Here is a 115,343-nt window from a genome sequence, read left to right as displayed (position 1 = left end):
TCGGCGGCCTCGATGGCCAGCGCCAGCTGCTCGGCGGCGATCTCGGCGCCGGGGCCGTAGGCGGTGATCGCCATGCCGCAGTCGGGGAAGTCGGCGGCCGGGAAGCCCATGTTGAAGGAGAGGGACGGGCAGCGGGGGTCGGCGACCAGCTCCTCGAGCCTGGCGTAGAGGTCCCTGGCGGGGTTCTCGAAGGTGGTCTGCCAGCTGATCGCGGTCAGGAAATCGATCTGGCGGAAGGCCTTGGCGAATTTTTCCCCGGCGAGCAGGCGGGCCATCATCCGGGCGGAGCGGCGGCCGGTCTCGGCCATGTCGACGTGGGGGTAGGTGCGGTAGCTCTCGAGCACGTCGGCCATCTCGACCATCAGGGGGGTGACGTTGGCGTGCAGGTCGAGGCTGACCGTGATCGGCAGATCGGCGCCGACCTGGGCGCGGATGCGCTTGAGGATCTCGCCCTCGCCGTCGTCGAGATGCTGGGTGACCATCGCGCCGTGCAGGTCGAGGCAGATGCCGTCGATCTCGCCGGCCTGGGCGATCAGCTCCAGCAGGCGGGCGGTGATGCGCTCGAACGCGTCCTGCGTCACGTGGGCGGAGGGGGAGGCCATGCAGTAGATCGTGGGGATGCACTCCCACCCCTGCTGCTCGCCGACCTCCATCGCGCCGCCGATGGCGGCGTTCACGCCGCGCACCTTCTCGCGCAGCTCCTCGCCCTCGGACATGCGGCCGTAGCCGCCGCCGCCCTCGAAGTCCCTGTAGGTGGCGAGCGACGGGCCGAAGGTGTTGGTCTCGTGCAGGAATCCGCCGAAGACGATGCGTTTGGGGGCCATCACGCAGCCTCGATCTTGTTGAGCCCGCACCAGCGGGCGATGAACAGGGCGATGGTCTCGGTCACGCGCTGGATCGAGGCCAGCTCCACCTTCTCGTCGAAGCCGTGCACGTTCAGGGCCTTGGGGCCGAAGCAGACGGCGGGGATGTCGTAGTAGAGCTCGTAGAAGCGGGTGTCGGTGAGGGCGGTGGAGGAGCGCAGCTCCATCATCTCGTCGCCGAAAACGTCGGAGTAGGCCGAGGACAGGACCTCGTGCAGCTCGTCGCCGTTCTCCAGCACCCAGCCTTCGGCCTGGAAGCCGTTCCAGACCACCTCGGGCGGGTTGTTGGCGAGGAACGGGTTCTCGCGCGCCGCGGCGGACACGCAGTCGAGGATCTCCTGCTTGCATTTGTCGAGGTCGAAGCCGGGCAGCACGCCGATGCGGCAGTCGACGTCGCACCAGGCGGGGACCGAGGAGGCCCAGTCGCCGCCCTGGATCTTGCCGGCGTTGAAGTTCAGCGGGTGGGGGACGTCCTTCCAGACCGGATCGTCGCCCTTGCGCGCGTTCCACTCCTCCTGCAGGGCCGAGAGCTTCTTCAACACCTCGAAGCTCGCCATGATCGCGTTCGAGCCTTCGCCCGCGACCGAGACGTGGACCGGCTTGCCGCGGACCTTCAGCTTGAACCACAGCACGCCGACCTGGGCGTTCGAAAAACGGTGGCCGGTGGGCTCGGGCAGCAGGGCCGCGTCGGCGCGGTAGCCGCGCTGCAGGGTCGAGAGGGCGCCGAGGCCGGTCGACTCCTCCTCGATCACCGACTGGAAGAAGACCGGGGCGGCGGGCTCGAACCCGGCCTTGCGGAGCGCGTCGAGGGCGAACAGCGCGCAGACCGTGCCGGCCTTCATGTCGCCCGCGCCGCGGCCGTTCATCCAGCCGTCCTTGATCGCGGGCTCGTAGGGCGGCGTCTCCCACATCTCGAGCGGGCCGGTGGGGACCACGTCGAGGTGGCCCTGAAGGATCAGCGAGCGGCCCTTGACCTGGTCCGGACGGTGCGCGCCGACGACGCTGCGGGCGCGAGAGAAATCGCCCTCGATCGGGCCGAAGCCCTTCAGGTCCTTGAGGTCGTCGAGCTCGATCTTCCAGTCGTCCACTTCGTAGCCGCGGGCGCGCAGGGCGGCGGCGATGAAGTCCTGGGCGGGGCCTTCCTCGAAGCGTTGCGAAGGGATCCTGACGAAATCGGCGAGAAAGGCGGTCTGCGACTCGAAGTTGTCGGCGACCGCTGCAACGATGGCGGCGCGATCTGCATCATCGACAGGCAGGTGAGCGGTCATCGGGCGTCTCCTTGGGCGCCGCGCATCAATTCGCACAGCGATACGGGGTTATTGGTTCGGACATAGATTGACAACGCCGTGACGCACGACGCAACCTTTCTCTCGCACCTGCAAAAGGCGCCGATCGACCCGCAGCCAGACGATCCGTGGCCCGCTGCGAAAAAACAAGATTGCCGGAGCCTGGCGCCCGAGTCCTTCCGGGGGGAAGGGGGCGCCGGCATTCCACGGCCGGCTGATCCGACAGGAGACGCGAATGTTCGACTTTCTCGCCAAGACGGGACGCCGAGCGGCGCCGCGCCGCCGGACCTCGGCCGCGCTGCTTGCCGGCGCCGCGGCCGCCGCGCTGCTCGCCACGCCGCTTTCGGCCCAGACCCTCAAGGTCGTGATGCACTCGTCGCTGCGCGTGCTCGACCCGATCATCACCACCGCCTACATGTCGCGGAACCATGGCTACATGGTCTTCGACACGCTGTTTGCGCTGAACTCGGACTACGAGATCAAGCCGCAGATGGCCGAGGGCTACGAGATCTCCGAGGACCAGCTGACCTGGACCATCACGCTCCGCGACGGGCTGGTGTTCCATGACGGCGCCCCGGTGACCGCCGAGGACGCTGTCGCCTCGCTCAAGCGCTGGGGCGAGCGCGACGGCATGGGCCAGAAGCTGATGGAGGCCGTCTCCGAGATGGTCGCCGTCGACGACAAGACCTTCGAGATCCGGCTGACCGAGCCCTATGGCCTGGTGCTGGATTCGATCGCCAAGCCGTCCTCGAACGTGCCCTTCATCATGCCCAAGCGCCTGGCCGAGGTTCCCTCGACCGAGCCGATCCCCGAGCAGATCGGGTCGGGGCCGTTCGTCTTCGTGCAGGACGAGTTCCAGCCCGGCGTGCAGACGGTCTACGAGAAGTTCGCCGACTACGTGCCCCGCGAGGAAGAGCCCTCCTGGGCCTCGGGCGGCAAGGTCGCCAAGGTCGACCGGGTCGAGTGGATCGTGATGTCCGACGCCCAGACCGCGATGAACGCGATGATGTCGGGCGAGATCGACTATTGGGAGCAGGTGCCGCTGGACCTGCTGCCGGTGCTCGAGCAGGTGCCCGAGGTCAAGGTCGACGTGCTCAACAAGATGGGCCTGGTGACCATCGGCCGGTTCAACTTCCTCAACCCGCCGTTCGACGACCTGAAGGTGCGTCAGGCGGCGATGATGGCGATGAACCAGGACGACGTTCTGGCCGCGCTGATCGGCAACCCCGACTACTACACCGCCTGCGGGGCGATGTTCCTGTGCGACACGCCGCTCGAGTCGGACGCGGGCGCGGGTCCGGTGCTGGAGAAGGACGACCTCGACGCCGCCAAGGCGCTGCTCGAGGAAAGCTCCTACGACGGCTCGCCGATCGTGATCATGCACCCCACCGACGTGGGCACGCTGAACACGCAGCCGGTGGTCGCCGCCCAGGCGTTCCGCGACATCGGCTTCAACGTCGACCTGCAGGCGATGGACTGGCAGACGCTGGTCGGGCGCCGCGCCTCCCAGGCGCCGCTGTCGGACGGCGGCTGGAACATGTTCTTCACCAACTGGGTGGGCGCGGACGTGTTCAACCCGATCGTGAACAACATGGTCAACGGCAAGGGCAAGGACGGCGGCTGGTTCGGCTGGCCCGACATGCCCGAGGCCGAGGAGCTGCGCACCGCCTACGCCAAGGCCGGCTCGGTCGAGGAGCAGGCCGAGATCGCCGAGAAGCTGCAGGCCTTCGCCTACGAGAACGCCATGTACATCCCGCTGGGCCAGTACACGACGCCGACCGCGTGGTCGGGCAAGCTCGACGGCGTCCTGGGCGGGCCGGCCCCGTTCTTCTGGAACATCTCGAAGTCCGAGTGACCTGATCCCCCGGCCCGGCCCCCGCCCGGGGGCCGGGCCTTCGACCCGAGCCGCGCGCCCAGGTTGGCCCAAGGGCCGGCCGATCCACGTCCCCGCGCCGTCCGTCCGCAGAAGGCGCCGCGGCTGCGAGCGAGGTTTCCCTCATGCTGTCCTACATCGTCCGGCGCGTGCTGGCGGCGATCCCCGTCATGATCTTCGTGGCGCTGTTCGTCTTCCTGCTGCTGCGCCTCTCGCCCGGCGATCCCGCCGCGATCATCGCCGGCGACACGGCCACGCCCGAGCAGCTCGAGCAGATCCGCGAGCGGCTGGGCCTGAACGATCCGATCTACATCCAGTTCGCCGACTGGGGCTGGCGCCTGCTGCAGGGCGACTTCGGCGAGTCGATCCTGTCGGGCACCCCGGTCGCCGGGATGATCGCCGACCGGATGGAGCCGACGATCTCGCTGGCGCTGACCACCATCATCCTCTCGATCGTCATCGCCGTGCCGCTGGGCGTGCTGGCGGCGTGGAAACACGGCACGATCATCGACCGGGTCGTGATGGCGATCTCGGTGCTGGGCTTCTCGGTGCCGGTGTTCGTGATCGCCTACGTGATGATCCAGGTGTTTGCGATCAATCTCAAATGGCTGCCGGTGCAGGGCTTCACCTCGATCTTCGACGATCCGGGGCGGTTCGCCGAACGCATCGCCATGCCGACGCTGACGCTGACCATGCTCTACATCGCGCTGATCGCGCGCATCACCCGCACCTCGATGCTCGAGACGCTGGGCGAGGATTTCGTGCGCACCGCGCGGGCCAAGGGCCTGGCCGAGCGGCGGGTGCTGATGAAGCACGCGCTGCGCAACTCGGCCGTGCCGATCGTGACCGTGATCGGCATCGGCTTCGCGCTGATCATCTCGGGCGTGGTGGTGACCGAGTCCGTGTTCAACCTGCCGGGGCTGGGCCGCCTGACCGTCGACGCGGTGCTGGCGCGCGACTACCCGGTCATCCAGGCCGTGATCCTGCTGGCCTCGATGCTCTACGTGGGGATCAACCTGTTGATCGACATCGCCTACGTCATCCTTGATCCGAGGATCCGCTACGCATGACGACCGCACCGGAGCTTTCCCCCGCGCCCGCCCGCGGCGCCGCCATGTGGCAGCGGACCCGGCAGATGTTCTTCGCCGGGCCCGTGACCACCACGGCGACCGTGGTGCTGATCGCGATCATCGTGATGGCGATCGCGGCGCCGCTGCTCGCGCCCCACGACCCGATCCGCCTGAACCCGGCGATGCGGCTGAAGCCGCCGTCCGACGAGTATCTGCTGGGCACCGACGCCTTCGGGCGCGACCTGCTGAGCCGGATCATCTACGGCGCGCGCATCTCGCTGGCCGTGGGCGTGGGGGCCGCGATCCTCTCGGTGGCGCTGGGGCTGGTGATCGGCCTCGTCTCGGGCTTCTTCCGGGGGCTCGACGCGGTGCTGATGCGCATCGTCGACGGGCTGATGGCGATCCCCTCGATCCTGCTGGCCATCGCCATCGTGTCGCTGTCGGGCGCGAGCCTGCAGACCGTGCTGATCGCCATCGTCATCCCCGAGGTGCCCCGCGTGGTGCGGCTGGTCCGCTCGGTGGTGCTCTCGGCGCGCGAGGAGCCCTATGTCGAGGCCGCGATCTCGGTCGGCACGCCGACCTGGAAGATCCTGACCCGCCACCTGCTGCCCAACACCATCCCGCCGCTGATCGTGCAGGGCACCTATATCTGCGCCGCCGCGATCCTGACCGAGGCGATCCTGTCGTTCCTGGGCGCGGGCATCAATCCCGAGACCCCGACCTGGGGGAACATCATGGCCGAGGGCCGCGTCTACTTCATCATCAACCCCGGGATCATCCTGTGGCCGGGCCTGGTGCTGTCGCTGGCGATCCTGTCGGTGAACCTGGTGGGCGACACCGTGCGCGACGCGCTCGATCCGCGCCTGGCCAAGAGGGGGATCGACCGATGAGCGAAGCCCGCACCGTGACCGAGGCGAGGCGCGAGGCGACCTCGCCCGACGGCAACGTGCTCGAGATCCGCAACCTCTCGATCGCGCTGGACGGGGACGACGAGGCCCGGGTGGTCAAGAACCTGTCGCTGTCGATCAAGCCGGGCGAGACGATGTGCCTGGTGGGCGAGAGCGGCTCGGGCAAGTCGCTGACCTCGCTTGCCGCGATGGGGCTGCTGCCCAAGGCGCTGCGGGCCACGACCGGGGAGATCCTGGTCAACGGGGTCGACGTGCTCAAGCAGTCGCCCAACCGGCTGCGCTCGATGCGCGCGACCCAGATGGCGATGATCTTCCAGGAGCCGATGACCGCCCTGAACCCGGTGATGAAGGTCGGAGACCAGATCGCCGAGGTGATGGAGGCGCACGGCCAGTCCAAGGGCGACCGCCGGAAGGCGGTGCTCGAGATCATGGAGCATGTGCATCTGCCCGACGTCGAGCGGATCTTCGGCTCCTACCCCCACCAGCTTTCGGGCGGGCAGCGCCAGCGGATCATGATCGCCATGGCCCTGGTGCTGCGGCCCAAGCTGCTGATCGCCGACGAGCCGACGACCGCGCTCGACGTGACCACGCAGGCGCAGGTGCTGAAACTGATCCGCGAGCTGCGCGAGGAGCTGGGCACCGCGGTGCTGTTCATCACCCACGACATGGGCGTGGTCGCCGAGATCGCCGACGACGTGACCGTGCTGCGGCTGGGCGAGGCGGTGGAGCGGGCGCCGGTGACCGAGCTGCTGCGCGGGCCCCGGACCGAGTATGCGCGCGAGCTGCTCTCGGCCGTGCCCTCGCTGATCCCGCGCGCCGCGCGTCCGGCGCCCAAGAAGGCGACGCCGGCGCTGAGCACCGAGGCGCTGACCAAGATCTACACCTCCAAGACCCTGCTCGGCAAAGCCAAGGAGACGCGGGCCGCCGACGCGGTCAACCTGACGCTCGGGCCGGGCCGGACGCTGGGGATCGTGGGCGAGAGCGGCTCGGGCAAGTCGACGGTGGCGCGCTGCATCGTGCGGCTGGTCGATCCGACCTCGGGCTCGGTGAAGATCTCGGGCGAGGAGATCGCGACGATCCCGCTCAGCCGCCTGAAGCCGCATCGCAAGCGGGTGCAGATCGTGTTCCAGGACCCGTTCCGCAGCCTCAACCCGCGCATCGAGGTCGGCGAGTCGATCATCGAGGGGCCGCTGAACTTCGGCGTCTCGCGCAAGCAGGCGATGAAGGACGCGGGCGAGCTGCTGGAGCTGGTGGGGCTGCCGCGCAGCGCCATCGACCGGTTCCCGCACCAGTTCTCGGGCGGGCAGCGCCAGCGCATCGCCATCGCGCGCGCGCTGGCGATGAAGCCGGACCTGCTGATCGCCGACGAAGCCGTCTCGGCGCTGGACGTCTCGGTGCAGGCGCAGGTGCTGCGGCTGCTCGACGAGATCCAGGAGCGGATGGGCATCGCGATCCTGTTCATCACCCACGACCTGCGCGTCGCCGCCCAGATCTGCGACGAGGTGATGGTGATGCGAAAGGGCCTGGTGGTCGAATCCGGGCCCGCCGCCGAGGTGCTGGCCAATCCGCGCACCGACTACACCCGATCCCTGATCGAGGCGGCGCCGGGACGGCACTGGGACTTCGCCAATTTCAGACCGGTGTCGGAAACCATCGCCGCCGCGCGCTAACCCCCCTTTGCGCCGCCCCCCCGGGGCGGCGTTTTCATGTTCGGGGCCGCCGCGCGCGTCCCGAACGACACTTCGAGACGACCCTGAGGACGACCGACATGGACATCAACGCCCTTCCCTTCGACGCCGACGAGATGCTGAAGGGGCTCAACGGCTGGGTGGCGCAGGAGAGCCCGACCTGGGACGCCGGCGCGGTGAACGGGATGCTGGATCTCGCCGCGCGCGATCTTGCCGACATGGGCTTCACGATCGAGCGGATCCCCGGCGCGATGGGGCTCGGCGACACGCTGCGCGCGACCCAGCCGACCCACCCCCGGGCGGGCGAGAAGGGCGTGCTGATCGCGGGCCACATGGACACGGTGCACCCGGTGGGGACGCTGGCCGATCTGCCGATCCGGCGCGAGGGCGACCGCGCCTACGGGCCGGGCATCTGGGACATGAAGTCGGGCAACTACCTGTGCCTCGAGGCGATCCGCCAGCTCAAGAAGGCCGGGATCGAGACTCCGCTGCCGATCACCGTGCTGTTCACCCCCGACGAGGAGATCGGCACGCCGGCCGCGCGGAGCATCATCGAGGCCGAGGCCTCGCGCGCCCGCGCCGTGCTGGTGCCCGAGCCGGGCAAGTCCGGGGGCGGCGTCACCTCGGGGCGCTACGCGATTGCGCGGTTCAACCTGAAGGCCATCGGCATCCCCTCGCATTCCGGCGCGCGCCTCAAGGAAGGCCGCTCGGCGATCCGCGAGCTGTGCCGGCGGATCGAGCAGATCGAGGGGATGACCACCGACGACTGCACCTTCTCGGTCGGCGTGATCAAGGGCGGGCAATGGGTGAACTGCGTCAGCTCCTCGGCCTTCGGCGAGGCGCTGTCGATGGCCAAGGAGCAGGCGGACCTCGACCGCGGGGTCGAGGCGATGCTGGCGCTCAACGAGCCGGGCGTCTTCGAGGTCACCCGCGGCGTCACCCGCCCGGTCTGGACGCTGGACGACGGCACGCGGGAGCTGCTGGCGATGGCCGAGGGGTTCCACAAGCAGGTGGGGATGAGCTTCTCGCACGCCCCCTCGGGCGGCGGTTCGGACGGCAACTTCACCGGCGCGATGGGCGTGCCGACGATCGACGGGCTGGGAACCGAGGGCGAGGGCGGCCACACGCTGCACGAGCACATCCTGGTCCCCACGCTGGCCAGCCGCGGCAAGGTGGTGGCGGGTCTGCTGGCGACCCTGACGTGAGGTGAGGCTGCGCCCTCCCCGCGCAGGCGGGGAGGGAGGGTCTACAGGCGCCCTGCGGGCGGGCTTGGCTGCCGGGCGCCGGGAGTTGAAGGCGCGCCTCCCCCGGAGGAGGGCGCGGCAGTGGCGACCGGCCCCCGGAGAGGCCGGTCGCGCGGCTTTTGCCAGGGGCTCAGCCGACGCGGCGGCGCAGGGCGCGCGGCAGGATCAGGTCGATCGCGAGGATCACGACCAGCGACAGGCCGACCAGCGGGAAGACCAGGCCCGCGACCACGGCCATGGCCAGGATCGCGCGGGGCGCCCGCCAGTCTGCCGGCGCGCGCGGGGCGCCGAGGCCGCCGGCGGGGCGGCGCTTCCACCACATGACCGCGGCCGAGACCGCCATCAGAACCACCGCCACGCAGGTCAGCAGCATCAGCAGCTGGTTCGCGAGCCCGTAGCGCTGGCCCATGTGCACGCTGACCCCCCACTCGGCCGCGCGTCCCAGCGCGCCGAGATCGGCAAAGCCCAGGTCGAAGAGCACCTCGCCGGTGTAGCGGTCGAGATGGATCACCCGCTCGTCCGAGATGGCGTCGGGGTAGACCGAGGCCGTGAACACCCCCTCGGGCGTCGTCGGCACGTCGAGCGTCCAGCCGGGGACCATGCCCAGCGCCTCGACCCGCGCCACGGCCTGGTCGAGCATCGCGGGCGCGCCTGCGGTCTCGGTCGCTGTCTGGGTCGCGGTCGGGGTTCCGGTCGGGGCGGGCGCGGCCTCAGCCTCGGCCGACGTTGCGCCGGCGGCGCCGTGATCGGCATGGCCGGCATGGTCGTCGGGGACGCCCGAGACCGGCATCGGCTGGCGCTCGAGGATCCAGGGGGTCTTGTCCATCGCCTCGCCCATCGGGACGGTCGAGACGGGGTAGGACGACCAGTAGCCGTCGGGCATCCCGAGGCCGAGCTCGTAGGCGCCCTCATAGAACCATTTGCCCCAGACGCCCGACCACGGCAGGCCGGACAGCGCGAGGAAGGCGATGAACAGCGCGGCCCAGGCGCCGGTGACCGCGTGCAGGTCGCGCCACAGGGCCCGGCCGCGGGTCTTGCGGGGGACCAGCACGCCCGCCTTCCGACCCCGGCGCGGCCACCACAGGTAAAGGCCGGTCGCGGTCAGCAGGATCGCCCAGCCGGCCACCGCCTCGATGATGCGGTTCCCCCACCAGCCGACGTATTCGAGGCTGTGGAGCTTGCGCACCACCCACATCGCGCCCGAGCCCGAGGAGCCCGCGTCCCAGGACGAGCCCAGCACCCGCGCCGTCCAGGGGTCGACCCAGACCACGTCGCGCAGCCCGTCCTGGCGCTGGATCTTCACCTGGGCGCTTCGGTCGGGCGCGGCCGGCGGGGCGTAGCCGCGGAGCGTGCCGGGGACCGCCTCGAGCGCGGCGGCGGCGAGCGCCGAGGGCGGCAGTTGCGGGCTTTCCTGCGGCGCGACGCGAGCGAGGTCGGCGTAGAGGGCGTCGTTGATCTCGTCCTTGAACAGGTAGATGCCGCCGGTGACGGCGAGCAGCGCCATGAAGGGCAGCACCAGCAGCCCGGCATAGAAGTGCCAGCGCCATACGGCGCGGTAGAGGGCCGAGGCGGGGGCCCGCGGGTCGGCGGCCGCGGCGCGCGCGGGGGCGCCCGCCCGGGGGCCGGAGGGAAGGGAGGTGTCGGTCATCTGGGTCTCGCACGCAGGAGAGGGCCGCGCGCCCGGCGGGCGGCGGCGATCGGCAAAGGGCGTCGGCTCTCAGGCGTGGGCGGGGGGACCGCGGGGATGGAAGGCCCGGGGCGCGGCGGGGAGCGGCGCCGTAGGGGCAGGGCTCTCGGGCGCGGCGTGGCGCGGCGAGGGCAGGGGGAGGGGCGGCGGCGGCTCGGGCGGGGCGGCGAGCGCCAGGCCGAAGAAGTCGCAACGCTCGGACTTGGGGGCGGTCTCGGGGACGGCCTGGCCGTCGGCGTCGACGGCGACCCAGGCGATCTGGGTCCCGGTGCAGATCGGCACGAAGCCCGCGACGCCCGGCCCCAGCAGCGCCGCGCCGACCACGCGCAACGACAGCGCCAGCGCCAGCAGCACGCCGAGCGCAGGGCCGAGCCGTCCGGAAATCGTCGCCACGCGGACCATGCGCCACCCTTGCCGCGAAACCGCGCCTCGCCCTATGCGGCATGGCGCGCCCGGCCGGGCCCGAGGCGGGGCCGCAACGCGCCCGAGGGGGCCCGCGAGGCGGTTATGCTTGTCGGCCGGGCGCGCCCGCGGCGGGCGGGGCCCTGCCCGCCCCCTGGCGCTCAGGTCGTCGCCAGTTGGGGAATCCGGCGCAGGCGGCGGGCGGCGAAGTCGACGAAGGCGCGGGTCTTGGGGGCGGTGCGGTGGCCCTCGACATGGACAATGTGGACCGGGAGGGGGGCGGGCGCGTGGGCGTCGAGCACGGCCACCAGGCGCCCCGCCTCGAGGTCCGCGTCGACCTGGTAGGACAACACCCGGCACAGGCCCCAGCCGCTGCGGGCGATCTCGATCGAGGCCGCCACGCTGGTCACGTTCAGACGCGGCGCGGTGCGCACCGCCTCGGCGCGGAACCGCCAGACGGGGGAGGGGGACTCGGCATGGGCCGCGACGATCCGGTGGCCGGCGAGGTCGGCGGGATCGTCCGGGACGCCGTGGCGGGCGAAATAGGCGGGCGCGCCGCAGACCACCTGGCGCACCTCGCCGACGCGCACGGCCACGAGGTCCGAGGCGGGCAGGGGGCCGATGCGGATGGCGACGTCGATCCCCTCCTCGACCAGGTTCGCCACGCGGTCGAGCATCAGCGCCTCGGCGGTCACGCGGGGGTGGAGGTCCAGGAACTCGGTCAGCAGGGGGGCGACGTGGATGCGGCCGAACTCCTGCGGGCAGGTGAGGCGGAGGTGGCCGGCGGGCTGGCCGGCGGCGCCGGCGGCCGCCTCGTCGGCGGCCTGGAGGTGGGCGAGGATCTCGCGCACCTCGCCAAGATAGGCGCGGCCGACCTCGGTCAGGCGCACCCGGCGGGTGGTGCGGGTGAAAAGACGCGCGCCCAGCGCGGACTCGAGCGCGCCGATCCCCCGCGTGGCCGAGGGCGCGCTGAGGCCCACGGCCCGGGCGCCGGCGGCGAAGCTCTCGGCCTCGGCGACGGCGACGAAGATCCGCAGCGACTGCAGGCGGTCCATCGGCTCCTCGATTGTTTTGGGATGTGAAATGGTCTCCTGCCTGGGGCGATTATTCCTTTGCGAAGCGTCCGTGTCCAGATTTCCGACGCGACACAGGCGCAGCCATAGGACGGAGCCAGGGCGATGATCGACGACCGCACGCAGGCCGGGGAGACCGTGATCCTCCATCGCAATCCGAAGTCGGGGCACTGCCACCGGGTGGAGCTGATGCTCCGCTTCCTGGAGATCCCCTACCGGACCCATGACCTCGACATGGCCAACGGGGCCCACAAGGCGCCCGACTACCTCGCGATCAGCCCGCTGGGGCAGGTCCCGGCCATCGAGCAGGGGGAGGTGGCGCTGGCCGATTCAAACGCGATCTGCAGCTACCTCGTCCATCGCCACGGCGACGCCGGGGCCTGGCTGGGGCGCACCCCGCTCGAGGCGGCTCAGGTGCAGCGGTGGCTGTCGATCGCGGCGGGCGAGATCGCCGCGGGCCCCTGCGCGGCGCGGCTGGCGACCGTGTTCGGCGCGACCCTCGACCACGACGCGGCCAAGGCCCGATCGCACGCGCTGTTCAAGATGATCGAGGCGCATCTCGACGGCCGGGAGTGGCTGGCGGCCGAGCGTCCGACGCTCGCCGACGTGGCCGGCTACAGCTACATCGCCCACGCGCCCGAGGGGGGCGTGAGCCTGCGGCCCTATCCCGGCATCCGGGCCTGGCTCTCGCGCATCGAGGGCCTGGCGAACTTCATCCCGATGGAGCGCTCGCCGACGCTGGCCTGAGGCCCTCGCGACGCGCAAGGAGACCGTGCCATGACCCTTCCCTTTCACGGTGGCGAGCTGGAGGCGCAGGCCCGCGCCGGCGTCGGCGAGGCCGCGGCCGCTGGCGGCGCCTTCATCCGCGATCACATGCCCGAGCAGCATCGCGCCTTCTTCGCGGGGCTGCCGTTCCTGGTGGTGGCGGGCGGCGATGCGCAGGGCCGGACCTGGGCCTCGATCCTCGAGGGGCCGGAGGGGTTCGCGACCTCGCCCGACCCGCGCCGGCTGAACCTGGGGCGGGGGCTGGCGCCGGCCGATCCCCTGGCCGAGACCTTCGAGCGCGGCGGCGAGATCGGGCTGCTGGGCATCGAGCTCGCCACCCGCCGGCGCAACCGCCTGAACGGGCGGCTGCGGCGCGAGGGCGAGGGCGAGGGCTTTGCGCTGGAGGTCTGGCAGAGCTTCGGGAACTGCCCGCAGCATATCCTACCGCGTGAGCGGCGGGTGGAGGGGGGGCGGCCCGGGCCGGTCCGCGTCTCCGACCGGCTGAGCGGCGAGCAGGCGGCGCGGATCTCGGCGGCCGACACGTTCTTCATCGCCTCGGGCTTTGCGGCCTCGGGGCGGGAGGACGGCGCGGCGGGGGGCTTTGACGCCTCGCACCGCGGCGGGCCGCAGGGGTTCGTGAGGGTCGAGGGCGGGGGCGCGCTGTCCTTCCCCGACTATGCGGGCAACAACTTCTTCAACACGCTGGGCAACCTGCTGCGCGATCCGCGGGTCGGCCTCGTGTTCGTGGATTTCGAGAGCGGCGGCCTGCTGCACCTGTCCGGGCGCGCCAGCATCGACTGGCGCCCCGGGGCGAGCGCGGATCCCGACGCGCGCCGGCTGGTGCGGGTGGCGATCGAGCGGGTGATCGAGCGTCCCGGCGCCCTGTCGCTGCGCTGGCGGCGCGAGGGCGCGGCGCGGTTGCGGCTGCGGGTGACGCGCAAGGTGCGCGAAAGCGCGGGCATCGTCTCGTTCCATCTCGCCCCGCAGGACGGCTCGCCGCCGCCGGCGTTCCGGCCGGGCCAGCACCTGCCGGTGGCGCTGGAGATCCCCGGCCGGCCCGGGCGCGTGCGGCGCAGCTATTCGCTGTCGGGTCCCGGTCCGGGGCTGCGGATCAGCGTCAAGCGGGAGGGGCGGGGCCTCGCCTCGCGGTTCCTGCACGACGCGGTGGCGGTGGGCGACGTGATCGAGGCCGACCTGCCCGCGGGCGAGTTCGCGCTGCCCGGCGGCGACGCGCCGCTGGTGATGGCCGGCGCAGGCGTGGGGGTGACGCCGCTGCTGGCGATGCTGCACGCCGCGGCGGCGGGCGATCCGGGGCGCCCGGTGCGCTTTGCGCAGGGGGTGCGGTCGGGGCGCGATCACGCGTTCAAGGCCGAGGTGGCGGGGCTGGCGGGGCCGGCGCGGGTCGCCAGGGTCTGGTTCAGCGCCCCGGACGCGCAGGACCGCCGCGCGGGCGGCTTCGACGCCGAGGGGCGGCTGAGTGCGGCGGACCTGCTGGCGCTGGCGCCCTCGCAGGACGCCGAGTTCCTGCTCTGCGGCCCGGCCGCCTTCCTCGCGCAGATCCGCGCGGGGCTCGAGGCCGGCGGCGTGCCCGCCAGCCGGATCCATGTCGAAAGCTTCGGCCCGGAGGGCTGAGGCGTCAGGCGCGGGGCGGCGAGATCCCCGCGCGGGACGGTCGAGCGGGCGGCGCGGGTCGAGGCCGGGCTGCGTCCCGGGCGTCAGGTGACCCGGGCGCGGCGGCGGTGCTCGGGGCGGTCCCAGGCGGCGGTGTCCAGCACCTCGACGAGGATCGCGGCGGCGCGGGCGACTTCGGCGGGCGTGTTGTAGAGGGGGGCGAAGCCGAAGCGGATCAGGTCGGGCGCGCGGAAGTCCCCGACCACGCCGCGCGCGATCAGGGCCTGCATCACCGCGTAGCCCTCGGGGTGGCGGAACGAGACCTGACTGCCCCGAAGCTCGGCCTCGCGCGGGGAGGCGAGGGCGAGGTCCTCCCGCCCCTCGAGCGCCGCGAGGAAGGTCTCCGAGAGGGCCAGCGAACGGGCGCGCAGCGCGGCGAGGTCCACCCCCTCCCAGACCTCGAGCGCCGCGTCGAGCGCCGAGAGGGAGAGGATCGGCGGCGTGCCGACCAGCATCCGGTCGAGGCCCTCGGCGGGCGCATAGTCGGGGGCGAAGTCGAAGGGGGCGGCGTGGCCCATCCAGCCGGCGAGGGCCGGCGCCGCCTCGGCCTGGTGGCGCGGGGCGACATAGAGGAACGCCGGCGCCCCCGGCCCGCCGTTGAGATACTTGTAGCCGCAGCCCACCGCGAAATCGGCCCCCGCGCCCGCGAGGTCCACCGGCAGGGCCCCCGCGGAATGGGCGAGGTCCCAGACCGTCAGCGCCCCCGCCGCCTGCGCCCTGGCGGTCAGCGCGGCCATGTCGTGACGGCGGCCGGTGCGGTAGTCGACCTCGGTCAGCATCATCACGGCGACGTCTTCGTCGAGCGCCTCGGCCACCGCCTCGGGGGTGACGAGGCGCAGGGTGTGGCCCTGGCCCAGGGCCTGGGCCAGGGCTTGCGCGACATAGAGGTCGGTGGGGAAGTTGCCGGCCTCCGACAGGATCACCCGGCGCCCGGGCCGCAGGGCGAGCGCGGCCGAGAGGCACTTGAAGAGGTTGACCGAGGTCGAATCCGCCGCCCGCACCGCGTCCGGCTCGGCGCCGATCAGCCGGCCGATGCGCGCGCCGACGCGAGCGGGCAGGTCGATCCAGCCGGCCTCGTTCCAGCCGCGGATCAGCAGGCGCCCCCATTCGTCCGAGACCACCTGCGCCAGGCGTTCGCGCGCCGCGCGGGGCAGGGGGCCGAGCGAGTTGCCGTCGAGGTAAATGACCCCCTCGGGCAGGTCGAAGAGGGCTCGGGTGCGGGCGAAGGGATCGGGATCGGTCACGGGTCTGGGCCTCCTGCGCGGAGGCTCCGTTGTTTCGCGGCCGCGCGGGCGGCGCAAGGGGCGCAAGGGGGCGGTCAGGCTGTGGGAAGGGCGGGGGGCCGGGTGATCGCGGCGAGCGTCTCGCCGGCCTGGAGACGGCGGATGGTCTCGGGCTCGGCGGCCTGCATGGCGCGGGCGCGGGCCGCATGGTCGGGCGCGGTCGCGGGGTCGAGCGCGAGGACGCCGTTCTCGTCGGCGAGGATCAGGTCGCCGGTCTTCACCGCGACGCCGCCGCAGGCCACCTCGCCGCCGACCTCGCCGCCCTTGCCGCGGATCTTGGTGGTGATCGGCGAGCGGCCCCGGCACCATACCGGGAAGCCCGCCGCGACCAGCGCCGAGAGGTCGGTGACATAGCCGTCGATCACCACGCCGGCGCAGCCGCGCGCCATGGCGGCCGCGGTCAGCACCGCGCCCCAGCAGGCGTGGCGGCGGTCGCCGCAGCGGTCCACCACCAGGAACTGGCCCGGTTCGAGCGCCGAGAGCGCATGGGCGAGCGCGGTTCCGTCATCGCCGGGCAGGCGGACGGTCAGCGCGGGCCCGAAGGCCCGGGCGGCGGGGATCACCCCCTGGATCGCGGGATCCATGAAGCCGTCCTCGAGGAAGTGGCCCAGCGTCGCGGTCTCGATGTCGGAAAGGTCGAGGGTCATTGCGGGCATGCCTTTCATGCGGGTCTGCGCCCCGTCGCTGCGGGGGCGGGAGGTTGGCCGGCGCCGGGGGCCTCGCCGGCGAGATGGGAGCCGCTCACGTCAGCCACGACGCGCGGGTCGAGACGTCGGTCAGGGCCGGCGTCTCGACCCCGGTGGCGAGCACGATCCCGGCGCAGGGGAGCGGGCCGCGGTCGGTCTCGACCGCCTCGATCCGGCGCCCGGCGCGGCGGAAGCCGGTGACCCGGCGGTCGAAGCGGAGCGCGACCCGGTTGGTCCGGCGCAGATGCCCGCAGGTCCGCTCGACGAACAGGCGGCAGTCGCCGACCGCGTCCGCGGGGCTGTAGAGCCCGCCGACCAGCCGCTCCGAGAGCCGGGCCAGCGCCGGTTCGCGCGCCAGCAGGGCGGCGCGGTCGAGGACCTCGGCGTCGGAGTCGTCGCCGCGCAGCGAGGCGGCATGGCGGTCGAACCGGGCGCGGTCCTGGAACAGGTAGAGGCCGCCCTCGCGCCGGGTCTCGGGGGGGAGGGCCATCTCGGCCTCGGCGGCGGGCAGCAGGCTGCGGCCAAGGCGGCTGAGCTTCTGGAGGCGGGCGGTGTTGGCGCGGTGCGCGCGCGGCGTGCATTCGTGCAGGAAGGCGAGGCCCCAGCCCCACAGCGCGGGATCCATCGGCCGGGTCACCCGCAGCGAGGGGTCCCGCCCGGCGAGGGCGCGCAGCAGGGCGCCGACGGCCGAGGGCGCGGCCCAGGCCCTGGCGTGGCCGACCGCCAGGATCCCGGCGTTGGCGTGGCTGCACAGCCCGGCCGGCGCCGGGAGCGCGTCGAGGACGACGACCTCGCGCCCGCGACGGGCGAGCGCCCGGGCGGTCATCACGCCGGCGACGCCCGCGCCGACGACCACGACCGGTCCCGCGGCGGCGGGGTCCGGGTCGCTCACGCGATGCGGTCCGCGGTTTCGAGGATGCCGTGGACGCGCGTGGCGATCCACAGGACCATGGCGTCCTCCTCGCTCGAGGAGGTGAGGGCGTGGCCCATCTTGGAGTCGAAGTAGCAACTGTCGCCGGGGCTGAGCCGCATGGGCGCGTAGTGGTCGCTGTGCAGGATCACGCTGCCGCTGATCACGTAGAAGAACTCCTCGCCCAGATGCCCCTGCATCTCGCCGAACTCCTCGATCGAGCGGGCGCGGATGCGGGTCAGCAGCGGCGTGAACTCCTTGGTCGCGAGGCCGGCGCACAGCATCTGGTAGTCGTAGTGGGGCGAGGACTGCGCGATGCCCTCGCCCGCGCGGGTCACCACCAGACGGCCCGCGGCGCTTTCCTTGGGCGCGCTGCCGAACAGCTCGGTGACCTCGACGTTGAGGCCGACCGCAAGGCGCTGGATCGTCTCGTAGGTCGGCGAGACCTGGCCGTTCTCGATCTTGGACACCGCCGAGAGCGAGATGCCCGAGACCCGCGACAGGTCGTTGAGCGTCATCTTCGCGCGTTTTCGCAGCCGCTGGACGATGGTTCCGATGGCGGGCCGGCTGCGGGTTCCGGCGGGCTGGGCGTCGGCCATGCTCAGATCCTGCCCGCCGCGTGATCCTCGAGCCGGTCGTGCGCGGCGCGGGGGATGACGACGTCCGCCCCGCCGCGGCTGCGGCCCCGGCGGGCGCCGGGATAGGCGGCGAGGCCGGCCTCGGAGAGGCGGCGCACGAACTCCGCGCTGCGGGCCGCAAAGCCCTCGCCGCCCGAGCGGGCCGGGTCGATGCCGATGAAGATCTGCCCGGTGCGCGGGGTCTGGGCGCCGGGGTGGCCCGACCAGTCCACCTCGAACGAGAAGCGGCCCCCGGTCATGCCCGCGACCATCAGCTCGATCATCATCGAGATGGCAGAGCCCTTGTGCCCGCCGAAGGGGACCAGCGAGCCGCCGTCGAGGATCGCGGCGGGGTCGCAGGTGGGCGCGCCGTTGCGGTCGACGCCGGTGCCGGGGGGGACCTGGCGGCCCTCGCGCGCCGCGATCTGCACGTCGCCGTTGGCCATCGAGGTGGTGGCGAAGTCGAAGACCAGCGGCGCGTCGCCCTCGATGGGGGCGGCGAAGGCGAAGGGGTTGGTGCCGAACAGGGGCTTGGTGGCCCCCGCGGGGATCGAGCAGGCGAAGCTGTTGACCAGCGAGATCGCGATCAGCCCCTCCTCGGCGAGCGGCGTGACGTCGGGCCAGAGGGCGCCGAAGTGGTGCGAGTCCCGGATCGCGAGGAAAGCGATCCCGTTCTCGCGGACGCGCTCCACGAACGCCTCGCGCGCGGCGAGGAAGGCGGGCTGGGCGAAGCCGTTGGCGGCCTCGACCGCGAGATAGGCCGGCGCCTCGACCAAGACGCGGGGCTCGGCGGCGCCGTCCACCCAGCCCGAGCGCAGGGTCGAGACATAGCCGTCGATGCGGAAGATGCCGTGGCTGAAGGATCCCGCCGCCTCGGCGCCGGCGCAGTTGGCCGCGAGGATGTCGGCCACGCGGTCGCTGCAGCCGTTGCGGCGGAAGATGCGGGCGAGAAGCCCGGTCAGGGCGTCGATCGAAAGGCGGACGTCGTTGGCGTTGGGGGGCACCGGACCTTCCTTGTCAGCAGATGTCATGGAACGATGTGCGCGGGATGGGCGAGCATCGCCTTGCGCGCGGCGCCGTCGGCCGTCACGTCGGGCACGCCGGCCCCCGGCGCAACCGTCAGCGTCGAATTCAGCAGAAGCCGGGTGTAGGGGTGCTGCGGGTTGGCGAACACCCGCTCGGAGAGGTCCATCTCGACGATGCGGCCCAGATACATGACCGCGACCCGCGTCGTCATGTGCTGGATGACGGCCATGTTGTGACTGACCATCACGTAGGTCAGGCCGAACTCCTCGCGCAGCTCGAGCAGCAGGTTGAGGACCTGCGACTGCACCGAGACGTCGAGCGCGGAGGTCGGCTCGTCGCAGATCAGCAGGTCGGGACGCGAGATCAGCGCGCGCGCGATGGCCACGCGCTGGCGCTGGCCGCCCGACATCTGCCCCGGATAGGCGTCGAAGAAGCGCGCGGAGAGGCCCACCACGTCGAGCAGCTCGCGCGCGCGTTTCTCGCGCTCGGCCGCGGTTCCCTCGCCGCGGAGGTAAAGCGGGTAGGAGACGATCCGCCCTACCGTCTGGCGCGGGTTCAGCGAGGAATAGGGGTCCTGGAAGATGAACTGCACCCGGCGCGCGATCTGGCGGCGGGTGAGGGAGGCGAGCGGCCGGCCGTCGAGCAGCGCCTCGCCCTGCGTGGGGCGCAGCAGGCCGAGCATGATCTTGGCCAGCGTGGTCTTGCCTGAGCCGGACTCGCCCACGATGCCCAGGATGTCGCCCTTGCGCACCGAGAGGCTGGCGTTGTCCACCGCGCGGGTCGTGGGGCTGTGGCCGAACAGCAGGCGACGGCCGCCGAATTCGTGGGTGACGTTGGACAGCGACAGGATCGCGGGATCGCTCATGCCGGCGCCTCCTGCGCGGGGTGGGCCGCGGTCTTGATGCAGCGCGCCGCGTGGCGCGGGGCCACGGGCAGCAGAGGGATCGGCCGGCGGCAGGCGTCCGAGGCCAGCTCGCAGCGGTCGAGGAAGTGGCAGCCCTGCATCGGCTCGGTCAGCGAGGGCACCGTGCCGCGGATCGAGGGCAGGGGCTGCATCCGCGGATGCGAGGGATCGGGCACCGAGCCGAGCAGCGCGCGCGTGTAGGGGTGGGAGGGGGCGGCGAACAGCTCGGCGGCGGGCGCGCTCTCGACCACCTGGCCCGCATACATCACCAGCACCCGGTCGGCGATGCGCGAGACCAGCCCGAGGTCATGGGTGATCATGATCATCGCCATGCCCATCGACCGCTGAAGATCGGCGAGCAGGTGCAGAAGCTCGGCCTGGATGGTGACGTCGAGCGCGGTGGTCGGCTCGTCGGCCACGATCAGCTCGGGCTCGCACATCAGGGCCATGGCGATCACCACGCGCTGACGCAGGCCGCCGGAGAGCTCGTGGGGATACTGGCTCAACCGCGCCCGGGCGTTGGAGATGCCGACCCGCTCGAGCAGGTCGGCGGCGCGGACGCGGGCGGCCTCCTTCGAGGCGCTGCGATGGGCGCGGTAGACGTCGGTCAGCTGCCGGCCGATGGTGTGCAGTGGGTTGAGCGCCGTCATCGGCTCCTGGAAGATCATCGACAGGCGGTCGCCGCGCAGGGCCCGGGTCTCGGCCTTCGACATCGCGAGCATGTCGCGGCCGTCGAAGGTCATCTGCGCCGCGGTCCGCGTCGCCGCCCGGGGCAGCAGCCCCAGCAGCGACAGCGCGGTGACCGACTTGCCGCAGCCGGATTCGCCCACGATGCACAGGGTTTCGCCCTTCTCGACCGCGAAGCTGACCTCCTGCACGGCGCGCAGGGCGCCGCGGGGGGTGGCGATCTCGACCGAGAGCCTGTCGACGTTCAACAGCATGGGGCGGCCCTCAGTTTCGGCCCTGGGGGGCGGTGACGTCGCGCAGCCCGTCGCCCATCAGGTTGGTGCCCAGCACGAGCAGGAACAGCGCGACGCCGGGAATGGTGATCAGCCACGGCTCGAACAGGATCGAGGCCTTGCCCTCGGAGATCATCAGCCCCCAGGAGGGCAGGGGCGCCGGCACCCCGAGGCCGAGGAACGACAGCGCCGCCTCGAGCACGATGGCCAGCGCCATCTCCAGCGTGGCGACCACCAGCAGGTTGTTGATCAGGTTGGGCAGGATCTCGTGGCGGAAGATCTGGAAGACGGTGGCGCCCTGGAGCTGGGCCGCGGTCACGAACTCGGCCGAGCGGAGCTGCTGGGTCGAGCCGCGCATCACCAGCGCGAAGCGGTCCCACAGCAGCAGGCCCAGCGTCAGCATCACCACGCTCAGCGAGGCGCCGAGCAGGGCGACGACGGCGAGCGCGACCAGGATCACCGGCATCGCCAGGCGGGCGGTGACCACGAACATGATCACGCTGTCGACCTTGCCGCCGAAATAGCCCGCGCAGACCCCCAGCGCGGTGCCGATGATCCCCGAGACGATGGCCGTGCCCACCCCGATGGTCAGCGAGATCCGCGCCCCGTAGATCAGCCGCGAGAGGTAGTCCCGCCCCAGGTGGTCGGTGCCCAGCGGATGGGTCCAGTCGCCGGCCGCCTTCCACACCGGCGGCGTCAGGCGGGCCAGCAGGTCCTGGTGATAGGGGTCGTAGGGCGCGATCAGCGGGGCGAACACCGCCATCACGAACACCGCCGCGACGATCGCCCCGCCGATGATCAGCCCCGAATGCGACAGCCAGCGCGGCCGTCCCGTCGGACGCGGAAGCCTGCGCTCGGCGGCGGCGGCGGCGGGAGGGGCGGTGACGGTCATTTCGTCCTCATGCGCGGGTCGAGCATGGCGTTGAGCATGTCCGCGAGCAGGGTCAGCAGCACGTAGAAGAGGGAGAAGCACAGCACCAGCGCCTGCACCGTGGGCAGGTCGCCGCGCCCGATGCTCTCCCACGCGAGGCGCCCGGCGCCGTGGAGGGCGAAGACGCTCTCGACCACCACCGAGCCCGCGAGCAGGAAGCCGAACTGCGCCGAGGCAAGGCTGATGACGGGCAGCGCGGCGTTGCGCAGGGCGTAGTCGAACAGCACCCGCCGCTCCGACAGGCCCATGGCCCGGGCGGTGCGGATGTAGTCGGTCTCGAGCGCGGCGATCATCCCCGAGCGGGTCAGCCGCATGATCGCGGGCATGGCGAAATAGCCCAGCACGATGGTCGGCAGCACGAAGTGGCGCCAGCTGTCGGAGCCCGAGGCCGGCAGGATCGGGAAGGTGATCGAGAAGGTGATGATCAGCAGCAGCGCGAACCAGAAGCTGGGCATCGCCTGGCCGACCACCGCGAGGAACAGCGCGGCGCGGTCGATCAGGCTGTTGGGCCAGCGCCCGGCGGCCACGCCCAGCGGCACCGCCGTCAGGATCGCGAAGGCCAGCCCCAGCGCGCCCACCTGCGCGGTCAGCGCAAAGCGGTCGAGCAGCAGGTCCGAGACCGGCTGGTTGAAGTAGATGCTGCGCCCCAGGTCGCCCTGCACCACCCCGCCCAGCCAGCGCAGGTACTGCACGATCAGCGGATCGTCGAAGCCGTAGAGCACGCGCACCCGCTCGGCGTCCGCCGCGCTCGAGGCGGCGCCGGCGACGGCCGCGGCGGGATCGCCGGCGGCGAACAGCAGCGCATAGGCCACGAAGGACACGAACAGCGTCAGCAGGCAGGCCATGAAGATCCGGCGCAGGGCGTAGGTCAGCATGCCGAAGTTCCCGTCAGGGCCGCGCGCGGCGGCGGCAGGGGCCGCGGCCCGCCCGAGAGCGGGCCGCGGAAGGCGATCAGTTCCAGGTCGCGTCCCAGAAGGGCACGAACTCGTCCGGGTCGACCTTCAGGTTCAGGTCCTCGGACATCGCCGTGTTCACCGAGAAGGTCCACAGCGGCACCCAGTAGGCCTGTTCGGCGATGCGCTGCAGCGCCTCCTTGTAGAGCTGGGCCCGGCGGGGACGGTCGACGATGCTGGTCGCCTCCTTGATCTTCTCGATCACCTCGGGGTCCTGGACGGGGTCGTCGGCGCTGCCGGAGAAGAAGTTGGCCACGCTCAGGCCCACGTCGCCGATGCCGTAGGAGCCCCAGGTCGAGAAGAACATGTCCTTCTCGTTGCTGCGCCACTGGTCGACGGCGGTCGCGTACTGGAGGCTCTCGATGTTGGCGGTGACGCCCACCGCGGCGAGGTTCTGTTTCATCGCCTCGGCCTGGGACACCGACGAGGCGCCGCCGACGACCAGCATGCTCAGCTCGAAGCCTTCGGCGTAGCCGGCCTCCTCAAGCAGCCGTTTGGCCGCCTCGGCGTCGTAGCCGTAGCCCTCGACCTCGGTCGTGCAGCCGAACTGCACCGGGTTGCAGGCCGCGTCGGTGATCCCGAAGTTCGTGCCCACCAGCGCGTCGCGGATGCCCTCGCGGTCGATGGCCAGGTTGACCGCCTGGCGCACCCGCACGTCGGCGAGCGGCGAGTCCGGCCGCGCCGGGTTCAGGCCGATATAGGCGAAGCGCATGATCGGGTAGGATTCGACCTTGATCCCCGGCCGGCTGTCGAGCCGGTCGACGTCGTCCTGCGCCACCCGCCAGATCCAGTCGAGGTCGCCGTTCATCAGCTCGGCGTACTGGGTGTTCACCTCGGGCAGCACCCGGAAGCGCAGCGTGCCGATGGCGGGGTCGGCCTTCTGGCCGCCCTCGTAATAGTCCTCGAAGCGCTTGAACTCGAAGGAGACGCCGGGGGTGATGTCGGTCAGCTGGTAGGGGCCGGTGCCGATCGGCTTGACCGCCATCCCCTCGGGGCCGGCCTCTTCGTAATAGGCCTCGGGGTAGATCGGCAGGTTGCCCGCCAGCATCTCGAGCGCCATCGGGAACGGGTATTTCATGGTCACGCGGACCTTGCCGTTGTCGAGGATCTCGGCCTTCTCGATCCACTCCACCGCCACCGCGTAGCGGGCGCCGTATTCGGGCGAGGAGACGCGGTTGAGCGTGTAGACCACGTCCTGGGGCGTCATCGTCTCGCCGTTGTGGAACTTCACGCCCTCGCGGATCTCGAAGTCGATCTGGGTGTCGGAGGCGAACTCGAACGAGGTGGCGAGCTCGGGCACGAACTCGCCCGTCTCGTGGTCCTTGGAGATCAGGCCGTCATAGAGCAGGCGCGCCAGCACCAGCGCCTCGCGCCCCGAGGCCTGGTAGCTGTCGAGCAGCTCCACGTCCTGGGCGAACGCGGCTTCGAGGGTGTCGTTCGCCTTGTCGGCGAGGGCCGGATGGGTCAGCGCGCTCAGCGCCAACAGGCCGGAAAGCAGCCGGGATTTCATCGAGGTCTCCTTGTCGGGGTCAGGTGCGGCCCTTGGCGGGCCTGTAAGTCCGGGGGCGGCTTGTTGGTCTTGGTCCGGCCCGGCCCGGTCTGGCGGCGGCTGCGGCGGCTGCGGCGGGGCTCAGGCGCCCCAGACCGTTTCATAGACGCGCAGCAGGTTCTCGCCGTAGATCTTGCGGATCTCGGCCTCGGCGAAGCCGCGGGCCAGCAGCGCCTCGGTCAGCGCGGGCATCCCGGCGGGCGTCTCGATCCCGGCGGGGTAGACATGCGGCGGGGGCGGGTAGGCCTTGGGGCTCCAGCTGTTGTCGGCCAGGCGCGCCTCGTACATCCGCCTGGCCGTCGCGTCGTCCACATAGGGACTCTGGCCAAGGTAGTAGTCGATGCCCAGCGTCACGTGGTCGACGCCCAGAAGCGCGACCCAGTGGGCGATGTGGTCGATGAAGGCGTCCATCGTCGGCCGCGCCTCGCCCGAGACGAAGCCGGGGAAGCCCACCACGCCGACCGTGCCGCCGGTCGCGGCGATGGCCCTGGCCAGGTCGTCGGGGATGTTGCGGGGCGAGTCGTGCACCGCCCTGGGGTTGGCGTGCGAGATGATCACCGGGCGCGAGGAATGCTCGATCGCGTCCATCGAGGTGCGATAGCCGGTGTGCGAGCAGTCGACGATCATCCGCGCGGCGTTCATCCGCTCGATCACCTGCAGGCCGAAGCGACTGAGGCCAGCGTCGGTGCGCTCCTCGCAGCCGTCGCCGATGCGGTTCTTGATGTTGTAGGCGAGCTGCATGACGCCCACGCCCAGCGCCTTGAAGGCGTCCACGAACTCGAGGCAGTCCTCGATCGGGCCCGTGCCCTGGAAGTGCAGGATCACGCCGGTCTTGCCCGCCGCCTTGGCCGCGCGCACGTCGGCGGCCGAGCGGACCAGCACCAGGTCGTCGCGCTCCCGGATCAGGCGGTGCCACATGCCGATGTTGCGCAGCGCCACCGGGGCGGGATCCATGATGCCGACGGTGGGGGCCGCCGCGGTCACGCCGCCCTTCTGGTAGTCGGCGATCAGGGCCGGATCGCTCAGCAGCGGACAGACCGCGTCGATCAGGATCGCGTCGTCGTGAAGCTGCCTGGCCCTGGGGTCCATCGGGTCGTCCCTCCCATCGTCGCGGATCGTGCGGTGGGCGACGATCGACGACTCGGAGGCTAGAGCCTGGGTTTTTCCATGGCAACAATATTCCACTAGAAGAAAATCGCGTCCCCGAATGTCACGCGTTGCGGATGGCCTGGCGGAGGCGCAGGGGGCTCGTCCGGGGCGCCGCGGACCTTCCCCCTGGACGGTCCGCGGGTCAGCCGATTCCCGGTCCTGGCAGGGTTCGGGGCGGCCCTCTGCCGGCGGGAGAGGGGCGGCGGCGGGCGCAACCTCCGGGATCGGGGCGGGCGCGGGCTGCGCCTGCGCAACGAATTCCACTACAGGAAAACCTCTCCCGCCGCGAACCTGATTTCGGCGGGCGAGGCCCGGCCCTCGCTTCACGTCGGCGCGAGCGATGTAACGACCGCGCGCGGGGGACGAACAGGGAGCGTGACCTGCCCCTGAACCGGAGTCCCCCGATGATCCGCGCCCGATCTCTCGCCCTCGCAATGCTCGTCGCGCCGCTGGGCGTCGCGCTCGTCCCCCACCACGCCGCGCAGGCCGAGAGCCGCGAGGGCTACGCCTCGACCTTCGAGGCCGCGGCCTTCGACGCCGCCGTTGCGTCCGGCGAGCCGGTGCTGGTCGAGGTCTCCGCCCCCTGGTGCCCCACCTGCCGCGCGCAGAAGGAGGTGCTGGGCGACCTGCTCGGGCGTCCCGACTACGCTGGCTTCACGGTGTTCGCGGTGGATTTCGACAGCCGCAAGGACGTGCTGCGCCAGCTTGACGCCCGCGCGCAGAGCACGCTGATCGTGTGGGCGGAGGGGCGGGAGGTCGGCCGCAGCGTCGGCGACGCCAGCCCCGAGGGGATCGAGCGGCTGCTCGCCTCCGCGCTCTGAGGGGCCGATGCTGTCCTCGATCGTCTTTGGCGGGGCGGCGGGCGCGCTGTCGATCCTGTCGCCCTGCGTGATCCCGCTGCTGCCCATCGTGCTGGGGGCGGCGGCGTCCGAGCATCGGCGCGGGCCGCTGGCGCTCGCGGCCGGGCTGGCGCTGTCGTTCACGCTGATCGGGCTGTTCGTGGCCACCATCGGCTTCGGGATGGGGCTCGACGCCGGCCTGTTCCGGGCGGTCGGCGGGGCGCTGCTGCTGGGGCTTGGCGTGGTGCTGCTGGTTCCCGCGCTGCAGGAACGGGCGGCGGCCGCCGCGGGGCCGGCGGGCGGCTGGGTCGACCAGCGCTTCGGGCGCAATCTGGGCTCGGGACTGCGCGGGCAGTTCGGGGTGGGCGCGCTGCTCGGCGCGGTCTGGGCGCCCTGCGTGGGGCCCACGCTCGGCGCGGCCTCGCTGATGGCCGCGCGGGGCGAGAACCTCGGCCAGGTGGCGCTGACCATGCTCGCCTTCGGGGTGGGCGCGGGGCTGCCGCTGACGGCGCTGGGCCTCGCCTCGCGCGAGACGATGCTGCGCTGGCGGGGGCGGCTCGCCGCCGCGGGCTCGGGCGGTCGGCGCGCGCTGGGGCTGGTGTTCGCGGCGACGGGCCTGCTTATCCTGTCGGGCGCGGACAAGGCGGCCGAGGCCTGGCTGGTGGAGATTTCTCCCCCCTGGCTGACCGCGCTGACCACCAGCCTCTGAGCGAGGCGCCCCCCCCGGATCGGCGGAGGCCTCCGCCGGTCCGATCGCTGCGGCCTGCGGTCGGAAGCCCTTCGCCCGCGCCGCCCACGGAAGGAGACGTTCATGCTTTCGAGCCAGAAACTTGCGCCGGGCGCGGCGATGCCGGAGATCAGCCTGCCCGGGGTCGGGGGCGGCGAGGTCGCGCTCGGCGGCGCGGGATGGAAACTGGTGGTGGTCTATCGCGGCGCGCACTGCCCGCTGTGCCGGACCTACCTCAAGACCCTCGACGGGCTGCTTGAGGATTTCGCGGCCGCTGGCGTCGCGGTGGCGGTCGTCTCGGGCGATCCGCTCGAGCGGGCGGAGGCGGAGGCGGCCGAGGAGGGCTGGCGCTTTCCCGTCGGCGCCGAGCTGAGCCCCGCGCAGATGCGGGAGCTGGGCCTCTATATCTCCGAGCCGCGCTCGCCGCAGGAGACCGACCGGCCGTTCCCGGAGCCCGGCCTGTTCGTGGCCAATCCGGAAGGAAACGTGCAGATCGTGGACGTCTCGAACGCGCCCTTCGTGCGGCCCGACCTGAACGGCGTGCTGCGCGGGCTGAAGTTCATCATCGAGAAGGGCTACCCGATCCGCGGCATGGCCGCCTGACGGCCCCGCCCCCGCAAGCTCGCCGCCCCAGGCTCACGGGGCGGTGAGGCGCGGGGATTTTCCCCCGGGCGGCGGGCGCGGGATGTAACGTGGCCCCATGCCGCGCCGACGGGGACGGCCAGGCTGACGAGGCGTTGCGGATGAGGGGAGGAGCGCCGCGTGGATGATCGCGAAGCCCGGTGGAGCCAGGCCATGCAGGCCGCCTGCGCGGGCGACCGGGCGGCCTACGAGGCGCTGCTCGCCGACATCGCCGGGATGCTGCGCGCCCATGCCCGCGCGCGGCTCGCGCGCAGCGGCTTTGGGCCCGAGGAGGCCGAGGATGTGGTGCAGGAGACGCTGATCGCGCTGCATGCCAAGCGCCACACCTGGGACCCCGAGCGTCCGATCCTGCCCTGGATCCAGGCCATCGCCCGCCACAAGACCGTCGACGCCGCGCGGCGCCTCGGCCGCGCGAGACGCCGCGCGGACGCCCGCCCGGTCGAGGACCTGGCCGATTTGCTGCCGGCCCGAACCGAGAGGCCCGATGCGCGCCGCGACGCCCACGCCCTGCTCGCGCGCCTGCCGAACCGGGAGCGGGGGGTGGTCGAGGCGCTGGCCATCGAGGGGCTGAGCATCGCGGCCACCGCCTCGCGCGTCGCGATCAGCGAGGGCGCCGTGCGGGTGGCCTTCCACCGCGGCCTCGCGCGGCTCCGCCGGCTCGCGGGGGAAGACGGGCCGGGCGAGCGAAAGGCGGCGCGATGACTACCGACGAGTTGATCCGCCGGCTCTCGGCCGAGGCCCCCGCGCCGCGCCCCCGGCTCGAGCTGCGGCTGTTCGCGACGCTGTCGGCGGGGCTGCTGGCGCTGGGGCTCTGGGTCGCGACGCGCTACGGGGTGCGGGCGGACCTGCCCGCGACGCTGGCGACCTCGGCGGGGGCGTTGAAGTTCGTCGGGGGCGCAGCACTGGCGCTGGCCGCGGGGCGGCTCGCCTGCCGCCTGTCGCGCCCGGGGTCTCGGCCGGAGGTCTGTCCGCTGTCGGTCGCCACCCTGGTCCTCGCGGCCCTGGCCCTGGGCTGGACGGCCGCGGGGGCGGCGCTGTCGGCGTCCCTTGCGCCGGCGGGGGCGGCGAGCTGCGCGCGGTCCATCCTCCTGCTCTCGGCGCCGATCCTGGCGGGGGCGTTGCTGACGCTGCGCGTCGGGGCGCCCACGCGGCCGGCGGCGACCGGCGCGCTGGCCGGCGTCGCGGCCGGCGCCATGGCCTGCCTCGCCTACGCCCTGTGGTGTCCCGCAGACGGGGTCGCCTTCGTCGCGCTCTCCTACGGCGGCGCGATCGCGGTCGCGGGCCTGGCCGGGGCGCTCGCGGGGGGGCGCGTGCTGGCCTGGTGAGGCGGGGCGGGGCGCGCGTGCGCGGAGCGGGGGGAGGGCCGCGCCGCGCCGGCCTCAGCCCCGGGCCGCCCTTCGCCGAAGGCGGGGTTGCCGCGCCCGGCGGGCGCCGTCGCGACCTGGTTCCAGTCCTCCGGGTTTCCCGCTAATCCAGAGACATGGATATCGTCCTGATCACGAGCACGATCGCCTCCCTGTTCCTTGTGATCGGGGTGGCGGAGCCGTTGGCCGCGCGGCTGCGGCTGCCCTACAGCGTGATTCTCGCGCTGCTGGGGGTGCTGATCGGCGCGGCCGCGGCGTTCTTCCTGCAGACCGAGCTGACCGACGCGCTCAACCCCGTGTCCGAGGCGATCCTCGGGCTGCCGATCCGCTCGAATGTCTTCCTCTACGTGTTCCTGCCCACGCTGCTGTTCCAGGCGACGCTGGGGATGAACCTGCGGCGGATGCTCGACGACTGGGCGCCGATCATCCTGCTGGCGGTGGTCGCGGTGGTCGCGGCGACGCTGGCGGTCGGCTACGCGCTGTCGTGGACGGGGGTGCTGCCGCTGACCTCGTGCCTGCTGATCGGGGCCATCGTCTCGACCACCGATCCCTCGGCGGTCGTGGGCATCTTCCGCTCGATCTCGGCGCCGCGCCGGCTGGCGCGGATCATCGAGGGCGAGAGCCTGCTGAACGACGCCGCGGCCATCGCGCTGTTCGGCCTGTTCATGGGCTTTGTGATGCTGGGGGTGCCGGACCCGCGGCTGGACGACGCGCTGGCCCGGTTTCCGATGCTGATCGCGGGCGGGGCGGCGACGGGCTGGATCGCGGCGCGGCTGGCGCTGCGGGTGATGTCGGCCTTCTCGCGCTATGAACTCGCGCAGATGTCGATCTCGGTGGCGCTGCCCTACCTCGCCTACATCATCGCCGAGCAGAGCATCGGCGCCTCGGGGGTCATCGCGGTGGTGACCGCGGGGCTGACGCTGAACCTCGCCGCGCCGGGACGCCTGCCGCCGCAGGCCTGGGCCAACCTGCGCGAGGTCTGGGACCTGCTCGCCCACTGGTCGGGGGCGCTGATCTTCATCCTCGCCGCCCTGCTGATCCCGCGGCTGCTGGAGGGGGTCGACCTTGCCGACATCGGGCTGGTCGCGGTGGTGATCGTCGCCGCCGCGGCGGCGCGCGCCACGATCCTGTTCGTGCTGCTGCCGCTGCTGACGCTGCTGCGGGCCTCGCCGGCGGTGGAGCCGCGCTACCGCGTCGCGATCCTGTGGGGCGGGCTGCGCGGGGCCGTGACGCTGGCGCTGGCGCTCGCGGTCACCGAAAGCGCGCTGGTCCCGCCCGAGACCAAGCGCGTGGTGGGCATCCTGGCCACCGGCTTCACCCTGTTCACCCTGATCGTCCAGGGCGCCACGCTGCGTCCGGTGATCGGGTGGCTCGGGCTCGACCGGCTCTCGCCCATCGACGAGGCGCTTTCGCGGCAGGTGGTGGCCGTGGCCCTGCAGACGGTGCGCGAGGACGTGGCCCGGATCACCGGCAACTACGAGCTGAGCCACGACATCGTCCGCTCCGAGGCCAAGCGCTTCGGCGAACGGCTCGACGGGGCGGTGAAGGCGGCCGAGGCGAGCACCTCTATCCTCGACCGCGACCGGGTCACGCTGGGTCTGATCGCGCTCGCGGGCGCGGAGCGCGAGGCGATCCTGGCGCGGATGCTGGCGCGCACGATCTCGGCGCGGATGGCCGACCAGATCCTCTCGGACGCAGACCGGCTGATCGAGGGCGCGCGCTCGGGCGGGCGCAGCGGCTACCAGCGCGCGGCCCGCCGCAGCCTCGCCTACGGGCGCGCCATGCGGGTCGCGGCCGTCCTGCACAACCGGCTGCGGCTGTCGCGCCCGCTCGCGCGGGTCACCGCCGACCGGTTCGAGCTGCTGCTCTCGCAGCGGCTGATCCTGCGCGACCTCGGCGGCTTCATCGACGGGCGCATCCGCCGGATCCACGGCCGCCGCGTGGCCGACCTGCTGCAGGAGATGCTGACCCGCCGGGTCGAGACGGTGGAGACGGCGCTCGAGGGCCTGCGCCTGCAGTATCCGGGCTATGCCGAGGAGCTCGAGCGGCGCTTCATCCGGCGCACCGCCCTCCGCCTTGAGGAGCGCGAATACGCCGCCATGCGCGAGGACGGCCTGATCGGCGCCGAGATCCACACCTCGCTGGTCCAGGAGCTGACCGCGCGCCGGGCCGCGGCCGAGGAGCGGCCGCGCCTCGACATCGCGGTGCAGCGCGCGGAGCTGGTGCGGCGCTTCCCGCTGTTCTCCGATCTCGACGACGCGGTGCTGCGGCGGCTGGGGCGGGCGCTGAAGACCCGCTATGCCGACGCGGGCGACGTGGTCCTGCACAAGGACGCCCCGGCGCGCAGCGTGTACTTCATCGCCACGGGCGCGGTGGAACTGTCGAGCGCGGGCCAGACCTGGCGGCTGGGGCGCGGCGAGATGTTCGGGCAGATGGCGATCCTGACGCGCCGCTCGCGCCGCTCGGAGGTGCGGGCGATCGCGCCCTCGACCCTGCTGGTCCTCGACGAGGCGCGGTTCCGCCGCTTGCTCGCGCGCAGCAAGGCCGTGGCGGCCGCCGTGCGGTCGAGCGCGACCAAGCGCGGCATCTCGCTGGCCACGCTGGAGGAGGAGGCCGGGCCGCCGCCGCCGCCGCCGCACTCGCCCGGATCGTAGGGCGCCGGGGGCCTCGCGCGGGGCGGGGGCCCTTCTGCTCGTCGCGCGCGCGGGTTAGTCTGGGCGCCGATCCCGGCGGGCGGCCCCGCCTGCGCCGCCGCGACCTTCGAGGAGGACTCTCATGACCCAACCGGTTCGCGTGGACATCGTGTCGGACGTCGTGTGCCCCTGGTGCCTGATCGGCTGGCGCCAGCTGGCCCGCGCCTCGCAGGAGACGGGGGTGCCCGTCGAGGTGCACTGGCATCCCTTCGAGCTGAACCCCGACATGCCGCCCGAGGGCGAGAACCTTCGCGATCACGTGGCGCGCAAGTACGGCTCGACGCCCGCGCAGTCCTCCGGCGCGCGGGCGCGGATCGTCGAGATGGGCGCGGCGCTGGGCTTCGACTTCGCCTACGGCCCCGAGACGCGGATGCGCAACACCTTCCTCGCCCACCAGCTGATCGACTGGGCCGAGACGCAGGGCATGGCGCACGAGACCAAGCAGGCCCTGTTCGAGAGCTTTTTCACGCGGGGCGAGGACGTTTCGGACCTCGAGACGCTGGTCGCGGTCGCCGGGCGCGTCGGGCTCGACCCCGCCGCCGCCCGCGGCGCGCTGGAGCGCGGCGAGCGGGCGGCGCTGGTGCGCGAGAAGCAGGCGTTCTGGACCGAGCGCGGGATTTCCGGCGTGCCCGCGATGATCTTCGACCGCCGCCGCATGGTCCCCGGCGCCCAGGGCGAGGAGACCTTCGCCGCGATCCTGCGCCGACAGGCCGCCGCCGCCGCGGTCTGAGGGGCGAAGGCCGGGATCTGCGGGTTCGGTCCGGGCCGGCGGGCGGCGCAACGGGGCTCGACGGCGGCGGGCGCCCCGCCTTTCCTGCGACCGGGGCGGACGCCGCGGTATCCGAGGCCGAACAGAGGGATGAGGCGCAGCGGGGAGGGGGGGCGACCGCCCGCCATGCTTCGGCCCGCGCGCGCCGGGCCTCGCTTGCCGCGGCTGTTGCCTGTCGGCTTCGTCGCAGGGGCCTGCGAACGCCGGGAAAAGCTCACGATGACGTGCGCGCGGCCCGGTCGGCGCGCCTTTCCATCCCCGACATATTCGAACATCATTCATTGCATTCGCGCGGATCGGAGGCAGCGGAACCAACGCCGCCGCGACCGTCGGCGGAAGGTCTCTGCGCGGGCGCGACTCTTCCCTCGCGCGACCCTCCCCTCACGCGCTCATGACGCCCGGGGGCCCACGACAGCAGGGGCCCCATGAAAGCAGGGGGACGGACATGAACGTGCATGCCCAAACCTCATTCGCCCAGTGGCACGCGCACGGCCAGCACGCGTCCTACGTGCGGGCGCGAAAATCCTCGGGCGGGCTCCTCGATCTGCTGGAGGTGGCGCGGCCGGCGGGGAACATGTCCCGCCCCGCGCTTGGGGACCTCGTGCTGGTCGAGGACATGCTCGGCAACGGCCATCTCAGGGGCGACCTTGGCGGCGGCCGCATCGATATGCGGACACGCAAGGGCGCCCTCATCGTCGTGGCGCCGAACTTCTCGACCACGGTGATCAACGGCGCAAGTCACCGGCTCCGAAGCCTCGCGTTTCCCGTGGCGAAGTGGGAAGACATGCTCGACGGGGGCGCCGAGGGCCGGTTCTCGTTCGACACCTCCTTCGTCTACGGCCAGTCCTTCGAGTCGCCCGCGATCCGGGCGGCGCTGCGCGCCCTCTGGGCGCTGTGCGAGGACGAGGGGGCGCCCTCCCGGCTGCTGGCGCAGGCGGCGGGCTGCGAGATCCTCGCCGAACTCTGCCGCCTGGGCGGGGCGCCGCTGGCTCCGGCGAGGGGCGGCCTCGCCCCCTGGGCCAGGCGGAGATGCGTCGAGCTGATGCGGGCGCGGTTCGCCGAAGACATCAGCCTCGAAGACCTGGCGGCCGAGGTCCGGCTCTCGCCCTATCACTTCGCGCGCATGTTCAAGCAGAGCCTGGGCGTGCCGCCGCGGGTCTACCTGACCCGGCTGAGGGTGGCCAAGGCCTGCGAGCTGCTCGAACGGACGGACCTGCCGATCACGCAGATCGCGCTCGAGGTCGGGTATTCGGCCAACCAGGTCCTCGCCCGCGTCTTCGTCAAGCACATGCGGATGAGCCCGTCGGAGTATCGCAAGGCCGTTCGGGATCCGGGGCGCGCCTGAGCGCCGCGGTGAGGCGCGCATCGCGGGCGGATGGCGAGGGCGACCCGCCGTCCGGCGGGCGGGATCTGGCGCGGCCCCGGGGGATGCGCGCCGACGCGGATCGTCGACCGGCCGCAGGGGGCGCGGAGGCGTGCTGATCCCGGCGCGGAAGCCGCCGCCCGGCGCCGCCGCCGGAGCTTTGCGGGGGGCGCGATCGGCTTGACCGCAAGAATGGCGCTCTGGCGGCAGCTTCTGCGCCGCGGGTCTGCGGCCGCCCGGCCAGGGTCCGTCGGCAGACCCCGCCTCTCGCTCCGCTCAGAAGGAGGACGCCATGGCCTTTCGCAACGGGCTCGTCCCGCGTGTTCGTCTCCGGGACCCTGGCGACGAACACGGCGCAGCGGCCGCGGCGCGGATCTGAAGCCGGAGGCGCCGGGCCGGGGCGCGGGGCCCCCGGACCGTGATCGCGCGGGATGCGGCCGGACGCGGATCGGCCGCCCGCGACACGCCCCGCCCCCGTCAATCCCTTGCCTGGGACCAAGCATGGACGTCACCGCCTATCTTGCCTTCGCGATCGTGTGCGCCGTGCAGTCGGCGACGCCGGGACCGTCCACGTTGTTCATCGTGAACAATGCCGTCGCGCACGGGTGGCCGCGCGCCCTGAGCGCCCTGAGCGGCGACCTGGTCGCCATCGCGATCCTGGCCACGCTGTCGGTCCTGGGATTGGGGGCGCTGCTTGAAAGCCGCCCGGCGGCGTTCCTCGGCCTTCGGCTGGCAGGGGCGGCCTATATCCTCTGGCTCGGGTGGACCTTCGTTCGGCCGGGCGGGAAGGACCTCGGGGCGGCGGCGGCTGCGACGCCGCGCGCGCAGAGCGGCGCGGCGCTCTGGCTCCATTCGTTCGGCGTGGGGATCAGCAATCCCAAGGCGGTGCTGTTCTTCGCCGCCCTGTTCCCCCAGTTCCTTCCCGAAGACGGCGGACCGGCGCTGCTCGCGCTTCTGGTCTCGACCTTCGTGGTCGTGAAGTTCGTCGTCCTGGGGGGCTATGCGATCGGCGCGCGGCGCATCGCGGGCGTGCTGCGCAGGCCCGAGCACGCAAGGCGCGGGCAGATCCTGGCCGGCGTCGTCTTCGGGGTCTTCGGGATGCTGATGATCTGGTCCGCACTGGCCGCGGCGTGACGCGACGCCCGCTCGGCCACGCCGCACCCTCGCCTCCCGCGGGTCGGGGACGCCCGCCTTGCGGGCGGATCGTCACCGCTTCGCGTCCGTCCGCCCCGAGGGCGCCGGACGCGAGGCCGCCCCAGAGGGGGTCGAACGGCGCGCGGTCCGGCCTGCAGAGCACGGCCAGGATCTCGCGCCCGGCCGCGCGCGCCCGCAGGCAGGAGGCCTGTCGGCCCGCGAACCGTCAGGTCGAGGAAGAGGCGGGGGCAGGGCGGGAAAGTGTCCGCACTCCGGGCAGACGCCAAGGGGCGGATCTTGGCCGTGCGCGGAGGCTTCGGTCTTTGGTCCTGGCGCGCCTGGAGGCGGGCGCGGGCGTCATGCGGCGGACACCTGCGTCCCCGGGCGGGAGGCGGGCGGCGTCCGCGCGGCAAAGGCGCCGGGCGGCGCGCCGACGTGGCGGGCGAAGGCCACGCTGAAGGCGCTGGCGGAGCCGTAGCCGACCCGGCGCGCGACCTCGGCGATCGGCTCGGCGCGTCCGGCCAGCATCTCCTTGGCCAGCGACATCCGCCACCGCGTCACATATTCCATCGGCGCGACCCCGACCTCGCGGCGGAACCGCTCGTAGAAGGTGGAGCGCGACATGGCGGCGGCGGCGGCCAGATCGGCCACCGACTGGGGCCGCTCGGGATGCGCATGGATGTCGCGCAGGGCGGCGCCCAGCCGCGGATCGGCCAGGCCGCGCAGCAGCCCCGGCATCGCGCCCGTCCCGCCCGAGGAGCGCAGCGCGTCGATCATCAGCACCTCGAGCAGGTGACCGAGCACCCTCTCGCGGGCGGCGCGGTCGGCGCGGGTCTCGTCGTCGATCAGCCTCACGATGGCGGTCAGCCGGTCGGCGCCGTGGACATGGATCACCTCGGGCAGCAGCGAGACCAGAAGCTCGCGGTCGGGCGAGGCGAAGGCGCAATGCCCGACCAGCATGACCACGTCCGCCGGCGCCTCGGGGTCGCCCAGACGGACGACGCCGGGGGACAGTTCCAGCGGCCGGCGGACCGCGCCCGGCCCCGGCGCCTCGAGGCTGGCGCAGGCGAAGGCGTGGGCCTCCGGCACAAGCGCGAAGTCGCCCGCCGCCAGCCGCAGGGGCGCGCGGCCCGCCACCCTCAGGCGGCACCCCCCCTCGACCACCGCGCAATAGAACGGACTGCCCAGATCGCGACGCTCCACGATCCAGCGCCCGGCCCCCGTCACCCGCTTGGCGATCGACGGGGCGGGTTTCAGGAGGCGGACGACATCTGCGAGGGGATCGCTCATGCTCCGGACATACGCTGAAGATATCCGGAGTTCCAGTGATGGATTGTCCGGGTTCGGCCGACCATCTCCGGATCTCCGCATCAACAGGAGGACCATGAGATGCCCAGGATCCTGATCACCGGCTGCTCCAGCGGCTTCGGCCTGACCATCGCGCAGCGCTTTCTGGACGAGGGATGGGAGGTGGTCGCCACGATGCGCAGCCCCCGCGCGGATCTTCTGCCCGCGAGCGAGCGGCTGACCCTCCTGCCGCTCGACGTCACCGACGCGCAGAGCGTTGCGGCCGCGGTCGCGGCGGCCGGTCCGCTCGACGCGCTGGTCAACAACGCGGGGGTCGGCCTGCTGAACGTGGTGGAAGGCGCGACGATGGAGGCGATGCGCGAGGTGTTCGAGACCAACACGCTCGGCCCCATCGCCATGACGAGGGCCGTCATGCCGCAGTTCCGCGCGCGCGGCGGCGGCGCGATCGTCAACGTCAGCTCCAGCGTCACGGTCAGGCCGCTCGCGGCCCTTTCGGCCTACAGCGCCAGCAAGGCCGCCCTGAACGCCTTCACCGAGAGCTTCGCGCTCGAGGCCGCGCTGTTCGGCGTGCGGGTCCGGCTGGTCCTGCCCGGCTCCGCGCCCGCGACCTCCTTCGGCCAGAACGCGATCGCCCGGATGGGGCTGGAGATCCCCGAGCCCTACAACGCCTTCGTCATGGACCGTCTCGGAGCGCTGCGCGGGGCGAGCGAGGTCACCGAGCCCGAAGACGTGGCCCGCGCGGTGTGGCGGGCGGTCGTCGAGCCCGACGCGCCGATGAAGAGCCCCGCAGGCGCCGACGCCGTGAGCTGGTTCCGCGAGGCAGGCCTGCCGGTCGCATGATCGGGCGACGCCGCCTCCCCCCTGGGGGCGGCGTCGCCGAAGCCGCCGGGTCGGCCGCCCCCGGCCTGGCGTCAGGACGACCCCCGGGAGTTCCAGAGCCGGGCGGTCCGGCCTTCGGGTTCGGCGCAGCCTGTAGCGCAGCGCCGGAGGAGCCCTGGCGGACCGGGGGCGAGCCACGAGGCGACGGCCTGTCGCCGGGGAGCGGCGGGGGCGGCTAGGTTGCCCGCCCGGCGGCCTCCTTCAGGATCGCGTCGAGGCACATGCGGCGGATCTGGGTCCTGTCGGCCTCGGTCAACGGCCGCTTCTGCGCGCGGCGCCATTTCAGCGTGTTGCGAATCGCGCCGCCGATGAAGCCGCCCATCATCGAGGGCTCTCCCGGGCGCAGCAGCTCCGCCGCCGCGAGCTGCTGCAGGATGCCCTCGATATGCGCGCTGGGCGCCGCGAAGACCTCGATCAGCTCCTCGCCCGGGATCAGGGGCACGGAGGACAGATACTCGAACAGGATCGCCCGGCCGGAATCGGCTTCGAACATGTCGACATAGGCGTCGATGTAGAGCTCCAGCCGGCGGATCGGCGAGGCGTCGGGCCGGTCGGCGGCGAGCATCGCCGCGGTCATTTCCTCCGACAGCCGCCGGTAGACTGCGCCGATCAGCTCTTCCTTCGAATCGAAGTGGTTGTAGATCGACCCGGCGGCCACGCCGGCCCTGGTCGCGATCCGGGCCATGCTGCTCTGCAGTCCGAACTCGACCAGCATGTCTTCGGCGGCCCTCAGGATCCGCTCCCGCATCGGCATCAACTGATCCACGCCGCTTCCTTTCAGGCCCTCGCCAGGTCTCGGCCCGGAGCGTTTCGGGTCGAGGCGGATGCACTGAATGAACATTCATTCGTTTGTCACGAACCCTAGCTATAGGTCGCGCCCAGGCCAGGGCAAGCGCCAACTGCAGGCGGCCCTGAGAAACACGCGACCGTCAGGAGCCCCCCATGTCGACGAAAGACGTCACCTTCGTTCACCTCACCGACCTGCACATCTCGGCCCCCGCGCTGGCCGACGAGACGCTGGTCGGCGATTCCGAGGCTGCGCTGCGCCGCACCTGCGCCGAGATCGCGCGCATGGATCCGCAGCCGGAATTCGTGGTGATCTCGGGCGACCTGTCCAACCATGGCGAGGCCGAGAGCTACCGCCACCTGCAGGCGCTGCTCGACGAGGCGGCGCCGAAGGTCCCGGTGATCCTGGCGCTGGGCAACCACGACGACCGCGCGGGCTTCGCCGCCGCCTTCCCGCAGCTGGCCCACGATCCCGCGCGGCCCTTCGACCACGATCTGGTCGTGCAGGGCATCCACGTGATCGTGCTCGACAGCTCGATCCCCTCGGGGGTCGAGGGCGACTGGGAGGCGGGCCAGATGGACTGGCTGGCCGAGCGGCTCGAGGCCCATCCCGGCGCGCCCAAGTTGCTGGTGATCCACCATCCCCCGATGCTGGACGAGGCGACGGGCGCCGACTTCCCCTGGAAGTCGCTGACCCTGCGGGCCACGCGCGCGCTCCGCGAGGCGATCGCGGGCCGGGACGTGATCGGGATCCTCTCGGGTCACATCCACCTCGACCGGGTCGAGCACTGGCACGGCGTGCCGGTGATCATCGGCGCGGGCCACCACGCGGCCTCGGACCCGGTGGCGATGGGCGAGACCCTGCGGATGCTCGACGCCACCGGCTTCGCGATCTGCACCCTGCGCCCGTCCGGCCTGGGCGTCACCTTCGTGCCCCACCCCCAGACCCGCGCCGTGGCGCATGAGCTGAGCCTCGACGCGCTGCGCGCCTACATCGCCGAGAAATACGGCGAGGCCGCCTGACCCTGCGCCGGAGGGGCGACGCGCCGCCCCTCCGCGCCCCCTGCCTGACGCTTGCCCTCCCGGAGTTCCAGACATGACCCTCATTCTGACCCGCCGCGCCGCCCTCGGGCTGACCGCCGCGGCCGGCGCGCTGGCGCTGGTCGCCGGCCCCGCCCTGGCGCAGAGCCGTCCGATCCCCGCCGAGGTCGCCGAGCCGGTGACCATCAGCTTCTACAACTACAACCTCTCCAGCGCCGGCAACGGCGCCGAGGCGACCAAGCGGATGATCGCCGAGTTCATGGAGGCCAACCCGAACGTCACCGTCGTCGGCGTCCCGGTGAAGCCGCAGGACATGATGACCCGCATCCAGGCGGACATGGTCGCGGGCCAGCCCGCGGACCTCTCGCAGATGGTGTTCTCGGGCCTCGACTTCGCCGTGCAGAACCTCGGCGCCGTGGCGCTGGAAGACGTGATCCCCCCCGCCGAGCTGGAGGCCCATTTCGACGGCATGGTTCCCAACGGGCTCGAGCTGGGCAAGCTGAACGGCAAGACCTACGGGCTGGCCTACACCTTCTCGACTCCGATCCTGTTCTACAACGCCGACCTGTTCCGCAAGGCGGGCCTCGACCCCGACCAGCCCCCCGCGACCTGGGCCGAGGTCCGGCAGGCCGGCCTCGCGATCAAGGAGGCGACCGGCGCCCTGCCGCTGGCCACCGGCATCTACGGCCCCTCGGCCGGCGACTGGCTGATGCAGGGGGTCCTGCGCTCGAACGGCGGCATGATCATCGACGCCGACCGCACGCGGATGATCTTCGCCGAGCCGGCGTCGGTGGAAGCTGTCTCGATGCTGCGGGACCTCGCCGCGAACGGGATCATGGAGAACCTGCCGGTCGACTCCCAGCTCGAGGGCATGGCGGCGGGCGCGACCGCGATGTACCTGCAGACCTCGGCCATCCAGGGCCATCTGGTGCGCGGCGCCGACGGCAAGTACGAGCTGCGCGCCGCCCCGATGCCCAGCTTCGGCGACAAGCCGGTGCGGCCCAACAACTCCGGCTCGGCCCTGACCATCCACGCGCAGGACCCGCTCAAGCAGCGCGCGGCCTGGGAGCTGATGAAGTTCCTGACCTCCAAGCACGGCTACACGGTGATCACCCGCGACATCGGCTACCTGCCCCTGCGCACCGCGATCGTTAACGACCCCGAGTATCTGGGCGAGTGGGTGAAGGACCACCCGCTGCTGCAGCCCAACCTCGACCAGCTGGCCAAGCTGGAGCCCTGGGCGCCGATGCCCGGGCCCAACTACCAGCAGATCTCGATCACCGCGATGGACGCGATGGAGCGCGCGACCTTCGGCGGCGACGACGACGTGGCCGGCATCCTGGCCGACGCGCAGGAACGCGCCCAGCGCCTTGTCCCCTGATCCGGCCCCGATCCCGCCTGATCGGGCCCTGATCGGGCGCCCGATCCCGCGTGCAGACGGGCGGAGGCCGGAGCGATCCGGCCTCCGCCGCCCGCCCGGCCCCTCTCCGCCCCCCCCGCCCCCCCCCGCCAGCCCCCGAACGGAGCGCCGACCTTGACCGACGCCGCCCCCCCGGCCCCCGGCCTGACCCGACCGCGCCCCCCCGCGGGCTCGTCGGCGCGCCGCCGAGGCCCGACCCGATCCCAGCGGATCAGCCGCGGGCTCCGGCCCTATCTGTACCTTGCGCCGGCGCTGCTCTGCTTCGTGGTGTGGATCTACGAACCGCTGGCGCAGGCCTTCTGGCTGAGTTTCCAGCAGTGGAACCTGCTGCCGTTCTCGCCGAAGGTCTGGGTGGGCTGGGACAACTATCGCAACATCCTCGACCTGCCGCAGTTCTGGCAGGCGCTGAACAACACCTGGCTTTACCTGGTGGGGCTGCTGCCGATGACCGTGGCGCTGCCGCTGGCGATCGCGATCTTCACCCAGGACCTGCCCGCCCGCTCGCGCAACCTCTACCGCGCGCTGATCTTCGTGCCGCTGATCGTGCCGCCCGTGGTCGCCGCCGCCGTCTGGCGCTGGCTGCTCGACCCGCGCTACGGCGTGGTCAACAGCTGGCTGACGGGGCTCGGCCTAGAGCCGGTGAGCTTCCTCTCGGACCCCGACTGGGCGCTGTGGACCATCACCTTCATCACCGGCTGGAAGCTGATCGGCTTCGCCACGCTGATCCTGTCGGCGGCCAACGCCTCGATCGACCCCTCGCTGATCGAGGCGGCGCGGCTCGACGGCGCCACCCGCTGGCGGATCGTGCGCGACGTGCGCCTGCCGCTGCTCTCGCCCACGATCCTGCTGCTGGCGATGATGGTGATCCTGCTCGGGGCGCAGTGGAGCTTCGCCTACATCCATGTGCTGACCGAGGGCGGGCCGCTGGGGGCCACCACCAACATCTACTACCTGCTGTGGCAGTTCGGCTTCGCGACCCTGTCGGTGGGCTGGTCCTCGGCCTCGGCGGTGATCCTGTTCATCGGCTTCGGGCTGCTCGCCGCCGCGATCTTCCGCCTCAAGGAGAGGGTCACCTTCCATGACGACTGACGTCCTCGCCCCCTCCGCCTCCAGGCCCGCGCGCCTGCGGCCCCGCGCCTCCGCGCGGGTCGCCCAGGGGTGGGAGGTCCGGATCGGCCACGCGCTGATGATCGCGCTGTCGCTGGTCTGCGTGTTTCCGGTCTACTGGATGCTGGTCACCTCGCTGCGGCCGCCGGGCGACATCTATTCCACGGCGCTGTGGCCCGACGCCGCCTCGATCGAGAATTACGCCTACGCGATCCGCGCCATCCCGATGGGGCGCATGCTGCTGAACACCTTCGCCGTCTCGGCGGCGGTCACCGCGATCCAACTCGCGACCGGGATCCTGGCGGGCTACGCCTTCGCGCGCTGGAAGTTCCCGGGCTCGGGCCTGCTGATGGCGGCGGTGGCGCTGACCTGGCTGGTGCCGCTGCAGGTGGTGATGATCCCCAACTACCTGCTGGTCGCGCAGCTGGGCATGATCGACACGCTCGGCTCGCTGATCCTGCCTCATGTCGCCTCGGCCTTCGCGATCCTGCTGCTGGCCCAGGCGATGCGCTCCTTCCCCAGGGAGGTGATCGAGGCCGCCCGCATGGACGGCGCCGGCCACGCCCACATCCTGTGGCAGGTGGTGCTGCCCAACCTGCGCGGCACGCTCGCCGCGCTGTCGATCCTGATCTTCATCTCGACCTGGAACGAATACTTCTGGCCGCTGCTGCTGACCCGCACCCCCGAGAACTCGGTGGTCCAGATCGGCCTGCAGATGTTCATCACCGCCGAGGGCACGCAGTGGGGGCCGCTGATGGCCGCCTCGACGATGGCGAGCCTTCCCATCCTCCTCATCTACCTCGTCCTGCAGCGGCAGGTGATCTCCTCCTTCATGAAATCGGGGCTTCGCTGATGTCCGACCCGCGCCTGATCCCCCTTGCCGGCAGCCACAATATCCGCGACCTGGGCGGCTGGCCCGCCAGGGAGGGCGAGACCGCCTTCCGCCGCGCCCTGCGCGCCGACAGCCTGCACCGGCTGGACCGGGAAGGGGTGGAGGCCCTGCGCGACCTCGGCGTGGCGCTGGTGATCGACCTGCGCCGGGCCGACGAGCTTGCGCGCGCGCCCAATCCCTTCGCGCAGGGCGTGCCCGGCGTGGACTACCGCCACCTCTCGCTGTTCGAGGATCTGGACCCGACCGGAGAGGCCCTGGGCGCCGACGGGGCCGGGGCGCCCGACCTGCTGCTCGCCCTCTACCGGCTGGCGCTGGACCGGCGCGGGGCGGCCTTCGTCGAGACGCTGAGCCTGATCTCGCGGAGCCCGGAGGGGGCGGTGCTGTTCCACTGCGCGGCCGGCAAGGACCGCACCGGCCTGATCGCGGCCTTCCTGCTGCTGCTGGCCGGCGCCGAGCCCGAGACCGTGGTCGCCGACTACGCCGCCACCGGCGCGCGCCTGCCCGGCCTGCTCGCCGCCCTGCGCGCCGACGCCGAGGCCCACGGGCAGGACCTGAACCCGGCCCTGCTCGCCTCCGATCCCCGGACCATGCGCGCGCTGCTGCGCCATCTCGAGGACCGCCACGGCGGGGCCGAGACCTACCTGCGCCGGCACGGGATGGCCGAGGAGGACCTCGCCGCCCTGCGCACCCGCTTGCGCGCCCGTCGCGTCGAGGAGACCGCGTGATGTCCCATGTCGTCTTTTCCGACCTGCGCAAGAGCTACGGCGAGACCGCGGCCCTGCACGGGCTGAACCTCGTCATCGAGGAGGGCGAGTTCGTGGTGGTCGTCGGCCCCTCGGGCTGCGGGAAGTCCACGCTTCTGCGGATGATCGCGGGGCTCGAGGACATCTCCGGCGGCGAGATCGCGGTGGCCGGCGAGGTGGTCAACGACCTCGACCCCGTGCAGCGCGGCTGCGCGATGGTGTTCCAGAACTATGCGCTCTACCCGCACATGACGGTGGCCGAGAACATCGGCTACCCGCTGCGCCTCGCGGGCGTGAAGAAGCCCGAGCGGGCCGAGCGCGTGCGCGCCGCGGCCGCGGTGCTGGGCCTCGAGCCCTATCTCGACCGTCGTCCCAAGGCGCTGTCGGGCGGACAGCGCCAGCGCGTCGCCATGGGCCGCGCGATCGTGCGCGAGCCCAAGCTGTTCCTGTTCGACGAGCCGCTCTCGAACCTCGACGCCACCCTGCGGGTGCAGATGCGCATCGAGCTGCGCCGCCTGCACCGGCGGCTGGGCGCGACCTCGATCCTGGTGACCCACGATCAGGTCGAGGCGATGACGATGGCCGACCGGCTGGTGGTGATGAACGGCGGCCGGATCGAGCAGCAGGGCGCGCCGTCGGAGGTCTACGCCCGCCCCGCCTCGACCTTCGTCGCGGGCTTCCTCGGCGCGCCGGCGATGAACCTGCTGGGGGCGACGATCGACGAGGCGGGCCGGCTCGCGCCCGACGCCGCGCCCGACTTCGCTCTGCCCTCTCCGGTCGCGCTGCGCCCCGGCGCCGCGCTGACCCTGGGCGTGCGGCCTGAGGACATGCGTCTGGCGGCGCCCGGAACCCCCGGTCTCCCCGCCCGCGTGGACATGGTCGAGGACCTCGGCGGCGCCCGCATCGCCTATTGCAACGTCGACGGCGGCCACGCCAGCGCCGTCCTGGGCCGCGACGCCCCCTGGCGCGAGGACGACCTCGTGGTCCTGGTTCCCGACGCGGCGCGTCTGCACGCCTTCGCCCTGGACGACGGCCGCCGCCTGCCCGAACACCCCCGCGCCGTCGCCGCGGCGGCGGCCGAAGCCCGGGGCCTGGTCGCATAGAACTGGCGCGGCCGGCGAGCCGCAGGGGGCGGGACTACAGGGGGCGAGGATCTCTCGCCCGACCGCGAGGGCGTCGGGCGGGAGGCGCTTGCCCGTCCGGCGGGAGATCAGCCGACGCCCGATGTCGAAGGGGGGCGAGGCGGGGGCATGGGGCAAGAGGAAACGACGGAGCCGGGGGGGCGAACCCAGCGCCTCCTTGCGGGCAGGGGGGCGGGACGTCGGCGCGGTCGTTCGGGCGGCCGCCGAACACGCGGCGGACGGCCAGACGGAGGTTTCGCATCGCGACCCCGCCCCGGCGCGGCCCGGTCAGGTTTCATGCCTCCGCCACGGAGAACCGCCGCTCGCGCCAGCGCCGGCAGGCGCGAAGATCGCGGTCGGTCCTGTCTTCGCACAGCGCCGGCCGCATCGCCGGTCCTCGCGTTCCCCGGACTCAGCCAGCGGCGGCGACACCGCGGGAGCGGGCCCGGGACGCGCCGTCATGGCGCGCGCCCGCGCGTGCGAAAGCGTCGGGTCAGGGGGGGATCGGTGGCCTCGATCAGGGGCGCGCCGCCGCCGGAGACCGGCGACGACGAAGGGGAGGCGGCCTCAGGCGGCCGGGGCCGCGGCGGCGAGCAGGGTGCGCGCCGCCTCGGTCGAGGACGCCGGGTTCTGGCCGGTGACCAGCCGCCCGTCGGCGACGACGTGGACGCCCCAGTCCGCGACCTTCGAGAAGATCGCGCCCTGGTCGACCAGCTCGTCCTCGACAAGGAAGGGCACGACGTCGGTCAGCCCGACGCCCGCCTCCTCGCTGTTGGTGAAGCCCGTCACCCGCCGTCCCTGGACGAAGGGCGTCCCGTCGGGGTTCCTGACCCGGTGCAGGACGCCGGGCGCGTGGCAGACGAGCCCGATGGTCTTGCCGGCCGCCCAGAAGGCCTCGATCAGCGCGACCGACGTCGGGTCTTCGGCCAGATCCCACATCGGGCCGTGCCCGCCGGGATAGAAGACTGTGTCGAAGTCGCCCGCGTCGAGGCTGTCGAGCCGGACGGTGGCCGCAAGCTGCGCGTTCGCCGCCTCGTCGGCGAGGAAGCGGCGCGTGGCGTCGGTCTGGAAGCCGGGCTCGTCGCTCTTGGGATCGAGCGGCGGCCGGCCGCCCCTGGGCGAGGCCAGCGTGATCTCGGCGCCGGCGTCCTTGAAGACGTAGTAGGGCGCGGCGAACTCCTCGAGCCAGAAGCCGGTCTTGCGGCCGGTGTCGCCGAGGCGGTCGTGCGAGGTGAGGACGATGAGCACTTTCACGGGTCGTCTCCTTTGACATTGCAGCGCCGTCGGGCGCCGGTTCGGAGCGGCTTCGCTAGACGCCAGGCGTCGGGTTCGCCGTGCCGCTGGCGGGGATATGGGAGCGCCTGGTTCATTCAAGAAATTTATTTCTTGAACAAAGATCATCAGGCGCGATGATATCTTGTGAAATACGATCTGAACCTGTTCCCGGCCTTCATGGCGCTGATGGAGGAGCGCAGCGTGACGCGCGCGGCCGAGCGGCTTGGCGTCACCCAGCCTGCGCTGTCGAACACGCTGAACCGCCTGCGCGAGACGTTCCGCGATCCGCTGTTCGTGCGGGAGCGCTATGGCGTCGCCCCGACCGAATTCGCGCAGAGCATCTTCCCGACCGTCGCCGCGGCGCTGGAGCAGTTCGACGACCTGGTGCGGATGCAGCAGGACTTCCGTCCCGCGGAGACGGAGCGCCTGTTCGCCATCGCGGCCAACAGCTACGTCGAGTTCGTCCTCATGCCGCGGCTCGTCGCCCGATTGCGGACCGAGGCGCCGGGGGTGCGCCTGCGGCTGGCGCCCTTCGGCGACGACCTGACCGAGGCGGGCGTGATGTCGGGGGCGACCGCGCTGGCGCTGGGCCGGGTGGTCGATCCGCCCGACACCGTCGTCGTGCAGCATCTGATGGACGAGGGTCTGGCCTGCGTGGTGCGCGCCGACCACCCCGACGTCGGCGACGCGCTCGACCGCGCGACCTACGAGCGTCTGAAGCACGTCAACGTCCTGCCGCCCGGCCGCTTGCGCGCCGGCCTGTTTCAGGCGCTGGACCGGCAGGGGCTGCGGCGCGAGGTGGCGATATCGGTGACGCATTTTCTCGCCGTGCCCGAGATGATCGCCGTCACCGATCATTGCGCCACGCTGCCGCGCCGGATCTGCCGCGCGCTCGAACGCGACCCGCGCCTCAGGATCGTGGAGCCGCCGGTCGATCTCGGGCGGTTCCCGGTCGAGATGGCCTGGCATGTCCGGCATCGACAGGACGCCGCCCATCGTTGGCTCCGGTCCGTCGTCGCAGACACGGCGAAGACGCTCGAGCCGTGACGCCCTCCGCTAACGCTAGGGACGGCCGAGAGCGGCTTCCGTCAGCCCGGGATCGGAGCCGCACATCGTCTCCCGGCGACGACGGGCCTGAGGCGAGACGAGGGGGGAACGCCGCCGGCTTCAAGCGCGCCGCGCCAACGGCCGGCATGGTGTTCGGGGGCCAAGGCAGGGCCGGGCGCCGCCTGTCCGGAGCGCGAGGCTTGCAGGGCGGCGCGGGCCCCCCCCGGCGGGAGCGGCGAGGGGTCCGGGATGCGGGTCCTCGGCGAACGGGGGCCGCCCCAGCAGGGTATCGTCGCCGCCCTCGCCGCGCAGCACGTCGTCGCCGCCCTTGCCCAGGATCGCGTTCACGCCGTGCGTGCCGAAGATCCAGTCGCCGAACCGCGTGCCGGCCTGGTCCCCGTCCGCGCTTCCGCCCGGCACGGGGCGGTCCTGGGTCGCGACGTCAATCACTAGCACGGTGCGGGTGATTCAGCCCGTGTTCGGGGCGGCGTCGTTCCAGGGGCCGTCGGTCCCCGTCGTCACATAGGGCTCGTCCCCGCCCCAGTCGTTCGGCTCGCCCGGCGCCCAGTTCGTGTCGCCGCCGGCCAGCACGTTGCCGGTCAGGTCCACGAACACGCCCGCCTCGGCCAGGTCGTCGGCGCCGATCCAGATCGGCCGATCATGCGTCGGCGCGAAGATCCCGGCGACGAAAGCGTTCTCCGCCTCGTCGTCGATCCCCACCAGCGTGCCGCCCCCCCCTTCGTCGTGGCGAAGGCCTCGTCGCGGCTCTGCACGCCGGCGTCGGTCAGTTCGACGTAGGTCGAGCCGTGGTGGTGGTTCAGGCCCAGCGTGATCTCGACCTCGCGGGTCATCGTGTCGAGCAGGGCGCCGTCCTCGTCGCGCAACTCGAGCTCGACCAGCAGCCTGACGGTCTCCTTTTGCGGGGGCCGAAATCCGTGAACCCTGGACTGGTCGCCGGGCGCGCAGAGGATCTCCCCGTCAGCCAGCGCGACCGCGCCCCGGTGGCTGAAGGTGGCACGCCGAGCCGGCCCCGCGACACGTCAAGACCGGGCTGATCTCGGCCGCGGAGCGTCTGGAATGCGATGGTCTTGCCGCCAGGTGAGAGGTCGCGCCACGCCCGAGGGTTCGTGGTCCCGCGTCCACCTCGATCTCCGCCTGCGGGGGAGGTGACTCGCCTGTCGCCGTCCCGCCGTTCGGCTGCTCGGCGACGCGCCCGAGCGCAACGATCAGACCTTTCGCGAGCCGGCCGTGGCCCGGCCTCCCGGCTCGGGCCGAGGGAGGTCGCGCCTGATGCCCGGCGGCCGCGAGCATGCGGCAGGCGTCGAGCCGCCTCTGCGCCTGCGTCGCGTCTTGCAGCCAGTTCCGGGTCCAGCGCCGCCTCGCCCCCCGCCGAGCGATCTGGCTGTTCGGGATCGATGGCCACGCATGCTGGCGAGAGGCCCTTGCAGCCCGAACGCAGGCCCGACGTTGTCCGCGGGAGCCTCCGCAGCGGCCTGACCGAGCCGCGCGGGCAATCCGGCGCGGGGCTTCCGGGGCGCCGGTTCGGCGGCGGCTTCGGCGTGCCCGCGACGCAGAGGGCCTTGTCGACCCGCGACGCAGGCGGGGGGCCAGGGCGACCGTCGGGAGCCTGCAGCGCCGCCAGGTCCGCCGCGCCATCGACACGACGCAAGCGATCGATCCGAGCGTCGCCATCGCGTGAGGGCGACAACCGAAACGTCAGGGCGCGAAAGGTTCGAGGAGGCGGAGAGAGGCGGCCTGCAAAGGGATCAGGCGGGCGACGCGGGCGACTTCGGGGCCGGTCGAGGCGATCGCCTCGTCGGTCAGATTGCGGCTGTGACCTGTCGCTGCGATGCAGCCGAGGGGACGGCCGCTCCAGCCCGAGAACGGCGCCGCCACCGCGCTCAGGCCGTCGTAGAACTCGTCGCGGACGATCGCGTAGCCACGCTCGGTCGCTGCGGCGAGGTCGGCCGAGACGTCGTCCCAGCTGGTCAGGGTCGTCGGCGTGTGCGCCCGGTAGGGCTCGGGGCCCAGCAGCGCGCGGCGGCGCGGCTCGTCGAGCGACATCAGCAGGCACTTGCCGGGGCCGGAGCCATGCAGCGGCCCGTGCAGCCAGGTCGAATAGTAGGGGCTGAGCGATCCCGGCGAGAGCGCGACGTCCACCACGCAACGCTCCTGCCCGAAGAACACCACCAGGACCACGCTCTGCCGGATCTGCGCGGCGAGCGCGGAGATCAGCGGCGCCGCGTCCCGGCGAAGCTGCTCGATCGGGTGAAGAAGACTCAAGGGACGCAGCGCCTGAGGGGAGCAGGCGTATTTGCGCCCGTCCGGCAGGCGGATCACGCGGCCAAGCTCCTCGAGCGCGCGCAGCAGCCGCAGGGCGCTTGAATGATCCAGGCCGAGGCCGTCGGCGATCTCGGCGAGCGTCATCGGCTGGGTCGCTGCGAGCAGGAAGTCGAGCACCGCCATGCCGCGCGCGAGCGTCCCGGCCGGCGCGCCGGAGGCGCGGGACGTCCCCCGCGCCGTGCGAGGGGACCCCCGGGCGGCGTCGGGGTCGGGGGCGTCGGTCCGGGTGCTGCTCATCGGGTCTCCTCGTCTGGCAGAGGGCTTTCGCGGGGGGCGCGGAAGCGGCGGCCTCCGCCCCCGCGCCGCGCGGGGTCACTCAAGCGCGGGGTCGGTCTCTTCCTGCATGGCGCGGATCTCCTCGACCAGCCCCTCGCGCCACAGGTCGCCCTCGAACGTCTTGTAGACATCGGCGGCCAGCGCCTCGAACGCCGGGCGGTTGGGCACCGTGACCTTCAGTCCGGCCTCGAGCATCGTGCGCTCGTCGCGCGCCGCCCGCGCGGCGCCGAGGCGGGAGATCAGCTCGCCCGCCTTCGCTACCTCCTCCTCGACGATCGTCTGGGCTTCGGGCGACAGCGTCTGCCAGGTCATGTCGGAGATGTACCAGCCGTAGAGCGAGTAGACGTGGTTCGAATACGCGTAGTAGCTGGTCACCTCATGGAAGTTCATCGGCACGGTCACGTCGAGGCCGTTGTCCTGCCCCTCGACCACGTCCTGGCGCAGCGCGAGATAGAGCTCGTTGAAATTGATCGGGGTCGGGCGCATGCCCCAGGCCTCGAAGCTGGCGATCGAGACCGGGTTGGGCAGCACCCGGATCTTGATCCCCTCGGCGTCGGCGGGCTCGAAGATCGGGCCGGTCTTGGTGTTGAACGAGCGCGGCTCGCGGTCGCCGGCGACGGCCACGACGCGGATGCCCTTCTCCTCGCGCAGGCGGTCGTAGAAAGGCTGGAACAGCTCGGAATTGTAGACCTTTCGGGCCCAGTCCTGGGATTTGAACAGGAACGGGACCTGGCCCACGAAGAATTCCTCATGCCCCTTCTGGTAGCCCAGCAGCGAGATGTCGACCATGGTCATGTCCACCGTGCCCAGCGTCATCGCCGAGAACGTCGCGCCGACGTCGCCGAGCTGGCCGGCGGGGAACACCGTGACGGCGACCTCGCCCCCGGTGCGCTCGGCCACGGCCTCGGCCAGTTGCCGCACGGCCGTGTTCTCGAGCGAGTCCGCGGCGAAGACGTGCCCGAAGCGAAGCTCCGCGCCTTGCGACGAGGTGGCGGCGGCCGCGAGAGCGCCCGCGGCGAACAGGAATCTGAGCATGGGATTTCCTCCGGATTGGGGTGGGGTTTCTTGGCTTTGGGTCCGTCAGCGGACCAGGTCGGGAAGGAACAGCACGAAGCCGGGCCACAGCGTGCAGAGCAGCAGCACCGCGACGAGGGCTGCGAAGAACGGGAGGACCTTGCGGATCACCGCCTCGACGGGCCGGCCGGCGATCGACGCGGTAATGTAGAGGTTCAGCCCCACCGGCGGCGACAGCAGCCCGATCATCAGGTTGAGCACCACGATCAGCCCGAAATGCACCGGGTCGATGCCCAGCGGTCCGATGATCGGCATCAGGATCGGCACGAAGATCACCATCGCCGGCAGCGGCTCGAAGATGCAGCCCACCAGCAGCAGCAGGACGTTGATCATCAGCAGCACCGCCACCGGACCGGCGTCGAGCGCGGTGATCAGGGCCGCGAGCTGCGGACCGATCTGCAGCACCGTCATCGCCCAGGAGAAGGCCGCGGCGGTGGCGAGCGTGATCATGATGATCGCCGACATCTTCGCCGCCGCGCCCAGGATCTCTGGCAGGTCCCGCAGGCGGATGCTGCGGTAGACCGCAAGGCCGACCGCCAGCGCGTAGGCCACGGCCAGCGCCGCGATCTCGGTCACCGTGGCGAAGCCGATCACCACGCCCGCGATCACGAAGACCGGCATGAACAGCGGCACGACGGCCTGCGCGAGCAACCGCGGCGCATGGGCGAGACCGGGGAAGGGCGAGACCGGATGTCCCGCCCGACGGGCGATCCACCAGGCCACCGCCAGCAGGCTCGCCCCCATCAGCGCGCCGGGGGCGACGCCGGCGAGGAACAGCTTGGCGACCGAGACCTGGGTCAGCGCGCCGAAGACGATGAACGGGATCGAGGGCGGAATGATCGGGCCGATCGTCGCCGCCGCCCCGATCAGCGCCGCGGAGTAGTCGGGATCGTAGCCGTCGCGCCGCATCGTGGGCAGCAGCACCGAGGCGGTGGCCGAGCTGTCGGCCACCGCCGAGCCGGAGACCCCGGCCATCAGCATGTTGACCAGCACGCCCACCATGGCGAGCCCGCCGCGGATCCCGCCGATGATCGCCTGGGCGAGCTGCAGCAGCCGTTCGGTGATGCCGCCGCGGTTCATCAGCTCTCCGGCGAGGATGAACAGCGGGATGCCCGCCAGCTCCAGCCCCGAAACGCCGTCGAGCATGGTCTGCGGCGCCACCGCCATCATCTCGGGGCGTCCGAACTCGACGAGCACCACCAGCAGGGCGGTGGCGCCCATCACCAGCCAGATCTCCAGCCCGACCAGGGTCAGGCCCATGAACACGAGGAAGCCGACGCCGATCAGGCTCATCGCGCCGCCTCCCGCAGACGGAGCGCGGCGCGGACGGCCTCCAGCAGGATCATCACGGTCAGCGCCACGGGCAGGACCACGTAGATGTCGCCCTTGGTGAAGCCGACCCCGCCGATGGAGGCGGAGAAGTTGGCCTCGACCACGCGGAACGAGGCCTGAAGGATCAGCGCCAGCGTCGCCGCGCGCACGATCCAGACGACGACCTCGACGCCGCGGCGCGTCCGCCTCGGCAGGCGGTCGACCAGAAAGCCGATGCGCAGGTGGCTGCGCGAGGCCGCCGCAGCGACCGTGCCGAACAGCACCAGCCAGACCTGCAACAGGTTCGCCAGCCCCGGCGCCCAGTGTTCGATCGAGGTCTGCACCGGCAGGTAGCGCAGCACCGCGCCTCCCAGCATCACCACGAAGAGGGCCGCGAGGCAGGCGGCGGCCAGATGCAGGAACAGCCGCTCGACAAAGCGCGAGACGGGATCGCGCGGCGTCTGCGCCGCGGCGGGGTCCTGGGGATCGCCTGTCATCCGCCCCTCCTCAGAACCGATGCGCGTCGAGCGCGTCGTGATCGAAGGTGAAGCCCACGCCCGGCCGGTCGGGGATCGCGGTCATGCCCTCGGCGTCGAGCTCCATCGTCTCGTGGAACAGCGCGGCGAACCAGGGCATGTGCTCGACATAGAGACAGCCGGGCATGGCCAGATGCAGCGAATGCTCGGTGAAGATATGGGGCGAGAACGGCACGTCGAAGGCCGCCATCTGGCCGATCACGTTGCGGAATTCGGTGTAGCCGCCCATCCGCTGCAGGTCGGGCATCAGGATGTCGGCGGCCCGACGCTCGAGCATGTTCTGGATGCCGTGGCGAACGTATTCGGTCTCGCCCGAGGCCAGCGCGGTGTCGAGCGCGCGGGCGATCTCGGCATGGCCGTGGTGGTTCCAGGTGGGGACCGGCTCCTCGAACCAGACCAGGTTGAACCTTTCCAGCTCCCGACCCAGGCGGATCGCGTCGGGCACGCTCAGGCCCTGGTTGGCGTCGGCCATCAGCGCGATGTCGGGGCCGATGGCGTCGCGCACCGCCTCGACGCGCGCGATGTTCTTGGCGACCGGCAGGTTGCCCAGCCGCAGCTTCATCGCCTTGAAGCCCTGGTCGAGGAAGCCGCGGGCCTCCTCGGCCAGCTCCTGCGGGCCCGCCGACAGCCACATCCCGCCGGAGGCGTAGAGGGGCACGCGCTCCCGCGCTCCGCCGAACAGGCGGTGCAGGGGCTGGCCGGTCGCCTTGCCGACGAGGTCCCAGCAGGCGACGTCGATCGGGGTCATGGCGATGATGGCGACGCCCGCCTGGCCGAAGAAGTTCATCGAGCGGAACATGTCGGTCCAGATCGCCTCGACCTGGAACGGGTCGCGGCCGATGACCGAGGGCTTGAGCGCCTCGATCATGGCGTCGAGCACCAGAAGGCGCTCGCGCCCGAAGCAGAAGGCGTAGCCCTCGCCCGAGACGCCCTCGTCGGTCTTCAGCGTGACCAGCAGGCAGGAGACCGAGGCGATGCGGTGCATCGAGGTCAGCAGGGGCTCGGCCAGCGGCAGGTCCACTCGGGCGGTTTCGATCTGGGTGATGCGCATGGGGGTCCTCCCGTTGCGGCCCGCTCTGGCGGCGGGCTCGGGGTTCAGTCGACCGCTTCGGCCTTGGGGCCGTAGGGGAAATAGGCGGGGTGGGCGCCGATCACGGTCATGTCGACCTCGACCATGCTCGGCCCTTCGCGGGAAAGCGCCTCGGCCACGGCCTCGCCGAAGCGGGCCGGATCGGAGACGCGGCGGAAGGGGATCCCGGCCAGCGCGGCGACCCCCTCGAGCGGGGGCGCGGCGAAGCTCTCGTAGCGGCGGCCGGCGCCGGTGGCGTCCTGGATGTGGCGGATCACGCCGTAGCCCGCGTCGTTCATCACCAGGATCACCATGTCCGCGCGCTCCTGCACCGCGGTCCACAGCTCTCCGAGGTTGAGGAAGAAGCCGCCGTCGCCGGTCATGCACACGGTCTTGCGCCCGTCGGCCAGCGCCGCGCCCACGGCCAGGCTGAAGCCCTGTCCGATGCCCGCGCCGACCGGGTAGATCGAGGTCGTGGGATCGAGGACCGGCATCAGCCGGTTGCCCCAGGTGGAGTGGTTGATGGTCACGTCGCGCGCGAAGATCGCGTCGGGCGGCATCGCGGCGCGAAGCTGGTCGGCAAAGTCGGCGTAGGGCCCCAGGGTCGCGGCGAAGGCGCGCCGGGCGCGGGCCTTCATCGTATCGAAGTCGTCGCCGAAGGCGGGGTCCGGGCGCCAGTCCGCCGCCTCCAGCGCGTCGGCGAGCGCGGCCAGCGTCGCGCCCGCGTCCCCCTCCACGAACAGCTCGTTGGAATAGGTGCGGCCGTCTGCGCGGGGGTCGATGTCGATCTGCACGCGCCGCTCGGGCAGCTTCAGGGCGAAGTCCGCCGTCTCCTGCCCGCGCAGGCGGGAGCCGGCGACGATCATCAGGTCGCAGGCGGCGTAGAACTCCTCGATCACCGGCACGCCGGCGCCGTTGAGGCCGCCGAGGGTGCGGGGGTGGGTCTCCTCGACCGTGCCGCGGCCGTTCCAGCTGGTGACCATGCAGAACCCCAGGTCCAGCAGACGCCGCGCCGCCGGGCCCGCGCCGGCCGCGCCCGCGCCCAGCCACAGCATCGGGCGGCGGGCGGAGCGGGCGAGTTCGACCAGCAGGGACAGCGACTCGGGCGTGGGGCCGTCGGGGATCGGCGGGATCAGGCTGAGCGTGTCGAGCGCGGCCGGCCGCGCCAGCGGCGCCCGCTGGATGTCGATGGGGATCTCGACGCTGACCGGGCCGCAGGGGGGCGTCATCGCCTCGCGCGCCGCGCGGACCAGGGCGCCCAGCGCCTCGGCCGCCGAGGGCACGCGATACGCGTTCTTGCCCGAGCTTTTCAGCATCCCGAGCTGGTCGTCCACGTCATGGGTCGTGCCCATGCCGCGTCCGAGATGCGCGGTGCGGGTCTGGCCGGTGATGTGCAGCAGCGGGGTCGAGGCGAAGCGGGCCTCGATCAGCCCCCCCACCGCGTTGGCCGCCCCCGGCCCGGTGGAGGAGAACATCACCCCGATCCCGCCCGAGGCGCGCGCCAGCCCGTCGGCCATGTGGATCGCGCCGGGCTCGCCGCGGGTGGGGATCATGCGGATCGCGTTGCGGTTGGCGATCGCGTCCATCATCGGGATGTTGTGGACGGAGATCACGCCGAAGGCGGTGCGCACGCTCAGGGCGTCGAGGAACTCGGCCACCAGGTCGGCGACGGTGTAGTCGGTCATGTCATGTCTCCCGTCGGGGGCAGGGAAAGGGGGAAGCGAAGCAGATATGCTGCGGGCCGAGGGCGGCGGCGTCGGGGCAGCCGAGCAGGGCGAAGTCGATGAGGATCTCCCGGGCGAACAGCTCCAGCATCCGCGTCACGCCCGGTCCGCCGGCGACGGCGGCGGCATAGAGGAACGGCCGGCCCGCGAAGACCGCCCGCGCGCCGAGCGCCAGCGCCATCAGCACATGGCTGCGGCGCCGCACGCCGCCGTCCATCATCACCGTCAGCCGATCCCCGACCGCCGCGACCACGCCCGGCAGCGCATCCAGCGAGGCGGGCGCGTAGTCGAGCTGCCGCCCCCCGTGAGATGCGCTCGGCGTCGCCCGGGAAATAGCCCTGGCGCCAGGCGTTCGGGTTCGTCCGCGCCAGTTCCTCGATGGGCACGCTCGAGACGCCCGAGACGATCTGCGGCTGGTTGGCGGCGGCGAAAGCCTCGGCCAGCAGCGCGTCGCAGCGGCGGCGCACGAGGGCGTTGAACCCCGTCGGCGCGAGCCCGATGGGGCCCGCATAGCGATGGCCGAACAGCTCGATCGAGGCGTCCCGGCCCGAGACGTCGCGCAGGATCCGCGGGCGGAAGGCGCCGCGGGCGAAGGCCTCGCGGTTCCGCTCGCGCGAGACGTCGTCCTCCGCCCCGCCGGAGACGAACTCCCATACGGCGGCGGGCAGGCGCCGGCGGGCGGCTTTCTCGTAGTCGGCGATGGCGACGCGTCGCGCCATTCGAGGTTTCCTTCCCTGGTCTGCGGCGCGTCGCGGCCGCGTGTCTGTCCCCTCGCGGGGGGGCGCTACTCGATGAAGCGCGGCAGGTAGGTTACGATCCCCGGCAGCACGATCATCGCCGTGACCAGCAGGATGTCGGCGACGATGAACCACGACACGCCCTGGAATATGCGCCCGACCGTGGTCTGATCGCCCATGATCTCCTTGATGACGTAGACGTTGAGGCCCACCGGCGGCGTGATCAGCCCGATCTCGAGGAACTTCACCAGCAGGATGCCGAACCAGATCAGGTCGGCGTCGCGCGCCTCGAGGATCGGCAACAGGATCGGCAGCGTCAGCAGCAGGCAGCCCATCGGATCCAGGAACATGCCCAGGAAGATATAGAGCAGCGCGATCGCCAGCATCAGCTGCAGCTGATCGAGCTCCGCCGCCACGATCATGTCCGAGAAGAACGTCGGCACGCCGGTGAAGGCCAGGAACCGCGTCAGCAGCGCCGCCCCCACCGCGATGAAGAAGATCGAGGCGGCGCCGTGGAGCGTTTCGGTCACCGCATCGCCCAGCACCTTGCGGGTCAGGGCGCCCTTCGCCGCCGCGATCACGATCGACAGCAGCGCGCCCACCGCCCCCGCCTCGGTCGGCGTGAAGGCGCCCGAGAACAGACCTCCGAACACGCCCAGCACCAGCAGCAGGAACGGCCAGGCGTCGCCCAGCGCCCGCAGCTTGGCGGACATCGGGACCGTCCCGGTCGTGCGCGGCGCGATCTCGGGCCGGGTCAGCACCCGGATCAGGATCGCGAGCGAGTAGATCAGCGCGGTCAGCAGCCCGGGGAAGATCCCCGCGATGAACAGCTTGCCGATCGAGACCTCGGCGAAGATGCCGTAGAGGATCATGATGATCGAGGGCGGGATCATCGAACCGATGGTCCCGGCCGCCGCCACGATCCCGGCGGCGAAGCCCGGCCGGTAGCCGTTGCGGGCCATCTCGGGCACCGCGATCCGGCCCATGGCGGCGGCGGCCGCGAGGCTCGACCCCGTCACGGCCGAGAAGCCCGCCGCTCCCGCCACCGTGGCGATCCCCAGGCCGCCCGGCAGGCGCCCGAGCCACAGTTGCGCGGCGCTGAACAGGCTTTCGGTGATCCGCGCGTGATAGCTGACATAGCCCATCAGCAGGAACATCGGGATCGAGCTCAGCGTCCAGTGGGCGGTGAACTCGTAGGGCACCTGGGAGAGCATGCCCCAGGCCGCTCGCGGCCCGGCGAAAGCCCAGATCCCGAGGAAGGCGACGCCGCCGAGCGCCACCCCGATCGGCAGGCGCAGCGCCAGCAGGACGACGGTCGCGCCCAGGCCGATCAGGCCGATGGCGACGCCGTCCATCACTCGCCCCGCCCGACTTCGGCCTGAAGATCGGCCCGGCCCAGCATCACCGCCGCCGCCTGCGCGAGCAGCATCAGCGCGATCAGCGCGAAGCCCAGCACCGGCAGGAATCGCGTCGGCCAGGTGGCGACCGTCACTGTGGTCCCGGTATAGGCGCCGACCCGCCAGGCCTTGACTGCCGGCTCCCACGCGGCCCAGGAGATCCCCGCGCAATACAGCGCCGACAGCGCCAGCGTCGCGACCAGCAGCCCCCGTCGGACCCCGCCCGGCAGGTGCTGGTAGAGCAGATCGACATGGACCAGCCCGCTCTTGCGCTCCATGGCCGCGAGCGGGAGCATCGCGACCGCGGCCATGTAGTAATAGGACACCATCTCCAGCGTCGCCGGCGCCGGCGTGCCGAACAGGGCCTTGCCGAGGACGTCCGCGTTGACGTGGAGCATCATCGCCGCCAGGCCCAGCGCGCCGCCCAGGGCGAACGCGCGGGCGAGGAGCCGGATCGCCCTCAGCATCGGGTGTCTCCCGTCCTCGCCCGGCCGCTCACTGGCCGTAGCTCGCGAGGTCGACCTTGTCGTAGACTTCGCGCTGCAGCGCCGCGGTCATCGCGTCCTGGTCGCCGCCGGTCTCCTCGTAGATCGCCTCCCACTTCTCCAGCAACTCGCGGTAGCGGGCGATGATGGGCTCGGGATCGGCGACGCCGTGCCGGTCGCGGGCGATCCGGGCAAGGCTCTCGAGGTCCGACTCGACGAAGGCGGCGAGCTGCGAGGTCAGCTCCGGCGTCGGCTCGACGATCTCGACGCCGTGCTCGGCGGCGGCGGCCAGCGCCTCCTCGTCATTGCGCATGTAGGCGTAGGTGACGCCCATGGTTCCGAAGGCGGCGCCTTCCAGCACCACCTTGCGCTGGTCGTCGTCGAGGTCGGACCAGAAGCCCTGGTTGAAGGTGAACAGCGACATCGCCGCGTAGACGCCCAGCGGCAGCATCACGTCGTAGCTTGCCACATCCCACAGCGAATAGGCCTTCAGCGCGGCGGGCGAGAACACCGCCACGTCCACGCCGCCGCGGTCCAGCGACTCGAACATCTCGGCGGCCGACACGTTGACCGAGGTTCCGCCCACGCTCTCCACCCAGCGGTCCCACAGGGCGCCGGCGGAGCGGTAGCTCTTGCCCTTGAGGTCCTCGGGCGAGGCCAGCCGCTGCTTGGAGATCAGCGTGTAGGGGGTGGTGGAGTAGGTCGAGGTGAAGACCAGGCCCTTGTCCTCGAAGTCGGCGCGGCAGGGGGCGCAGTCGAGCATCATCAGCTCGGCCACCGCCGCGGCGATCGCCGGGGGCTTGTCCGAGAGCATCGCCATGTCGGCGATCAGCTGGAAGTGGGGGAACTCGGCCGGAAAGTAGGTCAGGGCCAGCACGCCCACGTCGACGATCCCGTTCTCGACGCCGGGCAGGGTGTCCCGGGCCCCCAGCAGCGACCCGCCGGACCAGAACTGGAAGTCGAGGTCGCCGCCCGACGCCTGCTTCACGTGATCCATGAAGCGCTCGAACCCTCCGACGACTCCCGGATGCGCGGGCGGGTGCCAGGTCGAGGCGCGGATGGTGGTCTGCGCGGCGGCGGGGGCGGCCGCAAGGGTCGCGCAGGCGAGAAGCGCGGCGGCCGCGGCCGGCGCCAGAGCGGTGGGTTGGGTCATGGTCTTCCTCCCGATGTCGGTCTTGTCGATGTCCTGGCTCGGCCTGCGGCTGGCTCGGCCGGTCGGAGCGACGCCCGGTCCGTCGGCTGCGCCCGCGCGGTCCCCGGCGCGGCGCCCAGGCCCGGATCGCCGGCGCAGCGGGCGTGCCCGGCCGGAAACGGCATCTGGCGGCGGTACGCCCGGCAGACCGGAAGGAGGGCGGCCGCCTCGATCGGCTCCGGACGGCGCGCGATGGCGCCGGGTCATCGGGGTCGAGGACATCGGGGACGAGCCTTGCCAAGACGAGCCCTGCCAAGCGGTGTGCGCGCCGCGAAAGGCGCTCGAGGCGCCGGGCCCGCGGGCGACGACGCAGACGCCGGGTCCGCCGGTCGCCTCGCCCTCGGTCCGGCCTTTCCGGCCGCCAGCCGTCACCGGCGCCCCCGGCGCATCGGCGCTTCGCGTCTCCGCATCCGTCCTCCCCTGGCGGCCCCATTCGCGGCGCCGTCCGAATCTTGCTTGTCGACAGGTTGCCAACATTGGCGTTTTAAACAATGAAAACTTTATTGCATTATCGGGCACGCTGGTTGCCAAAGGGGCCGCAAATGACCAGGGCGATACGATTCCACGCAACCGGCGGGCCCGAGGTGCTGCGGATCGAGCCGATCGAGATCGGCGATCCCGGGCCGGGCGAGGTTCGCCTGCGCCAGACCGCGATCGGCGTGAACTTCACCGACGTCTACTCCCGCTCAGGTCTCTACCCCGCGCCGCTGCCGTGCATTCCGGGGCGGGAGGCGGCCGGCGTGGTCGAGGCGGTGGGCGAGGGGGTCGAGGGTTGGGCGCCCGGCGACCGGGCCAGCTACGCCTCGGTGTCCGGCGCCTATGTCGAGGCGCGCCTGATCGAAGCGCGCCGCCTGATCCGCCTGCCCGAGGTCATCGACGACCGCACCGCGGCCGCGGCGACGCTGCGCGGACTGACCGCTCACATGCTCCTGCACGCCGTGCACACGGTGCGGAGCGGCGAGACGATCCTGGTCCATGCCGCGGCCGGCGGGGTCGGGGCGATCCTGACCCAATGGGCCGCGTCGCTCGGCGCCGTGGTGATCGGCGTCGTCTCCTCGCCCGAGAAGGCCGCCCTGGCGCGCGCCGGCGGCTGCGCCCACGTGATCGTCGGGCGCGAGGCCGACATCGCGGGCGAGGTGGCGGCGGTCACCGGCGGGGCGATGGTCTCGGTCGTCTACGACGCCGTGGGCCGGGCGAGCTTTGCCCGATCGCTCGACTCCCTTGCGCGGCGGGGACACTTCGTCAGCTACGGTCAGGCGTCCGGACCGATCCCCCCGATCGCGATCCAGGACCTGGGCGCGCGAGGCTCCCTGACGCTGACGCGACCCATGCTGGGCGACTACATCGACGACCCCTCGGTCCGCGCCGCGATGGCCGAGAGCCTCTTCGCCCGCATCGCCTCCGGCGCGGTCCGGATCCGGATGGAGGCCGTGTTTCCCTTCGAGCAGGCGGCGGAGGCCCATCGCGCGCTCGAGTCCGGCGCCACGTCGGGCTCGGTTATCCTGATCGCCGATCCCTCCTGAAGGGAGGGATGCGTCCGGCCTGGCCTGCTCGCCGACCCCGAACCTGGCTGGGAAGTCTGCGAGCCCCCGTCCTGCGAGACCTCGGGTGAGCCGGCGGATGGTGGCGGCGACGGCGCGGACGGGATCGGTGTGGCTCGGTTCCGAACCCGAGCTGCAGACGGCCGGTGCGCAAGCGACTGAAGGATATCGGAAATCATCGACGCGGCGGAGGTCCGGCGGGCGTCCTTCGAGATCCCCCCGTCGGGGGTTCTGTCGCTCCGAAGCCATCGACCCGTTGGAACGTCAGCGCGTGACGGCGCCAAAGAGCAATGCTTGAAGCAATGTTCGAATCGAACTACGCTCGGCTTGACGGCGCGAAAACAAGCGCCGCGCACCGGGAGGAGAATTCGATGACCAGAAGCCCGCGCCTGCTAGGCGCCGCGGCGGTCTGCGCAGCCGTGTGGTTTGCGCCGCCCGTCGGACCCGCCCTCGCCCAGGACCGCACGATCACCGCCGCGCTCGGCGCCGAGCCCACCAACATGGACCCGGTGAAGTACGCCCAGGGCGTGGACATGTACTACATCGCCCAGATGTTCGAGCAGCTGCTCCGCCCCTCGCCCGACGGGAGCGAGCGGATGCCCTGGCTGGCCGAGTCCTACGATGTCGACGAGAACGACGGCCGCCCGATCATCACGGTGCGCCTTCGCCCGGACGTGACCTTCCACAACGGCGACCCGCTGACCGCGGAAGACATGAAGTTCTCCTGGGAGCGGCTGCGCGACCCCGACCAGTCGCACTGGTCGCACCTGCAGGCCAAGATCGAGTCCTTCGAGATCAGGGACGAGCTGACCTTCGAGCTCCATTTCTCCGAGCCCGACGTCACCTACATCATCAACAACCTCGAACTGTGGGCCATGCCCAAGGCCTATTTCGAGGAGGTCGGCGCCGAGGGCTTCGCGCAGAAGCCGGTCGGAACCGGTCCGTGGAAGTTCGTCTCCCGCACCCCGAAGGAGGGCGCGGTGTTCGAGGCCTGGGACGGCTACTGGAACCAGGACCACCGCCCCGACGCCGACCGCCTGGAACTGAAGATCCTGCCCGAGGACATCTCGCGCGTGGCGGCCTTCCGCTCCGGTCAGGTGGACTGGATGGATGCCGTCCCCCTGTCGATGATCGAGGAGTTCGAGCAGATGGAAGGGGTCGAGACCGGCACCTTCCCGACCGGCAACAACCTGTTCTTCGACATGGCCGCCAACATCGAGGGCTCGCCCTTCCAGGACGAACGCGTCCGCCAGGCCGTGGCCCACGGCGCCGACATCGACGCGATCATCGAGAGCGTGCTGTTCGGCCAGGGCGAGCGCTACACCGAGGTCTCGCAGAACGAGCCCGGCTGGTCCGAGGACCTGACGCCCTTCGACTACGACCCCGCCAAGGCCAAGCGGCTGCTGGCCGAAGCCGGCTATCCCAACGGCTTCGAGACCAACTGCTACAACCTGATCTCCCCGCGCGAGCCGAACGTGAAGGAGATGGGCGAGGCGTTCTTCGCCTACCTCTCCACCATCGGCATCCGCTGCAAGCAGATCGGCCTGGAATACTCGGCCTGGATCCAGGTCGTGCGCCGCCAGGGCGAGGGGCAGGAGAAGATGGATGGCATCGTCTCGATGATGTACGCCCATTACATGCCGCCGGACCCCGGGTTTCCCTGGTCGGGGCACCTGCACAGCTTCCAGCCCGGCAAGGGCTACGGCTTCCACTCCCACGCCAACGAGCCCGAGATCGACGAGCTGCTCGCCCGGCAGCGGCGCGAACTGGATCCGGCGAAGCGGGACGAGATCCTCCAGGAGATCGCGCGCATCAAGCACGAGAAGGTGCTGGGCGGCGTGACCACCTACAAGCCGCTGGTGACCATGGCCTGGCATTCCGACCGGATCGACTGGACCGGCTGGCCGCACCCCGGCTTCTGGCGGACCTTCCAGGAAGTCTCGGTCAAGTAGGTCCTGCGAATTCGGGCCCGCCCGCCGGACCGCTCCGTCGCGCCTCCGCCCTCCCTGGGTCGGCGCGGCGACCGGACGGGCGACCCGATGGGGAGGGGCGAGGCCGCCCCGCCGTCGTCCCTCCCCCTCTTGCGCCCCTTCCCCCTTGCGCCCCTCCCTCCCAAGACGAAGCTGGATCGCCTGCCGCATGTTCTCACGCATCCTCATCGCCAACCGCGGCGAGATCGCCATCCGCATCGCCGAGGCGGCCGCCGACCTGGGCGTCGCGACGCTTGCGGTCCACTCGACGGACGACGCCGACAGCCTTCACGTCCGCCGCGCGGACGCCGCCGCGGCGCTGCCCGGTCGGGGGGCGGGCGCCTATCTCGACATCGAGGCGGTGGTCGCCGCGGCGATCGAGGGCGGCTGCGACGCGGTGCATCCGGGCTACGGGTTCCTGTCGGAGAACGCCGCCTTCGCGCGCCGCTGCGCCGAGGCTGGTCTGGTCTTCATCGGTCCGCGCCCCGAGGCGCTGGACCTGTTCGGCGACAAGCTGCGCGCCCGGACGCTCGCGGTCGAGCTGGGCGTCCCGGTGGCCGGCGGCGCCGAGGCCGCGCCCTGCTCGGGGGGCTTCGACCTCGCGCGCGCCCGCGCCTTCCGCGAGGGGCTGCCTGAGGGCGAGGCGATGATCCTCAAGGCCGTGGCCGGGGGCGGCGGGCGCGGCATGCGCGTGGTCGGGCCCGACGACGATCTCGACGCCGCCTTCGCCCGCTGCGCCGCCGAGGCGCAAGCCGCCTTCGGCGCCGGCGCCCTTTACGCCGAACGCCTGATCCGCGAGGCCCGCCACATCGAGGTTCAGGTGATCGGCGACGGCCAGAGCGTGATCCACGCCTGGGAGCGCGAGTGCACGCTGCAGCGCCGCCACCAGAAGCTGGTCGAGATCGCGCCGGCGCCGAATCTCGACCCCCCCCTGCGCGAGGCCCTGCTGGACGCGGCGCTGCGCATGGCGCGCGCGGCGGACTACGACAGCCTGGGCACGTTCGAATTCCTCGTCGAGCCGCAGGCGCCCGAGGGCGGTCCCGGCTTCGTGTTCATCGAGGCCAACCCGCGCCTGCAGGTGGAGCACACGGTGACCGAGGCGGTGACCGGCCTCGACCTCGTCGCGCTCCAGATCCGGGTGGCGGCCGGGGAGCGGCTGTCGGCGATGGGCCTGGGCCAGGCCGAGGTCCCCGCCCCGCGCGGCCACGCCATCCAGCTTCGCGTCAACGCAGAGCGCATGGACGAGACCGGCGCCGCGCTTGCCGCCGGCGGCGCGCTGAGCGTCTTCGAGCCTCCGTCCGGGCCGGGCGTCCGGGTCGACGCCTACGGCTATGCCGGCTACCGCATCGGGGCCGCGTTCGACAGCCTGCTGGCCAAGGTTGTGGTGCATTCGCCCGCCCCCGACTACGCCCGGGCGGTCGGCCGGGCGAAGCGCGCGCTCGCCCGCTTCCGGGTGGCGGGGGCGGAGACCAACCTGCCGTTCCTGCGCGCCCTGCTGGAGCGGCCGGAGGTGGCCGAAAACCGCGTCTCCACCCGTTTCGTCGACGCCCATGGGGCCGAGCTGGTCCGGGCCGCCGCCGCCTTCGCCGCGCAGGCCGAGGCCGAGGCGCCCGAGGCCGTCGCCGCGCCCGCCGCCCCCGGCCTGCAGCCGCGGCGGGGAACCGCCTCGGTCGCCGCGCCGATGCTCGCCACCGTGGTCGAGTATCCCGCCGCCGAGGGCGATGCCGTCGCCGCCGGCCAGGCGGTGGCGATCCTCGAGGCGCTGAAGATGCAGCACGTGATCACCGCCGACCGGGCCGGACTGGTCGCGGCCCTGGGTCCCGCCCCCGGAGAGACGGTGCAGGCCGGCGAGATCCTCGCCCTGATCGAGCCGAGGGATGACCTCGAGGCGGTCGCCGCGGCGGAGGAGGCGGTCGATCTCGACTTCGTGCGTCCCGACCTTGCGGCGGTGTTCGAACGCCGCCGCCGGATGTCCGACGCGGGCCGCCCCCGTCAGGTCGCCCGCCGGCACGCGCTGGGGCTGCGCACGGCGCGCGAGAACATCGAGCGTCTGCTCGACCCCGGGAGCTTCCACGAATACGGCTCGTTCGTGCTGGCCCCGCAGCGGGCGCGCCGCTCCTACGAGGAGCTGCTCGACATGTCGCCCGCCGATGGGCTGATCATGGGGCTCGGCGAGATCAACGGCGACAGGTTCGACGAGACCGGCGCCCGCGCCGCGGTGATCTCCTACGACTGGACGGTCTTCGCCGGCACCCAGGGGATCATGGGCCACAAGAAGACCGACCGGATGCTGAAGCTGGTCGAGCGGATGCAGACGCCGCTGGTGCTGCTGGCCGAAGGCGGCGGCGGACGGCCCGGAGACAGCGAGTTCATCGGCCCGGCGGGGCTGGAGCTGATGACCTTCTGGTATTTCGCCCGCCTCTCGGGTCTGGTGCCCGTGGTGGGCGTCGCCAACCGCTTCTGCTTCGCGGGCAACGTGGCGCTGCTGGGCATGTGCGACGTGATCATCGCGACGAGGGACTCCAACATCGGCATGGGCGGCCCCTCGATGATCGAGGGCGGGGGGCTGGGCAAGGTCGCCCCGACCGAGATCGGCCCCTCCGACGTGCAGACGAAGAACGGCGTCATCGACATCCTCGTGGAAGACGAGGACGCGGCGATGGAAGCGGCGCGGCGGTATCTGTCCTATTTCCAGGGACCGGTGGCCGGGTGGTCCTGCGCCGACCAGCGCCACCTGCGCCGCGCGATCCCCGAGAACCGCCTGCGGGTCTACGAGGTGCGCGAGGTGATCGACCTGCTGTGCGACGACGACTCGGTGCTGGAGCTGCGCCGCGACTTCGGCGTGGGCTGCGTCACCGCGCTGGTGCGGATCGAGGGCCGACCGATGGGCCTGATCGCCAACAACCCCAAGCACCTGGGCGGGGCCGTCGACGCCGACGCCGCCGACAAGAGCGCCCGGTTCATGCAGCTGTGCGACGCCTTCGACCTGCCCATCGTGATGCTCTGCGACACGCCCGGCTTCATGGTGGGGGTCGAATCCGAGAAGACCGCCCAGGTGCGTCATGTCTCGCGCCTGTTCGTGCAGGCGGCCAACCTCTCGGTGCCGGTGTTCACCGTGGTGCTGCGCAAGGGCTACGGGCTCGGCGCGCTCGGTTCTGCGGGGGGCGGGTTCCACGCGCCGAACTTCCTGGTGTCCTGGCCGACGGGAGAGTTCGGGGGCATGGGCCTGGAGGGGTTCGTGCAGCTCGCCTACGCCCGCGAGCTCGCCGCCATCGAGGCGCCCGACGCGCGCGAGGCCGAATATCAGCGCCTGGTCGCCGAGATGTACGACAAGGGCAAGGCGATCTCGATGGCCGAGTATTTCGAGATCGACGAGGTGATCGACCCGGCCGAGACCCGCGGCTGGCTGATGCGCGGCCTGAAGTCCTGCCGCCCGCCGTTGCCGCGGGCCGGCAAGAAACGCCCCAACGTGGACACCTGGTAGGAGAGAGGCGCGATGACCCGCTTCCTGCTCTCGCGCGTGGCGCAGAGCGCGATCAGCATCCTGGGCGCGAGCGTGATCATCTTCGTGATCTCTCGCCTGTCGGGCGATCCGGTCCTGCAGATGACGCCGATCGACGCGACGCCCGAGATGATCGCCAACCTGCGCGCGCGGCTCGGGCTCGATCTGCCGCTGTGGCGGCAGTACCTGGTGTTCCTGGGCGACGCGCTGCAGGGCGACTTCGGCCAGTCCTACCGCTGGGAGATGCCGGCCGCGCAGCTGATCCTGGACCGGGCGCCCGCGACGCTGCTGCTGGCGGCTGCGGCGCTGGGGGTGTCGCTGGCGATCGCGGTGCCGGTGGGCGTGCTCTCGGCGGTGCATCGCGGCGGCTGGATCGACCGGGTCGGGCGCGCCATAGCGGTGCTGGGCCAGGCGATGCCGCATTTCTGGATCGGCCTGCTGCTGATCCTCTTGTTCTCGATCCGCCTGGGCTGGCTGCCTGCGGTGGGCTACGGCTCGCCCAGCAACCTGATCCTGCCGGCGATCGCGCTGGGCTGGTACCCGGCGGCGGCGCAGATGCGGGTGGTCCGCTCGGCGATGCTCGACGTGCTCGACAGCGAGTACATCCGCGTCGGGCGCGCCATGGGCGTGCCGCCGCGGCTGCTGATCTGGAAATACGCGCTGCGCAACGCCGCCGCTCCGCTCGCCACCCTGATGGGCGTCTACTTCGCCGGCATGATCGGCGGCGCCTTCGTGGTGGAGGTGATCTTCGCCTGGCCCGGGGTCGGGCGAACGGTGGTCGAGGCGGTGTTCTCGCGCGACTTCCCCGTCGTGCAGGCCGGCGTGCTGCTGAGCGCGGTGATCTTCGTCCTCTCCAACCTGGCCGTGGACCTCAGCTACGGCCTGATCGACCCGAGGATCCGGGATGGCCGCTGACGTCTCCGCCCTGCCGACCCTGACGGGGCGCCGCCAAGGCCGGGGCCTGCGCCGGCTGAGGCGGTTCCGGGGCGTGCCCTGGATCTCGCTGGCGATCCTCCTCGGCATGATCGTGGCGGCCGTGGGCGGGCCCGCGGTCTCTCCGCACGATCCCAACGGCATCAACCTTTCGGCCACCTTCGTCCCGCCGATCTGGATCGAGGGCGGAAGCTGGAGCCACGTCCTGGGAACCGACAACCTGGGGCGCGACATCCTCTCGCGCCTGATCGCGGGGGCGCGGATCAGCCTGGTGATCTCGCTCTACGCCATTCTTCTGTCGGGCGGCATCGGGGGGCTGGTGGGCATGGTCTCGGGCTACTTCGGCGGGTTTGCCGACGCGGCGATCATGCGGCTGGTGGAGATCCAGATGTCGATCCCCCCGATCGCGCTGGGCCTGATCCTGGCCGCGGCGCTGGGGCCGGGGCCGCAGACGGTCGTCATCGTCATCGTGCTGACCTACTGGACCTGGTACGCGCGCATCGTGCGCGGCGAGATCCTGTCGCTGAAGGCGCGCGACTACGTCCGTTTTGCGCGCGTGGCGGGGGTCTCGACCGGCGCGATCTTCCGCCGGCACCTGGCGCCCAACATCCTCAACACCCTGCTGGTGCTCGCCTCGCTTCAGGTCGGGCAGGTGATCCTGTTCGAGGCTTCGCTGAGCTTCCTCGGTCTCGGCGTGCAGCAGCCGGACGTCTCCTGGGGCCTGATGCTGGCCGACGCGCGCCAGTACATCCAGCACGCCTGGTGGACGATCACCCTTCCCGGCGTGGCGATCCTCTTGACCTGCCTCGCCTCCAACATGACGGGCGACTGGCTCCGCGACCTGTTCGACCCGCGCATGAGGCAGGCATGACCGACGCCCAGTCCCCCCGCCCCCTGCTTGAAGTCGAGAACCTCGCCGTCGCGCTGCACCTGCGCCGCGGCGACGTCCGTCCCGTCGACGGCGTCTCGCTGACCATCCGCGAAGGGGAGACGCTGGGCATCGTGGGCGAGAGCGGCTCGGGCAAGTCGATGACCGGCTCGGCCCTTCTCGGCCTGCTGCCCAACCGCGTGCCGGCCTCGGTGACGGGCCGGGCGTGGCTGGACGGCGAGGACCTGCTGACGCTCTCGGAGCGGGAGCTGCAGAGGCGGATCCGCGGCCGGCGCATCGCCCTGATCGCCCAGGACCCGATGATGTCGCTGAACCCGGTGTGGAGCGTCGGCGACCAGGTCGCGGGCCCCCTGCGCCACCACGGGCTGGTCGGATCCCGGGCCGAGGCGCGCGAGCGGGCGGTCGGCCTGCTGGAGCGGGTCGCCATCCCCTCGGCGCGGGAGCGGCTGGACGAGTATCCTCACCAGTTCTCCGGCGGCATGCGCCAGCGGGCGGTGGCGGCGATGGCGCTGGGCTGCGAGCCGCGGCTGCTGATCGCCGACGAGCCGACCACCGCGCTCGACGTGACCATCCAGCTGCAGGTGATGTCGCTGCTCAAGCGGCTGCAGCGCGAGACCGGCGTGGGCATCATGCTGATCACCCACGACCTGGGCGTCGCGGCGGGCCTGTGCCACCGCATCGCGGTGATGTACGGCGGCCGCATCGTCGAGACAGGGCCCACCGACGACATCCTCGCGCGGCCGGAGCATCCCTATACCCGCGCCCTGATCGAGGCCGCGCCCCGGATGGGCGCCCGGCGCGAGCGGCTGCGGGCGATCCCCGGCCAGCCGCCGAGCGCCCTGCAGGCCATGGAGGGCTGCCGCTTCGCCCCGCGCTGCCCGCACGCCATGGAGATCTGCCGCCGGCGCAGGCCCGAGCCCCTGCGCCTGGGGCGCGAGCGGACGGTCGAATGCTGGCTGGCCGACGCGACGACGCAGGCGGAGGACGCCGATGCTTGAGCTGCGCGAGGTCTGCAAGCGCTTCCCCCTGGGCGGCGGCCTGCTGCGCCGGGGCGGCGAGGTGCGCGCGCTGGACGGGATCGACCTCTCGGTCGCGCCCGGCGAGACCGTGGCGCTCGTCGGCGAGAGCGGCTCGGGCAAGACCACCGCGGCGAACCTGGCGCTGGGACTAGAGCCGCCGAGCAGCGGCGAGGTCCGCTGGCGCGGCCGCAGCCTGGGCGCCATGACCCGGACCGAGCGCCGCGCCTTCCGGCGCGAGGTCACGGCCGTGTTCCAGGACCCCTATTCCTCGCTCAATCCCCGGATGCGGGTCCGGGACATCGTCGCCGAACCGCTGCGCGCCCATCGCGCCCTGAGCGGCGCCGACCTGCGCCGGCGGGTCGAGGAGACGCTCGACGTGGTCGGCCTGCCGGCCGAGGCCGCCGGGCTCTATGCGCACGAATTCTCCGGCGGCCAGCGCCAGCGCATCGCCATCGCCCGCGCGCTGGCGCTGCGCCCGCAGATGATGGTGCTGGACGAGCCGACCTCGGCGCTCGACGTCTCGATCCGCGCGCAGATCGTGAACCTGCTGATGGACATCCAGGCGGAGTTCGGGCTGGGCTACCTGCTGATCGCCCATGATCTTGCTCTGGTGGAGCATTTCGCCGACCGGGTGGCGGTCATCTACCTCGGCCGGCTGGTCGAGCAGGGCGACTGCGCGCGGGTCTTCGGCGCGCCGGCCCACCCCTACACGCGCACGCTGCTCGCGGCCGCGCCGCGGGCCGAGCCGGGCTACACGATCCCCGAGACCGTCGACTTCGGGGAGATCGGCTCCGCCGCCCGTCCGCCGTCGGGCTGCCGCTTCCACCCGCGCTGCCCGCATGCCGAGCCGATCTGCGCGGCGCAGGCGCCGCCGGACGCCGCGCTGCCCGGCGGCGGGCGGGCGCTGTGCCACTTCGCCGGCCGGCTGCCGGATCGCGACCCGCTTGCCGGCCCGTCGCCCGCCGGCCGCAACCCCGCCGCCTTCGCCGACCCCCCGAACCCAGAGTCGAGGTGAGCCATGACCGACCGCGCCTCCCGCATCCCCGCCCCTGAAAGCGTCGTGTTCCGCAGCCTGCTCGAGCGTCACGCCGCCGAGCGCCCGGACGCGCCCTTCGCCGTCTTCGCCGGCGACGCGCCCGACTGGAGCTGGGCCGACCTGCTCGCCAGGACCCTCGCCGCGGCCAACGCCCTGCGCGGGCTCGGCGTGCGCCAGGGCGATCACGTGCTGGTCTGGATGGAGAACGGGCCGGAGATGATCCGGCTGTGGACCGCGATCAACCACCTCGGCGCGGTCTTCGTGCCGATGAACACCGCCTACAAGGGCGGCCTGCTCGAGCATGTGCTGCGTCTCTCGGACGCCAGGGTGATGATCGCGCACGCCCAGCTCGCCGCGCGCCTGAGCGAGGTGGATCCCGCCGGGCTCGAGGTCATCCTCACCCAGGCTGGCGAGACGCCGGCCCCGAGGCCCGGCATCGCCATGCACCCGATCTCGGTCCTCGAGGCCGGCTCGTCGACCGAGGCGCCCCCGCTCGAGCGGCCGATCCAGCCCTGGGACACGCAGGCGATCCTGTTCACCTCGGGCACCACCGGGCCCTCGAAGGCGGTGCTGTCCTCCTATGTGCAGTTCGGCGCCTGCGCGGCGCATTCGTATCCTTCGACCACGGCCGAGGACCGCGGCCTGATCCACACGCCCCTGTTCCACGTGACCGGCATGTCGAACATCGGCTGGGCGATGCAGACCGGCGGCTCGATCGCGGTGCTCGAGCGGTTCCGGACCGAGACCTTCTGGGCCGACGTCCGCGCCCTGGGCGCGACCTTCATGGTGATGATGGGCACGGTGGCGACCTTCCTCGCCAAGCGTCCCCGCGACGAGGACGAGGCCAGCACGCCCCTGCGCCTGGCGCTGCTTGCGCCCTCGAACGCGGAATCCGAGGCGCTGTGCCGGCGCGTCGGCCTCGACTACTACTCGGTCTTCAACATGTCGGAGACCTCGACCCCGATCATCACCGCGATCAATCCCGACGTGCCGGGAACCTGCGGACGGCCCCGGCCGGGGATCGAGGCGCGGATCGTGGACGAGCACGACGACGAACTGCCGGTGGGCGCGGTCGGCGAGCTGCTGCTGCGCGCCGACGATCCCTGGGTGCTGTGCTCGGGCTATCACAAGAACCCCGAGGCCACCGCCGCGGCCTGGCGCAACGGCTGGTTCCACACCGGCGACGCGTTGCGCCGGGACGCGGCGGGCAACTATTTCTACGTCGACCGGGTGAAGGACTCGATCCGCCGCCGGGGGGAGAACATCTCCTCGTTCGAGGTGGAGATCGAGATCCAGTCCCACGCGGACGTGGCCGAGTGCGCCGCGGTGGCCGTGACCTCGGAGCATGGGGAAGACGACGTGCTGGTCGCGGTGGTGCCCGCGCCCGGCGCCGAGATCGATCCTGCGGCCCTGCTGGACTACGCCCGCAAGCGGATGCCTCACTACATGGTTCCCCGCTACTTCCGGGTGATGGCGGCGCTGCCCAAGACCCCCACCCTGAAGGTCCAGAAGGCAGAGCTGCGCCGCGAGGGCGTCGTGGAGGGCGTCTGGGATCGGGAGGCCGCGGGCATCGAGGTCAAACGGGAAACCCTGGGCGCCTGAGCCCCGGACCGCGGGCGGGCCTGTCGGACGACGGGGGGCCTGCGACCTGAAGTCAGGCTCGCGGCCCGGGCGCCCCCTCGGTAGACTTCTCCACCCTCGTCAGACCCAGGAGGCGTCCGGCCATGGCCACCGACACCACGCGAGATCGGATCAAGTCGGCCGCACGGCGGCTCTTTGCGATGCGCGGGCTGGACGCGGTCTCGATCCGCGACATCGCCACGGCCTCGGGTCAGAAGAGCTCGGGCGCGGTGAACTACCACTTCCGCTCGCGAGAGGAGCTGATCAAGGAGATCGCGCGCGACGTGATGCGCGTGGGCGACGCCCGCCGCGTGGAGCGCATGGACGAGATCGAGGCGCGCGGCGGCCCCGGCTCGCTGCGCGAGGTGATCGAGGTGATGGTCGACGACGACACGCTCGATGCGGCCAGCCGGGCGCAGGACGACCATGGCCTGCGGTTCCTGCACTCGGTGATGATCAACCGACGCGATCTGCTGTTCGAGGCCCTGCGCGACGGCTCCGACCAGGGCACCCGGCGCTGCATGGCCCATATCGGCCGCTTCGCCGGCCACCTTCCCCCGGTGATCGTGCGCCAGCGCCTGATGCTGGTGATCTCCCATCTCTTCGCCGCAGCCGTCTCCCGCGAGGCGGCGCGCTTCGCGAAGGGCGGGATCGAGGGCGAGACGCTGTGGGGGCATCCCGCCGCCAAGTCGAACCTGATCGACACGGTCGAGGGCATCATGACCGCCCCCGCCTCGCCCGAGACCCTCCGCCTGCTGGAGCATGCGCCCGCGCCGACGCCCGCCGACCCTGCCGACAGCGCCGCCGTCGCCGCCATCTCCATGGTGCGCTGACCCCGCGAAATCGGCGCCGCGGCGGCCGGGCTGCCAGCGGATCGTCATGGCCCCGCAGAGGGGGCGGGGGGCCCATCGGGTCTGATCGGGACCGGCGCGAAGGCTCCCGACCGACGCCTCCCGACCGGAAGCTCAAGGCCGGCCGGTCTTCGGGCCGACCCTGCCCTGGGGCCGAAGACGCCGATCCGAGCGCAGGCGACTTGACCGCCCCATGTGCCGCTTGTGTTTTGCTAGGTGAAACTGGTATGTCGCTGTTGCTCGCGTCGCAGGCGTGGAGCGAACGGGCCGCAGAGCCTGGACGACGATCTTTCGGGAGGAGCGATCATGCAGCTTACGCATGGATTGAAGCGCGCCGCCGCGACCAATCCCGAAGGGGCGGTCCGGGTCTCGGCCGAGGGACGTCGGACCTACCGCGAGGCGATGGCGCGGGTTCCGCGGCTGGCGGGCGGGCTGCGCGCCATGGGCGTCGCGCCGGGCGACCGGGTCGGGATCCTGGCGTTCAACAGCGAATTCTATCTCGAGACCCTGTTTGCGCTGCCCTGGTGCGGCGCCGTCGCGGTGCCGATGAACTGGCGGCTGACCCCGCGCGAGCTGTCCTTCCTGATGCAGGACGCGGGCATCGGCGTGCTCGTCGCGGATGCCCAAGGCCTGGCGCTGGCGCGAGCGATGACCCCGCGCCCGAGCGCCTGGACGCGCACCGTGCTGATCGGCGAGGCCGGCGAGGCCGGCTCCGACCTCGTCCCCTACGAGGCGCTGCTCGCGGGCGCGGAGCCCATCGCGGATGCGGAGCGGGGGGGCGAGGACCTCGCCGGGCTCTACTACACCGCGGGGACCACCAGCGCCTCGAAAGGGGTGATGCTGAGCCATGACAACATCTGCGCCAATGCGATCAACGCGATGGCCTCGCTGCAGTTCACCGAGGACTCGATCTACCTGCACTCGGCCCCGATGTTCCACCTGGCCGACGGGACCTCGACCTTCGCGGTCACGATGATGGGCGGCGCGCACGCCTACGTGCCGCGCTTCGATCCCGCCGACTGCCTGGAGCGGATCGAGACCTGCCGCGTGACCCACGCGCAGTTCGTGCCGACGATGATCAAGATGCTGCTCGACCATCCCGAGGCGCAGCGGCGCGACCTGTCGAGCCTGCTCAAGGTGCTCTACGGCGCCAGCCCGATCGAGGACGAGACCCTGCGGCGCGCCCTGGTGCTGCTGCCCAACGCCCAGTTCGTGCACGGCTACGGCATGACCGAGGTCGCCTCCATCGCCACCATGCTGCCGGGGAAGTACGCGACGACCGAGGGGCCCTACGCCGCCAAGCGCCGCTCCTGCGGGCAGGCGGGACTGCTGTGCGAGGTCGAGGTGCGCCGCGCGGACGGCGCCCGCGCCGCGCCGGGCGAGGTCGGCGAGATCGCCATCCGCGGGCCCAACGTCATGCAGGGCTACTGGAACCGCCCCGAGGAAACCGCCGAGGCGCTGCGCGAGGGCTGGATGCACTCGGGCGACCTGGGCTGGCTCGACGAGGAGGGGTTCCTGTTCCTGGCCGGCCGGCTCAAGGACATGATCAAGACCGGGGGCGAGAACGTCTTCGCCATCGAGGTCGAGAACGTGATCGCCGAGTTCCCCGGCGTCGCCGAATGCGCGGTGATCGGGATCCCTGACCCGCAATGGGGCGAGACGGTGCTGGCGCTGGTCGTCCCGCGGCCCGGCGCGCAGGTCGAGGGGCAGGCGCTGATCGACTTCTGCCGGGCGCGCCTCGCCCCCTACAAGTGCCCCCGCCGGGTCGAGATCCGCGCCGAGCCGCTGCCGCTGAGCTCGGCCGGCAAGATCCTCAAGCGCGAGCTGCGCGCGCCATACTGGGAGGGGCAGGGCGCCGGCTGAGGCCGCCCGTCCCTCCCTCGCCCCCCATTTTCCGGAGACCCCGATGCGCCGCGCCCTGTTCGACCCCGAGCACGACTTCTTCCGCGACACCGTCCGCCGCTATTTCGAAACCGAGTTCCTGCCGCGCAACGCCGAGTGGGAGGCCGCGGGCGAGGTCTCGCGCGAGGCCTGGCGGGAGATGGGCCGCCAGGGCTGGCTCTGCACCCTGATCCCCGAGGAATACGGCGGCGCCGGCGTCGACGAGCGCTATGCGGCCATTCTGCTCGAGGAGCAGTATCGCCTGGGCCTGACCGGCCCGGGCTGGTCGCTGCACTCGGACATCATCGCGCCCTACCTTCTGAACTACGGGACCGAGGAGCAGAAGCGCGAGTGGCTGCCCCGGATGGCCTCGGGCGAGGCGATCGCGGCGATCGGGATGACCGAGCCCTCGGGCGGCTCGGACGTGAAGGCGCTGCGCGCGACCGCGAGGCGGGACGGGAACGGCTATGTCCTGAACGGGCAGAAGACCTTCATTTCCAACGGCTGGACCGCCGATCTGGTGGTGGTGGCGGCCAAGACCGATCCCTCGGCCGGGGCGCGCGGGGTCAGCCTGTTTTTGGTCGACACCTCGCTGCCGGGCTTCCGCAAGGGGCGGAAGCTGGAGAAGATCGGGACCCACGCCGCCGACACGGCCGAGCTGTTCTTTGACGACGTGCGCCTGCCCGGCTCGGCCCTGCTGGGCGAGGAGGGCCGGGGCTTCGGCATGCTGATGGCGAACCTGCCGTGGGAGCGGCTGATCATCGCCATCAACACCGTCGCGGTGGCCGAGGCCGCCATGGGCTGGGCGCTCGCGCACGTCAAGCAGCGCCAGGCCTTCGGGGGCACGCTGTTCGACCTGCAGAACACCCGCTTCCAGCTCGCCCGCTGCGCCACCGACATCGAGGTCGGCCACGCCTTCGTCGACCGCTGCCTGACCGCCCAGATCGCCAAGGAGCTGACGCCCGAGGAAGGGGCGATGGCGAAGTTGTGGGGGACCGAAATGCAGGACCGGGTGCTCGACATCTGCCTGCAGCTGCATGGCGGCTACGGCTACATGAAGGAATACCCGATCTCGCGCCTGTGGGCCGACAGCCGCTACCAGCGCATCGCCGGCGGCGCGAGCGAGGTGATGCTGGAGATCGTGGGCCGCTCGCTCTGAAGGGGGCGCTTCGTCCGGCGGGGGGCATGGCGCATTGAAATGCGCCCTACGGCGTTGCGCCTGGTCGCCGTGTGCGCGGCGCCGGGGGACGTAGGGCGCATTTCAATGCGCCATGCCCCCCGGCCCGGGGGCTTACCGCCCCTTGAAGACCGGCGCGCGCTTTTCGAGGAACGCCGCGCGGCCTTCGGCGAAATCCTCGGAGATGATGCAGGCGGTCTGGGCGTCGGGCTCGAGCTTCAGGGCCTCGTCGAAGCCCATGGGCATGCGCGCCATGTAGGACTTGGTGCGCGCCAGCGCCCGGGTCGCCATGGTGGCGAAGCCCGCGGCCATCTCCTGGGCGCGGGGCAGGGCCTGGCCGGGGTCGACGACCTCCTCGATCATGCCGCCCTCGCGGGCGGCCTCGGCGCCCATCACCTCGCCCGACATCAGGAAGGCCCGCGCGCGGCCGAGACCCATGCGCATGGTCAGCGTCCACATCGCGCCGAGATCCGGCATCAGCCCGATCTTGACGAAGGCCGAGGCGAAGCGGGCGTCCCGCGCCGCCACCACGAAATCGCAGGCCGCGGCCAGCGCCATGCCGCCGCCCACCGCCACGCCCTCGACCGCGGCGATCACGGGCTTGGGCGCCTCGACCACGCCGCGGATCATCTCCTGCATCGCCACCAGCTTGCGGTCGGCGTTGTCGGCGGTCAGCGTGACCATGCCCTTCACGTCGCCGCCGGCGCAGAAATGCCCGCCCTCGCCGGCGATCACGATCACCCGGCACTCGGGGTCCGCGCCCAGCGCGCGCAGGCCCTCGATCAGCTGGGCCTGCAGGGGCGCGGTCATGGCGTTGCGCGCGGCGGGGTTGTCCAGGATCAGCGTTCCGATCCCGCCCTCCAGCGTGCGGCGGACGCCGCCTGCGGGCGCCTCGTGGTCAGCGGACATGGGGTTCCTCCGGTTTCTTATCGGTTGAGCATCGGCGCGACCGAGCGCGACAGGTGCACCAGGCGCGGTCCGACCACGGTCTCGAGCGTCTCAAGCGTCGCGGCGAAGCGGGGCCCGGCGGCGTTCAGCGCCAGCACCGCGCCCCCGTCCGAGGCGACCAGCGGCACGCCGACGCCGCGGATATCCTCCTGGTACTCGCCGTCGACGATGCAGAAGCCGCGGCGGTCGATCTCGTCGAAGCTGCGCTGGATCGCGTCGCGCAGCTTCGGCCAGCCCTCGCCCGCGCGCTGCTCGATCACGCCCAGCAGCAGCTCGCGTTCCGGCGCCGAGATGCCGTGCATGAACGAGCGCCCCATCGCCGAGGTGGCGATGTCCACCCGGCTGCCCACGTCGAGGCGCAGGGTCATCATCGTCGAGGGATGGGAGGCGTCCACATAGATCATCCCCAGCCGGTCGCGCCCGCCGATCGCCACCGTCAGCCCGACCTCGTTGGCGAGCTGCTGGAGGTAGTCGCGCGCGATCACCCGGATCTTCATCGTCGACATCACCGGGTAGCCCAGCGCCAGGATCGCGGGCGTCGGCTCGAACTTGCCCGAGCGGGCGTTGAGCTGCAGGTAGCCCAGCTGCTTGAGCGTGTAGGTCAGCCGCGAGATCGTGGGCTTGGGCAGCTTGGTGATCTCGGCGAGCTCTCCGTTCCCAAGCGAGGCGTTGCCCCCCGAGAAGGCGCGCAGGATCTCGAGCCCGCGGGCCAGCGACCAGTTGAACTTGCGGTCGGCGCCCAGCTCCTCGGACAGGTCGTCGTCGTCGAAGATCAGCGGCATCGCCGAGCGCGAGACTTTCCGTTCGCTCTTCGGCGCAGGCCGAGCCTCCCGGTCGTCCTTCCCGCGGTTGCCGCCTGTCTTCGCCATCTCGTCCTTCCGCCGCTCCGTCGCATCGCCGGCATCATCGTTCACTCGGAGCGATTTCGCCACCGGGACGCACCGGGGGGGCTGGAACCGGAACGCGCCGCGTTTGTGTATTGCATGTTTCACTTGGCGAAACTAGCTTGCAAAAAACAGCCCTGAATCGGGCCGCCAGAGGAAACATCACCAGGAGGCGCCGCCGTGCGGCTGGACTTCGCGACCTTGTCGGAGCGCGACCGCTCCAAGCTGCTGACCTCGACCGTGACGCCGCGTCCGATCGCGCTGGTCACCAGCCTGGACGCGCAGGGGCGACCCAACGCGGCGCCCTTCAGCTTCTTCAATTGCCTTCAGTCGACCCCGCCGCTGCTGGCGCTGGGGTTCGAGCCGCGCGGGCCGGCCGCCGGCAAGGACAGCTGGGCCAACATCCGCGCCACGGGCGAATTCATCGTCCACCTGGTCGACGAGCCGCTGCTCGAGGCGATGAACGTCGCCGCCATGGACTTTGGCCCCGAGGTCGACGAGCTGGCCGAGGCCGGCCTCGACACCGCGCCGGGCGACCTGGTCGCCGCGCCCCGGATCCTGTCCGCCCCCGTCGCCTTCGAATGCCGCCTGTTCCAGGCGATCGAGCTGGGCGAGGCCCAGGGCATCGCGCTGGGCGAGGTGGCGGCGATGCACATCCGCGACGCGCTGATCGACGCCGAGCGGATGCGCGTGGACACCGCAGCCCTCGCGCCCGTCTCCCGCCTGCACAACCCGGGCTGGTACGCGCGCGCCACCGACCTTTTCCAGCTCCGCCGCCTGAACCCGGCCGACTGGACGCGACGCTCGGCCGACGCCGACGCCGACAAGAACGCCTGAACCGGGAGGAAATCATGAAACGGACCATCACGCTCGCCGCCGCGCTGGCGGCGGGGCTCGCCGCCGCGCCCGCCGGGGCCCAGAGCCTGCGCATCGCCCACGGCTATCCCGCCCAGTCGATCATCGGGGCGACCTACGACCATTTCGCCGAATACGTCGAGGCGAACTCGGAGATCGAGGCCGAGGTCTTCGCGCTGACCCTGCTCGACCTGCGCCAGGCCTCGCCGGGGCTGACCTCGGGCGTGGCGGACGTGTCGATGGTGCTGACGCCCTACTTCCAGAACGAGTTCTCGGAAGCCAACTTCCCCGCCGACCTGTCGATGGCCGCCAACATCGACGGCAAGCCGACCTCGATCGCCGCGGCGATGGCGGGCGCGATGATGGAGTACATCATCTTCAACTGCCCCGACTGCCTGATGCAGATCGCGGCGCAGAACCAGGTCTATCTCGCCACCGCGCCCGGCACGCAGTTCTCGCTGCTGTGCCGCGAGCCGCTGACGAGCCTGGACGACGTGCAGGGCAAGGTCCTGCGCTCCTCGACCAACACCTTCCGGCGCTGGACCGAGGCGATGGGGGCCACGGCCTCGTCGATCTCGGGCAACGAGATGTACGACGGGCTGAACCAGGGCCTGATCGACTGCACCGTCAACGCGGTGGGCGAGATGTCCAACTTCTCGCTGTTCGACGTGGTCAAGGGGATCACGCTGGCGGTCCCCGGCGGCACCTTCGGGGGCACCGGCATCGGTCACTTCAACCTGGGCTACTGGGCCGACCTGAGCGTCGAGCAGCGCGAGATGATGGCCCGCGGCATGGCCGAGACGGCGGCCTTCATGTCCACGGCCTACGTCCGGCAGGCGCAGACCGACCTGGCCAAGGCCCGCGAGATGGGCATCGAGGTGCATGAGCCCGACGCCTCGCTTGCCGAGGCCACCGACGCCTTCACCCGCGAGGACGTGGCCACGATCGTGAAGCTCTACGCCGAGCAGTACGGGGTGCAGGACACCCAGGCCAAGGCCGAGACCTTCCAGACGCTGCTGGCGAAGTGGAAGGGCCTGACCGATCCGCTCGACCCCACCGACCAGGAAGCGCTGGCCGAGCTGCTGTGGACCGAGGTTCTCGGCAAGGTCGACTACGAGACCTACGGCCTGAACTGAGACGCCGGCGCGGCGGCCCCCGCGGCCGCCGCGCTGCGCCCGACGCCTGCGGCGGCCGCCTCGGCGCCGCCTTTCCCCGACCTGCCCGGAGCTACGGGATGACCCTCGTCTTCGCCGTGACCAACCGCCTGCTGAACCTCGCGATGATCGTCGCGGGGGCCGCGGTGGTGCTGATGATGCTGCACGTCTCGCTCGACGTGCTGACCCGCCCGTTCCTCAGCCGGCCGCTGCCGGGGACGACGCTGATCGTGTCGGACTACTACATGGTGGCCTGCGCGTTCCTGCCGCTGGCCTACGCGCAGGCGACGGACGGGCACATCTCGATGGACGCGGCCGCCCATCTCGCGCCCCGGCGGGTGCAGTATCACATGGCCGGGTTCGCCCTGCTGATCGCGGTCGTGGTCTTCGCGCTGCTGACCTGGACCGCCTCGCTCGACGCGCTGACCAAGTGGAAGATCAACAGTTTCTCGGTCGAGTTCGGGACCCGCATCCCCACCTGGCCGAGCTATTTCCTGCTGCCGGTGGGCTGCGCGCTGATGACCCTGATCAGCGGCCTGCGCCTGCTGGAATACGCGCTGGGCCGGCTCGCGCCCCCGAAATGAGCCCTTCAGACGCCCGAGACCGGACCTTCCAGACATGAGCAACATCGAAATCGGCCTGACCGGCGTCGCCATCCTGTTCGCCCTGGTGGCCATGCGCGTGCCGATCGCCTTCGCGCTGATCGCGGTGTCCTTCGCGGGCCTGTGGATCGTGGGCGGCGAGCGCTCGGCCTGGGGGACCCTGTCGCTGGTTCCCTACACCTTCGCCGCCACCTGGACGATGAGCTCGATCCCGATGTTCCTGATGATGGGATACATCTGCTTCGCCGCCGGGCTGACCGCGGGGCTGTTCCGATTTGCGCGGCTGTGGACCTCGGCGCTGCCGGGGGGGCTGGCCATCGCCTCGATCTTCGGGGCGGCGGGCTTTGCGGCGGTGGCGGGGTCGTCGGTCGCCTGCTCGGCCGCGATGGGGCGCATCGCGATCCCGGAAATGACGCGCTACGGCTACGACGCGCGGCTGGCGACGGGCTCGCTGGCGGTGGCGGGGACGCTGGGGGCGCTGATCCCGCCCTCGATCCTGATGATCCTCTACGGAATGATCGCGCAGGTCTCGATCGGTCAGCTGTTCCTGGGCGGGGCCGTCGTGGGGGGGATCACGGCGCTGGGCTATGCGGCGCTGATCGTGGTGCGGGTGACGCTCAACCCCTCCCTCGCTCCGCGGGTGGAGGAGGAGGTCACCTGGCGGATGCGCTTTGCGGCCTTCCGCGACGTGGCCCCGATCGCGGCGCTGATCGCGCTGATCTTCGGGGGCCTGTTCGGCGGCTTCTTCACGCCGACCGAGGCCGGCGCCCTGGGCGCGACCTTCTCGACGCTGATCGCGCTCCTCACCCGCAGCCTCACCCGGAGCGCCTTCGTCGACGCGATCCGCGAGACGCTGATGACCACCGCCACGCTGTTCATCATCGGCTGCGGGGCGGCGTTGCTGATCCGGTTCCTGGCGCTGAGCGGGGCAGGGGTGTTCCTGACCGACGCGGTGATGGGCTTCGGGGCGGACCCGGTGATGATCGTGCTCGGCCTGGCGCTGATCTACCTGATCCTGGGCATGTTCCTGGAGCCGATCGGGGCGATGCTTTTGACCCTGCCGATCGTGCTGCCGATCGTGGGCGACGCGGGCTGGTCGCTGATCTGGTTCGGCGTGTTCCTGACCAAGCTGCTCGAAGTGGGCATGGTCACGCCGCCCGTCGGCATGAACGTCTTCGTCATCAAGGGGGTGGTGGGCGACCTGATCCCGCTGTCGGGGATCTTCCGCGGGATCGTGTGGTTCCTGGTGGTCGACCTGATCATCGGCGGCCTGCTGATCCTGTTCCCCCAGATCGTCACGTTCCTCCCCGCCCTGATCGGGTGATCGGCGGCGGCCGGCCGAGCGTCCCGTTCTCGGAGAATTGTTGACAATTAACCGGATCGGATGGTTCTCTTCCCTTATGGAAGGGCGGCCCGCCCAAGAGGCCGCCCACCGGGGAGGACGTCATGGATGGAGGCAGCGGGCTCGACGAGCTCGGACGCAGGCGCGCGCTCGCGGCGCGGATGGGCGGCGAGCAGGCGGTGGCGCGGCAGCGGGACCGCGGCAAGCTCACGGTCCGGGACCGGATCGACCAACTCTGCGACGCGGGAAGCTTTCGCGAGATCGGATCGGTCTCCGGCAAGGCGGAGTATGACCCCGACGGGCGGCTGATCGAGCTTTCGCCCTCGAATTTCCTGTTCGGACGGGCGCGCATCGACGGACGGCCGGTGGTGATCGCGGCCGACGACAATACCGTGCGCGGCGGCGCCGCCGACGCCACCATCGACGAGAAGGTGGTCCAGGCCGAGAAGATGGCGCTGGAGCTGCGCCTGCCGATGATCCGCCTGATCGACGCCACCGGCGGCTCGGTCCGCACCACCGAGGCGCTGGGGCGCACCTACGTGCCGATGAACCCCGGCTGGGATTCGGTGGTCGCCAGCCTCGAGACCGTGCCGGTGGTGGCGCTGGTGCTGGGCTCGGTGGCGGGCATCGCCTCGGCGCGCGCCGTCTCGGCGCACCTGACGGTGATGGTCGAGGGCATGTCCCACATGTTCATCGCGGGCCCGCCGGTGGTGCGCGGCGCCATGGGCAAGGATCTCGGGAAAGACGAGCTGGGCGGCGCCCGCATCCATGAGCGCGCCGGCGCCGCCGACCTGGTGGTCGCCGACGAGGCCGAGGCCTTCGCGACCGTGCGCAGCTTCCTGGCCTATCTGCCCTCGTCCAGCGGCGAGGAGATCCCGCGCGCCCCCTGCGACGACCCCGCCGACCGGCGGGAGCCGGCGCTGGCCTCGGTCGTGCCCTCCGACCGCCGGCGGGTCTACAAGATGCGCGGGATCCTCGAGGCGGTCTTCGACGCCGGCAGCGTGATGGAGATGGCGCCGCGCTACGGGCGGTCGTCGATCACCGCGCTGGCGCGGCTGGAGGGGCGCACGGTGGGGGTGCTCGCCTCCGACCCGATGATCTACGGCGGCGCCTGGTCGGCGGACACGGCGATGAAGGTCACCCGCTTCGTGGACTTCGCCGAGACCTTCCGCCTGCCGGTGGTCCACCTGGTCGACATTCCCGGCTTCCGCATCGGCCCCGACGCCGAGCAGGCCGGCACCATCCGCCACGGCTCCCGCGCCTTGGCGGCGGTCTACCAGGCGAGCGTGCCGTGGTGCTCGGTGATCGTGCGCAAGTGTTTCGGGGTGGCGGGGGCGGCCAACCTCAATCCCGAGCGATTCCGCTTCCGCTACGCCTGGCCCAGCGGGGACTGGGGCTCGTTGCCCCTGGAGGGGGGCGTCGAGGCCGCCTTCCGCCGCGATCTCGACGCCGCCCCCGACCGCGCCGCGCGGCTGAAGGAGCTGACCGCGGGGCTGGAGAAATACCGAGACCCGTTCCGCACCGCCGAGGCGTTCAACATCGAGGAAATCATCGACCCCTCCGAAACCCGGCCGCTGCTGTGCGATTTCGCCGAACTCGCCTACCGCATCAACCGACGGGAGCCGCCGCGCACCCGCGCCCGCCCCTGAAGCCCGAGACGCCCCGCGCGCCCTGCGCCGGGAGACCCGAGACGCCCGGCGCGCCCGCGCCAGGAAACCCGAGACGCCCGGCGCGCCTGCGCCAGGAAACCCGAGACGCCCGGCGCGCCTGCGCCAGGAAGCCCGAGACGCCCGGCGCGCCTGCGCCGGGAAAGCGGGGCCCCGCCCGGCCGCCCCGCCGCCAGCCGACCGGCCGGGCCGAACGGCGCAGCAACCAACCGCCGCGACACGACGGCGGCGCGCCGCATGGGAGGAGACACGTCATGACTCGCATCGGAACCACGCCGCCGGGATGGCGGCCGGGACGCCGGCAGGTGCTCGCGGGGCTCGCCGGGACGGCGGGGCTCGCGGCCATGGGCCTGCCGGGCGCCGCGCTCTCGCAGGATGGCGGCACGCTGCGGGTGATCTCGGGGCACAACCCCTCGAGCCTCGACCCCTCGACGGGGGCCTCGGGCACCGATCACACGTTCCTCTACTGCTTCTACGACAGCCTGGTGGACTGGGACCCCGAGACGCTGGCCGCCCGTCCGGGCCTGGCCAGCTCCTGGGAGTTTCCCGAGGCCAACACCCTGGTGCTGACCCTCGAGCAGGGGGTGACCTTCCACGACGGCGCCCCCTTCGACGCGGCGGCGGTGAAGTTCAACCTCGACCGCAACCGCGGGGCGCAGGTCTCGAACGTGCGCAACGACCTCGCCAACATCGAAGAGGTCGAGGCCACCGACGCCCACACCGTCACCATCCGCCTCAAGGCGCCCGACACGGCCCTGCCGCTGATCCTGTCGGACCGGGCGGGGCTGATGGTTTCGCCCAAGGCGCTGGGCGACGATCCGGAACGGGACATGGCCCGCAACCCGGTCGGAACCGGCCCGTGGCGCTTCGTCTCCTGGACCGATTCCGAGAGCGTGAGGGGCGAGCGTTTCGCCGATCACTGGCGCGAGGGCGTCCCCGGGGTCGACGGGCTGGAGCTGCGCATCATCACCGAGAAGGCCACCGCCTTCCGGGCCATCCAGTCCGGGCAGGCGGATCTCGCCTACCTCCTGGCCGAGCAGCAGAAGACGCTGATCGAGCGGATGCCTCAGCTGCAGCTTTTCGAGGGGCCGACGCTGCGGGTCCACAAGCTGTATTTCAACAGCTCCCGCGGGCCGCTCGCGGACGTGCGGGTGCGCCAGGCGATCGGCTACGCGCTCGACCGCGAGGCCTTCGTGACCGCCACCCAGGCCGGCGTCGGAGAGCCCGCGCGCATGGTCCTGCCCAAGGCTCACTGGGCGTGGTCCGAGGCGGCCGCGGGGCACATGGTTTACGACCCTGACAAGGCGAAGGCCCTGCTGAAGGAGGCGGGCTTCGAGGACGGCGTGGAGCTGACCATCATGGGCATGCACGACCAGGCCTCGGTCCAGCGTTCGGAAGTGGTGCTCGAACAGCTCGCCGCGGTGGGCGTGACGGGCCGGTTCGTGAACGGCCCGGTCGCCGACGTGACCAACCGTTTCATGGGCCCCGAGCGCTTCGGCGACGCGTTCCTGTCCTACTGGACGGGGCGTCCCGACCCGACGCTGACCTACGCGCTGCTCTACACCGAGTCCTCCTTCTACAACGCCGGTCGCGTGGCCCCGCCCGAGGGTTTCCTCGAAGCGCTCCAGGCCAGCCGCGAGAGCCAGGAGATCGAGGCGCGCGCCGCGGCTCTGGGCGAGGTGCAGCGGATCGCGATGGAAGCCGCGCTGAGCGTGCCGATCGCGGTGGCCTACGAGGTCGACGCGGCCACGACCGCGGTCAGCGGCTACCAGCCCAACCTGCTGGGCAAGCCCAAGTTCCGCACTGTCACGCTCGGCTCGAGCTGAGCCGAGCCGACCCCGCCTCCCGCCTCGGCGCGGGGGGCGGACCCCGAGATTCTCACGGGAGACCCATCGAATGACCGAGGACGTGCTGCGCTCCGACACTGCGGGCCGCGTGCTGGAGATCCTGAAGACGCCGGGCGAGGCCGTGGAGGCGGGCGACGCCATCGTGATGATCGAGGCGATGAAGATGGAGATCCCCGTCGCCAGCCCCGGCGCCGGGCTTGTCCGCGCGCTTCACGTCGCGCTCGACGACATGGTCGAGGAGGATCAGCCTCTCGCCACGCTGGAGATTGCGCGATGACCGCCGCTCCCGACCTGGCCCTCCCCGCCGGCGACGCGGCGCTGCACGCGCTACTGGTCGAAGACGGGGAGATCGTGCTCGACAAGCTCGACGAGGCTGCGGCCGCCCATCCCGACAAGGTCTTTCTGCACTACGGCGAGGACGGCACGCAGGTCACCTGGGAGCAGGCGCGCCGGAGGTCCGAGCGGATGGCCGCCGGGCTCGCCGCCGCGGGCGTGCGGCCCGGCGACCGGGTGGCGGTGCTGACCCGGAACTCGCTGCTGACCGCGCTGGCGATGTTCGCGATCTGGCGGGCGGGGGCGATCTTTGCGCCAGTGAACTTCAACCTCACCGGCGCGCTGCTGTCCTACCAGCTCTCGGACGCCGACCCGCGCCTGCTGATCACCGACGCGAGCTTCCTCGAGCCGCTCGAGGCGATCGCGGTCGACTGGCGGGCCGAGCGCATGGTCCTGCATGTCCCCGGCCCCGGCGGTCACGGAGAGATCGAGGACGAGGCCGCCGTGGTCGCGCGCCTGGCCCCCGACGCGATCCGCCTCGACGCGCTGGAGCGGGACGACCCGCCGCCCGAGGTGACGCGCACTCCCTCCGATCCGTGCTCGATCATCTACACGTCGGGCACCACCGGCCCGGCGAAGGGCGTGCTGCAGAGCTATCGCTGGATCAACCAGTACACGCAGATGATCCGCCGCTTCGACGCGCCCGACGACGTGATCTACTGCGATCTGCCCCTCTACCACGTGGGGGGCGCCTACTACATGCTGTGCCGGGCGGTGTGGAACGGCGCCACCGTGGGCCTGTGGGACCGGTTCAGCCCGACCCGGTTCTGGGACCGGGTGCACGAGGTGGGGGCGACGGCGGGCATCCTGCTCGACGTCATGGTGCCGCGGCTGATGGCCCAGGCGCCCTCCACGGACGACCGCGCCCACACCCTGCGCAAGATCCACATCCAGCCCTACAGCGCCCGCCACCATGAGTTCGCAACCCGCTTCGGCATCGACTTCATGACCGTGGGCTTCGGCCAGACCGAGGCCGGCCACGTCTTTTCCGCCGTCATCGACGAGTTCCCCGACGACGAGGCCAAGGCCCCCGAATGGCGCCGCGGCCTGCCCAAGGAGACGCTGCGCGCCCGCGCCCGCGAGACCGGGCGCATCCTCTACGACGGGCGCGAGGATCTGCCCAAGGGGATCATGGGCAGCCCCTCGCCCCTCTACGAGGTCGCGGTTCTGGACGAGGCCGACCGCCCCGTCCCCCCGGGCGAGGTCGGTCAGCTGTGCCTGCGCCCGAAGGTTCCGGGGATCCTGCCCGAGGGCTATCTCAACAAGCCCGAGGCGACGCTGAAGGCGCTGAAGAACTGCTGGTTCCACACCGGCGACGCGGTGAAGCTGGTGGATCCGGCGCGCAACGGTCATGTCTTCATCGACCGGATGGGCGGCTTCTTCCGGGTGCACGGGGAGAACGTCTCGTCGTTCGAGGTCGAGACCTCGATGGCCCGCCACCCCGGCGTGCGCGCCTGCGCCGCCGTGCCCGTGCCGGCCCGCGACGGGGAGGAAGACGACATCGCCGTCTTCGTCGAACCCCACGACGGCGCGACGCTCGACGAGGCGGCGCTCCGCGCCCACGCCGCCGAGGTGATGCCCAAGTACATGCGCCCCCGTCACATCCGCATTGTCGAGGCGCTGCCCACCACGCCCACCAGCAAGGTCGAGAAATACAAGCTCAAGGCCGGGCTGCTGGCGGAGCTGGGCGCCCGAGGCGGCGGCTGAGGCGGCGAACCCGGCCGGGTTGCAGCGCGATCCGGACGCCATCACAATGCCCGATGCCGGGGCTTCGAGGCGGGACGAGATGCGACTGAACAGGGCGAACAGGCAGGCCCCGCGCTCGATCGCGGAGCAGATCGCCGACGCCTGCGGCCTCTCGATCATGGAGGGCCGACTGCGCGCCGGCGACCGGCTGGGCGAGCAGCAGTTCGCCGAGCGGTTCTCGGTCAGCCGCGGCCCGGTGCGCGACGCGTTCCACATCCTCGAACGCCGCCGCCTGGTCGACATCCTGCCGCGCCGCGGGGCCTTCGTGCGCGGCATCACCATCGACTCGGTCGCCGATCAGTACGGCGTGCGGATCGCCCTGGCGGGATATGCCGCGCGCAGCGCTGCGCGCGACCCCTCGCCCGGCCTGCTGGCGGCGCTGGAGCGGCGCCTGGCCGAGATCCGCGCCGCCGCCGAGGGGCCCGAGGGCGATCCGGAGGCCATCGCCTTCGCGCTCGGCCGGGCCTGCCATGCGCTGGTTCGGGCCGGCGGCAACGAGCTCGCCGAGCAGATCTGGACCGAGCTCAACGACCACTCCTTCTGGACCACGCTGTGGAAGATGCCGCTGGAGGGCGCGACCCCCGAGATCCGCCGCCGCCGCGCCGAGCAGTTCGCCCAGACCGTCGCCGCCCTGCGCGCCCGCCGCCCCGACGAGGTCGAGCGCAGCGTGCGCGGCTGGATGGAGGAGGGCCGCCAGGCCGCGCTCGACGCCCTCGCGCGGCTGCGCCCGGGCCCGCTGGTCGACGACCGCCCCCCCGCGTCCGCGCCGGGAGAGACGAGAGAGACGGGGGAGCGCCGCGCCAGGGTCCAGCCGGGCTGACGCTGCGTCGCTTCCTCCGGTTCAGGGGTCAGCCGGACCGCGCCTCTGGGTCGCCGGAATCGTGTGGCCGTCTCAGTCCAGGGCGAAGCTCCATCTGGCTGAATCGTTGGGGGTGTCCGCGGGCGGAGGTGATCTGACCCAGGATATCCGCGGGGCAGGGAGGCTTGCGGTCCTGGCGAATGTCCTCTCCCTCGATTGTCGCATCCGGTTCTGTCGGGTGAACCGGATGGCGGCCCGACGCGCGACGCGACAGGCCCGAGCCTCCGGCGCATCTCCTGCGCCGGCCCTCGTTTGCCGCCCATCGTCACCCCGCGCGGGTGCGGAGATGGACGCTCAGCAGTCAGGCTTCGGCGCCGGCGGTCCTCGCCTCCCGGTCCCTGGCAAGACGGCGCGAGCGGCCGGTCATGGAGATGCGCACGCCCGCGTCGCGAAGCACGCCGGCAGAGCGCGGGCTGGTGAACTGGCCGCCCTGGTCGGTGCTGAAGATCCCCGTCGGCTCATGGCGCGCCAACGCCGCCTCCAGCGCCTCGATGCAGAAGCCAGCGTGCAGCGTGTTCGACACCGGCCAGGCCAATACCTTCCGCGTCGCCCAGTCCATGACGGCCACCAGGTGGAGGATCCCGCGGCGGATCGCCAGCCAGGCGATGTCTGCGCATCAGAACCAGGTTCGGCGCGCGCTCGCCCTCCGCCGGACGTAGAAGGCGGATCGGCTCCCGCGAATGGACGAATGCGCAGTGGGCCAGCCACGCGGGAGCGCCACACCGACGGCGACCGTTCGCAGGGCGATCCTCGCCGGACCGGAGAGCCTGAGGGCGCTGGCGAGCGGTGGCCTCCTCTTCGCACGCCCGGCTCTCGGAACCGCTGCGACGGCCCCGCTCGCGCTCGCAAGACGCCGCGCGCCGGCAAGGTCGGTGCGTCGCCGGTTGGTCGTGTTCGCGCGCGAGAGGCCCCGGGTGCTGAGCCGCCATGGACCTCGCATCACGAAGGTGTGCTTATTATTAACGTTTGATGAATCGGCGCGTCGTGCGATGACTTAACGGCAGTCACGAGAATCACCTGGTTCCCGCATGGCTCGCCGGAGTTCACAGTCATGTTCCGCTTCCCCACGCGTGTGGCCGCGCTTCCCATCGCGGCCGCGCTGATCGGCACGCCGGTCTTCGCCCTGGCGCTTCCGATCCTGGGCGACGATCTTTCGAGCTTTGCCGTGCTGGGCGCGTCGACGGTCACCAACGTGCCCACGAGCGTGGTTCAGGGCAACGTCGGCGTGGGGATCGGACCGGCGGTCACCGGATTCACCGCGGTTGCGGGCGCCGCGGTCGCCGACGTTCAGGTGACCGACGGTCTCGTGCATTCCACGACGCCGACGGCGCAGTCCGCGCAAAGCCAGCTCTCGATCGCGCGCGGCTACCTGGCGTCCCTGGGGATCGGCGCCATGCTGGGCGCGGATCTGGCCGGCCTGACGCTGGCGCCTGGCGTCTACACGGTGGCGGCCGGCGTCACCAACCTGTCTGGCACGCTGATCCTGGACGGCGGCGGCAATGCCAACGCCGCCTGGGTCTTTCACATGCCGAGCACGCTGATCACCTCGTCCGACGCCGTGGTGAGCATCGTGGGCGCCGGGCCGGGGGCAGGCCTGTTCTGGAACGTCGGGAGCTCGGCGACGCTGGGCTCCGGAACCGAGTTCCTGGGCAACATCCTGGCCTCGGCGTCGATCACTGCGGCCACGGGCGCCACGAACCTCTGCGGCCGGCTGCTCGCCGAGACCGAGGCGGTGACGCTGGAGCAGAACAGCCTGTCGATCGGGTGCGACGGCGCGCTGGCCGAAAGCGGCGGCCTCGGCGGCGGACTGGATGTGGTCGACGGAGGCGAGGTCGTGTTTCGCGCCTATGCGCCCCTGACCGCGGCCGTTCCTCTGCCGGCGGGGATTCTCCTTCTGGTCAGCGGGTTCGCGGCGCTGATCGCTGCCCGCGGCAGACGCCCGGCTGCCTGAGAGGGGCGTCAACACGGCAAAGCCGCAGGCGCCTCGCCCGGCGGCAAAGGGATCGTCGCCGGAGCAATTCACAGTCAAGGACGTGTCGATGGAGGTGTCGGCAGGCTCTTGTTCAGTGACGTGGCGCCCATGATCCCTGACGCCTGCCCCCGGAGGCCGTCATGACAAGACCGCATCTGCGAAGGTCGCTCGCCGCCCGGGCAGGTCGATCACCCGGCCCGGTTCCCGCGCCACGCGACGCCCCGAGACCGAGGTGTCGGCGAGGAGGGCCAGGCGGTCCCGCCTGACGTCGTCGACCCGCGCCCAGCTGCGGAACCCGCGGCCATCCGTCAGCGCGTCCTGGGCGAACTCGGTCGACCCTCTCCGCTTCGGACCCTGCGGGACCGCCAGTGGCGCGCGCGTTCCCAGCGCCCGCTTGCGGCCGTCGCGACGGGGCGTCCCCAGACGTTCCTCTCGATACCCGTGGAACAGCTTCTTGTGGTCAACGCCGGTGCGGGACTTCAGCCCGGTTGTCGGATCGGCCGCCCGACACCTGGCGGTCCGGCAGGCCAGGATCCCGTGGGGGCGCAGCCGGTTGGCGACCATGGCCTCCGGCGCGAAACCCTGCCGCTTCAGACGTTTGCGCAGCAGCTTCAGCGCCGCTTTCCGGTCATGCCGGGACAGGGCGACCCCCTCCTGCGTCTGGCCCTCGTCGTCGACCGCGCGCCAGGGATCGCGGCCGCGCAGGCGAACCGGAGGCAGAGCCGGATCGCGTGCCGGATGACGCGCGGCGGAAGGCGATGGGGGGCGCAGGACATGCGGCGCGGGTCGGGGCCAGCCGCATCGCGCTTCGGGCTGCTCTCCGGTTTGCGTGTCGAAGCCGACGGTCCGCCTTCGCGTCCGACCTTCGGCGCAAGTGCCCGGCGCATCGACGTTGCACGGGCGCTCGCGCGGCGCTTGCGCGACATCGAGCTGCCGTTCAACTTGATGATTATTGGTCTGCGATGACCTTTTTCGGGATGACCCGATCATGCCTGACGCCGTCGATTTTTTCTTCCCGATCAGGGACGACGACGCCGTCGTGCGCGTCACGCTCGCGGAGCCGGATGCGCAGGGCGGAGCGCTCGATATCCGCGATCTCGACGGCAACGTCTTCTGGCTCGGCGACGACCGCATCGCCGAGCTGCCGGCGCTCGCGTCGCTGCTGACCGTGACGCGGGGGAGGACGGAGTCCGTCCGCTCGGCGGTCGCCGACATGCGCGACGACGTACCGACCGCGCGCCTCCGGGCCGCCGATCTGCGCGAGACGATCCACGACATGGCCGGCGCGCTCGGCACGGCGGCCGCGGCCGGCGAGCGCGTGGCGTCCTGTGGACAGCTCGTGCTGGGGCCCGGCGCCGGGATCCGCGCCGCCGGCGGCCCGGGCGACGTCGTCGTCACACCCTGCAACCGGGACGAGGTCGGCTTCGAGCTGCTCGAGGACGGCCGCGTGTCGCTCGAGATCGGGCCGGACGGCGCGACGACGCTGATCCGCGAGATCAACGTCTGCAGCAGCTTCGGCATCGGCGACGACGCGCCCAACTCCAGCTGCCGCGCCGCGCTCGGCGTCGGCGAGGCGCAGGAGGGCGGGGAGCTGGGGGAGATCATCCCGGGCTCGTCCGGCGCCGACCTGGTCCGCGGCGGCGGCCACGACCGCCTGTCGCCCGGCCTCGGCGCCGATCTCATGATCCTCGCGCCGGAAGGCGGCGAGGTCTGGGTCGAGGACATCGAGCTCGACCCGCCGCCGACGCCGTCGGCGACCTGGCCGCCGATCCCGACGGGCGCTTCGTCCATCTCGCGCCCGAATTGCCGGCGGGCGAGACGAAGGCCGTCGGCTACACCTATACCGCCTTGGACGCGGCAGGCGCGGAAGCCACCGCAAGACTGGAGATCACGATGCTCGGACAAGACGCCCTTGAATCGGACGGCTCGTCGCCGGGCACGCAGAACGTTTTCTCCGGCAACCCGGACATCGACGCCCTGCTTTCCTACGATGTCGAACCCTCGTACCGCTGGGGACTGCCGGGCGAAGCGGTCGCGCTGACCTATTCGTTCGTGGAGGCGGGGTGGGAAGCCCCGCCGGACTACGACACCGGCGGCGCGGAGGGCGCCCTGCCGGTCTCCGACGCGATGCGCGAGGCGGTCCGCGACGTCGCCCTCGCGATCTCGCAGCTCGTGCCGATCACCTTCGAGGAGGTCGAGGACGCCTCCCTCGACACGCCGTATCACCTGCGCTTCGGCCTCGCCTCCACGCTCGGCTTGGACGGCGTCGCCGGCATTTCGATCGGCGGCTACGTCTATCACTACGATTCGAACCACGTGGAAACGCTCCGCCTGTCGCGCGAACACGGCGACGTCTGGATCGACGCGTCGCAGACGGAGTTCGCCCCCGGCTCGGCCGGCCGCTCCGTCATCGCGCATGAGCTTCTGCACTCGCTGGGCCTCGACCACCCGCACGAGGGACCGACGCTGGACGACGCGCTCGACTCCGAGCGCTACACGATCATGAGCTACAATTCCGTCGCCTACTTCGATTCCGACGGAGAGGTGCGCTACGCCGATGCGCCCCGTTCGCTCGACATCCAGGCCCTGCAGTGGATCTATGGGCAGAACCTGTCCACCGGGGCCGGCGACGATCTCTACGCCTTCTCGGGGGACGAGCTGCGCTCGATCTGGGACGCCGGCGGCCTCGACACGATCAGCGCGGCGGGCGCGCCGGCCGGTCCGGGCGTGCGGATCGACCTGCGCCCGGGCGCGCTGTCGTCGATCCCCGACACCGAGGACATGTCGGGCGGCGTGTCCATCGCCCCGGGGGTGGAGATCGAGAACGCCGTCGGATCGGCGGGCGAGGACCGGCTGATCGGGAACGCCCTGGCGAACCGCCTCGAAGGCGGCGGCGGCTTCGACCGGTTCGAGCCGATGGGCGGGGCCGACCGCATCGTGCTGTCGGCCGAGGGGGGCGAGGTCCGGGGCGCGCTCGCGGACCTCGACGGGGACCGGATCGACGGGTTCGGGATCGGCTCGCGCATCCTCGTTCTCGACGACGACCCCGCCGCGCTCTCGGCGATGGTCGAAGAGGACGGGTTTGCGATCCAGCTGAGGACCGCGGACGGCGGCGTCGCCGCGCGCATCGCGCTGGACGCCCCGGCGGTCCAGGCCGCGCTGGAGGCGACGATCACGGCCAGGGGGCTGATGCTCACGTGGGTCAACCTCGCGCCGCAGGCCGCCGACGACGCGGCGGGCATCCGTGAAGGCGGGCGCGTCGCCGGCGACGTGCTGGGCAACGACCTCGACCCGGACGGCGATCCGCTGACGGTCGTGCAGGTCGACGGGCGCGCGCCCGGCGCGAAGATCGTCGGCGACTGGGGGTGGCTGAAGCTCGGCGCGGACGGGGGGTGGATCTACAAGGCGACCTCGGCGCACGCCCTCGATCCCGGAGAGGTCGCGGTCGACAGCTTCGCCTACACGGTCGAGGACCCGTTCGGCGCCCGCACCGCCGCCACGCTGGAGATCCTGGTCGAAGGCCGCCTCAACGTCGCGACGGGAACCCGGAGGAACGACCGGCTCGACGGCGACGACGCCGCGGACTTGCTCGACGGCGGCAAGGGCGCCGACAAGCTGTTCGGGCGCGGCGGAGACGACGAGCTCGTGGGCGGGCGGGGCCGCGACACCTACGTTCCGGGCCAGGGCGCCGACGTGCTGCATTTCTCGAAACGGGACGGCAGGGACAAGATCGTCGGCTTCGAGGACGGCCTAGACCTCATCGCCTTCGGCGAGGGCGCCGACAGCTTCGAGGACCTCGACATCCGTCAGAAGGGAAAGCACGCCCTCATCGACTACGGCGCGCGCGGCGACGAGATCAGGCTGCTCAAGACCGATGCGGGCGACCTCAATGCGTCGGACTTCATGTTCGCCTGACGCCGGGGCGCGAGGCGGACTTGCCGCCGTCATTGTCACGCAGATCAGCAGGCGCCCGAGAGCCGCTTCCAGATCCCGATCTCGAACCCTGACGGCCCGCCTGCCAGTCGTCGCGCGGTCGCCCGGAAACGCCGGCGCGGGACGATCCGGGATGCGACCCAATCGGGGACGATGCCCATTCACGGACAAAGGCGTTCGGGGGCGCGGTCGCCCGGCCGCAGATGCTTCGGGGCGACCCCTGCCGCGACCCTCGTGCGAGGCGCCGGGACCGGGGGGGCAAGGGCGGAGGGGCGGCGGCCCTGCGTGCGCCCGCTGCAGGGGGTGAGGGGCGGGAATGCGACCGGCTATGGCGCCGATCGGGCCGCAAGTGTTCGACAGGTCGGGCTCGGGCTGGCACTGTCCTCGCGTAAGGGTGGGGTTATGGGGAGGCGCGACGCGTCATGGACAGCGAAGCTCCGAAGGTTCTGCTTGTGCATCCGGCGTTCGGCGAGACGTCGTTCTGGAACTACCGGGCGGCCTGCGAGCTTGCCGGCGCCCGCTATCCGGCGCCGCCGCTGGGGCTGATCACGGTGGCGGCGATGCTGCCCGACGGCTGGCCGGTACGGCTGGTGGACTGCAATGTCGAGACGCTCGACGACGCGGCGCTGGACTGGGCGGATATGGTCTTCGTCGGCGGCATGATCTCGCAGATCGGGGGGATGCTGGAGCTGCTGGAGCGGGCGAAGGCGGCGGGCAAGATCACCGTGCTGGGCGGGCCGGAGGTCAGCTCCCGGCCAAGTTTCTATGCGCTCGCCGACTTCCGCATCGTCGGCGAGGCCGAGGGCGCCATGGCCGAGTTCCTCGCCGCCTGGGCGCGGGGCGAGCGTGCGGGCCTGATCCGGGCGCCGCTGCACAGCGTGGACGTGACCACGACGCCGCTGCCGCGCTTCGACCTGCTGAAGATGGACGCCTACATCCAGCTCAGCGTCCAGTTCTCCCGCGGCTGCCCGTTCCTGTGCGAGTTCTGCGACATCATCGAGCTGTTCGGCCGCAAGCCGCGCACCAAGGCGCCCGAGCAGGTGCTGGCGGAGCTGGACCGGCTCTTCGCGCTGGGCTGGCGCGGGCACGTGGATTTCGTCGACGACAACCTGATCGGCAACAAGAAGGCGGTGATGGCCTTCCTGCCGCACCTGGTCGACTGGCAGAAGCGCCACCGCTACCCGTTCTCGTTCTCGACCGAGGCCTCGCTGAACCTGGCCGACGATCCGAAGTTCCTGGCCCTGCTGCGCGACGCCGGCTTCTTCGCCGTCTTCGTGGGGATCGAGAGCCCGGACCCCGACGTCCTGATCGCCATGCAGAAGAAGCAGAACACCCGGCGCGACATCGCCGAGAGCGTGCGGAAGATCAACGGCGCGGGGATCATGGTGGTCGCCGGCTTCATCGTCGGCTTCGACGGCGAGGGGCCCGAGGTCGCTCGCGCCCAGATCGAGGTGATCGAGGCCTGCTCGATCGCCATCGCCGCCGTCGGCATGCTCTACGCGCTGCCCAACACCCAGCTCTCGCGCAGGCTGGTGGCCGAGAACCGGCTCGCCGACCCCGAGGACACGACCGAGCCGGACGCGGTCGGCATCGACCAGTGCACCGCCGGGCTGAATTTCCGCACCCTGCGCCCGCGCGTCGAGATCATGCGGAACTTCCTTGAGGTCATCCAGCACGTCTACGACCGCGACCGCTATTTCGAGCGGGTGCGCCGGGCGGTGGCGCAGATCGACGCCTCGGGACCCTCGGGGGAGGTCGGCCGCGCCGCGCTGGGGAAGGAGCTCAGGCGCACCGCCCGCCTGCTCTGGAACGTCACGCGGCGGCGGCCGGAGCTTCGCGGGCCGTTCTGGCGGCTGCTCGTGCATGTCGTGCGCACCAATCCCCGGGCCCTGCGCCACGCCCTGAACATGGCGGCGATCTACGCCCACCTGGGCCCGTTCACCGACTACGTGACCGCGCGGCTGGAGGAGAAGATCCACGCCATCGAGGCCGACCCGACCTACGAGGACCGCTGGCTGGCCCCGCGCGCGCCGCGCGGGCCGGAGGTCGCCGAAGCGCCGGCTCAGGCCGCCCGGGCCTGAGCCGGCGCGGCTTCGAGGCGGCTCAGGTCGTGGACTGGGCCTCGTTGCTGTTGCGCAGCCGCTCGGTGAGGATCACCGAGATGTTGTAGTAGAGCTTGGCCGCGATGCGCCGGTGCCGGGTGCGGATCCGGTCGAGGGTCACGGCGCTGATCTGCAGGGTCTCGACCCGGGTGGCGGCGACCACGCTGGCGGTCCGCAGGTCCCCGGTCAGGAACGCCATCTCGCCCACGACCGAGCCCGCGCCCACCTCCGCCAGCCGCCGGGGCGGCTGGCCGGGACGCACCGAGAGGACCTCGACCCGGCCGTCGAGCAGCAGGTGCATGTCGCGGCCCGGCGCGCCCTGTTCCAGGATCACCTCGCCCGGCTCGAACGCCAGTGTCCGGCCGAGGGCGGCGACCCGCCGGATCTCGCCCGAGCGCATGCCGCGGAACAGCGCGCTGCGCTCGGCGAAGTCGCCCGACAGGCGCACCCGGATCAGGTCCCACACCGTGACCAGCGGCGTCATCACCAGCAGCGCCGGCGTCAGCGTCAGGTCGGTGATCATCGCCGCCAGCATCACGATCGCCGCCAGGATCCCGAACTGCGCGATCGAGGCGAAGTTGGCGAAGCTGAGCACCATGAACCCCGCGCAGAGCGCCATCGAGGTCGCGAAGACCGGCTGCAGCTCCTGCTCAATGGTGCGCGCGATGGCCTCCTCGTTGCTCTCGCTGGTCCGCAGCTCCTGCGAGTAGCGGGACATGAAGTGGATGGTGTCGTCGACCGCGACCCCCAGCGCGATCACCGCGACGGGGAAGGTCGCCGTGCCCAGCGGGATGTCGAGCAGCCCCATGGCGGCGAAGTTGATCACGATGGGCGCCGCGTTGGGCAGCATCGCCGTCAGCCCCGCGCGCAGCGAGGCGAAGAGCAGCGAGATCACCACGAACACCGCCCCGAACACATAGGCGAGGTTGGTCACGATCTCCCGGCTCATGGTGTCGGAGGAGGCCGCGACCAGCACCGCCTCGCCCGAGACGGTGACGGTCAGGTCGCGCGACATCTCCCGCTCGGCGAAGGCCTGGATCACGGGACGCTCGCCCACGATCTCGGCGCTGCCCGCGAGGTGGGAGCGGACCAGGATCACGGTGCGCGACATGTCGAAATCCACGAAGCGCTCCAGCGTGCGGGGCGCCATCAGCAGGGTGTACTGCGCGATCAGGTCGGCGCTGTCGGGGATCGCGAAGAAGGCCGGGTCGCCGCCGTTCATCTCCTGGTGGGTCTTGCGCATGAACAGGTCGTAGCCGATCACGTCGGCGTCGCGGGCGCGCAGGAAGTCGGTCAGGCGGGCGATGCTCTGCAAGGTGCGGGGGTCCTTGAGGCCGCCCTCTTGGCCGGTGTCGACCTCGACCACCGTCACCGTGGTGCCCGACAGGTCCCGGTTCTGCGCCTCGATGCGCTGGCGGACGGGATCGCTCTCGCGGAAGAAGGCGAGGAAGTCGTTGTCCACCACCACCCGGGTCGAGGCCCAGCCCGCCCCCAGCGTCACCACCGCCGCCGCCGCCAGCACCCAGTTGCGTCGGCGCAGCGCGAGGTGGGTCAGCGCCCGCTCGACCCGGCGCATCATCCGGATCTCGGGGCGCTGGAAGGCCCTGGGCGTGGGCATCACCCGCAGCAGGTGGGGCGTGATCAGCACCGTGATCAGGAAGTTGGCCGCGATCCCGAAGGAGGCGCCGACGCCGAACTGGCCGATCATCGGGATCGGGTGCGGGGCGAGCGTCAGGAACCCGAACAGCGTGGTGACCGAGGTCAGCACGATCGCGAGGCTGGAGTGGCGCATCATCGCGCGCACCGCCTCGGGGCGCGGCAGGCCCCGGCGCACGCCGGCGCCGAACTCGGCCACCAGGTGGATGTCCTCGGTCGCGCCGATGATCAGCAGCAGGGTGGGGATGATCACGCTGACCGGGTTGATGGCGAAGCCCAGCAACGCCATGAAGCCCAGCGCGGTCACGATCGAGAGGATCCCGGTGACCGCCGGCAGCAGGATCGCGACGCCGGCGCGGAAGAAGAACAGCAGCACCACGGTGATCGCCGCCAGCGCCAGCGGCCCCAGCGCCTGGCCGTCGGCGGCGATGTTGTCGAGGATCGCCACCTTCAGCATCGGCGCGCCGGAGAGGTAGATCTCCACCTCCTCGCCCAGCCGCGCGCGCTGCGCGTCGAGGATCGCCTCGATCTCCTCCGACAGGCGCTTTTCGAACACGCCGTCGCCGGGGCGGGTCTCGACGAAGGCCTGGATGGCGGTGGCGGTCCCGTCGGCGTTCACCACCTCGCCCCGCAGCAGCAGGTTGCCCAGCGCATCCGCGCGCAGGGCCGCGGCCTCCTCGGCCGTCTCGGGGGGAACGCGCATCAGCTGGTCGGTGTTCAGCACGCCTTCGCTTCCGCGCAGGTTGCTCACCGAGGCGAGGGAGACGACCTTGCTGATCCCGTCCAGCCCCTCGATCTCGTAGGCGGCGTCGTCGATGGCGGTCAGGATCGCGGGGGTGAACACGTCGGGCGCGTCGAAGACGATGGTGAAGGCGACGTCGTCGCCGAAGGTCTCCTTGATCTGCCGATACTTCAGGGTCTCGGGCGCGTCGGCCACGATCAGGCCCGAGGCGGAGGTGTCCACCTTCAACCCCGGCAGCCCGGCCGCGAAGCCGAGCACGAAGACCAGCAGGATCGCCATCGAGCCGAAGGGCCGGCGCACGATCCAGTCGCCGATCCGCTGCACGAGCTTCAGCATCGTCTCTCCTCGGGGGGGCGCGTCGCCCGGTCAGCGGTAGCGCGAGCGCCGCTTGATGTTCTGGGTGGCGAAGGTCCCCTCGGGGATCTCCGCGTCGATCTCGCGCTCCTCGACCACGGTCTCGGTCGCGGTGCCGGCGCGCACCGTCTCGAAGCGCGAGACCTCGGCCCGCCACAGGTCCCCTGCCGGGTTGCTCAGGCCGGTGAAGGTCGCCTTCTTCAGCAACCGCTCGCGCGGGTCGAAGAAGTCGGTGCGCACCGTGAAGTAGATGTCCTTGCGGATGTAGAGGATGCGCAGGCCGTAGCCGCTCTCCTCCCGCTCCGTCTGGGTGGCCGGGCGCGCCTCGACCACGAAGCAGGGGTGGCCGTCGACCTCCTCCTCGCCGGTCAGGGTGTAGTCGAAGGCGTCCAGGTCCTCGGCCCGCATGTCCTCGTAAGCGATGTCTGAGCCCATGAAGGCGTTCTTCTTGCTGCCGCCCACGATCCGCTTCACGTCGTCGGAGGCGGGCAGGTAGAGCCACTGGTCGTCCTCGGTGTCGCCCGGCTGCTCCCAGGTCAGCAGGCCGACGTTGGCGATGTCGTTGGGGGCGAGGTATTTCACCAGCGAGCGGGACTGCCCCTCGGCGTTGCGGATGCGCAGGGTGACCATGCGCCGGTCCTGCCGGCGGCCCTTGGCGTTGATCAGGGTCATCGTGGACAGCGAGACCTCGGCGTCCACGTCGTGGCGGTCCTTCTGGGTCTGCATGATCTCGCGGCCGGTCTGGGCCTGAGCCGCGCCTGCGGCCAGCCCCGCGATCAGAAGCGCCGCGCAGGCCAGCGGCAGGGCGAGGCGGCGCAGGTCGACGGTCCAGCGCGTCATGGTCGGTTTCCTTTCGCGGATGGCGGTCAAAACACGATCTCCACCGAGGCGTAGACCCGGTCGTTGCCGTCGTAGGCGCCGAAGAAGGACTCGGTCGGCCCCTCGAAGATCTGCACGCCCAGGGTCAGGGTCGCCGCGTCGGTCAGATCGTGCGCGAGGTTGAGGTCCATCGTCCAGTCGCGATCCTCGATGTTCACCGCCCCCCCGAGGGAGGCCGTGGTGTCCGGGTCGAAGCCGAACTCCAGCTTGGCGACGGCGGAGTTGGCGAGGCTGCGGTCGAAGGCCGTGCGCACGAAGGCGTTGCTGAGCGTGGCGGCGCGGGTCACGTGCTCGTAGGCGTATTCGGCGGTCAGCGACAGCTCCTCGAGCCAGGGCAGCGGGTCGTCCTTCCAGTCGCGGCGGAAGCCGATCACGGCGGTGAGGTAGTCGTCGTCCTGCCGGGACTCCCGGGTCAGGTGCAGGCTGGTCTCGCCATGCAGCTCGTAGTCGCCGAAGATGGTCGAGAAGCCGCCCCCGATCTCGGTGTAATGCGGGTAGACCGAGGTCAGCTCCAGCACGCCGCCGTTGACCCGCTGGGCGACGACCGGGTTGGTCGAGGGGCCGTGCACCACCGTCGCCGAGAGGTCCCAGCCGGGCAGCAGGGTGGAGGTGATCGCCCGCGCTCCGAAGGTCGAGCTGTCGAGCCCCGCCGGCGGCAGGGTCCGCGGGCCGACCGAAACGGCGGGCCGGAAGCCCAGCGTCAGGGCGGCGGCGTCGGCCAGCGGGTCGGTCGAGCGCGCCCAGCGGTTGTCCTGCGGCGGCAGCCGGTCGGGGGTGAACCAGGGCACGAACACGAACTGCAGGCCGATGTCCTGGGTGGCGTAACCGAGGCTCATCGCCAGCGCGCCCAGCTTCTCGGCCTCCGGCAGGTCGAGCTTGTCGCGGGCGTTGAGGTCGTCGGTCGGGCTGTAGAGGTCGGCCGCGCCCCAGCTGAACAGCTGCTTGCCGATCGTCGCCGTCCACGGGCCGTCGACATGGGAGACCCAAGCCTCCTCGACCCCCAGCATCGGCCGCCGCCGGCCGCGCTCGTCGAAGCGGATGCCGGAGCCGGCGCGGTCGCCGGTGTCGGCGTTGAACTCGGGCGTGAAGCGGACCTCCCAGGAATCGAGCACGGGGCCCGCGAACTCGACCCCCGCCCAGGCGAAGCCAAGGGCCTGGCGGTCGCCGGGGTACGGGTCCTCATGCGCGAAGGCCGAGAGCTTCACCGTGACCGTGGCGTAGTCGACGAGCGCCCTGAGGTCCTCGAGCAGGCGCGCGCGCGTCTCCTCCTGCGCCTGCGCCTGCGCCGTCCCGGCGGCGGGCAGCAGCGCGAGCGCCAGGGCGGCGGCGCGGATCGGGGCCCCGCCGCTCATGCCGCGCCCACCTCGGGCGCGGGGACCTTCCGGCCCAGCAGCGCCGACAGCATCGCCGCGACGGGGTCGCCCCCCGGCGGACCCGGGGGCGCGGAGTCGTCGTCCAGAAGGCGGTCCAGGTTGCTGCGGTCGAAGCCCAGGGGCGCGCCCTCGAGGAACGTCTGCAACGCCTGCGCGAAGCCGCCGAGGCCGGACTGGGTCTCGGCGAAGCGGACGTAAGGGGCGAGGGGGTGGGCCGCGTCCTCGGCGCTCAGCGCCGCGATCCGTTCGGCCCAGGCCGCGAGGTCAAGGCGCTCGGGCCGGCCGCCCGCCCGCTCCATCGCGTCGGCCACGTCGTCGGAGCTGAGCGGCGCCGCGCCGACGATGGCGAAGGGGCCGTCGCCGGGCCGGGCGTCCTCGAAGATCCGGCGCATGGCGCGCACGGCGAAGTCGGCCGGGGTCAGGAACATGTTGAGCCGGCTGCGCGGGAAGGCGCCGGCCTCGCGGCTGGCCTCCATCGCGCGCCAGACAAGGTCGGCGGCGCCGGTCGCCTCGGCCTTGCCCACGATGACCCCCAGGCGGTGGATGGTGACCGGCAGGCCGCGGGCCTGCGCGTCGCGGACCAGCGCCTCGGCCGCCCATTTGCTCTGGGTGTAGCCGCCAGCCAGCCGCTCGGGCGGGGCCGAGAGGTCGGGTTCCCGGACCACCCCGTCGGGGCCGGCGTCGGCGCGGCTGTAAATGGCGATGGTCGAGGCGTGGTGCAGGCGCTTGACCCTGCGGTGCAGGGCGAAGCGGACGACTTCCAGCGTGCCCTCGACGTTCGATCCCCGCAGCGCCGCGTAGGGCAGCACATGCTTCACGTCCGCGGCGAGGTGGAAGACCGCCTCGATCCGGGCGGCGAGCGCGTCGTAGGTCTCGCCGTCCAGGCCGAAGAGCGGCGCGTCGAGCCTTCCGGGCAGCGCCTCCAGCCGACCGGTGAGGGTCGCGGCCGGCAGGTCCGGCGCCGCAGCCGCCACCGCCGCCAGCAGCCGCGCGCGGGCGGACGGGGCGTCGGGCGCGCGCACCAGGCAGGTCAGCGAGACCTCGGTGAAGCGCAGCAGCTCGGCGATCAGCTGCGCGCCCAGCGCGCCGGCGCCGCCGGTCAGCAGCACCTGGCGCGGGCGCGTGGCTTCGGGCGGGATCTCGCCCAGGGCGCCGAAGTCGAGCGTCTCGGCCAGCCGCGCGTCGCGGGCCATCATCTCGGCCGCGCCGTCGTCCGCGCCGATCGCGGCCTCGGTCTCCGCATCGCCGGCCTCCTCGGAGCGGTCCGAGGCGAGGCGTTGCGCGATCACGCCCGCCACCCGCTCCAGCGACGGATCGCCCGCCATCAGCGAGGCGGGCAGGCCGACGCCGATGTCGGTCTCCAGCCGCAGGACCAGTTCGACCATGCTCAGCGAGTCCACGCCCAGGTCGGCCATCGGGCGCGAGGCGTCGATCTCCTCCGGCGGCAGGCGCAGGATCTTGGCGACCTCGCCGGCGAGATAGGCGGCGGCGATGCCCGTCCGCTCGGCCGGCGGCGCCTGCTGGATCTCGGCGCGAAGGCCGCCGCCGGTCTCGCCCGCCGCGGCGAGGTCGCCGGCGACCTCGCAGAACCGCGGCGCCCGGCCCAGCGCGCCGCCGGCCCGCGCCCAGTCCTTCCACGACAGCGAGGTGACGATGGCCTGGCCGCGCCCCTCGCCCGCCAGCCGGGCGATCGAGCGGGCGACCTCGGCCGTGGTCAGCCCGTCGAAGCCGCGGGCCTTGAGGTAGTCGGCCACCCGCTGGTCGCGGGTCAGGAAGCCCGCGTCGGTGACCGGGTCGAGGTTCACGCTCAGCGCCGGCAGGCCCTGCGCCCGGCGCTGCGCCGCCAGCCCGTCGAGGAAGGCGTTGGCCCCCGCATAGGCCGCCTGGCCGACGCCCCCCAGGATCGTGCTGATCGAGGAGGTGACGACGAACAGGTCCAGCGGATCCTCCGCGGTCAGCTCGTGCAGGTTCCAGGCCCCGGCGGCCTTGGCCCCGAAGACCACGGCGATGTTGGCCTCGTCCTCCTGCATCAGCATCCGGTCGCCGTAGCGGGCGGCGGCGTGGATCACGCCGCGCAGGGGACCGAAGGCCTCCCGCGCCGCGTCCAGCGCCGCGGCGGCGCCCTCGCGGGTCGAGACGTCGGCGGCGATGCAGAGCACCGTCGCGCCCTGCGCCCGCAGCGCCTCGATCGCCTCCGCGGCCGCCGCATCCGGGGCGCCGCTGCGCGAGACCAGGCACAGCCGGCGCGCCCCGCGCTCCACCAGCCAGGCGGCGAGGCCCAGGCCCAGGCCGCGCAGGCCGCCGGTGACCACGTAGCCGGCCCCGGGGTCGGCGCGGTAGTCGCGCGGCGGCGGAGCGGCGGTCATGCCGGGCTCGACGGTCAGCGCGATCTTGCCGATATGGCGGGCGCGGGCCATGTGCTGGAAGGCCGAGGCGAAGTCGTCCATGGCGAAGCGGCGGAACGGCAGGGGGCGGAACCAGCCCTCGGCCAGCGCCTCCTCCAGCGCCCGCAGCAGGGGGGCGAGCCGCCGCGGGCTGCGGACCTTCGACATGTCCACGGCGGCGAAGGTCAGGGCCCGGCGGAACGGGCGCAGGCCGATCAGCGTGTCCTGCTCGATGTCGCGCTTGCCCAGTTCGACGAAGCGGCCGCCGTCGCGCAGCAGCTCCAGGCTGCGGGTCAAAAGCTCTCCGGCCAGCGAGTTCAGGACGATGTCGACGCCCTCGCCGCCCGTCGCCCGCCGGATGGCGTCGACGAAGGCGTCGGAGCGGGAGTCGTGCACATGCCGCACCCCCAGCGCCCGCAGGAAGCTGCGCTTGAGCGGGCTGCCGGCGGTGGCGTGGACCTCGGCCCCGTGGGCGAGCGCGATCTGGATGGCGGCGAGGCCGACGCCCCCGGCGCCGGCATGGATCAGCACCCGCTCGCCCGCCTCGAGCCGCCCGATGTCGATCAGCGCGTGGCGCGCGGTCATCCAGGGGACCAGCAGGGTGGCGGCCTCGGCCGGCGACAGGCCCTCGGGCAGGACCAGGGCCTGGGCGCGGGGCACGGTCACGTGGCTGGCGAAGCAGCCGGCGCCCAGCACCATCACGCGCTGGCCGAGGCGGGCGTCCTCGACCCCCTCGCCCAGCGCGCAGATCGTGCCGGCGCATTCGTCGCCCAGCTCCAGCGCGTCGGGCGCGTCGAGCGGGTAGAGGCGCAGGGCCTTGAGCACGTCGCGGAAGTTGACGCCGGCGGCCTCGACCCGGACCTCGATCTCGCCGGGGCCGGGCGCCTTGCGGGCCACCGGCTCCAGCGCCAGCCGGTCCAGCGCTCCGGGCGAGGGGGCGGTCAGGCGCAGGCCATGGGTCGCGGTTTCCGGGTCGAACGGGGCCGCGAGCGGCGGCAGCGGCGCGATGCGGCTCAGGTGGCGTCGGCCGCCGCGCAGGGCGACCTGGTCCTCGGCGTCCGCGGCGAGGGCCAGTTCCGCCTCCAGCGCGTCGAGCTCGTCGGCGTCGGGCGCGGGCGAGAGGTCGATCAGCCTGCAGGCCAGCTCCGGCGCCTCGGCGATCAGCGTGCGGGCGAGCCCGCAGACGGCGGCCTGGGCGAGGTCGGCGCCCTCCGCCTCGGTCACCGCATGGGCGCCCGACGTGATCACCCGCAGCGACACCGCCGCGCCCGCCAGGCGCTGGGCGAGCCGCGCCAGCCGGGCGCAGAGCGCGGCGGCGCGGTCGGCCGGCGCGGCCCCGGGCAGGGCCCCGAGGGCGCCGAAGTCGAGCACCCGCGTCTCCCCCGTCCGCGGCGTCGGCGCCTCGGCCGGGTCGGCGCCGTCGGCCAGCGTCACCCGCGCCGGCCCGAACCGGGCGGCGAGCCGCCGGGCCATCTGCGCGGCGAGCCCGCCCGCGTCGGGCAGCAGCAGCCAGTGCAGGTCCTCGGCGTGGGGCGAGGCCGGGGCCGCCGCCGTCTCCTCCAGCGCCTCGGGCGCCCAGAGGCGGACGCGCATCCCCGGGCCGGCGTCGAGCTCGCCGAGCAGGGTCGCGGGCAGGTCGCCCTCGTCCGGCTCCGTCGAAAGGTCCAGCGGCGCGAGGTCGAGCGCGGCGCGGCGCAGGGCGGCCAGCAGGCCGTCGAGGCCGCCCGCCGCGGTCGCGGCGACGGTCAGCAGCCGCGATCCGGGGGCCGCGAGCCGCGGCAGCGCCTCCCGCAGGGCGAGGCCGGCTGCGGACCCCAGGATCGCCGCGTCGAGGATCACGAGGTCGTAGCGGCGATGCTCGGGGATCCCAAGGTCGGGCTCGCCCGGCGACCAGGCCAGCGGTCGCGCCCAGGGCGTGGGCTGCAGCAGCTCGGCCAGCATCGTGGCCTCGGCCGGCGAAGCGGCGCCGGCGTCGAGCGTGCCGCGCGCCTCCCCCAGCCGCGCGGCGATCGCTGTCGCGCGCGCCCCGGCGTCTCCGCCAAGGTCCAGGACCCGCAGCGGGCGGCCGGCGGGGGTCGCCGCCAGCGCCGCCTCGACCGCCTGCAGCGCCGCGGCGCGCGCCGCGGCCGGGGCGGGGCCGTCGACATGGTGGTGGTTGATCTGCCAGAGCATCGTGGGATCTTCGAGCAGCGCCCGCGCCGCCCCCGGCTCGCGCGTCAGCGCATCGAGCCGCCGCGCCAGCTCAGGCGCCAGCGCCAATGCGCCGAGCGCGCCGGGCCGTCCGCGCATCGCCTCGCGCCAGGCGTCGAGATCCGGCGCGCCGGCGGAGGCCGAGAGGCCCTCCCAGACAGTCGCAAAGGCGTCGGGGGCCGGAGCGGCCGCCGGCCGCGGCGCCCGGGCCAGGGCGTCGACGCCCGCGGCGGACCAGGGGCGGATCGCGGCGGCGGGCGACAGCGGCGGGGCCGCGCGCCAGGTGGAGACGTAGTGCAGCGCGTCGGGCAGCGGGCGGCTCTTCGCCTCGCCCGCGGTGGCGAGGACCTCGAGGCCCCGGGCCTCGGCCACGACCTCGCCGGCGTCGTCCAGCAGGCGGTAGTCGGCGATCATCCGCACGAAATTCGCCTCGCGCAGGCGCAGGTGCATCCACAGGGCCGGGCCGGCGGGGGCGTGCACCCGCAACGAGCCAAGGGCGCTGGGCGCGTAGAAGATCGGCCGGACCGCTCCGGGGCGCAGGTGGGTGCCCGCCAGGGCGAGCGCGTAGTTGATGTTGTCGAGCAGCGGCGGCGGCAGGATCGCGCCGTCGATCTCGTCCGCGAAATCCTCGGGCGTCTCGACGCGCAGCAGGATCTCGTCCTCGCCGACCCGGATCTCGCGGGTCAGCTGGAAGCGGGGGCCGAGCGACAGGCCGCCGGTGGAGAGGAGCTGGAAGACGAAGGCCGGGTCCACCTGCGTCGGGCAGCGGCGGCGGATGGCCTCGAGGTCCTCGGGCGCCGGACGCTCGACCCCGCCCGCGCCGGTCTTGCCCGTGGCGTGGCGGGTCCAGACCGCGCCCTCGCCGTCATGGCCGCTGGAGATCTCGAAGCGGCGGGTGGCGGGATCGACGGCGATGCGCAGGAGCTGGGGCGTATCGCCCCGGCGCAGGGCCAGGAACTGCTCGAAGCGCAGGTCCTCGACCACCAGCGGCGCGCGCCCGCCGGCAAGCTCCCGCGCGGCGGCGAGCGCCATCTCGATGTAGCCGGTGCCGGGGAACACCTGCTGGCCGCGCAGCTGGTGCTCCGCCAGGAAGGTGTGGATCCGGGGCTCCAGCGACATCCGCCAGATCGGCAGGTCGGAGGAGAGGCGTGAGGTCAGAAAGGCGTGCGGACGCGTCCGGGTGCGCGCTTCCAGCGAGTCGGGGGATTCCACCCACAGCCGCTTTTCCTGCCAGGCATGCGTGGGCAGCCGCGCCCACGGGGCCGAGCGCGGGCCCACGAGCGCCGACCAGTCCACCTCGACGCCCGCGCAATGAAGCTGGGCGGCGGCGCGCCCGAAGGTCCGCCCCTCGTCCTCCTCCCGGATCAGCGAGGCGACGATGGTCGCGCCGCGCGCGCGGCCCGCCTCGGCCAGGCCCCGGCGGATGTCGCCGCCGAGCACGGGGTGGGGCCCGATCTCGACGAAGGCGGCGTGGCCGCGGCGCGACAGCGCCTCGACCGCTGGGGCGAAGCGCACCGCGCGGCGGATGTTGCGCCACCAGTAGTCGGCGGTCAGCGCCTCGCCCTCCAGCCGGCCGCCGGTGACGGTGGAGACGAAGGGCAGCGTCGTCGGGCCCGGGACCACGTCGCCGAGCGCCGCGCGCAGGGCGTCCTCGCACGGGTCCATCAGGCGGCTGTGGAAGGCGTAGGCGACGGGCAGGCGGCGGCAGGCGAAGCCCGACAGGGTCTCGGCCGCGTCCTCGATCCGCGCCGCCTCGCCCGCCAGCACCACCGAGCGGGGGCTGTTGAGCGCGGCGATCTCCAGCGAGCCGTCGCGAACGCAGTCCAGCGCCTCGGCCTCCTGCCTTGTGCAGCCGACGGCGAGCATCGCGCCGCCGCGTTTCGACAGCTCCATCACCCGGCCGCGCTCATGGATCACGCGCACCGCCTGTTCAAGGTCGAGCGCGCCGCTGGCCCAGGCGGCGGCGACCTCGCCGACGCTGTGGCCGACGACGGCCGCGGGCGTGACGCCCAGCGCGCGCCACATCTCGGTGAGGCCGGCCTGCAGGGCGAAGATGCAGGGCTGGGCGATGGCGGTCTCGGCCATGCGCGAGGCGCCCTCGTCGGCCAGCAGCGCCGCGCGCAGGTCCCAGCCGCCGAAGCCGCGCTGGATCTCGTCGCAGGCGTCGACCATGGCGCGGAAGCGGGGGGCGTTTTCGTAGAGCTCGCGGCCCATGCCCCACCACTGCGGGCCCTGGCCGGAATAGACGAAGACCGGGGCGCCGGGCGCCTCCTCGGCCGTGCCCTCGATCAGGTCGGGGTCCGGGGCGCCGGCGGCGAACGCGTCGAGCGCGCGGCGCAGCTCGGCCGGGCCGTCGCCGAACACCGCCAGACGGCGGGCGTGCCCGGCGCGGCGCAGGGCGGCGGCGCGCAGGATCCCTGGCAGGGCGAGGCCGGGCGCGTCCAGCGCCTCGGCCATCCGCGCGGCGTTGGCCTTCAGCGCCTCCGGCGAGGGGGCGGAGATCAGCAGCGGCGCCGCGATCCCCTCGGCGGGGGCGGGCGCCGGCGCGGCCTCCGCGACCGCGGGGGCCGGCGCGAGGATCGCGTGGGCGTTGGTCCCGCCAAAGCCGAAGGAGTTGATCGCGGCGCAGGGCGGGGCGTCGTCCTCGTGGGCGCCGTCGTGGCCGGGCGCGAAGGGCTGCGCCTCGGTCGGCACCTGCAGGCCCAGGGCGTCGAAGTCGATCTCGGGGTTCGGCGTCTCGAAATGCAGGTTCGGGGGCACGACGCCATGGCTCAGCACCAGGCAGGTCTTGATCAGCCCCGCGATGCCGGCGCCGGCCTCGAGATGGCCGATGTTGGTCTTCACCGAGCCGACCGGGCAGGGCGCCCCTGTCTGCGCCTGTCCGTAGACCGTGCCGACGGCCCGCGCCTCGATCGGGTCGCCGATGGCGGTGCCGGTGCCGTGGGCCTCGATGTAGCGGACCTGGGCGGGGGAGATGCCGGCCTCGGCCGCGGTCTCGCGCGCGAGCGTCGCCTGGGCGGTCTCGGAGGGCATGAAGATGCCGCGGGTGCGGCCGTCCTGGTTGACGCCGGTCGCCAGCAGGCGGGCGTGGATGCGGTCGCCGTCGGCCAGCGCCTCGTCGGTGCGGCGCAGGACCACGGCGCCGGCGCCCTCGGCGCGCACGAAGCCGTCGCCGCGCGCGTCGAACGCCTTGCAGCGCCCGTCCGCCGACAGCATCGAGCTGGCCGAGAACGACACGAACATATGCGGCTGGACGATCAGGTTGGCGCCGCCGACGACGGCCAGGTCGCACTCGCCGGCTTCGAGCGCTCGCCGCGCGAGATGCAGCGCCACCAGCGAGGACGAGCAGGCGGTGTCCACGGTGATGCTGGGCCCCTCGAGGTTCAGCGCGTGCGAGATCCGGTTCGAGGCCATCGAGGCGCTGCCCCCGATCGCCGTGAAGGGCGAGGCGGGCATCAGGTCCGCCCGGCTGACCTGGCCGTCGGAATAGTCGTGGGTCGACAGTCCCACGAACACCCCGACCCGCGGCGCGCCGGCGTCGCGGCGCCCGGGGCGCGCGGCGTGGCCCGCGTCCTCCAGCGCCTCCCAGGCCACGCGCAGCAGCAGGCGGTGCTGCGGATCCATGTACTCGGCCTCGGCGTCCGAGAGGCCGAAGAAGCCTGCGTCGAAGCGGTCGAACCCGTCCACCAGACCGGCCCATTTGCCGTAGCTGTGCAGCGGCCGCCCCCGCTGGGGATTGTAGTAGGAGGCGAGGGACCACCGCTCGGGCGGCATCTCGCGGATCGCGTCCTCGCGGCCCATGAGGTTGCGCCACAGGCGCGCGGGACTGTCGGCGCCTCCGGGAAACAGACAGCCCATACCCACGATCGAAATGCTGGCTTTCGACGGTTCCAACGCGCACCCCCCACAGGCTATGTCACGGGACAAGATGAGCAATTCGAACCCGTCTCCCCACGGGAGCTTACGAAATGACGCAGCGCCAGGCAACAGGATCAACGGCTGCGACACCTCAAGGCGGCGACGCCCGCGCGCAACGCCGGGCCCGCCCTCAGGCGGCGGCGATCTCGCGCCAGGGCGCGAAGGCCTCAGTCCGGAGGCAATTCATCGTTAGGCGGCAGATGCGGCGCATGCCCGGGCCTGTCGCATCGCGCTTCGGGCCGCCATCCGGTCTACGTGTCAAGGCTCCGCGGACGCCTGGGCGACTCGCTCCCGCGGAAACGTCTGACCGAGACGCTGCGGCGCCTCTCCCGCGCCCTCTGCGCCCAGATGTTCATGGGCAGAGAGGGCGGCGGGCCCGGTCGGGCTGCGCCCGCGACGCTTGCGGCGCGCGAAGGCGGGGCCGATGCGATGTCGCTGGCCCCGCCGGTGACGACGGCGGTTCGGCCGGTCGTCGTCACATCTCGGATGCTTGCTCAGGCGCGCAGGGCGTCGAGGCTGAAGCGCCCGGCCCCGAAGACGGCGACCTGGATCAGCCCGCCGGCGATGGCGAGGTTCTTCAACAACTGGATCGCCTGGCCCGGGTCCGAGAGATCCGCGTGGAAGATCAGCCCGGTGGCAAGGCAGAACGCGGCCAGCAGGCCGGCGGCGGCGCGGGCGCCCGCGCCGAGGACCAGCGCCAGCGCGCCGCCGAGCTCGACGAAGATCGCGACGACCAGCGCCACGGCGGGCGCCGGCAGGCCGTAGGCCTCGATATAGGCGAACGTCGCCGAGGGATCGGCGAGCTTCTCGCCGCCGGAGATCGCGAACACGCCCCCCAGCAGCAGCCGGCCGGCAAAGGCGGCCGCGGCAGGTGTGAACAGGGGCGAGCGGGGGCGGGGATGGGCGAGACTGGCGAGCGACATGGCGGGAGCTCCTTGGACGAAGGTCGCCGGTCCGGGACGCCGGGGCGCGATCCCGGTCACAGGTTCCGATGCGGCGACCAGGGGGACGGGAAGGGGGGGAGCGCGCTGGTCCGCGCTCCCCCGGACGGCGTCAGGCGGCCTCGACCTTCGGGCCGGGGGCATGGTCGGGATGGACGGCCCGGAAGCCGATCTGCACCCGGTTCCACAGGTTGATCGCGCCGATGGCGTAGCTCAGCCAGACGCGCTCCTCGGGGTCGAAGGCGGCCTCGACCTCGGCCCAGACCTCGTCGGGGGCGCCGGTCTGGGAGACCAGCGTCAGCGTCTCGGTCCAGGCCAGCGCCGCGCGCTCCTTCGCGTCGAACCAGGGCGACTCGCGCCAGCCGGCGAGGACGTGCAGGCGGGCGTGGCTCTCGCCGTCCTTCAGCGCCTCGTCGACATGGATGTGCATGCAGGCGGCGCAGCCGTTGATCTGGCTGGCGCGCAGCTTGACCAGGTGGAGCAGCTTCGCGTCGAGCGGGCTGTCCCTCAGCGCCATCTCGAAGGCCACCAGGGCCTTGAAGGCGGGCTGGGCGCGCTTGAAGTGGTCGGTCATGCGGGGGTGCATCGGGATCTCCTTTCGATCCTTGGGGAGCGGCGGGGCCGCGGGGGTTCAGGCCAGGGCGCGCAGGCTCGGCGCGGCGGCGAGGATCTCGGCGAAGACAGGCGGGTCGACGTTGCCGCCCGAGAGCACCACGACCACGTCGCCCTCCGACCGCGGCGCCGCGCCGGACAGGAGCGCGGCCAGCGCCACGGCGCCGCCGGGCTCGAGCGCCAGCTTCAGCGTCTCGAAGGCGAAGCGCATCGCGGCGCGGACGGCCTCGTCGTCCACGCTCAGGCCGGGCGAGAGCAGGCGGCGGTTGACCGCGAAGGTCAGCTCCCCCGGCGCGGGCGCGAGCAGCGCGTCGCAGATCGAGACGCCGCCCTCGCGCACGCTCTCCCGCCGGCCGGAGACGAGCGAGCGGGCGGTGTCGTCGAAGGCGGCGGGCTCCACCGGATGGATGCGGGCGCCGGGCGCGGCCGCGTGGATCGCGGTGGCGACGCCGGCCGCCAGGCCGCCGCCGCCGCAGGGAACCAGCGCCTGGCCGATCTCGCCGCCCGCCGCGAAGACCTGGGACACGATCTCGAGCCCCACGGTCCCCTGGCCCGCCATCACCAGCGGATCGTCGAACGAGGGGACCAGGACGGCGCCGCGACGCTCGGCGATCAGGCGGGCGATGGCCTCGCGGCTTTCGCGGCGACGGTCGTAGGGAACGATCTCGGCCCCCAGGGCGCGGGTGTTGCGGGTCTTGAGCGCGGGGGCGTCGGCCGGCATCACGACGGTCGCCGGAACGCCCAGCAGCCGCGCCGCCGCCGCCACCCCCTGGGCGTGGTTGCCCGAGGACCAGGCGACCACGCCGGCGCGGCGCTGGTCGCGGTCGAGGCGCGACAGGCGGTTCCAGGCGCCGCGGAACTTGAACGAGCCGGTGCGCTGCAGGCTCTCGACCTTCAGGAACACCCGGCGCCCGGTCCGCGCGCTCAGCGCCTCGGCTTCGATCAGGGGCGTGCGCACGGCCTGGCCGCGCAGGCGCTCGGCCGCCTCGCGCAGGTCGTCGATGGCCAGGGGCGTCGGGCGGCGCGCGGGCGGGCCGAGGCTTTCGGGCGCCGCGTCGTCTGGACAGGGGCGGCCGAATCCCGGCATCGGGTCGGCGGCGCCTGCGGGGTCTGGAAGTCGCATCGGCATGGCGGTCTGCCCTTCGGCTTGACGGGCGGCGCGGCGCCCGGTTGGGTTGGGTCGTCTCGATGAAGACAATCTGCGCCCTCGGCCGGGCCTGCGCAGTCGGGCCTGGGGCCGACGGATTACGACCAAGGGCTGGGCGCGCAGGCGGGCGCGAGCGAGAGGCGGCGATCTGATGCGGAACGACGAGGCGCGATCGACCGGGCCCGGGCTCGTCATCGAGATCGACCGCAGCCGCCGCCGCGCGATCGCCGAGCAGATCGCCGGCTCGATCCGCGACGCGATCGTCGACGGGCGGCTGGCCGAGGGCGCGCGGCTGCCGTCGTGGGTCGACCTCGCCGCGCAGCTGGGCGTGGCGCGCGGCACCGTGCGGCGGGCCTACGAGATCCTGGCCGACGAACAGCGGGTGGTCGCCTCAGGCGCCTCGGGCACGCTGGTGGCGCGGCCGATCGCCGACGAGCGTCCGCCCGGCGCCCAGCCCCGCCCCGGCGGCCGCCCGCTGCCCGATCCGATGCCCGGCATGACCCCGGCCTACGAGGCGCCCTCGCTGCCCTTCCAGAACGGGGTGCCCGCGCAGGAGGCCTATCCGGTCAAGGTCTGGGCCCGCCTGCTGGGCCGGGCCGCGCGGGCCCGCGCGGTCGAAAGCACGGTGCAGCCCGATCCCCGCGGCGATCCCGGCCTGCGCGCGCAGATCGCGGCTCATCTCGCCGTCGCCCGCGGCATCGACTGCGCCCCGGACCAGGTGGTGATGACCAGCGGTTTCCGCTCCGGCCTGACGCTCGCCATCGCCGCGCGGGGGCGGCCGGGGGCCGAGGCCTGGGTCGAGGATCCGGGGTTCCCGGTCATCCGCCGCTCGCTGGAATGGCAGGGGATGCGCCCGGTCGCTGCGCCCGTCGACGCGCAGGGGCTGGACGTCGCCGCCGCCGAGGCCCGCGCCCCCGGCGCGGCGCTGGCCGTCGTCTCGGCCTGCCAGCACGCCCCCCTGGGCATGGCCCTGTCGCCGGCGCGCCGCCGCGCGCTGCTGGACTGGGCCGCGCGCAGCGGCGCCTGGATCGTCGAGGACGACTTCCTGGCCGAGCTCCAGCTCGACGGCCGCGCCGTGCCGGCGCTGGCGGCGGAGGACGACCGCGGCTCGGTCATCCACCTGGGCACCTTCGCCAAGACGCTGGGGCAGATGATCGGGCTGGGCTTCGTGGTCTCGCCGCCCGCCATCGCCGGGCGGGTGGCCGAGGTCGCCGCGCATGTCCTGCCCGCGCCCTGTCCGATCGCCCAGCGCGGGCTGATGCATTTCCTCGAGGAGGGCCACTACCTGCGCCATCTGCGCCGGACCCGCACGCTCTACGCCGAGCGGCGCGGGCGCCTGCTGGCGGCCCTGGCCGAGGCGGGGATCGAGGCGGCGCCCAGCGGGCCCGCGGCCCTGGTCTGGCTGCGCGCGGACGCCGACGACGCGGCGATGCAGGAAGCCGGGTGGGCCCGCGGCATCGCCCCCGGACCCCTCTCGGGCTGGTTCGTCGACCCGGCCCTGCGCCGGCCCGGAGCCCTGATCTGCGCCACCAATTTCGACGCCCGCGCCGAGGCGGCGGCGCTGCCGCGCCTGCTGGAGGTGCTGCGCCCGCACCTGCCCTGACCGGGGCCGCGGCGCTCGGGCGGGGCCGCGGCGCTCGGGCGGGATCACGGCGCGTGCCGGCCCAGCGCGGGGTCGCGGACGCCGAGGATCTCGGCTGCGCGGACCAGCTCGGCCAGGGACGTCGCCGCCATCTTCCGCATCGCCGCGCCGCGATGGATCTTCACCGTCGCCACCGACAGGCCCAGCCGCCCGGCGATCTGCTTGTTCATCAGGCCCGCGGCGACCAGCGCCATCACCTCTCGCTCCCGCTCCGAGAGGTCGGCGTGGCGGCGGGTCAGGTCGTCGAGCTCCCGGCGCTCGGCGGCGGCGGTCGCGTCGCGGCGGATCGCGGTTCCGATGGCCGCCAGCAGGTCGGCGTCGCGGAAGGGCTTCTCGAGGAAGTCCACGGCGCCGGCCTTCATCGCCCGCACGGTCATCGGAATGTCGCCGAAGGCGGTCATCAGCACGGCGGGCAGTCCCGCGTCGTCTTCGGCCAGCCGCTCCAGCAGGTCGAGCCCGCTTTCGGCGCGCAGGCGCACGTCGAGCAGCAGGCAGGCCGGGCCCGGCGGGCGGGCGGCGGCCAGCAGCTCGCGCGTCGTCTCGAAGGGCCTCGCCGCGTAGCCGGCAGAGGCGAGCAGCTCGACCAGGGCCCCGCGAAGCTCGGCGTCGTCGTCGAGGATCCAGACCACCGGGTCGACCGGCGACGAGGGCGCGGGCCGGCTCATTCCGCGGCCTGGCGCAGGGCAGGCGCCGTGTCGGTGGCCGCCGGCAGCTCGACCACGAAGCAGGCGCCGGGCCGGGGCGCGCGGAGCTCGGCGCGGATGACGCCGCCATGCGCCTCGACGATGTTGCGGCAGATGGCGAGGCCCATGCCCATGCCGCCCGCACGGGTCGTGAAGAACGGGTCGAACGCCCGCTCGTGCGTCTCGGGGTCGAGTCCGCGGCCGCGGTCGCCGACGCTCAGCCGCAGCCGGTCGCCGGCCTCGGCCAGCGCGATCTCGATCTGCCGGCGCTCGGCGGGCAGGCCGCGCGAGGCTTCCAGCGCGTTCAGGACGAGGTTCATCAGCACCTGCTGTATCTGGATGCGGTCGCCGCGCACCGGCGGCAGGCGGCGGGGGGCGTGGAGCGAGACGCGCATGTCCGCCGCCTCGAGGTGGCGACGGGCGAGCGCCAGCGTCTCGTCGGCCACCTCGCCCAGGCGGACGAGGTCGGAGACGGCCTCGGAGCGCCGGGTCATCGCCCGGATCCGCTGCACGATCTGCGCGGCGCGCAGGGCGTTGCTCTCGACCTGCTCGAGGTTCTCGCGGGCGCGGGCGATGTCGGGGGTCTCGCGCGCCAGCCAGCGGGCCCCGGCGCGGGCGTAGGACACGGCGGCGGCGAGCGGCTGGTTCACCTCGTGCGCGATCGAGGCGGCGAGCTGGCCGAGCATCGAGATCCGGTCGTGATGGGCGAGCTCGTCCTGGGCGCGGCGCAGCTCGGCCTCGGCCCGGCGCAGGGGGGTGACGTCCATGGCCATGATCAGCGTGCGCCGCCAGTCGTCATGATCGGGGGGCAGGGCGACGCGGAACAGCACGTCGACCGTCCCGCCCGACGCGGTCCGGAAGGTCGTCTCGGCGTCGGCCCAGGGCGCGCCGGCGTGGATCGCGGCGAAGATGCCGGGCAGCGCGGCCTCGGAAGCGGCGGTGCGGAAGCGGCCGATGCCCTCGCGCAGCAGCTCGGCCGCGTCGGAGACCCCGAACAGGCGCGCGGCTGCGGAGTTGGCCTCGGAGAGGGCCGCGCCCGCGGCGGCCTCGCGCACCTTCTGCGGATGTTCGAGGAACCACTCGCGCACGTCGCGGCCGGCGCGCTCGGCCTCCTCGCACATCGGCAGGGCCCGCGACCAGTCGGCCTGCCACATCGCGAGGCCGGAGGTTTCGAAGATCGTCCGGTGCAGGCTGGCCGGCGCGGAGGCCGCGACCTCGGGCCCGGGCCTGCGGGCGCGCGCCACGCCGGCGGCGGCCAGCGCGAGGATGCAGACGACGGCGGCGCCGGCGCCCGCCCCGCGGGCCGGCCCCGCCAGCCCCGCGGTCAGCGCCATCGCGCAGAGGATCGCGGCCGCGGCCGCCGCCAGC

General features: G+C 72.4%; 90 protein-coding genes and 2 pseudogenes (1 of these 92 running past the window's edge). 49 read left to right on the top strand and 43 right to left on the bottom strand.

Translation table 11 applies throughout. From position 1 onward, the window contains the following. Both AAC134_RS07300 and AAC134_RS07295 read right to left on the bottom strand, forming a co-directional pair. A protein-coding gene (locus AAC134_RS07300) for a M81 family metallopeptidase (protein ID WP_339948409.1) crosses the window boundary here: on the bottom strand, positions 1-824 show its 5' portion. 670 nt of this gene lie to the left of the window's left edge; the window shows 824 of its 1,494 coding nt (coding positions 1-824); the start codon lies at positions 822-824; its stop codon lies off the left edge, out of view. Further along, positions 824-2,131: an ArgE/DapE family deacylase gene (locus tag AAC134_RS07295; RefSeq protein ID WP_339948408.1), complete on the bottom strand. Its 1,308-nt coding sequence runs from the start codon at positions 2,129-2,131 to the stop codon at positions 824-826. The genes AAC134_RS07300 and AAC134_RS07295 overlap by 1 nt, the downstream gene beginning before the upstream one ends. A gap of 253 nt (positions 2,132-2,384) precedes the next feature. On the opposite strand from AAC134_RS07295, the gene AAC134_RS07290 reads away from it, so the two are divergent. The 5 genes from AAC134_RS07290 to AAC134_RS07270 all read left to right on the top strand — a co-directional run bounded on the left by AAC134_RS07290 (position 2,385) and on the right by AAC134_RS07270 (position 8,893). After that, the gene (locus tag AAC134_RS07290; RefSeq protein ID WP_339948407.1) at positions 2,385-4,004 is read left to right on the top strand and encodes an ABC transporter substrate-binding protein; all 1,620 of its coding nucleotides are present in this window, start codon (positions 2,385-2,387) and stop codon (positions 4,002-4,004) included. 143 nt (positions 4,005-4,147) lie between these two features. Continuing rightward, positions 4,148-5,092 carry an ABC transporter permease gene (locus AAC134_RS07285; RefSeq protein WP_339948406.1) on the top strand — a complete coding sequence of 315 codons (945 nt, stop codon included), beginning with the start codon at positions 4,148-4,150 and terminating at the stop codon, positions 5,090-5,092. A 44-nt stretch (positions 5,093-5,136) separates the two neighbouring features. Next, complete coding sequence (locus AAC134_RS07280; RefSeq protein ID WP_339948411.1) at positions 5,137-5,982, top strand: ABC transporter permease; 846 nt, start codon at positions 5,137-5,139, stop codon at positions 5,980-5,982. Next, a complete protein-coding gene (locus tag AAC134_RS07275; RefSeq protein ID WP_339948405.1) occupies positions 5,979-7,670 on the top strand; it encodes an ABC transporter ATP-binding protein in 1,692 nt (563 codons plus the stop codon). The genes AAC134_RS07280 and AAC134_RS07275 overlap by 4 nt, the downstream gene beginning before the upstream one ends. Positions 7,671-7,768: 98 nt before the next feature. Then, a complete protein-coding gene (locus tag AAC134_RS07270; protein WP_339948404.1) occupies positions 7,769-8,893 on the top strand; it encodes a M20/M25/M40 family metallo-hydrolase in 1,125 nt (374 codons plus the stop codon). 169 nt (positions 8,894-9,062) lie between these two features. On the opposite strand, the gene AAC134_RS07265 is transcribed toward AAC134_RS07270, so the two are convergent. The 3 genes from AAC134_RS07265 to AAC134_RS07255 all read right to left on the bottom strand — a co-directional run bounded on the left by AAC134_RS07265 (position 9,063) and on the right by AAC134_RS07255 (position 12,076). After that, positions 9,063-10,580, bottom strand: coding sequence for a PepSY domain-containing protein (locus AAC134_RS07265; protein ID WP_339948403.1), 1,518 nt, complete (start codon positions 10,578-10,580; stop codon positions 9,063-9,065). A gap of 69 nt (positions 10,581-10,649) precedes the next feature. Beyond that, entirely contained in the window at positions 10,650-11,012 is a 363-nt protein-coding gene (locus tag AAC134_RS07260) for a hypothetical protein (RefSeq protein WP_339948402.1), read from the bottom strand. Between the two features lie 170 nt (positions 11,013-11,182). Next, complete coding sequence (locus AAC134_RS07255) at positions 11,183-12,076, bottom strand: LysR family transcriptional regulator (protein ID WP_339948401.1); 894 nt, start codon at positions 12,074-12,076, stop codon at positions 11,183-11,185. A 123-nt stretch (positions 12,077-12,199) separates the two neighbouring features. Between AAC134_RS07255 and AAC134_RS07250 the strand changes: the two genes are divergently transcribed. Together AAC134_RS07250 and AAC134_RS07245 are read left to right on the top strand one after the other, a co-directional pair. Then, a complete protein-coding gene (locus tag AAC134_RS07250) occupies positions 12,200-12,841 on the top strand; it encodes a glutathione S-transferase (protein ID WP_339948400.1) in 642 nt (213 codons plus the stop codon). A gap of 30 nt (positions 12,842-12,871) precedes the next feature. Continuing rightward, positions 12,872-14,491, top strand: a complete 1,620-nt coding sequence (locus tag AAC134_RS07245; RefSeq protein ID WP_339948399.1) for a pyridoxamine 5'-phosphate oxidase family protein — start codon at positions 12,872-12,874, stop codon at positions 14,489-14,491. 83 nt (positions 14,492-14,574) lie between these two features. Here AAC134_RS07245 and kynU read toward each other — a convergent pair whose 3' ends face one another. The 11 genes from kynU to AAC134_RS07190 form a co-directional block, all read right to left on the bottom strand. Then, positions 14,575-15,774: a kynureninase gene (gene kynU / locus AAC134_RS07240; RefSeq protein WP_339948398.1), complete on the bottom strand. Its 1,200-nt coding sequence runs from the start codon at positions 15,772-15,774 to the stop codon at positions 14,575-14,577. A 74-nt stretch (positions 15,775-15,848) separates the two neighbouring features. Continuing rightward, positions 15,849-16,460, bottom strand: coding sequence for an RraA family protein (locus tag AAC134_RS07235; RefSeq protein WP_339948397.1), 612 nt, complete (start codon positions 16,458-16,460; stop codon positions 15,849-15,851). A 94-nt stretch (positions 16,461-16,554) separates the two neighbouring features. Next, the gene (locus tag AAC134_RS07230) at positions 16,555-17,391 is read right to left on the bottom strand and encodes an FAD-dependent oxidoreductase (protein ID WP_339948396.1); all 837 of its coding nucleotides are present in this window, start codon (positions 17,389-17,391) and stop codon (positions 16,555-16,557) included. Beyond that, complete coding sequence (locus AAC134_RS07225) at positions 17,388-18,008, bottom strand: XRE family transcriptional regulator (protein ID WP_339948395.1); 621 nt, start codon at positions 18,006-18,008, stop codon at positions 17,388-17,390. Before AAC134_RS07225 ends, AAC134_RS07230 begins: the two co-directional genes overlap by 4 nt. Before the next feature lie 2 nt (positions 18,009-18,010). Further along, on the bottom strand, positions 18,011-19,030 hold the full coding sequence (locus tag AAC134_RS07220) for an Ldh family oxidoreductase (protein WP_339948394.1): 1,020 nt from the start codon (positions 19,028-19,030) through the stop codon (positions 18,011-18,013). A gap of 23 nt (positions 19,031-19,053) precedes the next feature. Continuing rightward, positions 19,054-19,917: an ATP-binding cassette domain-containing protein gene (locus tag AAC134_RS07215; RefSeq protein WP_339948393.1), complete on the bottom strand. Its 864-nt coding sequence runs from the start codon at positions 19,915-19,917 to the stop codon at positions 19,054-19,056. Next, the gene (locus AAC134_RS07210) at positions 19,914-20,897 is read right to left on the bottom strand and encodes an ABC transporter ATP-binding protein (RefSeq protein ID WP_339948392.1); all 984 of its coding nucleotides are present in this window, start codon (positions 20,895-20,897) and stop codon (positions 19,914-19,916) included. The genes AAC134_RS07215 and AAC134_RS07210 overlap by 4 nt, the downstream gene beginning before the upstream one ends. Positions 20,898-20,907: 10 nt before the next feature. Then, positions 20,908-21,807 (bottom strand): ABC transporter permease, encoded by a 900-nt coding sequence (locus AAC134_RS07205; protein WP_339948391.1) that lies wholly within the window; start codon positions 21,805-21,807, stop codon positions 20,908-20,910. Beyond that, positions 21,804-22,721: an ABC transporter permease gene (locus AAC134_RS07200; protein WP_339948390.1), complete on the bottom strand. Its 918-nt coding sequence runs from the start codon at positions 22,719-22,721 to the stop codon at positions 21,804-21,806. The genes AAC134_RS07205 and AAC134_RS07200 overlap by 4 nt, the downstream gene beginning before the upstream one ends. Positions 22,722-22,797: 76 nt before the next feature. Beyond that, positions 22,798-24,309 carry an ABC transporter substrate-binding protein gene (locus AAC134_RS07195; protein WP_339948389.1) on the bottom strand — a complete coding sequence of 504 codons (1,512 nt, stop codon included), beginning with the start codon at positions 24,307-24,309 and terminating at the stop codon, positions 22,798-22,800. Between the two features lie 120 nt (positions 24,310-24,429). Next, a complete protein-coding gene (locus tag AAC134_RS07190; RefSeq protein WP_339948388.1) occupies positions 24,430-25,437 on the bottom strand; it encodes a dipeptidase in 1,008 nt (335 codons plus the stop codon). A gap of 464 nt (positions 25,438-25,901) precedes the next feature. Between AAC134_RS07190 and AAC134_RS07185 the strand changes: the two genes are divergently transcribed. From AAC134_RS07185 to AAC134_RS07145, 9 genes are all read left to right on the top strand, one after another. Continuing rightward, positions 25,902-26,318 (top strand): thioredoxin family protein, encoded by a 417-nt coding sequence (locus AAC134_RS07185; protein ID WP_339948387.1) that lies wholly within the window; start codon positions 25,902-25,904, stop codon positions 26,316-26,318. Positions 26,319-26,325: 7 nt separating this feature from the next. Next, positions 26,326-27,045, top strand: coding sequence for a cytochrome c biogenesis protein CcdA (locus AAC134_RS07180; RefSeq protein WP_339948386.1), 720 nt, complete (start codon positions 26,326-26,328; stop codon positions 27,043-27,045). A gap of 102 nt (positions 27,046-27,147) precedes the next feature. Beyond that, positions 27,148-27,666, top strand: a complete 519-nt coding sequence (locus AAC134_RS07175; RefSeq protein WP_339948385.1) for a redoxin domain-containing protein — start codon at positions 27,148-27,150, stop codon at positions 27,664-27,666. 159 nt (positions 27,667-27,825) lie between these two features. After that, positions 27,826-28,407, top strand: coding sequence for a sigma-70 family RNA polymerase sigma factor (locus AAC134_RS07170; RefSeq protein WP_339948384.1), 582 nt, complete (start codon positions 27,826-27,828; stop codon positions 28,405-28,407). Then, positions 28,404-29,030, top strand: a complete 627-nt coding sequence (locus AAC134_RS07165; protein WP_339948383.1) for an NrsF family protein — start codon at positions 28,404-28,406, stop codon at positions 29,028-29,030. The genes AAC134_RS07170 and AAC134_RS07165 overlap by 4 nt, the downstream gene beginning before the upstream one ends. A 155-nt stretch (positions 29,031-29,185) precedes the next feature. After that, positions 29,186-31,723: a cation:proton antiporter gene (locus AAC134_RS07160; protein WP_339948382.1), complete on the top strand. Its 2,538-nt coding sequence runs from the start codon at positions 29,186-29,188 to the stop codon at positions 31,721-31,723. Between the two features lie 121 nt (positions 31,724-31,844). Continuing rightward, a complete protein-coding gene (locus tag AAC134_RS07155; protein WP_339948381.1) occupies positions 31,845-32,492 on the top strand; it encodes a DsbA family oxidoreductase in 648 nt (215 codons plus the stop codon). A gap of 484 nt (positions 32,493-32,976) precedes the next feature. Further along, positions 32,977-33,876 carry an AraC family transcriptional regulator gene (locus tag AAC134_RS07150; RefSeq protein WP_339948380.1) on the top strand — a complete coding sequence of 300 codons (900 nt, stop codon included), beginning with the start codon at positions 32,977-32,979 and terminating at the stop codon, positions 33,874-33,876. 519 nt (positions 33,877-34,395) lie between these two features. Further along, positions 34,396-35,028, top strand: a complete 633-nt coding sequence (locus AAC134_RS07145; protein ID WP_339948379.1) for a LysE family translocator — start codon at positions 34,396-34,398, stop codon at positions 35,026-35,028. A gap of 357 nt (positions 35,029-35,385) precedes the next feature. On the opposite strand, the gene AAC134_RS07140 is transcribed toward AAC134_RS07145, so the two are convergent. After that, positions 35,386-36,318 (bottom strand): AraC family transcriptional regulator, encoded by a 933-nt coding sequence (locus AAC134_RS07140; RefSeq protein ID WP_339948378.1) that lies wholly within the window; start codon positions 36,316-36,318, stop codon positions 35,386-35,388. Between the two features lie 99 nt (positions 36,319-36,417). On the opposite strand from AAC134_RS07140, the gene AAC134_RS07135 reads away from it, so the two are divergent. Then, positions 36,418-37,176 (top strand): SDR family NAD(P)-dependent oxidoreductase, encoded by a 759-nt coding sequence (locus tag AAC134_RS07135; RefSeq protein ID WP_339948377.1) that lies wholly within the window; start codon positions 36,418-36,420, stop codon positions 37,174-37,176. Between the two features lie 214 nt (positions 37,177-37,390). Here the strand turns inward: AAC134_RS07135 and AAC134_RS07130 are convergent, their stop codons facing one another. Then, entirely contained in the window at positions 37,391-37,981 is a 591-nt protein-coding gene (locus tag AAC134_RS07130; RefSeq protein WP_339948376.1) for a TetR/AcrR family transcriptional regulator, read from the bottom strand. A gap of 176 nt (positions 37,982-38,157) precedes the next feature. Between AAC134_RS07130 and AAC134_RS07125 the strand changes: the two genes are divergently transcribed. The 6 genes from AAC134_RS07125 (at position 38,158) to ugpC (ending at position 44,307) form a co-directional block, all read left to right on the top strand. Next, the gene (locus AAC134_RS07125; RefSeq protein WP_339948375.1) at positions 38,158-39,024 is read left to right on the top strand and encodes a metallophosphoesterase; all 867 of its coding nucleotides are present in this window, start codon (positions 38,158-38,160) and stop codon (positions 39,022-39,024) included. Between the two features lie 73 nt (positions 39,025-39,097). Further along, entirely contained in the window at positions 39,098-40,423 is a 1,326-nt protein-coding gene (locus AAC134_RS07120) for an ABC transporter substrate-binding protein (RefSeq protein ID WP_339948374.1), read from the top strand. Positions 40,424-40,576: 153 nt separating this feature from the next. Beyond that, positions 40,577-41,551 (top strand): sugar ABC transporter permease, encoded by a 975-nt coding sequence (locus tag AAC134_RS07115; protein ID WP_339948373.1) that lies wholly within the window; start codon positions 40,577-40,579, stop codon positions 41,549-41,551. Next, positions 41,541-42,422, top strand: coding sequence for a carbohydrate ABC transporter permease (locus AAC134_RS07110; RefSeq protein WP_339948372.1), 882 nt, complete (start codon positions 41,541-41,543; stop codon positions 42,420-42,422). Before AAC134_RS07115 ends, AAC134_RS07110 begins: the two co-directional genes overlap by 11 nt. Then, the gene (locus AAC134_RS07105) at positions 42,422-43,186 is read left to right on the top strand and encodes a tyrosine-protein phosphatase (protein ID WP_339948371.1); all 765 of its coding nucleotides are present in this window, start codon (positions 42,422-42,424) and stop codon (positions 43,184-43,186) included. Before AAC134_RS07110 ends, AAC134_RS07105 begins: the two co-directional genes overlap by 1 nt. After that, the gene (gene ugpC, locus AAC134_RS07100) at positions 43,186-44,307 is read left to right on the top strand and encodes a sn-glycerol-3-phosphate ABC transporter ATP-binding protein UgpC (protein WP_339948370.1); all 1,122 of its coding nucleotides are present in this window, start codon (positions 43,186-43,188) and stop codon (positions 44,305-44,307) included. Before AAC134_RS07105 ends, ugpC begins: the two co-directional genes overlap by 1 nt. A gap of 585 nt (positions 44,308-44,892) precedes the next feature. Here the strand turns inward: ugpC and AAC134_RS07095 are convergent. Continuing rightward, a complete protein-coding gene (locus tag AAC134_RS07095; RefSeq protein ID WP_339948369.1) occupies positions 44,893-45,579 on the bottom strand; it encodes a type 1 glutamine amidotransferase domain-containing protein in 687 nt (228 codons plus the stop codon). A 165-nt stretch (positions 45,580-45,744) separates the two neighbouring features. On the opposite strand from AAC134_RS07095, the gene AAC134_RS07090 reads away from it, so the two are divergent. After that, positions 45,745-46,647, top strand: a complete 903-nt coding sequence (locus tag AAC134_RS07090; RefSeq protein WP_339948368.1) for a LysR family transcriptional regulator — start codon at positions 45,745-45,747, stop codon at positions 46,645-46,647. A 468-nt stretch (positions 46,648-47,115) separates the two neighbouring features. Here the strand turns inward: AAC134_RS07090 and AAC134_RS07085 are convergent, their stop codons facing one another. The 11 genes from AAC134_RS07085 to AAC134_RS07035 form a co-directional block, all read right to left on the bottom strand. Beyond that, positions 47,116-47,367 carry a hypothetical protein gene (locus AAC134_RS07085; RefSeq protein WP_339948367.1) on the bottom strand — a complete coding sequence of 84 codons (252 nt, stop codon included), beginning with the start codon at positions 47,365-47,367 and terminating at the stop codon, positions 47,116-47,118. Between the two features lie 996 nt (positions 47,368-48,363). Continuing rightward, positions 48,364-49,227, bottom strand: coding sequence for an IclR family transcriptional regulator C-terminal domain-containing protein (locus AAC134_RS07080; RefSeq protein WP_339948366.1), 864 nt, complete (start codon positions 49,225-49,227; stop codon positions 48,364-48,366). 75 nt (positions 49,228-49,302) lie between these two features. Next, a complete protein-coding gene (locus tag AAC134_RS07075) occupies positions 49,303-50,301 on the bottom strand; it encodes a TRAP transporter substrate-binding protein (RefSeq protein WP_339948365.1) in 999 nt (332 codons plus the stop codon). A gap of 45 nt (positions 50,302-50,346) precedes the next feature. After that, positions 50,347-51,633 (bottom strand): TRAP transporter large permease, encoded by a 1,287-nt coding sequence (locus tag AAC134_RS07070; protein WP_339948364.1) that lies wholly within the window; start codon positions 51,631-51,633, stop codon positions 50,347-50,349. Beyond that, positions 51,630-52,148: a TRAP transporter small permease subunit gene (locus AAC134_RS07065; protein ID WP_339948363.1), complete on the bottom strand. Its 519-nt coding sequence runs from the start codon at positions 52,146-52,148 to the stop codon at positions 51,630-51,632. Before AAC134_RS07065 ends, AAC134_RS07070 begins: the two co-directional genes overlap by 4 nt. A 10-nt stretch (positions 52,149-52,158) precedes the next feature. After that, positions 52,159-53,238 carry a mandelate racemase/muconate lactonizing enzyme family protein gene (locus tag AAC134_RS07060; RefSeq protein WP_339948362.1) on the bottom strand — a complete coding sequence of 360 codons (1,080 nt, stop codon included), beginning with the start codon at positions 53,236-53,238 and terminating at the stop codon, positions 52,159-52,161. Between the two features lie 44 nt (positions 53,239-53,282). Further along, positions 53,283-54,941 (bottom strand): thiamine pyrophosphate-binding protein, encoded by a 1,659-nt coding sequence (locus AAC134_RS07055; protein WP_339948361.1) that lies wholly within the window; start codon positions 54,939-54,941, stop codon positions 53,283-53,285. A gap of 1 nt (position 54,942) precedes the next feature. Continuing rightward, the gene (locus tag AAC134_RS07050; RefSeq protein ID WP_339948360.1) at positions 54,943-55,491 is read right to left on the bottom strand and encodes an alpha-hydroxy acid oxidase; all 549 of its coding nucleotides are present in this window, start codon (positions 55,489-55,491) and stop codon (positions 54,943-54,945) included. A 273-nt stretch (positions 55,492-55,764) separates the two neighbouring features. After that, on the bottom strand, positions 55,765-57,072 hold the full coding sequence (locus tag AAC134_RS07045) for a TRAP transporter large permease subunit (protein WP_339948359.1): 1,308 nt from the start codon (positions 57,070-57,072) through the stop codon (positions 55,765-55,767). Next, the gene (locus tag AAC134_RS07040; protein ID WP_339948358.1) at positions 57,072-57,581 is read right to left on the bottom strand and encodes a TRAP transporter small permease subunit; all 510 of its coding nucleotides are present in this window, start codon (positions 57,579-57,581) and stop codon (positions 57,072-57,074) included. The genes AAC134_RS07045 and AAC134_RS07040 overlap by 1 nt, the downstream gene beginning before the upstream one ends. Positions 57,582-57,609: 28 nt before the next feature. Continuing rightward, the gene (locus tag AAC134_RS07035) at positions 57,610-58,752 is read right to left on the bottom strand and encodes a C4-dicarboxylate TRAP transporter substrate-binding protein (protein ID WP_339948357.1); all 1,143 of its coding nucleotides are present in this window, start codon (positions 58,750-58,752) and stop codon (positions 57,610-57,612) included. 581 nt (positions 58,753-59,333) lie between these two features. On the opposite strand from AAC134_RS07035, the gene AAC134_RS07030 reads away from it, so the two are divergent. The 11 genes from AAC134_RS07030 to AAC134_RS06980 all read left to right on the top strand — a co-directional run bounded on the left by AAC134_RS07030 (position 59,334) and on the right by AAC134_RS06980 (position 75,192). Beyond that, positions 59,334-60,314 (top strand): quinone oxidoreductase, encoded by a 981-nt coding sequence (locus AAC134_RS07030; protein ID WP_339948356.1) that lies wholly within the window; start codon positions 59,334-59,336, stop codon positions 60,312-60,314. Between the two features lie 389 nt (positions 60,315-60,703). Further along, the gene (locus AAC134_RS07025; RefSeq protein WP_339948355.1) at positions 60,704-62,284 is read left to right on the top strand and encodes an ABC transporter substrate-binding protein; all 1,581 of its coding nucleotides are present in this window, start codon (positions 60,704-60,706) and stop codon (positions 62,282-62,284) included. Positions 62,285-62,471: 187 nt separating this feature from the next. Then, positions 62,472-65,786 (top strand): carboxyl transferase domain-containing protein, encoded by a 3,315-nt coding sequence (locus AAC134_RS07020; protein WP_339948354.1) that lies wholly within the window; start codon positions 62,472-62,474, stop codon positions 65,784-65,786. A gap of 12 nt (positions 65,787-65,798) precedes the next feature. Next, positions 65,799-66,719 carry an ABC transporter permease gene (locus AAC134_RS07015; RefSeq protein ID WP_339948353.1) on the top strand — a complete coding sequence of 307 codons (921 nt, stop codon included), beginning with the start codon at positions 65,799-65,801 and terminating at the stop codon, positions 66,717-66,719. Further along, positions 66,709-67,608 carry an ABC transporter permease gene (locus AAC134_RS07010; protein ID WP_339948352.1) on the top strand — a complete coding sequence of 300 codons (900 nt, stop codon included), beginning with the start codon at positions 66,709-66,711 and terminating at the stop codon, positions 67,606-67,608. Before AAC134_RS07015 ends, AAC134_RS07010 begins: the two co-directional genes overlap by 11 nt. After that, positions 67,605-68,624 (top strand): ABC transporter ATP-binding protein, encoded by a 1,020-nt coding sequence (locus tag AAC134_RS07005; protein ID WP_339948351.1) that lies wholly within the window; start codon positions 67,605-67,607, stop codon positions 68,622-68,624. The genes AAC134_RS07010 and AAC134_RS07005 overlap by 4 nt, the downstream gene beginning before the upstream one ends. Further along, positions 68,617-69,660 (top strand): ABC transporter ATP-binding protein, encoded by a 1,044-nt coding sequence (locus AAC134_RS07000; RefSeq protein ID WP_339948350.1) that lies wholly within the window; start codon positions 68,617-68,619, stop codon positions 69,658-69,660. The genes AAC134_RS07005 and AAC134_RS07000 overlap by 8 nt, the downstream gene beginning before the upstream one ends. A 3-nt stretch (positions 69,661-69,663) precedes the next feature. Next, positions 69,664-71,283 (top strand): AMP-binding protein, encoded by a 1,620-nt coding sequence (locus tag AAC134_RS06995; RefSeq protein ID WP_339948349.1) that lies wholly within the window; start codon positions 69,664-69,666, stop codon positions 71,281-71,283. 122 nt (positions 71,284-71,405) lie between these two features. Then, positions 71,406-72,134, top strand: coding sequence for a helix-turn-helix domain-containing protein (locus tag AAC134_RS06990; RefSeq protein ID WP_339948348.1), 729 nt, complete (start codon positions 71,406-71,408; stop codon positions 72,132-72,134). A gap of 324 nt (positions 72,135-72,458) precedes the next feature. Further along, positions 72,459-74,015 carry a long-chain-fatty-acid--CoA ligase gene (locus tag AAC134_RS06985; protein ID WP_339948347.1) on the top strand — a complete coding sequence of 519 codons (1,557 nt, stop codon included), beginning with the start codon at positions 72,459-72,461 and terminating at the stop codon, positions 74,013-74,015. 43 nt (positions 74,016-74,058) lie between these two features. Continuing rightward, on the top strand, positions 74,059-75,192 hold the full coding sequence (locus AAC134_RS06980; RefSeq protein ID WP_339948346.1) for an acyl-CoA dehydrogenase family protein: 1,134 nt from the start codon (positions 74,059-74,061) through the stop codon (positions 75,190-75,192). 132 nt (positions 75,193-75,324) lie between these two features. Here the strand turns inward: AAC134_RS06980 and AAC134_RS06975 are convergent, their stop codons facing one another. Further along, the gene (locus tag AAC134_RS06975) at positions 75,325-76,119 is read right to left on the bottom strand and encodes an enoyl-CoA hydratase-related protein (protein WP_339948345.1); all 795 of its coding nucleotides are present in this window, start codon (positions 76,117-76,119) and stop codon (positions 75,325-75,327) included. Between the two features lie 17 nt (positions 76,120-76,136). Continuing rightward, positions 76,137-77,027, bottom strand: coding sequence for an IclR family transcriptional regulator (locus tag AAC134_RS06970; protein WP_339948344.1), 891 nt, complete (start codon positions 77,025-77,027; stop codon positions 76,137-76,139). A 195-nt stretch (positions 77,028-77,222) separates the two neighbouring features. Here AAC134_RS06970 and AAC134_RS06965 point away from each other — a divergent pair, with 195 nt between their 5' ends. The 9 genes from AAC134_RS06965 (at position 77,223) to AAC134_RS06925 (ending at position 87,408) form a co-directional block, all read left to right on the top strand. Further along, positions 77,223-77,879: a flavin reductase family protein gene (locus AAC134_RS06965; RefSeq protein WP_339948343.1), complete on the top strand. Its 657-nt coding sequence runs from the start codon at positions 77,223-77,225 to the stop codon at positions 77,877-77,879. 14 nt (positions 77,880-77,893) lie between these two features. After that, positions 77,894-79,033 carry a hypothetical protein gene (locus AAC134_RS06960; protein ID WP_339948342.1) on the top strand — a complete coding sequence of 380 codons (1,140 nt, stop codon included), beginning with the start codon at positions 77,894-77,896 and terminating at the stop codon, positions 79,031-79,033. Positions 79,034-79,131: 98 nt separating this feature from the next. Continuing rightward, positions 79,132-79,635, top strand: a complete 504-nt coding sequence (locus tag AAC134_RS06955) for a TRAP transporter small permease (RefSeq protein ID WP_339948341.1) — start codon at positions 79,132-79,134, stop codon at positions 79,633-79,635. Positions 79,636-79,669: 34 nt separating this feature from the next. Further along, on the top strand, positions 79,670-80,977 hold the full coding sequence (locus tag AAC134_RS06950) for a TRAP transporter large permease (RefSeq protein WP_339948340.1): 1,308 nt from the start codon (positions 79,670-79,672) through the stop codon (positions 80,975-80,977). A 122-nt stretch (positions 80,978-81,099) separates the two neighbouring features. Continuing rightward, positions 81,100-82,644 (top strand): carboxyl transferase domain-containing protein, encoded by a 1,545-nt coding sequence (locus AAC134_RS06945; protein WP_339948339.1) that lies wholly within the window; start codon positions 81,100-81,102, stop codon positions 82,642-82,644. 272 nt (positions 82,645-82,916) lie between these two features. Next, entirely contained in the window at positions 82,917-84,488 is a 1,572-nt protein-coding gene (locus tag AAC134_RS06940; protein ID WP_339948338.1) for an ABC transporter substrate-binding protein, read from the top strand. A 70-nt stretch (positions 84,489-84,558) separates the two neighbouring features. Then, entirely contained in the window at positions 84,559-84,786 is a 228-nt protein-coding gene (locus tag AAC134_RS06935) for an acetyl-CoA carboxylase biotin carboxyl carrier protein subunit (protein ID WP_339948337.1), read from the top strand. After that, positions 84,783-86,549, top strand: a complete 1,767-nt coding sequence (locus AAC134_RS06930) for an AMP-binding protein (RefSeq protein ID WP_339948336.1) — start codon at positions 84,783-84,785, stop codon at positions 86,547-86,549. The genes AAC134_RS06935 and AAC134_RS06930 overlap by 4 nt, the downstream gene beginning before the upstream one ends. 79 nt (positions 86,550-86,628) lie before the next feature. Continuing rightward, a complete protein-coding gene (locus tag AAC134_RS06925) occupies positions 86,629-87,408 on the top strand; it encodes a GntR family transcriptional regulator (RefSeq protein WP_339948335.1) in 780 nt (259 codons plus the stop codon). Between the two features lie 388 nt (positions 87,409-87,796). Here the strand turns inward: AAC134_RS06925 and AAC134_RS06920 are convergent. Then, positions 87,797-88,063: pseudogene (locus AAC134_RS06920) on the bottom strand (DDE-type integrase/transposase/recombinase); the annotation flags it as partial. Positions 88,064-88,498: 435 nt separating this feature from the next. Between AAC134_RS06920 and AAC134_RS06915 the strand changes: the two are divergent. Further along, positions 88,499-89,398 (top strand): ice-binding family protein, encoded by a 900-nt coding sequence (locus AAC134_RS06915; RefSeq protein ID WP_339948334.1) that lies wholly within the window; start codon positions 88,499-88,501, stop codon positions 89,396-89,398. A gap of 207 nt (positions 89,399-89,605) precedes the next feature. Here the strand turns inward: AAC134_RS06915 and AAC134_RS06910 are convergent. Further along, a pseudogene (locus tag AAC134_RS06910) lies at positions 89,606-89,884 on the bottom strand (IS3 family transposase); the annotation flags it as partial. 523 nt (positions 89,885-90,407) lie between these two features. Here AAC134_RS06910 and AAC134_RS06905 point away from each other — a divergent pair. The 3 genes from AAC134_RS06905 (at position 90,408) to AAC134_RS06895 (ending at position 95,433) form a co-directional block, all read left to right on the top strand. Further along, complete coding sequence (locus AAC134_RS06905) at positions 90,408-91,460, top strand: hypothetical protein (protein WP_339948333.1); 1,053 nt, start codon at positions 90,408-90,410, stop codon at positions 91,458-91,460. A gap of 86 nt (positions 91,461-91,546) precedes the next feature. Further along, complete coding sequence (locus tag AAC134_RS06900) at positions 91,547-93,334, top strand: M10 family metallopeptidase C-terminal domain-containing protein (protein ID WP_339948410.1); 1,788 nt, start codon at positions 91,547-91,549, stop codon at positions 93,332-93,334. Positions 93,335-93,774: 440 nt separating this feature from the next. Next, positions 93,775-95,433 (top strand): B12-binding domain-containing radical SAM protein, encoded by a 1,659-nt coding sequence (locus AAC134_RS06895; protein ID WP_339948332.1) that lies wholly within the window; start codon positions 93,775-93,777, stop codon positions 95,431-95,433. A gap of 22 nt (positions 95,434-95,455) precedes the next feature. Here AAC134_RS06895 and AAC134_RS06890 read toward each other — a convergent pair whose 3' ends face one another. From AAC134_RS06890 to AAC134_RS06860, 7 genes are all read right to left on the bottom strand, one after another. Then, complete coding sequence (locus AAC134_RS06890; RefSeq protein WP_339948331.1) at positions 95,456-98,188, bottom strand: MMPL family transporter; 2,733 nt, start codon at positions 98,186-98,188, stop codon at positions 95,456-95,458. Positions 98,189-98,218: 30 nt separating this feature from the next. Further along, entirely contained in the window at positions 98,219-99,046 is an 828-nt protein-coding gene (locus AAC134_RS06885) for an outer membrane lipoprotein-sorting protein (RefSeq protein WP_339948330.1), read from the bottom strand. A gap of 26 nt (positions 99,047-99,072) precedes the next feature. Beyond that, positions 99,073-100,437, bottom strand: coding sequence for a hypothetical protein (locus tag AAC134_RS06880; protein WP_339948329.1), 1,365 nt, complete (start codon positions 100,435-100,437; stop codon positions 99,073-99,075). After that, entirely contained in the window at positions 100,434-108,926 is an 8,493-nt protein-coding gene (locus AAC134_RS06875; protein ID WP_339948328.1) for a thioester reductase domain-containing protein, read from the bottom strand. Before AAC134_RS06875 ends, AAC134_RS06880 begins: the two co-directional genes overlap by 4 nt. 518 nt (positions 108,927-109,444) lie before the next feature. Then, positions 109,445-109,873 carry a DoxX family protein gene (locus AAC134_RS06870; protein ID WP_339948327.1) on the bottom strand — a complete coding sequence of 143 codons (429 nt, stop codon included), beginning with the start codon at positions 109,871-109,873 and terminating at the stop codon, positions 109,445-109,447. Positions 109,874-110,003: 130 nt separating this feature from the next. After that, positions 110,004-110,477 carry a carboxymuconolactone decarboxylase family protein gene (locus AAC134_RS06865; RefSeq protein WP_339948326.1) on the bottom strand — a complete coding sequence of 158 codons (474 nt, stop codon included), beginning with the start codon at positions 110,475-110,477 and terminating at the stop codon, positions 110,004-110,006. 45 nt (positions 110,478-110,522) lie between these two features. Continuing rightward, complete coding sequence (locus AAC134_RS06860) at positions 110,523-111,626, bottom strand: threonine/serine dehydratase (RefSeq protein WP_339948325.1); 1,104 nt, start codon at positions 111,624-111,626, stop codon at positions 110,523-110,525. 175 nt (positions 111,627-111,801) lie between these two features. Here AAC134_RS06860 and AAC134_RS06855 point away from each other — a divergent pair, with 175 nt between their 5' ends. Further along, positions 111,802-113,253, top strand: a complete 1,452-nt coding sequence (locus tag AAC134_RS06855; protein WP_339948324.1) for a PLP-dependent aminotransferase family protein — start codon at positions 111,802-111,804, stop codon at positions 113,251-113,253. Positions 113,254-113,297: 44 nt separating this feature from the next. Here AAC134_RS06855 and AAC134_RS06850 read toward each other — a convergent pair whose 3' ends face one another. Then, positions 113,298-113,957 carry a response regulator gene (locus tag AAC134_RS06850; protein WP_339948323.1) on the bottom strand — a complete coding sequence of 220 codons (660 nt, stop codon included), beginning with the start codon at positions 113,955-113,957 and terminating at the stop codon, positions 113,298-113,300. Beyond that, positions 113,954-115,343: ATP-binding protein (locus AAC134_RS06845; protein WP_339948322.1), on the bottom strand; the 1,390-nt coding region annotated here is incomplete at its 5' end. The genes AAC134_RS06850 and AAC134_RS06845, both read right to left, overlap by 4 nt.

The organism is uncultured Albimonas sp. (genome assembly GCF_963977235.1).
Lineage (GTDB): Bacteria > Pseudomonadota > Alphaproteobacteria > Rhodobacterales > Rhodobacteraceae > Albimonas.
Note: the sequence above shows the minus strand (reverse complement) of the source record. Positions and strands in the feature narration are given on the sequence as shown.

Excerpts from the sequence above, each read along its gene's own strand:
- AAC134_RS07295 (WP_339948408.1), bottom strand. The coding sequence starts at position 2,131 with ATGACCGCTCACCTGCCTGTCGATGATGCAGATCGCGCCGCCATCGTT.
- AAC134_RS07290 (WP_339948407.1), top strand. The coding sequence starts at position 2,385 with ATGTTCGACTTTCTCGCCAAGACGGGACGCCGAGCGGCGCCGCGCCGC.
- AAC134_RS07285 (WP_339948406.1), top strand. The coding sequence starts at position 4,148 with ATGCTGTCCTACATCGTCCGGCGCGTGCTGGCGGCGATCCCCGTCATG.
- AAC134_RS07280 (WP_339948411.1), top strand. The coding sequence starts at position 5,137 with ATGTGGCAGCGGACCCGGCAGATGTTCTTCGCCGGGCCCGTGACCACC.
- AAC134_RS07275 (WP_339948405.1), top strand. The coding sequence starts at position 5,979 with ATGAGCGAAGCCCGCACCGTGACCGAGGCGAGGCGCGAGGCGACCTCG.
- AAC134_RS07270 (WP_339948404.1), top strand. The coding sequence starts at position 7,769 with ATGGACATCAACGCCCTTCCCTTCGACGCCGACGAGATGCTGAAGGGG.
- AAC134_RS07265 (WP_339948403.1), bottom strand. The coding sequence starts at position 10,580 with ATGACCGACACCTCCCTTCCCTCCGGCCCCCGGGCGGGCGCCCCCGCG.
- AAC134_RS07255 (WP_339948401.1), bottom strand. The coding sequence starts at position 12,076 with ATGGACCGCCTGCAGTCGCTGCGGATCTTCGTCGCCGTCGCCGAGGCC.
- AAC134_RS07250 (WP_339948400.1), top strand. The coding sequence starts at position 12,200 with ATGATCGACGACCGCACGCAGGCCGGGGAGACCGTGATCCTCCATCGC.
- AAC134_RS07245 (WP_339948399.1), top strand. The coding sequence starts at position 12,872 with ATGACCCTTCCCTTTCACGGTGGCGAGCTGGAGGCGCAGGCCCGCGCC.
- AAC134_RS07235 (WP_339948397.1), bottom strand. The coding sequence starts at position 16,460 with ATGACCCTCGACCTTTCCGACATCGAGACCGCGACGCTGGGCCACTTC.
- AAC134_RS07225 (WP_339948395.1), bottom strand. The coding sequence starts at position 18,008 with ATGGCCGACGCCCAGCCCGCCGGAACCCGCAGCCGGCCCGCCATCGGA.
- AAC134_RS07215 (WP_339948393.1), bottom strand. The coding sequence starts at position 19,917 with ATGAGCGATCCCGCGATCCTGTCGCTGTCCAACGTCACCCACGAATTC.
- AAC134_RS07210 (WP_339948392.1), bottom strand. The coding sequence starts at position 20,897 with ATGCTGTTGAACGTCGACAGGCTCTCGGTCGAGATCGCCACCCCCCGC.
- AAC134_RS07205 (WP_339948391.1), bottom strand. The coding sequence starts at position 21,807 with ATGACCGTCACCGCCCCTCCCGCCGCCGCCGCCGCCGAGCGCAGGCTT.
- AAC134_RS07200 (WP_339948390.1), bottom strand. The coding sequence starts at position 22,721 with ATGCTGACCTACGCCCTGCGCCGGATCTTCATGGCCTGCCTGCTGACG.
- AAC134_RS07195 (WP_339948389.1), bottom strand. The coding sequence starts at position 24,309 with ATGAAATCCCGGCTGCTTTCCGGCCTGTTGGCGCTGAGCGCGCTGACC.
- AAC134_RS07190 (WP_339948388.1), bottom strand. The coding sequence starts at position 25,437 with ATGGACCCCAGGGCCAGGCAGCTTCACGACGACGCGATCCTGATCGAC.
- AAC134_RS07185 (WP_339948387.1), top strand. The coding sequence starts at position 25,902 with ATGATCCGCGCCCGATCTCTCGCCCTCGCAATGCTCGTCGCGCCGCTG.
- AAC134_RS07180 (WP_339948386.1), top strand. The coding sequence starts at position 26,326 with ATGCTGTCCTCGATCGTCTTTGGCGGGGCGGCGGGCGCGCTGTCGATC.
- AAC134_RS07175 (WP_339948385.1), top strand. The coding sequence starts at position 27,148 with ATGCTTTCGAGCCAGAAACTTGCGCCGGGCGCGGCGATGCCGGAGATC.
- AAC134_RS07165 (WP_339948383.1), top strand. The coding sequence starts at position 28,404 with ATGACTACCGACGAGTTGATCCGCCGGCTCTCGGCCGAGGCCCCCGCG.
- AAC134_RS07160 (WP_339948382.1), top strand. The coding sequence starts at position 29,186 with ATGGATATCGTCCTGATCACGAGCACGATCGCCTCCCTGTTCCTTGTG.
- AAC134_RS07155 (WP_339948381.1), top strand. The coding sequence starts at position 31,845 with ATGACCCAACCGGTTCGCGTGGACATCGTGTCGGACGTCGTGTGCCCC.
- AAC134_RS07150 (WP_339948380.1), top strand. The coding sequence starts at position 32,977 with ATGAACGTGCATGCCCAAACCTCATTCGCCCAGTGGCACGCGCACGGC.
- AAC134_RS07145 (WP_339948379.1), top strand. The coding sequence starts at position 34,396 with ATGGACGTCACCGCCTATCTTGCCTTCGCGATCGTGTGCGCCGTGCAG.
- AAC134_RS07140 (WP_339948378.1), bottom strand. The coding sequence starts at position 36,318 with ATGAGCGATCCCCTCGCAGATGTCGTCCGCCTCCTGAAACCCGCCCCG.
- AAC134_RS07135 (WP_339948377.1), top strand. The coding sequence starts at position 36,418 with ATGCCCAGGATCCTGATCACCGGCTGCTCCAGCGGCTTCGGCCTGACC.
- AAC134_RS07125 (WP_339948375.1), top strand. The coding sequence starts at position 38,158 with ATGTCGACGAAAGACGTCACCTTCGTTCACCTCACCGACCTGCACATC.
- AAC134_RS07120 (WP_339948374.1), top strand. The coding sequence starts at position 39,098 with ATGACCCTCATTCTGACCCGCCGCGCCGCCCTCGGGCTGACCGCCGCG.
- AAC134_RS07110 (WP_339948372.1), top strand. The coding sequence starts at position 41,541 with ATGACGACTGACGTCCTCGCCCCCTCCGCCTCCAGGCCCGCGCGCCTG.
- AAC134_RS07105 (WP_339948371.1), top strand. The coding sequence starts at position 42,422 with ATGTCCGACCCGCGCCTGATCCCCCTTGCCGGCAGCCACAATATCCGC.
- ugpC (WP_339948370.1), top strand. The coding sequence starts at position 43,186 with ATGTCCCATGTCGTCTTTTCCGACCTGCGCAAGAGCTACGGCGAGACC.
- AAC134_RS07080 (WP_339948366.1), bottom strand. The coding sequence starts at position 49,227 with ATGAGCAGCACCCGGACCGACGCCCCCGACCCCGACGCCGCCCGGGGG.
- AAC134_RS07075 (WP_339948365.1), bottom strand. The coding sequence starts at position 50,301 with ATGCTCAGATTCCTGTTCGCCGCGGGCGCTCTCGCGGCCGCCGCCACC.
- AAC134_RS07070 (WP_339948364.1), bottom strand. The coding sequence starts at position 51,633 with ATGAGCCTGATCGGCGTCGGCTTCCTCGTGTTCATGGGCCTGACCCTG.
- AAC134_RS07065 (WP_339948363.1), bottom strand. The coding sequence starts at position 52,148 with ATGACAGGCGATCCCCAGGACCCCGCCGCGGCGCAGACGCCGCGCGAT.
- AAC134_RS07060 (WP_339948362.1), bottom strand. The coding sequence starts at position 53,238 with ATGCGCATCACCCAGATCGAAACCGCCCGAGTGGACCTGCCGCTGGCC.
- AAC134_RS07055 (WP_339948361.1), bottom strand. The coding sequence starts at position 54,941 with ATGACCGACTACACCGTCGCCGACCTGGTGGCCGAGTTCCTCGACGCC.
- AAC134_RS07050 (WP_339948360.1), bottom strand. The coding sequence starts at position 55,491 with ATGCGGGCCCCATCGGGCTCGCGCCGACGGGGTTCAACGCCCTCGTGC.
- AAC134_RS07045 (WP_339948359.1), bottom strand. The coding sequence starts at position 57,072 with ATGGACGGCGTCGCCATCGGCCTGATCGGCCTGGGCGCGACCGTCGTC.
- AAC134_RS07040 (WP_339948358.1), bottom strand. The coding sequence starts at position 57,581 with ATGCTGAGGGCGATCCGGCTCCTCGCCCGCGCGTTCGCCCTGGGCGGC.
- AAC134_RS07035 (WP_339948357.1), bottom strand. The coding sequence starts at position 58,752 with ATGACCCAACCCACCGCTCTGGCGCCGGCCGCGGCCGCCGCGCTTCTC.
- AAC134_RS07030 (WP_339948356.1), top strand. The coding sequence starts at position 59,334 with ATGACCAGGGCGATACGATTCCACGCAACCGGCGGGCCCGAGGTGCTG.
- AAC134_RS07025 (WP_339948355.1), top strand. The coding sequence starts at position 60,704 with ATGACCAGAAGCCCGCGCCTGCTAGGCGCCGCGGCGGTCTGCGCAGCC.
- AAC134_RS07020 (WP_339948354.1), top strand. The coding sequence starts at position 62,472 with ATGTTCTCACGCATCCTCATCGCCAACCGCGGCGAGATCGCCATCCGC.
- AAC134_RS07015 (WP_339948353.1), top strand. The coding sequence starts at position 65,799 with ATGACCCGCTTCCTGCTCTCGCGCGTGGCGCAGAGCGCGATCAGCATC.
- AAC134_RS07010 (WP_339948352.1), top strand. The coding sequence starts at position 66,709 with ATGGCCGCTGACGTCTCCGCCCTGCCGACCCTGACGGGGCGCCGCCAA.
- AAC134_RS07005 (WP_339948351.1), top strand. The coding sequence starts at position 67,605 with ATGACCGACGCCCAGTCCCCCCGCCCCCTGCTTGAAGTCGAGAACCTC.
- AAC134_RS07000 (WP_339948350.1), top strand. The coding sequence starts at position 68,617 with ATGCTTGAGCTGCGCGAGGTCTGCAAGCGCTTCCCCCTGGGCGGCGGC.
- AAC134_RS06995 (WP_339948349.1), top strand. The coding sequence starts at position 69,664 with ATGACCGACCGCGCCTCCCGCATCCCCGCCCCTGAAAGCGTCGTGTTC.
- AAC134_RS06990 (WP_339948348.1), top strand. The coding sequence starts at position 71,406 with ATGGCCACCGACACCACGCGAGATCGGATCAAGTCGGCCGCACGGCGG.
- AAC134_RS06985 (WP_339948347.1), top strand. The coding sequence starts at position 72,459 with ATGCAGCTTACGCATGGATTGAAGCGCGCCGCCGCGACCAATCCCGAA.
- AAC134_RS06980 (WP_339948346.1), top strand. The coding sequence starts at position 74,059 with ATGCGCCGCGCCCTGTTCGACCCCGAGCACGACTTCTTCCGCGACACC.
- AAC134_RS06975 (WP_339948345.1), bottom strand. The coding sequence starts at position 76,119 with ATGTCCGCTGACCACGAGGCGCCCGCAGGCGGCGTCCGCCGCACGCTG.
- AAC134_RS06970 (WP_339948344.1), bottom strand. The coding sequence starts at position 77,027 with ATGGCGAAGACAGGCGGCAACCGCGGGAAGGACGACCGGGAGGCTCGG.
- AAC134_RS06960 (WP_339948342.1), top strand. The coding sequence starts at position 77,894 with ATGAAACGGACCATCACGCTCGCCGCCGCGCTGGCGGCGGGGCTCGCC.
- AAC134_RS06955 (WP_339948341.1), top strand. The coding sequence starts at position 79,132 with ATGACCCTCGTCTTCGCCGTGACCAACCGCCTGCTGAACCTCGCGATG.
- AAC134_RS06950 (WP_339948340.1), top strand. The coding sequence starts at position 79,670 with ATGAGCAACATCGAAATCGGCCTGACCGGCGTCGCCATCCTGTTCGCC.
- AAC134_RS06945 (WP_339948339.1), top strand. The coding sequence starts at position 81,100 with ATGGATGGAGGCAGCGGGCTCGACGAGCTCGGACGCAGGCGCGCGCTC.
- AAC134_RS06940 (WP_339948338.1), top strand. The coding sequence starts at position 82,917 with ATGACTCGCATCGGAACCACGCCGCCGGGATGGCGGCCGGGACGCCGG.
- AAC134_RS06935 (WP_339948337.1), top strand. The coding sequence starts at position 84,559 with ATGACCGAGGACGTGCTGCGCTCCGACACTGCGGGCCGCGTGCTGGAG.
- AAC134_RS06930 (WP_339948336.1), top strand. The coding sequence starts at position 84,783 with ATGACCGCCGCTCCCGACCTGGCCCTCCCCGCCGGCGACGCGGCGCTG.
- AAC134_RS06925 (WP_339948335.1), top strand. The coding sequence starts at position 86,629 with ATGCGACTGAACAGGGCGAACAGGCAGGCCCCGCGCTCGATCGCGGAG.
- AAC134_RS06915 (WP_339948334.1), top strand. The coding sequence starts at position 88,499 with ATGTTCCGCTTCCCCACGCGTGTGGCCGCGCTTCCCATCGCGGCCGCG.
- AAC134_RS06905 (WP_339948333.1), top strand. The coding sequence starts at position 90,408 with ATGCCTGACGCCGTCGATTTTTTCTTCCCGATCAGGGACGACGACGCC.
- AAC134_RS06900 (WP_339948410.1), top strand. The coding sequence starts at position 91,547 with ATGCGCGAGGCGGTCCGCGACGTCGCCCTCGCGATCTCGCAGCTCGTG.
- AAC134_RS06895 (WP_339948332.1), top strand. The coding sequence starts at position 93,775 with ATGGACAGCGAAGCTCCGAAGGTTCTGCTTGTGCATCCGGCGTTCGGC.
- AAC134_RS06890 (WP_339948331.1), bottom strand. The coding sequence starts at position 98,188 with ATGCTGAAGCTCGTGCAGCGGATCGGCGACTGGATCGTGCGCCGGCCC.
- AAC134_RS06885 (WP_339948330.1), bottom strand. The coding sequence starts at position 99,046 with ATGACGCGCTGGACCGTCGACCTGCGCCGCCTCGCCCTGCCGCTGGCC.
- AAC134_RS06880 (WP_339948329.1), bottom strand. The coding sequence starts at position 100,437 with ATGAGCGGCGGGGCCCCGATCCGCGCCGCCGCCCTGGCGCTCGCGCTG.
- AAC134_RS06870 (WP_339948327.1), bottom strand. The coding sequence starts at position 109,873 with ATGTCGCTCGCCAGTCTCGCCCATCCCCGCCCCCGCTCGCCCCTGTTC.
- AAC134_RS06865 (WP_339948326.1), bottom strand. The coding sequence starts at position 110,477 with ATGCACCCCCGCATGACCGACCACTTCAAGCGCGCCCAGCCCGCCTTC.
- AAC134_RS06860 (WP_339948325.1), bottom strand. The coding sequence starts at position 111,626 with ATGCGACTTCCAGACCCCGCAGGCGCCGCCGACCCGATGCCGGGATTC.
- AAC134_RS06855 (WP_339948324.1), top strand. The coding sequence starts at position 111,802 with ATGCGGAACGACGAGGCGCGATCGACCGGGCCCGGGCTCGTCATCGAG.
- AAC134_RS06850 (WP_339948323.1), bottom strand. The coding sequence starts at position 113,957 with ATGAGCCGGCCCGCGCCCTCGTCGCCGGTCGACCCGGTGGTCTGGATC.